This is a genomic window from Frigoribacterium sp. MCBA15_019, from assembly GCF_001864945.1.
In the GTDB taxonomy this organism is placed as follows: Bacteria; Actinomycetota; Actinomycetes; order Actinomycetales; family Microbacteriaceae; genus Frigoribacterium.
Map to the genome: position 1 here is coordinate 499,107 of NZ_MJGS01000012.1, position 110,985 is coordinate 610,091.

Below are 110,985 nucleotides of genomic sequence, written 5' to 3' on the forward strand. Positions count from 1 at the left end.
ATCTCCGTGACCGACCAGGGCTACGGCATCCCCGACGACGAGCTCGACCGGGTCTTCGAGCGGTTCTACCGGGTCGACCCGGCCCGGTCGCGACGGACCGGCGGCACGGGCCTCGGGCTCGCCATCGTCAAGCACGTGGTGCAGAACCACGGCGGCGACGTGCGCGTCTGGTCGCAGGTCGGCAAGGGGTCGACCTTCACCCTGCGCCTGCCGGCCGCGGACGTCGACCCCGACACCCGATCGATCCCGACCACGGCCGCCTCGGCACCAGAGCACCAGGAGACACGATGACCATGGAGACCCGATGACCCACATCTTGATCGTCGAGGACGAAGAGTCCCTCAGCGAGCCGCTCGCCTACATCCTGCAGCGCGAGGGCTACCAGGTGAGCGTGGCCGAGGACGGCCCGGCCGCCGTCACCGCCTTTGACAAGACCGGTGCCGACCTCGTGCTGCTCGACCTCATGCTCCCGGGCATCCCGGGCACCGAGGTCTGCCGCGTGATCCGCACCAAGTCCCAGGTGCCGATCGTCATGCTCACCGCGAAGGACAGCGAGGTCGACATCGTGGTCGGTCTCGAGCTCGGTGCCGACGACTACGTCACCAAGCCGTACTCGACCCGAGAGCTGCTCGCCCGCATCCGAGCCGTGCTGCGCCGCCGCGTCGACCCCGACGACCTGTCCGACTCGATGCTCGAGGCAGGCGACATCCGCATGGACGTCGAGCGGCACGTGGTGACGGTCCGCGGTGACGACGTCGCCATGCCCCTCAAGGAGTTCGAGCTGCTCGAACTGCTCATGCGGAACGCCGGTCGGGTGCTCACGCGTGGTCAGCTGATCGACCGGGTCTGGGGGTCGGACTACTTCGGCGACACCAAGACCCTCGACGTGCACATCAAGCGCATCCGCTCGAAGATCGAGGCCGTGCCGTCCGAGCCGAAGGCGCTCGTCACCGTGCGCGGCCTCGGGTACCGCATCGAGGCCTGACCAGGGGCACGGGCCGACGGCCCGCTCGGACCGCGTCGAGGGCCCAGGAGGCGCGGTGCGCGTCGGACGCGAGAGGCCCGGCACCGCACACGGCGGGCCGGGCCTCTCGGCTGACGGGGGAGGGATGCTACGGCGTCGGCGACGAGGACGGCGCCTGCTCGGTCGCCTCGGGCAACGGCGTCGACGAGGGCGTGGCCTCGGCGGACGGCGTGGGCGAGGGCAGCAGGGTGGCGTATTCGCCCAGTGCGCCGGTGAGCACGGGCACGACGAACGACTTGCCGGTCTCGGTGCCGTACTGGACGAAGATCGTGACGAGGGCACCCGGGTCGGAGTCGAGGGACTCCATGAGGAACTGGTCCTGACCGGGCTCGGTGCCCAGCGAGACCTGCGACGAGCCGTCGACCTCGACGGTCTGGGTCTTCTTGCCCGAGGTCGTGGGGTACTCGAACGAGACCTCGGCGGCCTCGTCGCTCGTGTTGAGCACGACCATGCTGAGGCTGGCGGTGCCGCCGTCACCCTCGCTGGCGGTGAGGGCGATCGCGTTGCGCACCTGGATGTCGCCGACGTTCACGCTCGTGCCGTCGCTCGCGTCGTACTGCTTGGTGGTGGCCTGCGGGCTGATGAAGTTGCACCCGGCGGCGGTCAGGACGACCGCGGCACCGACGGCGGCGGCCGAGACGAACCGCGTCGTCAAGCCGCGCGACTTCAGGGTTGGGGCTCGCACAGGTGTCCTCCAGGATCAGCGTCACGACAAACGTACGTCGTCCAGCTTATCCGCGCCCACGGGAGTCGGTTCCTTAGGGCAGCCTTACCAACGCTGGCTTATGGTATCCTGGGTGTCGCAGAATGGAGCCTGATTCATGCAGTTCGAGGTCGGCGAGACCGTTGTATACCCGCATCACGGGGCAGCGACAATCTCAGAAGTCAAGAAGCGGATCATCAAGGGCGAAGAGAAGCTGTACCTCAAGCTTCGCGTCACCCAGGGTGATCTGACCATCGAAGTACCCGCAGACAACGTCGACCTGGTCGGCGTGCGAGACGTCATCGGCAAAGAAGGGCTGGACCGCGTCTTCGACGTGCTCCGCGCCCCATTCACCGAAGAGCCGACCAACTGGTCGCGCCGCTACAAGGCGAACCTCGAGAAGCTCGCCAGCGGTGACGTCATCAAGGTGTCCGAGGTCGTCCGCGACCTCTGGCGTCGCGATCAGGACCGTGGCCTCTCGGCCGGCGAGAAGCGCATGCTCGCCAAGGCTCGTCAGATCCTGATCAGCGAGCTCGCGCTCGCCGAGAAGACCGACGAAGAGAAGGCGTCGAGCGTTCTCGACGAGGTCCTTGCGTCCTAGCACTCCCGACGACCGCTCGGTCGACGACGGTGGGGTCCACACCCCGTCCGGCGTCGGTCGGGCGGTCGTCGTCGTTGCGGCCGGCAGCGGCACGCGCCTCGCCCTCGGAAGGCCGAAGGCCTTCGTCGAGGTGGCCGGGCGCAGCATCCTCGAACGTTCGCTCGACGCGGTCTTCGCGTCGGTCGTGCCGACACAGGTCGTCGTCGTCGTGCCCGCGGCACTCGTCGACGAGTCCCGCACCCTCGTCGACGCCGTCGCCGGCCCGGCCCGCGGCTACGCCTCCGTCGTCGTGGGCGGTGCCACGCGCCAGCAGTCCGTCGCGGCCGGCCTGACGGCCCTGGGGCCCGACGTCGAGACCGTGCTCGTCCACGACTGTGCCCGACCGTTCACCCCCACCGCCCAGTTCGACCTGGTCGCCGCCGCCGTCGAGGCGACCGGCGACGGCGTCGTCCCGGGCCTGCCGGTGACCGACACGATCAAACGCGTCGACGGTGACGCGGCCTTCGTCGTCGACACCGTCGACCGCAGCGAACTCGTCGCCATGCAGACGCCTCAGGGCTTCCCCCGCGCCGCCCTCGACCACGCGTACGCGACGGCATCCGTCGAGCACACGGACGACGCGGCGCTCTTCGCCGCCGCGGGCCGGCGCGTCCGCATCGTGGCGGGCGACCCCGTGGCCTTCAAGATCACCACCCCGTGGGACTTGCGACGGGCCGAGACGATCGTCGCCGAGAGCGAGGCGACCGGGCCGGGGCGCGAGGCGACCGGTCGACCGGCCCCGCGCCTCCTGACCGGGGTCGGCACCGACGTCCACGCGTTCGACGCGGCGCAGCCGATGCACCTCGGGCTGTTGCACTTCCCGGGCGAAGCGGGCCTCGCGGGCCACAGCGACGGCGACGCGGTCGCCCACGCGATCGTCGACGCCCTGCTCTCGGCCGCGGGTCTCGGCGACATCGGGTCGAGTTTCGGCACCGACGACCCCCGCTTCGCCGGGGCGTCGGGCGACGTCTTCCTCACGGCGACCCTCGAGCTGCTCGCGGCGGCGGGGGCCGCACCGGTCAACGTCGCCGTCCAGGTGATCGGCAACCGCCCCCGGCTGTCCTCCCGCCGCGTCGAGATGCAGGACCAGCTGACCCGCGTGGTCGGGGCGCCGGTCAGCGTGTCGGCCACGACGACCGACGGGCTCGGCTTCACCGGTCGGGGCGAAGGCGTGGCCGTGATCGCGACGGCGCTCGTCGCGCGCGACGGGTCGTCCGCGGGCGACACGGCAGAAGCTGCGTCAAATAGGCTGATCACGTGACCATCAGGCTCTACGACTCCCGTCAGCAGACGCTCGTCGACTTCGTCCCGCTCGTGCCCGGCCAGGTCGGGCTCTACGTCTGCGGACCCACCGTGCAGTCGTCGCCCCACATCGGGCACCTGCGCTCGGCCCTGGTCTACGACCTCTGGCGCCGCTGGTTCACCTACCGTGGCCTCGACGTCACCCTCGTGCGCAACGTCACCGACATCGACGACAAGATCCTCGCGCTGGCCGCCGACACGACTGAAGAGTGGTGGGCTCGCGCCTACCGCTACGAGCTCGAGTTCACCGCGGGCTACCAGGCGCTCGGCATCCTGCCGCCGACCTACGAGCCCCGGGCGACCGCCAGCGTCAGCGAGATGCAGCAGATCATCACGACGCTGCTCGAGAAGGGGCACGCCTACGTCGCCCCCGACGGTTCGGGCGACGTCTACTTCGACACCGCCAGCTGGCCGACCTACGGCGCCCTGACCAACCAGTCGATCGACGACATGGCGCCCGCCACCGACGCCGACCCCCGGGGCAAGCGCGAGCCCCGCGACTTCGCGCTGTGGAAGGGCCACAAGGCCGACGAGCCCGAGTCCGCCTCGTGGGCCTCGCCCTGGGGCGAAGGGCGACCCGGCTGGCACATCGAGTGCTCGGCGATGTCGGCCCGGTACCTCGGCGAGGCGTTCGACATCCACGGCGGTGGGCTCGACCTGCGGTTCCCGCACCACGAGAACGAGCTCGCGCAGTCGACCGCGGCCGGCATGGGCTTCGCCTCGCACTGGATGCACAACGGCCTCGTCGCCGTCGAGGGCCAGAAGATGTCGAAGTCCCTCGGCAACTCGATCTTCGCCGCCGACTTCCTGGCGCAGGCCCGGCCCGTGGTCGTGCGCTACTTCTTCAGCGCCGCGCACTACCGGTCGACCATCGACTACCACGAGGGCGCGTTGCTCGAGGCCGAGGCCGCGCTCGACCGCGTCGAGACGTTCCTCGAGCGGGCACAGCGCCGCCTCGCCGACACGCGCTTCGCCGGGGTCGGTGCCCGCGTCGTGCCCGACGAGTTCGGCGAGGCGATGGACGACGACCTCAACGTCCCCCAGGCCGTGGCCGTGCTGCACGACACGGTGCGCGCCGGCAACGTGGCCCTCGACGACGGCGACCTCGACACCGCCGCGCGCGCCTGGCAGCACGTGGCCGCCATGGTGGCCGTGCTCGGCATCGACCCGACGGCGCCCGAGTGGCGCGCCGGAGACGAGGGCGACGCGCACCGCGCGCTCGGCACGCTCGTCGACGTACTCTTGGCCGAACGCCAGCAAGCCCGGGCCGATCGCGACTTCTCGCGGGCCGACGAGATCAGAGGCGTCCTGACGGGCGCCGGCATCACCATCGAAGACACCCCCAGCGGGTCGCATTGGAGCCTCGAACAGTGAAGAACACCAGCGGAGCACGCAAGGGCCGTCCCGGCAGCAGTGCCGTGCGGCAGGGCAGCAAGGGCAAGCAGGTCGGCAGCGGCGGGCAGGGGCGCCAGGCGCTCGAGGGCAAGAAGCCCACTCCCGCGGCCGAGGACCGCCCCTACCACCCCGCGGGCAAGGCCAAGGCGGCGCGCGACCGGCTCGAGGCGGCGCGCGGTCGTGGCGGAGCCGGCCCCCGCGCCGGGTCGCCGATCGCCGGTCGCGGCGGACCCGACGCACCCCGACGCCGTCCGAAGTCGGCCGACGACCACGAGATGGTCACCGGTCGCAACTCGGTCGTCGAGGCCCTCCGGACGCGCATCCCGGCGACGACCCTCTACATCGCCGCCCGCATAGAGATGGACGAGCGCACCAAAGAGATCCTGCAGCTCGCCACCCGTCGCGGCCTGCCGATCCTCGAGGTCATGCGCCCCGAGCTCGACCGCATCACCGGGCACGACTCCGTGCACCAGGGCGTCGCGCTCAAGGTTCCGCCGTACGAGTACGCGCACCCCGTCGACATGCTCGAGGCCGCGGTCAAGCGTCAGCAGAAGCCGCTCTTCGTCGCGCTCGACGGCATCACCGACCCGCGCAACCTCGGGGCGATCATCCGATCGGTGGCCGCGTTCGGCGGGCAGGGCGTCATCGTCCCGCAGCGTCGTTCGGTGGGCCTGACGGCGTCGGCCTGGAAGACCTCGGCCGGTGCGGCCGCGCGCATCCCCGTCGCGATGGCGTCGAACCTGACGCAGACCCTCAAGTCGTTCAAAGAGCAGGGCGTGTTCGTCGTGGGCCTCGACGGTGACGGCGACGTCATGCTGCCCGGCCTCGAGCTCGCCGACCGCCCGATCGTGGTCGTCGTCGGCAGCGAGGGCAAGGGCCTGTCGCGCATCGTGGCCGAGACCTGCGACGCGATCGTGTCGGTGCCGATCTCCGGTGCCGTCGAGTCGCTGAACGCCGGCATCGCGGCCTCGGTCACCCTGTACGAGATCTCGAAGCTGCGCGCCGAGCGCAAGAAGAAGTAGGCACGGGCACCCGCGAGACGCGGGGCCTCGAGGAGGCGCGGGTCGGCTGTCGCCGGCCCGCGCCTCCTGCGTCCTCAGACCTTGCTGCGCCAGTCCTCGTCGGCGTCGGCCTCGTCGGCCTCGAGCCGGGCGGCCTCCGGCAGCGTGATCGACTCGGTCGCCGGCTCGATCACCATCTGCTCGTCGCGACGGTGCCGCAGCACGTCGTTGATGTACGAGGTGAGGGCCTCGGCGATCGGCACGTCGCGGTTCTCGGCCTGCGACTGGTACCAGCGGTGCTCGAGCAGCTGGTGGAACACCTCGGCCGGTTCGAGTCGCCCGCGGAGGTCGCGGGGGATCGACCGCACGACGGGCTCGAAGACGCGCGAGGCCCACTCGTGGGCGATCATCTCTTCGTCCGAGTCCGACTGGTCGGTGCGCATGCGGTAGGCGTCGAGATCGTTCAGCAGGCGACGGGCCTGGTTCTCCTCCACGTCGAGGCCGGTGAGCCGCAGCAGGCGGCGCGAGTGGTGCCCCGCGTCGACGACCTTCGGCTGGATCTTGACCTGGCTGCCGCCCTCGGCCGTCTTGATCGCGAGTTCTTCGATGTCGAAGCCCAGGTCGTTCAGGCGCTCGACGCGGTCGTTGATGCGCCAGCGTTCCGAGCTGTCGAAAGTCTCGGCACCGGTCAGCTCGGTCCAGAGGCTGCGGTACGCGGCGACGATGCCGTTGCTCACGTCGACCGGGTCGAGATTGTCGTCGAGGCGACCGCCGGCCTCGAGGTCGAGCAGCTCGCCGGCGATGTTGACGCGGGCGACCTCGAGGTCGTTCTCGCGCTGACCGTTCGAGAGGCCGCCCGGGTAGAGCTTGCCGGTCTCGGCGTCGACGAGGTACGCGGCGAACGCCCCGGCGTCACGGCGGAACAGCGTGTTGGAAAGCGACACGTCGCCCCAGTAGAAGCCGATGATGTGCAGCCGGACGAGCAGGAGGGCCAGCGCGTCGACGAGGCGACGGGCCGTGTCGGGGCGCAGCGTCTGCGAGTACAGCGCCCGGTACGGCAGCGAGAACTTCAGGTGCCGGGTGACGAGCACCGGGTTGAGCGGCGACCCGTCGGCGTCCTGGCGGTTGGTGATGACGGCGAGGGGATCGACGCACGGGATGTCCATGCGCTGCAGCGTGCGCAGCATCTCGTACTCGCCGCGGGCCATCTCGCCCGACGTCTCCTTGATCGCGATGACGAAACCGCTGAGGTGCGCGAAGCGCACGAGGTGCCGCGAGATGCCCTTGGGCAGGGTCGCGATGGCCTCGTCGGGCCATTCGTCGAGCGGCAGGGACCAGGGCAGGTCGAGCAGCGCCGGGTCGGCGGTGGCCGAGGTGATGTTGAGGGAGTCGGGCATGAGGGCCTCTCGTGCGGGGGATCGTCGCCTGAGGCGAGGCGGCGGGGGGAGGTCAGGAGGCGCGGGGCCGGAACGCGGGACGGCCCGCCGGGTCGATCGGAGGAGTGCTCCGAGCGGACTCGACGGGCCGACCCGACGGGGTGCTACGCGCTGACGACGGCCTTGTCGCCGAGGCGCTCGCCGCTCTCGGTGTCGAAGACGTGCACGTGGTGCGCCTGCGGGGTGACGTAGATCGTCTCGCCCAGCTTGGGGTGGTTGCGACCGTCGACGCGGACGACGACGTCGACGCGGTTGCCGTCGACCTCGGTGTGACCGTAGAGGTAGCCGTCGGCGCCGAGCTCTTCGACGACGTCGACGGTGACCGCGAGGCCTTCGCCGGTCGTGTTGACCACGACGTCCTCGGGGCGGACGCCCACGGTGACGCTCTTGCCGTTGGCCTGGCCGACGGTGTCGCGGTCGACCGCGGTGACGGCGGTGCCGAACTGGATGCCGCCGTCGACGACGTCGGCGGGCAGCAGGTTCATGGCGGGCGAACCGATGAAGCCGGCGACGAAGACGTTCTGCGGCTTCTCGTACAGATCGCGCGGCGTGCCGACCTGCTGCAGGACGCCGTCCTTCAGCACGGCGATGCGGTCACCCATGGTGAGGGCCTCGGTCTGGTCGTGCGTGACGTAGACCGTGGTGACGCCCAGGCGACGCTGCAGCGAGGCGATCTGGGTGCGGGTCTGCACACGGAGCTTGGCGTCGAGGTTCGACAGCGGCTCGTCCATGAGGAACACCTGGGGCTGACGCACGATCGCGCGGCCCATGGCGACGCGCTGACGCTGACCACCGGAGAGGGCCTTGGGCTTGCGCGAGAGGTAGGGCTCGAGGTCGAGCAGCTTGGCGGCCTCGAGGACGCGGGTGGCGCGCTCTTCTTTGCCGACGCCGGCGATCTTCAGGGCGAAGCCCATGTTCTCGGCGACCGTCATGTGCGGGTACAGCGCGTAGTTCTGGAACACCATCGCGATGTCGCGGTCCTTCGGGGGGACGTCGGTGACGTTGCGGTCGCCGATGTAGATGTCACCCGAGTTGACCTCTTCGAGGCCCGCGAGCATGCGCAGGGTGGTCGACTTGCCGCAGCCGGAGGGGCCGACGAGCACGAGGAACTCGCCGTCGGCGACCTCGAGGTCGATGCCGTCGACCGCGGCTCGCGTGGAGCCGGGGTAGAGACGAGTTGCCTTGCTGAACGTGACTGACGCCATGATCTTCTCCTTCACCGGCAGGTACGTGCCGGACGATCCGTTGTGAATGGACGGTGATCAACCTCAGAGGTCTGCGGTGACCACCACCGATCAGCATGCCATGAAAATCTCTCGGATCGCCACGGGAGCGCCTCTTCTCCACCCTCTCTCGCCCGCGCCTGGCGGACTTCTGCCAGGCTCGCCTCGTACCATGTTTCGTGGCCACGACTCGTGGCGACCGTCCCCACCACCCGCTCGACGCGACCATGCGAGGCCGTCGCGCACCGGAGCCCCATGACTGACCTGAATCCCGACGACTCGTCGTTGACCAAGAACCAGCGGCGCGCGGCGGCCCGCCAGAAGGCCCAGCTCGCCCGTCAGAAGCAGAAGCGTCGCCAACGCGCCGGCAAGTGGGCGCTGCAGGGCGGCCTCGCCCTCGTGGTGATCGCCATCGTCGTGGGCGTCGTGCTGGTGATCACGAACAGCATCCGTCCGGCCGGCCCCGGCCCCGCCAACATGGCGAGCGACGGAATCAAGATCGGTCAGGGCTTCGAGGCCGTGCAGACCGGGGCCCTGGGCCCCGACGACGAACCCACGGCGTCGGCCACCACGGCGTCGAGCGACACGGTCGACATCGTCGTCTACCTCGACTACCTCTGCCCCATCTGCGGCGAGTTCGAGCAGGCCAACAACGACTACATCAGCGGGCTCGTCGAGTCGGGGGCGGCGACGGTCGAGTACCACCCGGTCGCCATCCTCACGAACCAGTCCCTCGGCACGAAGTACAGCAACCGGGCGGCCAACGCGGCGGCCTGCGTGGCGAACTACTCGCCGAACTCGTTCTTCGACTTCAACACCGCGATGTTCGAGCAGCAACCCGAAGAGGGCACCCGTGGTCTCGACGACTCGCAGCTCGCCGACATCGCGACCGGCGTCGACGGGGTGACGAAGGCGAGCGACATCACGAGGTGCATCGACGACGACGAGTTCGGCTCGTGGGTGACGGCGTCGACACAGCGGGCCATCGACGGGCCCCTGCCCAACAGCGACCTCGACGCCCTGACGGGCACCCCGACGGTCCTCGTCAACGGTCAGAAGTACGACGGCAGCCGACCGTTCACGGTGCAGGAGTTCCGCAGCTTCGTCGTCACGGCCGCCGGCAACAGCTACACCGAGTCGGGCACGGCCAGCCCGTCGCCGACCCCGGCCGAGTCGGCGGCCCCTGCCGAGACGCCCGCCGGCTAGGTCGTCATGCGGGGGTGCGGAAGCACCCCCGTACGGTCGCGTGCGGCCACGGGCAGTTCGTGCAGCACCACGTCGCGCACCTCGCCTGCGTCGAGGGTCAAGGTGAGGTAGGTGGCGTGCGGCTGGCGCCGGCGGTCCGTGGGCGACCCCGGGTTCACCAGGCGCAGGCCCGCGGGCGTCGTCGTGTCCCACGGGATGTGGCTGTGCCCGAACAGCAGCAGGTCGGTCTCGGGGAAGAGGCGGTCCATGCGTCGCTCGCGCGCCTCCTTGGCTCCCGTCTCGTGCACCACGGCGAGGCGCACGCCCTCGATCGTCGTGCGGGCGACCTCGGGCAGGCGGGCGCGCAGCCCGTCACCGTCGTTGTTGCCCCAGACCCCGATCAGGAGGCGCGCTCGAGCCTCGAACTCGTCGAGCAGCGGTTCGCCGGTCCAGTCGCCCGCGTGCACGACGACGTCGGCCCGCTCGACCGCGGTCCAGACGACCCCCGGCACGGCCTTGGCCTTCTGCGGGACGTGGGTGTCGGACACGACGAGGACGGAGGTCGGCATGCCCTCCACGCTAGGCGCGCGCCGAGTCGCGAGGGCACCGATCCGGCCCGATATTCTCGTGACGGGGTTGGCTGTCCTAGTCGGGCCGATCACCCCCGACGATTCCTCCGGCCCACCGGCACCGGACGCATGCGACCGCGCCCCGCCCGGCACCCCTCTCGACCCCCCGCACCACCAGAAACGAGGACGACACCGTGGGACTCTTCCGCAGCCAAGAAGCCGAGGTGGCCCGTGAGGACGCCGCCGTCCGGCACTCCCTCTGGGCCGACGCGTTCGGCACGCTCGCCACGCGCGCCGTGCAGATCATCGCCGTCCTGATCGTCGCGATCGGAGTCATCTACGTCTTCCTCAGCCTGAGCCTGGTCACCCTTCCGGTGCTGCTCGCGCTGATCTTCGCGTCGGCCATGCTGCCGGTCGTCGCCTTCCTGCGGCGGCACAAGGTGCCCTCGGTGCTCGCGACCCTGATCTGCCTGTTCGCCGTGCTGATCATCCTCGGGCTCGTCGCCTGGCTGATCGTCTGGGCCGTCGAGAGCCAGGCCAGCTCGCTCGCCGACTCCGCCACCTCGGGCTTCAACAAGCTGCAGGACTGGATCACGACGCTGCCCTTCTCGATCAGCGACCAGCAGATCGACGACGTCCGCAACGCGGCCGTCGACTTCGTCACGAGCTCGCAGTTCGGCTCGGGGGCGCTCGCCGGGGCCTCGGCCGTCGGCAGCTTCGCGACGGGCCTCGTCCTGATGATCGTCGTCCTGTTCTTCTTCCTCAAGGACGGCCCGGCCATCTGGGAGTTCCTGCTCCGCCCGTTCAAGGGCGAGAACTACGCCCGGGCCCGTCGCATCGGCGACAAGACGGTCACGACGCTCGGTGGCTACGTCCGCGGTACGGCGACGGTCGCCGCGGTCGACGCGATCGGCATCGGCGTCGGCCTCTGGATCGTCGGGGTGCCCCTGGCCCTGCCGCTCGCGGTCATCGTGTTCCTGACGGCGTTCATCCCCCTGGTCGGAGCCACGGCCGCGGGCATCCTCGCGGCCCTCGTCGCCCTCGTCGCGCTCGGCCCGGTCCAGGCGCTGATCGTCGTCGGCATCGTGGTCGTCGTCAACCAGCTCGAGGGCAACTTCCTGCAGCCGGTGCTCATGGGCCGCACGCTGCAGCTGCACGGCCTGGTCATCCTCGTCGCCCTGACCGCCGGCACGATCCTCGGCGGCGTCGTCGGTGCCGTCATCGCCGTGCCGCTCATGGCCGTCGTCTGGGGCATCACCCAGGTCTGGAACGGCGAGCACCAGCCGGCCGAGATGTTCCGGCAGAAGCGGCCCGAAGAGGTCCGCTGACCCGGAAGACCCTGACGGAGGCGCGGTGCGAGGAGTTCTCGCACCGCGCCTCCTGCGTTCCCCCCGCGACCGCGTCGCGAGGTTCGAGAAAGATTTCTGCAGCAACTGCAGCGAAATGGTTGCGGATCGTCAACGAAAGCGTATGGTTGACATTCTGCAACCAAAGGACCCGACCAACGGCGGTCAGTCCCTCACCATCTCGAACCACCGGAGCGCACCTTGTCGCAGACCACGACCGCCGCGGGTACCAAGCCCGCGGCACCCCACGAACCGGGCGAAGCGCCCGGCATGAGCCACCGCGAAGTCCTCACGGCCCTCTCGGGCCTGCTGATGGGCATGCTCGTGGCGATCCTCTCGTCGACCGTCGTGTCGACCTCGCTGCCGCGCATCGTCAGCGACCTGAACGGCAGCCAGACCTCGTACACCTGGGTCATCACCGCGACCCTGCTGGCGACCACCGTCAGCACGCCGCTGTGGGGCAAGTTCAGCGACCTGACGAACCGCAAGGTGCTGCTGCAGGTCGCGCTCGTCCTGTTCGTGCTCGCCTCGGTCGCGGCCGGCTTCTCGCAGAACACCGCGACGTTGATCACGTTCCGCGTGTTCCAGGGTCTCGGCGCCGGCGGCCTCACCGCCCTGGTGCAGGTCGTCATGAGCGACATCATCAGCCCGCGTGAGCGCGGCCGGTACATGGGCTACCTCGGCGCCGTCATGAGCGTCGGCACCATCGGCGGCCCGCTGCTCGGCGGCGTGCTCACCGACAGCATCGGCTGGCGCTGGAACTTCTTCGTCGGCGTGCCCGTCGGCGTCGCGGCGCTCATCGTCATCCAGCGCACCCTGCACCTGCCCCCGAAGCCCAAGAAGGCCGTCGTCGTCGACTACTGGGGCGCCGGCCTGATCGCCGGCGGCGTCTCGCTGCTGCTCGTCTGGGTGTCGCTCGGCGGCAAGCAGTTCGAGTGGGCCTCGACCACCAGCTGGCTGATGGGCGTCGGTGCGGCCGTGCTGCTCGCCCTCGCCGTCGTCGTGGAGTTCCGCTCGAAAGAGCCGATCATCCCGCTCACGCTCTTCACGAACCGCACCTTCACCTTCGCGGTCGTCGCCTCGCTCAGCGTCGGCGTCGCGATGTTCGGCACCAGCGTCTTCCTCGGGCAGTACATGCAGCTGGCCCGCGGTCAGTCGCCGACCATGGCGGGCATCCTGACCCTGCCGATGGTGCTCGGCCTGCTCATCTCGTCGATGGTCGCCGGTGCGCTCATCTCGAAGTACGGCAAGTGGAAGCCCTACATGATCGTCGGCTCGGTGCTGCTCGCCGCCGGCCTGTTCCTCATGTCGACCATCGAGTACGACACGAACTTCGCGATCGTCTCCGTCTTCATGGCGATGATGGGGCTCGGCATCGGCATGGTGATGCAGAACCTCGTGCTCGTCGTGCAGAACTCGGTCGACGTCAGCGTCGTGGGTGCGGCCTCGTCGAGCGTCGCGTTCTTCCGCAGCCTGGGCGGCACCATCGGCGTCTCGGTCATGGGCGCCGTGCTCGGCACCAAGGTCTCGGGCTACATCGGCGACGGCCTGGCCGACGCCGGGGTCGACCCGAGCGCGCTCGGGAGCGGCGGCTCGACGAGCATCCCCGACCTCAGCACCGTGCCCGGCCCGATCCGCACGATCATCGAATCGGCCTACGGGCAGGGCGTCGCCGACGTCTTCCTCATCGCGGCCCCTCTGGCGATCATCACCATCGTGTTCGTCTGCCTCTTGCCGAACGTCGAGCTCGGCACCAAGACCGGCCTCCAGCGCGCGGCGGCGAAGACGGACGGCCCGACCGACGGTCCGACGTCGGCTGCCGCCTCCGAGAAAAACGACGGAGGCGCGGCTCCGGTCGACGCGAACGCCGCGTCCCCGGCCGCCAAGGGAGTCGCGGCCACGGCCGGCCTGGCCCCCGCCGTGTCGAGCGCCCCGGCGACGGCCTCCACGCCCGCCACGGCGTCCGCCCCGACCGCCACGGCGTCCGCCCCGACCTCGGGCCTCTCCGGTTCGCCCGCACCGGTCTCGCCCGTCGACGGAGGGGACGGCGTCGCCGAGGCGCAGCGCCGTCACCACAGCCACACGACGACCGCCACCGGTACCATCGACACGATCATCGCGACGGGCGCCGCCGAGGTGGCGGGTCACCCGGTGCCCGCCGACGAACTGGCCGAGAGCCCGGTGTTCTCGTCCCTGGTCGAGGAGAAAGATGTCGCAGCCGACCGTTGACGGCCAGCCCGAGGGCGCGGTGCTCGACGCGCCGCGCCCCTCGGGGGGCGACGCTGCCGACCAGGCCGCACCGCGCCTCCTCGGGGCCGCGGGGGCCGACCAGGCCGCATCGCGCCTCCCGAGTCCTGACGACGACGGGCGTGAGGGCCTCATGGCCGGGGTGGTCGACGAGATCGGCTCGATGATGGTCGAGGCCAAGCGCACGATCGCGGCAGCGGCGTCGCGCTTCGACCCGGACGTGCCCCCCACGGCCTTCTACGTGCTGCGGTACGTGATGAAGCACCAGCCGTGCAGCGCCGGCGACATCGTCAAGGCGATGGCGATGGACAAGAGCGCGGTCAGCCGGCAGGTCACCCTGCTGCGCGAGGCCGGGTTCGTCGACGTGGTGCCCGATGCGGCCGACGGACGCGTCATGACCCTGCGCAGCACCGAGCGCGCCGAGAGCCGCATGCTCGAGGTGCGGCACGAGAACCGTGCCGTGTTCCGCAACCACGTCGAGGGCTGGTCCGACGACGAGCTCGCCGAGTTCGCCGGGTGGCTGCGCCGGTTCAACACCCCCGCCGGGTAGGCCCGGACCCGTCCGACGCCGGCCGCGACCCGCACCGACGAAGGCCCCCTCCCGTGGCGGGAGGGGGCCTTCGTGCGTGCAGGCAGGTGCTAGATCGTCGCGGTGTCGATCACGAAGCGGTAGCGGACCTTGCTGGCGACGACGCGCTCGTAGGCCTCGTCGACCTCGTCGGCGCCGATCGTCTCGATCTCGGCGCCGATGTGGTGCTCGGCGCAGAAGTCCAGCATCTCTTGCGTCTCGGGGATGCCGCCGATGTTCGAGCCGGCGAGGCTGCGACGGCCGCCGATCAGCGACCCGGCGCGGAACGACTGGGGGTTCTCGGGCAGGCCGACGAACACCATCGTGCCGTTGAGGCGCAGGGTGCGGGCGTAGGCGTCGATGTCCATGTCGGCCGAGATCGTGTTGATGATCAGGTCGAACGAGTTCTTGAGCTTTCCGAAGGTCTCGGGGTCGCTCGAGGCGTAGTAGTGGTCGGCGCCGAGCTTGAGGCCGTCGTCCTGCTTGGACAGCGTCTGGCTGATGACGGTGACCTCGGCGCCCATGGCGTGCGCGATCTTGACGGCCATGTGACCGAGACCGCCCATTCCGACGACCGCGACCTTCGTGCCGGGGCCCGTGCCCCAGTGCTTCAGCGGCGAGTAGGTGGTGATGCCGGCGCAGAGCAGCGGCGCGGCCTCGTCGAGCGCGATGCCCTCGGGGATCGACAGCACGTAGTTCTCGTCGGCGACGATCTGCTTGGCGTAGCCGCCGTAGGTGGGCTCGCCCGAGTACTGGCGGCCGTTGTAGGTCGCGACGTTGCCCTTGACGCAGAACTGCTGCTCGCCCGCGAGGCAGTTCTCGCACTCGCGGCAGCTGTCGACGAAGCAGCCGATGCCGACGCGGTCGCCGACCTTGTGCTTGGTGACGTCGGAGCCGACCTCGGTGACGATGCCGGCGATCTCGTGGCCGGGCACCATCGGGAAGATGGCCTTGCCCCACTCTTCGCGGGCCTGGTGGATGTCGCTGTGGCAGATGCCGGCGAACGCGATGTCGATCTGGACGTCGTTCGGGCCGACGTCGCGCAGTTCGACGGTGGAGTGCTCGAAGGGGGCGCCGGCGGACGGCGTGAGCAGGACGGGGACGGTGGTGGGCATGAGATGACCTCTCTGCGAGTGGTGGTGCGGTGGTGGTGCGCGCCTCGAGGGCGCGACGGATTCCGACGACGTTGTGGGATGCAACCCAGCCTAGGCCGGGCCGCCGACGACCGTTCCCAGAGAAGCGACCGACCCCGGGAGGCGCATGTCACCGACCGCAGGAGGCGCGGCTCAGCCGAGCAGCTCGGCCCGCCACACGAGCGCGGCGGCCCCGACCAAGGGGCTCTCGTCGCTCAGGCCCGAACGGACGACGCGGACGCGACGGGCGTACTCGTTCACCGGCGCCTCGTGCACGGTGGCCCGGACCAGGTCCAGGTAGTCGTCGCTGACGCGCGAGAACCCGCCGCCGATCGCGACGACGTCGAGGTCGAGCAGCGTGGTGACCGACGAGACGGCCTCGCCGACGGCGTTGGCCGATCGGCGGACGGCCGCGACGGCGATCTCGTCGCCTGCGACGTAGCCGGCGGCGAGGTCTTCGCCGCGCTCGCCCTGCCAGCCCTGCTCACGGGCCCAGGCGACGACGTTCGGGCCCGAGGCGATGACCTCGAGGGTGGCCGCCCAGGCGTTCTCGCCCGCGGGGCGGTCGGCGATCTGGATCTGGCCGATGTGACCGGCGTTGCCCGTGCCACCCGAGAGCAGGCGGCCGTTGACGATGAGGCCGCCGCCGACGCCGGTCGAGACGGTGATGGCCAGGGCGTTGTCGGCGCCCTGCGTGGCGCCGACCCAGTGCTCGGCGAGGGCGAGGCTGACGCCGTCGAGCCGCAGGGTCACGGGGGCGGCGTCGGGCAGGGTCGAAGCCGCGAGGGCCGCGACCTGCTCGCGCAGTGGGTAACCGCGCCAGGCGTGCAGGTTGATCGGCGACACCGTGCCGTGCACGAGGTCGACCGGCCCGGCGCTGCCGATGCCCGCCCCGACCAGCACGTCACCGTCGGGCAGGGCGTCGAGGGCGTGCGCGACGACCGCGCGGACCGCCTCGGCGAGTTCGTCGGACGTCGACCCGGCGCCGGTGGGGCGTCGGTCGCGACTGCCGTCGAGGAGGGTTCCGTCGGAGGCGACCAGCGCCGCCTCGACCTTCGTTCCGCCCACGTCGACGGCCAGTGCGTAATCGGTCACGTCGGCCAGCGTAGCGGGGGAGTGCGACCCGACCGCGTGCCGGAATAGGGTGGCTGCCGGCACGCTGACGAAAGGCACCCCCATGGACACCACCGACGGTCGGGTCGCCGTTCTCGGCGACGCCCTCATCGACGAACTCCGCACCGACGACGGTTCGACCGACCACGTCGGCGGAGCCGGCCTCAACGTCGCCGTGGGGCTCAGCCGCCTCGGCGTCCCCACGACTCTGCTCGCCTCGATCGGCGACGACGCCGACGGCGAGTCGATCCGCGCCTTCCTCGCCGAGCACGGTGTCGAACTCGTCGCGACGATCAACCCCCTCGGCACCGGCCGGGCGGTCTCGCTGCGGGTCGACGGCGAGCCGACCTACGTCTTCACCGACGCCGCCGTCGCCCGCGGTCTCGACTTCTCGCCCGAGCAGCTCGCCGTGCTCGACGCCGCCCCCGTGGTCGCCGTCAGCTCGTACCCGTTCGACGACGCCCCGCTCACCGAGCGGCTGCTGCGGGTGGTCGGCACCGACCCCGCGCGGCTCGTCGTCGACCCGAACCCGCGGCCGGGGTTCCTGCCCGGTGGGCCGGCCCAGATCGCCGACTTCGCCGCCGGCTTCGAGCGGGTCGCGGCCTCGACCCTGCTCGTCAAGATCGGCGACGACGACGCCGAACTCGTCGCCGGGCGCTCCCTCGACGACTGGCAGGAGGCGCTGATCGCGGCGGGCACCGGGGGAGTGCTCGCGACCCGCGGCTCGGCCGGGGCGAGCCTGGTGCTGGCGGCGTCGGCGGACGGGACGGACGGCACCGCCCTCACGCGGGGCATCTCGTCTGCCGAGGGCGAGGTCGTCGACACGATGGGTGCGGGCGACGCGACCTTCGCGTCGATCGTCGCCTCGCTGCTCGCCGAGCGGCGCGAACCGGGCTCGGTCGACTGGTCGGCCGCCCTCGAGCGGGCCATGGACGTGGCGGCGGCGACGGTCAGGGCTCCGGGGGCGTTGCTGCGGCTGCCCCGCTGACGCCCGCGGGCTCTGCCGACCCGCGCCTCCTGCGCTCTGCCGGCGGAGGCTCAGCCGAGCGACTCGGCGACCGCCCGCGCCTTGCCCGACAGGTACCAGTGCGACCGTGCTCCGGTCTCGACCGGCTGCATGCCCACGACGACCTTGCCGCGCGAGTGCTGCTCGGCGAGGTCCTCGAACGCCTGGGCGATGTAGTCGAACGGGTAGAAGCCCGAGACGAGCACGCGCAGCTTGTTCTCGGCGATGAGCTTCGCCAGGGCCGACAGGATCATCGCGGGCTCGGTGTCGTCGCGCTCGGCGCCGATGAAGCGGATCTCGCGCTCGAGGCGGTCCTCGCTCGAGCTGAACCGCGCCGGCAGCACGCCGAGGTCGGCACTGAGCGCCGGGTTGTCCCCGCCGAAGTTGTCGATGAACGCCGTCACGTGGCGGTCGGTGCCCGCGGCCTTGTCGATGCGCTCGCGCAGGCCCTCGCCGTAGTCGACCGGCACGACGCCGATCGAGCGCAGGTAGTCGTGGTTGCCCGGGCTGCAGGTGCCGATCACCTTGGCGCCGAGCTGCAGCGCGAGCTGGCACTCGATGTGGCCCACGCCACCCGCCGCGGCCGTGATCACGACGACGTCGTCCGGCCCGAGGTGCAGGCTGCGGACGGTGTCGTACGCCGTGGCTCCCGCCAGGTAGAGCCCTCCGGCGACCTCCCACGGGACGTGCTGCGGCTTGGGCACGACGGCGCTCGCCGGCACCGCGATGTAGGTGGCGTGCGCGCCGCCGCCGACCGCGTGGCCGATCACCTCGGCACCGACCGAGAAGTTGCGCACCGCCGCGCCGCGCTTCTTCACGATGCCGGCGAAGCACGAGCCCTCACGGGCCGGGAAGTCGAGGGGCAGCCGGTCGACGAAGTCTCCCTGACGGATGAAGTTCTCGATGTGGTTGAGGCCCGCGCAGATCACCTCGACGACGACCTCGTCGTCGGCCGGTGTCGGCAGCGGCTGCTCGACGAAGTGCAGCTGGGCGACGTCTCCGTACCCGTCGAACTCGATGGCCTTGCCCGGTCGTGCCATGACGCGCCTCCACTGCTGTCGTCGCGGCGGCGCCTGTGCCGTCGCGAGGGTGAGTGAATTGTGCGCCCTCGAGGTCCTCGTCGTCCGGCGGGCTCGCTTCGAGTTGCCTGGATGCGCCGTGCCGGCGGCGGCGGTGTCGCCGGTCAGGAGGCGCGGATCGGCCTCGCCGTCAGAGCTGGTCGGTCGGCACCGAGAACGTGTCGCAGGCCGTCGCGCCCTGGCTCCGGCCGGTCTCGAACCACCTCTGGCGCTGCTCGGCCGAGCCGTGCGTCCAGGTGTCGGGATCGACCTGGCCGCCGCTGGCGGACTGGATGCGGTCGTCGCCCACCGCGGCCGCCGCGTCGAGCGCGTCGGCGACCTGCTGGTCGGTCACGGGCTCGAGGAACGTGGTGCCGTTCGTGTCCTGCACGGTGGAGGCCGCGCCGACCCAGGCCCCGGCGTAGCAGTCGGCCTGCACCTCGAGACGGATGGTGTCGGAGCCCGGCCCCGTGCCACTGCGGTCGGCACGGTCGAAGGCCCCGGTCAGCTGCTGGACGTGGTGACCCCACTCGTGGCCGACGACGTACATCTGGGCGAGGGGGCCGCCGCTGGCGCCGAACTGCGACCGCAGCTGCTCGAAGAAGTCGGTGTCGACGAACAGGGCCTCGTCGGGAGGGCAGTAGAACGGGCCCGTGGCACTCGTCGCCCCGCCGCAGCCGGTGTCGGTCGAACCGCTGAAGAGAAAGAAGTCGGGTGTGCGGTAGTCGGTGACGCCGAGGGCCGGGGCTTCGGCGGCCCAGTACGCGTCGAGCGAGTCGGCCGCGCCGACCATGCGGCAGTCGACGCTGTCGTTGGCCTGCGCGCCGGTGGTGCACTCGGACGACAGGTCGCCTTCGCTGACCGGCTGGGCGCCGCCGCCGGCCATGCCGCCGCCGAGCAGCCCCGACACATCGACGCCGGTGGCCTGGCTGATGAGGAAGACGGCGATCAGGCCGACGATGCCGATGCCGCCGCCGGCGACACCCACCGTGCGACCGCGACCGCGCCGCTTGACCTTGCTGCCGTCGAGGCGCGCGTCGTCGTTGAAGGACATGTCGCCGACGGTAGCGCAGGGCGGGGGTCAGTGCCCTTCGGCGGCTTCTTTCGCCTCGCGCTCTTTGCGGAGGACCTCGCGGCCGGCGTTGCGTTCTTTGACGCGCAGTTCTTCTTCGCGCACGTCGGCGTGGATGCCGCGTTCGGTGCGCAGCCAGTCGGGCATCTCGTCGAGCAGGGCGTGGATCTCGTCGGTCGTCATGACGTCGTCGACGCCGGCCCGGGCGAGGCCCGAGGTCGAGATGCCGAGCTTCTGGGCGACGACGGGCCGCGGGTGGGGGCCGGTGCGGCGCAGCTCGGACAGCCACTCGGGCGGGTTCGTGCTGAGCTCGGCGAAGGCCTCGCGCGTGACGGGGGCGGCCTGGAACTCGGCGGGCGTGGCCGGCAGGTACACCCCGAGCTTCTTGGCGGCCGTGAAGGGCTTGAGGGTCTGCGGCTGCTTGCCGGACGGCGCGTCGGAGGTCATCTGCCCAGGGTACCGGGCCGATACCCTCGACCCATGACGACCGAGCCGACCCGCGCCCCGTTCCGCATCGGGGTCGTCCCCGGCGTGACCCTGTCGAAGTGGTCGAGGCTGTGGGAGGAACGCCGCCCCGAGACTCCGCTGACCTTCGTGCCGCTCGCCGACGCCGACGCGGTGCCCGCCCTCGACGACGCCCGGGGTGACGACCGGGTCGACATGGTCCTGGCCCGCCTGCCGATCGAGGTCGAGGGGTTGTCGGTCATCCGCCTCTACGACGAACGGGCCGTCGTCGTCGTGCCGAAGGACCACGCCGTCGCCGCGGCCGGCGTCGAGGACGAGGTCGAGGCCGCCGCGTTCGCCGACGAGCGCCGGCACGACCTCGACCCGTCCCTCTCGCTCGCCGATGCCGTCGCCGTCGTCGCGACCGGGGCCGGCGTCGCCGTCATGCCGCAGTCGCTCGCCCGGCTGCACGCTCGCAGAGAGGTGACCTACCGCTACGTCGCCGACCTGTCGCCCACCACGATCGCGTTGGTCTGGCCCGAGGGCGAGCTCACCGACGACCTCGACGACTTCATCGGGGTCGTGCGGGGCCGCACGGCCCGCAGCTCGCGATCGAGGAGGCGCGACGAACCCGAGCAGGAGGCCGCGGCCCGCAAGGGGTCGGCTCCCGACCCGCGCGGGGCGAAGCCGAAGCGCACCCCGCCGAAGGGCCGTGGGCCGCAGCGCGGCACGGGCCGCAGCCGACCCCGCCGAGGGCGCTGACCCCTCTCGCGCCGACCCCTCCGCCTCCGACGGGTCTGACAAACTGAGCGGATGTCGAAGGAGACCCGCATGTCGAAGAAGATCTGTCTGCTCACCGGTGCCGGCCGCACGAACTCGATCGCGAACGGCATCGCCCATGAGCTCGCCGGCGACGGCTGGGACCTCGCACTGACCACCTGGGACGGTTACGACGCCGCCATGCCCTGGGGCCTCAAGGCCGTCGACGTGGGCTCGCTCGTCACCGAGCTCGAGGCCACGGGTGCGCGCGTGGCCGTGTACCCGGCGGATCTGGCGGACCCGGGGACTCCCGCGCGCCTCCTCGGGGCGGTGAACGACGACCTGGGCCCTGTGACGGCACTCGTGCTGTCGCACTCGCACAGCGTCGACTCGTCGATCCTCGACACGACGCTCGAGAGCTGGGACGCGCACTACGCGGTCAACGTGCGGGCGGCGTGGCTCGCGATCAAGGCGTTCGCCGAGCAGTTGCCCCCGGACGACCGGCTCGACGACGGGGCGCGCATCGTCGCCCTCACCAGCGACCACGTCGTCCACAACCTGCCCTACGGGTCGAGCAAGGGCGCCCTCGACCGGCTCGTCGTCGCGGCAGCGCGTGAGCTCGGGCACCTGGGCGTCTCGTCGAACGTGCTGAACCCCGGCCCGATCGACACGGGGTGGATGGACGACGCCATCCGCGCCAGCGGCATCGAGCGTCAGCCGACCGGTCGTCTCGGGACGCCCGCCGACATCGGACGGGTCGTGCGCTTCCTGCTGTCGCTTGAGGGGCGCTGGATCTCGGGCCAACTGCTCAAGGCCGACGGCGGCTTCTCGGTCTGAGCGACGCCGGTGGTGGTGCCGGCGGTGGCGGCTCGCTAGCATCCGGGCATGACCGAACCCGTGACGTTCCGCACCACGATCGCCGAAGCTCGGACGAACGCGACGGGCATCGTCGTGCCGCCCGAGGCCGTCGAGTCCCTCGCCTCGGGGAAGAAGCCGGCGGTCGTCGTCACGGTCGAGGGGTACACCTACCGCAGCACGGTCGCGAGCATGGGCGGGCGGTTCCTGATCCCCGTCAGTGCCGAGCACCGGGCGGGGTCGGGCGTCGTGGGCGGGCAGGACGTCGAGGTCACACTGGCCCTCGACACCGAGCCGCGGGTCGTCGAGGTGCCGGCGGATCTGCGCGAGGCACTCGACGCGGACGACGCGGCCCGCGCCTCCTACGAGTCCCTGTCCTTCAGCCGGCAGCGCGCCCTGGTCGAACCGATCGGAGCGGCGAAGACCTCCGAGACCCGGGCTCGTCGGCTCGCCGCGGCGCTCGCCGTCCTCACCGGCTGAGCCCGACGGGTCGCGGCGCCCGACCTGTACCCCGCCACGCTGGGTGGCGCGTCGGCGCGGGCGGGGTACCGTCCACGCCACCACCGCGCGGCACCGGACGCCGACGGACGGATCGACACACCAAGGAGGCGCGATGTCGTTCAGCAAGGGAGACCACGTCACCTGGAACACCCCCCAGGGCGAGACCCACGGCACGGTCGTGGAGAAGCGCGTGAAGGAGTTCCAGCTCGACGGGCAGAAGTTCAAGGCCTCGGACGACGAGCCCTACTTCGTCGTCGAGAGCGACAAGAGCGGGGCGAAGGCCGCCCACAAGGGCTCGTCGTTGAGCCCGAAGAAGAAGTAGCACCAGCCGCCCCCACCCACCACCGCCCCACCCCACGAGGAGAACACCATGGCCGACCTGAACGACGTTCGCTGGAACGACGAAGCCCGCGACAAGATCCTGACCGACGCCGACAACGTGCTGCGCGACGCCGTCCGCGACGCCGCCGCCGCCCACTCGGGCGAGTCGTGGGAGGAGTCCTTCAAGGCGATCAACGACGCCGTCAAGGACCGCTTCATCGACTACGAGCCCGGCCCGGACGTCCGCAAGTACGCCGAGGCCATCGAGCGCGGCGACTTCAGCTGACCCGCGCCTCCTGGCCGGCGTCGACCCGTCGCACCCGTGAGCTGAGCGCCACGGCCACCGCGACGGCGACCACGAGGCCGGCCAGGGCGGCGAGCGTCGCCGGGGTGCCGATGAGTTCGGTGAGCGGTCCGACGACGACCTCGCCGACCGGCACGCCGGCCAACGACGCCAACGTCAGGCACGAGAAGACGCGACCCAGGTAGGCCCCCGGCACCTGCCGTTGGACGACCACGTCGAGCGGCACCGTGAAGACCTCGAGCCCGACGCTGGCGGCGAAGAGGCCGAGGCTGATCCAGAAGAACCAGTGCAGCGGGTCGAACACGACCGGGTCGGTGCCGTAGGCAAACGACAACAGCACGAGCGGCAGGGCGAGCGCCGCGGCTCCGAGGCAGGCCGCCCAGAGCCGGAGCCGTCCGCGCAGGGCACCGGCCCAGTACGCCCCGACGATCAGGCCGAGGGTCTGCAGGGCACCCGCGAACCCCCACAGCAGCCGTCCGAACGACTGGTCGGCCACGAGCGGGCCCACCACCTGCACCCCGCCGGCGAAGGCGAACTGGAACGTGAAGGCCAGTGCCGCGGTGGCGACCAGCCAGCGCGTGCGCCAGACGAAGCCGAGCCCGCTGCCGAGGTCCTCGAGCACCGACGTCCCTCCGGAGGCGCGGGCGCCGTCCCGAGGCAGCCCCACGAACACGACTGCCGCGACCGCGAAGACGACCGCCCCGACGGCCAGGGCCACGCCCGACCCGGCGGTCGCGACCACGGCGCCGCCCACCGCCGTGCCGATCACCAATCCGACGTTCATGCCGACGCGGCTGAGCACCGTCGCGTCCCGGAGGCGGTCGTCGGGCACGGTCTCGCGCAGCAGGGCGCTCGTCGCGGGGCCGAAGAAGGCGGCCGCGGCGCCGTTCACCGCGCCGACCGCCGCGAGGGTGGGCAACGTCTCGGTCTGCGTCAGCATGAGGGTGGCCGCCACGACGAGCGACGCCGCCGACAGCCACGACGAGGCCATCGCGACGGTGCGCTTAGAAAATCGGTCCGCGAGGGCCCCGCCGACCAGCACCAGGGCGATGTTGGGCACCGACCGCGCGACGACCACGAGCCCGAGGTCGACGGCGTCGGCCCCCAGGTCGATGGCCGCGAAGACGATGGCGAGGGGCGCGAAGCCGCTGCCCACCCACGAGAACAGGCGCCCGACCCAGAGGGCCCGGAAGGCAGGCGTTCTCAGCAGCGACCACGGCACCGCTGAACTCTATGCCGACGCACCGTGTGCGGACGCGTCGTCCTCAGGCGTCGTCATCTGCGCGGGGGACGACCTAGGCTGGCCCCGATGGACGCCCCCGCCTCCGAGCCCGACACGACCCGCGCCGACGTCACCGACGTCCCGCCGGTGGGCGTGGTGCGCGAACCCGGTCGGTACCGCAAGGGCATCGCCAAGCGCGAGGCGATCCTCGACGCCGCCCTGCCGGTGTTCGGCAAGGTCGGATTCCACGGCGCCACCCTGCGCGAGATCGCGCGGCGGTGCGGCGTCTCGCACCAGTCGCTGATGCACTACTTCCCGACGAAGGACGAGCTGCTGATGGCCGTGCTCCGCCGGCGCGACGAACGACTGCGACGCCACTTCGACGACGACGGGGGCATGAGGGTCGACGAGCTCGTCGCGCTCGCCGAGTACAACGTCGACGTGCCCGTCGTCATCTCGCTGTTCATCACGGCGTCGGCCGAGGCCACCTCACCCGACCACCCAGCGCACCAGTACTACGCCGACTACTACGAGCGCATCGTCTCGTCGACCTCGGCCTACCTCGGGCTCGCGCAGGCTCGCGGCTGGTTGCGCGACGGCTACACCGCCGAGTCGGCCGCCCGCGTCGTGCTCGCCGTCCAGGACGGGCTGCAGCTGCAGTGGCTGTACGAGCGCGACGCCGTGGACGTCCCCGCCCTGATGCGCCTCGTGATCGGGAGCGTCCTCACGGTGCCGACGAGCGAACTCGACGCCGCCGTGCGCGAGGCGGCCGGGCACGCGGGCTGACCCGCGCCTCCTCGGTGGACGCGGGACGGCCGACGGCCGACGCCCGCTACTTCGCGCTGATGCGCTGGAACTTGCGGATGCACAGCGGCACGAAGACCACGAGCATCACGGCGATGCCGAGCAGGACGGTGGCGTAGGGGTGCTGCATCGTCCAGATGTCGGGCACCGGGGTGGCGCCCAGGTTGCCGAACGAGGTGCGGGCCGCCTGGACGAGCGACGACACCGGGTTCCACTCGGCGAAGACCCGCAGCACGGTCGGCAGGGTGTCGCTCGGCACGAACGCGTTCGAGACGAACGTCAACGGGAACAGGATCATGAAGGACGCGTTGTTGATCGTCTCGGGCGTCTTGACGCTCATGCCGAGCAGGGCCATCACCCAGCTGAACGAGTAGCTGAACAGCAGCAGCAGGGCGACCCCGCCGACGAACGAGGCCGGTGACGCGTTCACCCGCCAGCCGACGGCGAGGCCGGTGAGCATCATGATCACCATCGAGATCGTGTTGAGCGCCAGGTCGCTGTTCGTGCGACCGATCAGCACGGCCGACGGGCTCATCGGCAGGGTGCGGAACCGGTCGATGATCCCTTCTTTCAGGTCTTGGGCCATCGCGGCACCCGAGAAGGTCGAGCCGAAGACCACGGTCTGCGCGAAGATGCCCGCCATCAGGAACTGCGTGTAGTCGGTGCCCTGGACGGCGATGGCGCCGCCGTAGACCTGGCTGAAGAGCAGCACGAACATGATCGGCTGCAGCACGGCGAAGATCAGCATGTCGGGCGAGCGCTTGACCTTGATCAGGTTGCGCTTGGTGACGGTCCAGCCGTCCGAGGTCCAGGTGCCGACGCCCGTGTCGGTCGACGGGACGAGCGTCTGCGCGAGGGCGGAGGGGGTTCCGGTGGTGGTCATGCCCGTGCCTCTCTCTTCTTGGCACCGCGCCGACCGCGACCCCGACCGCCGGCCGGGTCGTCGTCGGCGGAGCCGTGGTCGTCTGCCGCGTCGTCGTCGGCCGCGCGGTGGCCGGTGAGCTGCAGGAAGACGTCGTCGAGGGTGGGGCGCCGCATGCCGGCGTCGTGCAGCTCGATGCCGGCCGCACCGAGGTCGGCGAGCGTCCGTTGCAGGGCGGTCGGGCCGTCGGTGACCGCGACCTCGAGCTGGCGACCGTCGGCCCCGACGGCCGGCTCGGAGTCGCCGTGGCGCCGGAGCACCTCGACCGCCTGGTCGGCCCGCGCCTCGTCGACGAGGGCGACGACGAGCCGGTGCCCACCGACCTGGGCCTTGAGCTGGTCGGCCGTGCCCTCGGCGATGACGGCCCCGCCGTCGATGACCGAGATGTCGTCGGCCAGCCGGTCGGCCTCCTCGAGGTACTGGGTGGTCAGCAGCACCGTCGTGCCACCGTCGACGAGCCCGGTGATGATGTCCCACAGGGCGAGGCGGCTGCGCGGGTCGAGGCCCGTCGTCGGCTCGTCGAGGAACAGCACGCGCGGGTTCGTCACGAGGGCCCCGGCGAGGTCGATCCGTCGTCGCATGCCGCCCGAGAAGCCCTTGACCGGGCGGTCGCCCGCGGCGGCCAGGTCGAAGACGTCGATGAGCTCGCGGGCGCGGTCTCGACTGACACGGCTGCCCAGGTGGTACAGCCGCCCGATCATGTCGAGGTTCTCGAAGCCGGTGAGGTTCTCGTCGACCGCGGCGTACTGCCCAGAGACGCCGATCGAGCGGCGCACGGCCTGGGCGTCGGCGACGACGTCGAGCCCGGCGATCGTGGCCGTGCCGGAGTCCGGCCGTTCGAGCGTGGTGAGCATCTTGACGCCCGTCGTCTTGCCCGCGCCGTTCGGCCCGAGCAGCGCCTTGACGGTGCCCTCGGGCACGATCAGGTCGAGCCCGGTCAGGGCGTGGACCGGGCCGGACTTCGACCGGTAGGTCTTCGTGAGGCCGCGTGCCTCGATCATCGCCATGGGTGCTCCCGGTGCGTGGGGCCCGTCCATCCGCAGACGGGTCGGTCTTGGCGGCCGCTGTGCGCCGCCTGAACACGCCCAAGGTAGCGCTGTCCGGCCTCCGCCGCCAGTGCCGATCGGCCCCCTGTGGAGAAGGAGGCGCGGCGCACGTTACGGTCTCGTGTCAAACCTTGCCAGGTGGCAAGTTCCGCCCTACATTCATCCCATGACCACCATCGACGAGACGGCGGGGCCGTCCACCGCTGAACAGCTCCTGCCCGTCGGCATCGGCGACGACGCCGTCGCCCTGGCCCGTCGCTGGGCGCACGAGGCGTCCGGCGCCCCGAGCACCGGCTCGGCCCATCTGCTGGCGCAGGTCCTCAAGGACGAGTCGGGACTCGCCTTCACGATCGGCTTCGTCGACCGGGTCGTCCGCCCCGAAGACCTCGGCGTCGCCGCCCGCAACCTCTCGACCCTGGCGAAGCAGGCACCGGCCTTCCTGCCGTGGCACATGCGCTCCGCCGTGCGCCTCGGCGGCGTCATGGCGCCCGTGCTGCCGGGCGTGGTCGTGCCGATCGCCCGTCGCGTCCTGCGCGGCATGGTCGGCCACCTCGTCGCCGACGCCCGCCCCGCCAAGCTCGGTGCCGCGATCGCGAACATCAAGAAAGACAGGACGCGGCTGAACCTCAACCTGCTCGGCGAGGCCGTACTCGGCGACGCCGAGGCCGAGCACCGCCTCGCCGGCACCCGGGCGCTGCTCGCCCGCGACGACGTCGACTACGTCTCGATCAAGGTCTCGTCCATCGTCAGCCAGCTCTCGATGTGGGCCTTCGACGAGACCGTCGAGCGCGTCGTCGAGAAGCTCACCCCGCTGTACGAGCTCGCCGCCCGGTCGCCGAAGCCGAAGTTCATCAACCTCGACATGGAGGAGTACCGCGACCTCGACCTGACGATCGCCGTCTTCACGCGCCTCCTCGACCAGCCGCAGCTGAAGGGCCTCGAGGCCGGCATCGTCCTGCAGACCTACCTGCCCGACGCCCTGGGCGCCCTGCAGCACCTCACCACGTGGGCGACCGAGCGGGTCGACGCCGGCGGGGCCGCGATCAAGGTGCGCATCGTCAAGGGTGCGAACCTCGCGATGGAGACCGTCGACGCGACCGTGCACGAGTGGCCGCTCGCGACCTACGGCACCAAGCAGGACAGCGACACGAACTACAAGCGCGTGCTCACCTGGGCCTTCACGCCCGAGCGCACCCGTGCCGTCCGGGTCGGCGTGGCCGGCCACAACCTGTTCGACATCGCCTTCGCCCACCTGCTGGCCGAGGCCCGTGGCGTGAGCGACCGGGTCGAGTTCGAGATGCTGCTCGGCATGGCCGAGGGGCAGGCCGAGCTGGTCAAGGCCGACGTCGGGGGTCTGCTGCTCTACACGCCCGTCGTGCACCCCCGTGAGTTCGACGTCGCCATCAGCTACCTGATCCGCCGCCTCGAGGAGAACGCCTCGAGCGAGAACTTCATGTCCGCCGTCTTCGAGCTCGCCTCGAACGAGGCCATGTTCGAGCGCGAGAAGGGCCGGTTCCTCGCCTCGCTCGCCGAGGTCGACGGAGACACCCCGACGCCGCACCGCGTGCAGAGCCGCCTCGACGCGGCCCAGGCGCTGCAGCCCCGGGAGGCCGGCAGCGGCTTCGACAACGAGCCCGACACCGACCCCGCCCTGGCCGACAACCGCGCCTGGGGTCGCGAGATCGCCGCCCGCTCGGCCGACTCGCGCCTGGGCGTCGAGCTGATCGAGTCCGCCCGGGTGACCGACGAGGCCACCCTCGACGCGATCGTCGCCGAGGCCGTCGCGGCGTCCGCCGACTGGGCGGCTCGCGGAGGCGCGGGTCGGGCCGCGGTCCTGCGCGAGGCCGCGGCCACGCTGTCGGCGCGCCGTGCCGACCTGATGGAGGTCGCCGCGAGCGAGACCGGCAAGACCGTCGCCGAGGGCGACGTCGAGGTCAGCGAGGCCATCGACTTCGCCAACTGGTACGCCCACCTCGCCGAAGAACTCGACCAGGTGGACGGCGCGACGTTCGTGCCCGAGCGACTCACCCTGATCACGCCGCCCTGGAACTTCCCGCTGGCTATCCCGGCCGGCTCGACCCTCGCCGCGCTCGCCGCGGGCAGCAGCGTCGTGATCAAGCCGGCCGGTCAGGCCAAGCGCAGCGGTGCCGTGATGGTCCAGGCCCTCTGGGACGCCGGCGTGCCCCGCGAGGTGCTCAAGCTGGTCGACGTGGACGAGGGCGACCTCGGTCGTCACCTCGTGTCGCACCCGTCGGTCGACCGCGTCATCCTCACCGGCGCCTTCGAGACGGCCGCGCTGTTCACCAGCTGGCGCACCGACCTGCCCCTGCTCGCCGAGACCAGCGGCAAGAACGCCATCATCGTCACCCCGAGCGCCGACCTCGACCTGGCCGCGTCCGACGTCATCAAGTCGGCGTTCGGCCACGCGGGCCAGAAGTGCTCGGCGGCGAGCCTGGTGATCCTCGTCGGCTCGGTCGCCACCTCCGAGCGCTTCCGCCGCCAGCTCGTCGACGCCGCGTCGACCCTGCGCGTCGGCCTGCCCTCCGACCCCACGACGCAGATGGGCCCGATCGTCGAGCCGGCCCACGGCAAGCTCGAGCGGGCCCTCACCACCCTCGGCACGGGCGAGAGCTGGCTGGTCGAGCCGAAGCGACTCGACGACACCGGACGCCTCTGGTCGCCCGGCGTGCGCGCCGGCGTCGCCGCGGGCAGCGAGTTCCACCTCACCGAGTACTTCGGCCCGGTGCTCGGCATCATGACGGCGAAGACCCTCGACGAGGCGATCGAGCTGCAGAACGCGACCGACTACGGCCTGACCGCGGGCCTGCACACCCTCGACCCCGCCGAGCTGTCCACCTGGCTCGACCGCGTCGAGGCGGGCAACCTCTACGTCAACCGCGGCATCACCGGGGCGATCGTGCGGCGACAGCCGTTCGGCGGCTGGAAGAAGTCCTCGGTCGGCGCCGGCGCCAAAGCGGGTGGGCCGAACTACCTCGTGCACCTCGGCTCGTGGCAGCCGACGACGCTGACCGAACCGCAGGAGGCGCGCCCGGGTCGCGAGGCCCTGGCCGCCCTCGAGGCCGCGTCGCCGTTGCTCGGGGCGTCGGCTGCGTCGGCCTCCGACGACCTGCGGGCCGCCGCCGCCAGCGACGAGCACTTCTGGACGACCGAGTTCGGCGTCGCCCGTGACGTCAGCGACCTCGGCCTCGAGCGCGACCTGCTGCGCTACCGCCCGTTGCCCGTCACCATCCGCGCCGCCGACGGGGCGGCCCCGGCCGACGTGGTCCGCGTGTTGCTCGCCGGCCTGCGCTCGGGTGCGCCGCTCACGGTGTCGTCGTCGGTCGAGCTGCCCGGCGCGCTCGTCCGGGCACTCGGCCTCGCGGCCTCCGACGTCGTGCACGAGGACGACGCCGCCTGGCACGCGCGGGTGCGTGCGGGGCGCCTGTCGACCGAGCGCGTGCGGTTGGTGACGGACGCGGGTGACGTGACCGGCGCCTCCTCGGCTCTGGCGGACGCCCTGGTCGGCGACCCGTCGGTGGCCGTGTTCGCGGCTGCCGTCACACCGACCGGGCGCCTCGAGCTGCTGCCGTTCCTGCGCGAGCAGGCCGTCGCGATCACGGCGCACCGCTTCGGCAACCCCGACGCCTGGAGCGCCTCCGTCATCTGACCCTGCCGGCGCACGCAGACGTCCGAACCCGCCGACCCCCCGGGAGTCGGCGGGTTCGCGTCATTCGTGGCGGGTGATCGTCGACCTGCCGGGCACGACGGGACCCGTCGATTCGAGTGTGGTCCGGGGTGGCCGCCGCTCAGACCGCGGCTCAGACCGCGGGCTGCCCGTTCGCGTACCAGGCGGCGAGCCGGCGCAGGCCCTCGTCGACGCTCACCGCGGGCGTCCACCGGAGGTCGTGCTGGGTGCGCCGCTGGTCGAACCAGTGCGCGGTGGACAGCTGTTCGGCGAGGAACCTCGTCATGGGCGGTTCGTCGGTGCCCGGTCGCACGGCCCAGACGCGCTCGACGAGTGAGCCCGCCGCACGGGCGACCCCGGCCGGCACCCGCAGGCGAGGGGCGGGCACCCCGGCGGCCGCGCAGATCCCGGCCATGAGGTCGGCGACGGTGCGGGGCTCGCCGTTGGTGATGACGTACGACTCGCCGCTGACCTCGTCCACGCGCTCGAGGGCCGCGGCGATGCCGGACGCCGCGTTGTCCACGTAGGTGGAGTCGATCAGGGCGGCGCCGTGGTCGAGCAGCGGCAGGCGCCCGGAGCGGGCACGGTCGACGATGCGCTCGACGAGTTGGGTGTCGCCCGGGCCCCAGACGAGGTGCGGGCGGACGGCCACGACGCGCAGGTCGGCGTCGGCCGCCCCGAGGGCGACGCGCTCGGCCGCGGCCTTGGTGCGGGCGTAGTCCCCGCGGGCATGGCCGGGCGAGGCGGGCAGGGCGTCGTCGCCGACGATCGACGATCCGGCGTGCGCCACGGACGGCGACGAGACGAAGACCAGCCGCGACACCGAGGAGGCGCGCATCGCCTCGACGAGGGAGCGCGTGCCCCCGACGTTGACGGCCTCGAACTCGGCGGCGTCACCCGTGAGCGACACCTTGGCGGCGAGGTGGACGACGGCGTCCTGGTCGCGGACGGCGGCGGCGACGGCCCGCGGGTTCGTCATCGACCCGAGCACGTCGCGGGCGCCGGGCACGCCCGAGGCCCGGCGTTGGAAGGTGGTGACCTCGTGCCCGGCGTCGGCGACGGCCCGGGCGACGGCGCCGCCGAGCAGGCCGCTCGCCCCGGTGACCAGCACCCTCACGGGCGGCGCATCCGACCGCCGGAGAGCACCGACGTCGCCCACGCGGCGAGGCCGGTGCGGTCGATCTTGCTGTTGTGTCGCACGTCGGTCGGCAGCTGCGGCACGACGAGCACCGCGGCCACGGGCCGACCCGACGCCGACTTCACGGCCGAGCGGACCGAGGCCGCCAGGGCCGCGGACGCCAGCCCCGGGTGACGAGCCGGGGGGACGGTCTCGGCCACGACGACGACCTGCTGCGTGCCGGCCGGGCCGACGCCGACGACGGCGGCGCGGGCGATGCCGGCCCGCGCCTCCACGGCCTGTTCGGACGCCACCGGCGTCAGCACGCCCGTCGCCGTCGTGATCACGTGGGGCAGACGGCCCTCGACCCAGAGTCGACCCTGCGCGTCGAGGTGCCCGACGTCACCGGTGCGGTGCCAGCGGGTCTCGGCGGTCGAGCCCAGGCGGCTGAGGCGGTGCGTCAGCCAGAGACGGTCGTAGTGGTCCTCGACGTGGGGCGCCGAGACGACGATCTCGCCGGTCACGCCCGCGTCGTCGGTGAACGCCGAGGAGGCGCGGCCCGCGTCGTCGAGCGGAGCGATCCGCACCGTCGTGGTCGCGCCGGGCAGCCCGACGCAGACACCGCCGGCGTCGGGCGCGCCCGCGGCGACGGCGGCCGTGCGGTCGGCCGCCGCGGAGCGCACGCCCTCGAGCGTGACGTCGGTCATCAGCAGGCCCTCGGTCATGCCGTAGGGCGTGTGGGGCGTCGCGTTCGGCATGAGGTCGCCGGCCGCGGCCAACAGCGTCTCGGAGACGGGCGCGCCCGCCGACAGGAACGTCTCGACGCCGGCCAGGGCGCGGTGGTCGGCGGCGTCGAGCTCGTCCGACGTCGCGACGACGTTGGTGAGCGCGGCGGGGGAGAGGAACACCACGGTGGCGTCCACCGCCGACGTGGCGGCCGCGACGGCACGGGCGGTGAGGGTGCGCGGCTTCGTGACGTCCATGTCGGGCGTGACGCTCGTCGCCCCGAGGGCGGGGCCGAGCAGGGCGAACGGGGCGAAGCCGGCCACCAGGCCGGTGCCCGGACCGACGCCGTACTGCGCGGCCAGGGCGTCGCGCAGGGCCGTCAGCTGGCCGTGCCGGTAGACGACGCCCTTCGCGGGGCCGGTCGAGCCCGAGGTGAACAGGATCGCGGCCTCGGCGTCGGCCGCGGGGGCGTCGGGCAGTTCGGCGAGGGCGCCGTGGGCGCGGCGGCCGAGGGCGGCGATCTCGGGCAGCGAGGCCTCGACGCCGAGCATCCGAGCAACCACGGGCGACAACGTCGTCGTCGAGATCTTGCGGCCCGGCCAGCCGAGGGCGGTCGCCGCCGTGAGCCCCGGCAGCTGGCCGATCACGTGGTCGGGCCAGGCGCCCCGGACGGCGCGGGTCAGGCCGCGCACGCCGAGCCCGGCGTCGGCCACGACGACGACGGCACCGAGACGGACGCAGGCGTAGAGCACGGCGGTCAGGTCGGCACCGGGCTGCACGAGCAGCGAGACGCGGTCGCCGGGACGCACGCCGTGCCGGCGCAGACCGAGGGCGATCTCGTGGACGCGACGGGCGAGCAGGCTCCAGCTGACCGAACGAGGGCCGTCGGCACCCGCGGGGGCCATCTCGACGAGCGCGGTGGCCTCGCTGTCGGCCAGGGAGTCGAGGTACGACCAGAGCGGGCGGTCCTGCGGGGAGGCGACCCGCGCCTCCTCGGCGGCGACGGCGGCTGCTCCGGCCGGGGTGTCGACGGCGGCCGCGCCGTCGGGCAGCCGGTCGCCCAGCCAGGTGAGCACGGCCCCGGCGTAGTCGACGTCCTCGGCGACGAGGTGGCCGGCGCCCTCGAAGCGGTGCACGTCGGCGTGCGGCAGGCGGTCGACCAGGTCGTCGAGGTACCGGTCGGAGAAGATCGGGTCGCGCGGGCCCCAGAGCATCAGGGCCGGCACGGTGAGCTCACGCAGGCCCTCGGCGATGCGGTCGAGCTCGGGGCTGCTGACGTGCTCGGCGTCGACCGGGATGTCGGCCACGAAGCCGCCGATGCCACCGCGGCGGTCGGCCTGGCGGTACGGAGCCCGGAAGCCGGCCTTCACCTCGGCCGACAGTGGCGGGTGCGCGAGGCCGAGGGTCACGTCGAGGAAGCCGGTCGTGCCGACGGTCGCCCGGCCCAGCACGCCGCGGGCCAGGGTGAGGCGCAGGGGAGCGGGGATCTTCTCGCCCTCGGGCTGGTGGATCGCGGTGTTGAGCAGCATGAGCCCGGCGAGCTGGTCGGGGTGGTCGACGGCCCAGCCCATCGAGACGACGCCGCCCCAGTCGTGGCCGAGGGTGACGACGGGCCCGGTGACCTCGAGGGCGTCGGTCAGGTCGCCCAGGTCGGCGACGCGGCGGGCCAGCGTCTGTGGCGAGCCCGTGCGCTCGGAGAAGCCCATGTCGAGCTGGTCGACCGCGACGACGCGCCAGGCGGGCCCCCCGGCGGCGGCCGTCTCGACCGTGCGGGCGACGAGGCGGCGCCAGAGGTACGACCAGGTCGGGTTGCCGTGCACGCAGAGGATGGTGCCGACCGGCTCGGCACCGACGGCGGCCAGCGCCTCGGCGTTGTCGAGGACGTGCCAGGTGCGGGAGGCGCGGTGTGCGCCGAGCCCGTACGGCACGTCGACGAGACGCGACCACGACGGGTCGAGCCCGTCGAGACCCGCGGGGGGACGTGACGCCGGCGCCGTGGCGGAGGCGGACCGCGGGAGCCGACTCACCAGGCGAGTTCCATCATCGCGGTGTTGATGCCCGAGCCGACGCCCATCAGCAGCACGCGGTCGCCCTTGCTGAGGGTCTTGCTCTCTTCGACCAGGGTGATCGGGATCGACGCCGGGCCGACGTTGCCGAGGGTCGGGTAGGTGAGCGGGACGAGCTTCTTGTCGATGCCGGCGGCCTTGACGAAGGCGCCGGTGTGCACGTCGCTGACCTGGTGCATGATGTAGCGGTCCATGCGCTGCCAGTTCCAGTCGCGCTTGGCTTCTTTCCAGGCCGAGACGACGAGTTCCATGCCGCGCTTGAGCAGGGCCTTGGCATCGGTGAACATGCCGTCGACGCTGCCGACGCACAGGTCGTAGTTCTCGGTGGCGGCACGGGTGACGCCGCCGACGATGCGGTGGCCCTCGGGGTGCAGGTCTGCACGGCCGATCACGGCGGCGGCGGCCCCCGAGCCGAGGGTGAGGCTGGCGAACTCGCTCATGAAGTCGTCGCGGCCGTAGCCCTTGGTGAGCAGACGGTCGATCGTGTTGACCTGGACGTCGTCGGCGTCCTCGCCGTCGATGATGACGGCGTAGTCGATCTGGCCGGCGTCGATCAGCTGCGCGGCGAGGGTCATGCCGTTGACGAAGCCGAGGCAGGCGTTGGCGATGTCGAAGTTGGTCGCCGACGAGGGCAGGCCGAGGCCGTGGTGCAGGCGGACCGCGACCGAGGGCTCGAGGTGGGGGCGCGTGACCGACGTGTTGATCAGCAGGCCGACCTGGTCGGGGCGGATGCCGGCCTCTGCCATCGCGCGTTTACCCGCGTCGATCGCCGCCGAGTCGAAGCTCTGCCCGGTGCTCCAGTTGCGGCGCTCGTACACGCCGGCGACGCGCTGCAGCAGACCCGTCGGCAGCTTGAGGCGCTTGAGCACGGGGGCGAGCTTCTCGTCGATGCTCTCGGAGGTGGTGACCCGGTCGGCCATGGTGCTGGTGACCGACAGCAACGCGACGTTGCTGTGCCGGGTCGTAGCGTTTCCGTTCAACGGAACTCCCTGTCGAGTTGTGGCGGGGTGGGGCTGCACGCGCGCGCGGGGTCGCGAGCGGAGCCGAACGTCGTGGGCACCGGTTCGGTGCATCCGCCAGCTTACGGCGACGGACGCTGGGTGGTTGCCAGGTTGACGGGGCACGTCCATGCCCTGAACGGCATGTGACCGGGGGTTCCGGCGTCAGGCCTCGGGGTCGCGCGGCAGCCGGACGATGCGGCGCCGGTCGTCACGCGTCCACCAGACGAGGTCGGCCACGGCCCAGGTGACGGCACCCAGGCCGGCGGCCACGACGATCACGGTGACGACGGTGACGTGGCCCCCGCCGACCGTCAGGGCGGCGACGATGCTCGCGATCACGACGAGCGCGCAGAACGTCGTGACGAGGGGCAGGGCGATGCCGCCGCGCTTGGTGAGCAGCCAGTTCGGCACGTCGGGGTCGACGTGGACGTCGCGTCGTCGCACGGTGCCTCCTCGGCGGATTGGGGTCCCGGCGATCGTAGCCCGCGCACCTTGTACCCTCGGGTGCATGAGCGACCTGCGGCGACCCTGGTTCACCCTGACGAAGACGGGCGCCGTGGTGCCCGCCGTGTTCGAGGTGCTGATCGGCCTGTTCGGCCTCGTCGTGCAGGTGCTCAACATCGCTTCGGGGGTGCCGGTCCAGGCGCTGACCGTGATCATCCTGATCGTGGCCGTGCTGCTGGTCGCGCAGGGCGTCGCCGACCTGGTCTGGTGGAGCAAGGACGGCCGTCGGGCGAGGGCGCGCCAGGTCTGACCGCGGCGCGGGTGCCGTCCCGGCCACCCGTTCAGACGGTCGCCTCCGGGCGGGGCCGCCGCAGTCGGTGCGTCGCGAGCAGCACGACGACCACCACGCCCACCCCGATGGCGGTGTCGGCCGTGCGGGCCGCCACGAGGGCGGCCACGTCGACGGGTGCGCCGCCGAGTGCCCGCATGCCGAGCGCCATGGGCGTGATGAACACGAGCGCCAACCCGTAGTTGCGGACGATCAGCAGCTCGGTCGCGAACTGCAGCACGCCGAAGGCGACGATCAGGGCCGCGACCCCGGGCTGCCAGGCCAGCAGCAGGGCGGCGAGGCCGACCCCGACGAGGGTGCCGAGGAGGCGGTGGCCGGCCCGCACGAGCTGGCCCGCCGTCGCGGTCCCCACCACGGGCACCACGGCCGACACCATCGCCCAGTACGGACTCTGCACGCCGAGACCGAGGCTGATCAGCCCGGCCGCGATCGAGGCCACCAGGCAGACGGCGGCGTGGACGACCGTCCGTCGGCCGTCCAGGGGGCGGGGGCCGCGCCTCCATCGGCGTCCGTCGACGGTGGCGAGCGCGCGGCGGCCGGCGGGCAGCAGCACGCCCGCGACCGACGCGAGCAGGGCGAGCGCGAGGCTCGCCGGGGCGACGACCGCGGCCACCGCGACGGTCGACGCGGTCGCGGGGACGAACGCCGAGACGCCGAGGCCGAAGACGAAGAAGAGCGGGCCGGGCGGGCTCCAGCGGCGTAGGTCGGAGACGGCGGACGTGACGCCGGCGACGAGACCGATCGTGACGACGAGCACCCAGACCGGGGCCGACGAGGCGGTCAGCGCGGTGCCCAGCACCACGCAGGCGACGAGGACGAGCCCGGCCTCGAGCTGCATCTCGAGCCGCTGGAAGCGGGGCAGCCCTCGGCCGAACGCCGAGGCGAAGGCCCCGAAGACGGCGTAGGGCGTCCACTCCACGTGCCCGATCATGGCGAGCACGACCATCGGCACGAGCACCGCGACGGCGACGCGGGCTGCGGGGCGGTGTGCCCCGTCGTGAGGGCCGAAGCGGACCAGGTCGCGCGGGTGCGGCAGCAGGCGGTGGGTGGGGGTCGTGGTCGTGATGGAGCGGTCCTCTGGTCGACGCGGCGTGGGCGCTCGTCGTCGAACTGCTTCACGGGTGAATGATCTCTCGACTACTTTACTCGTGAACCATCGGTAGGCTCAAGAGCATGACCGATCCCGGGCCCCGCGACGTGATGGACGACGTCCACGACCGGTGGCGCGAGTTGCGGCCCGACCTCGACGTCTCGGCCATCCCGGTCATCGGCAGGGTGAACCGGCTCGCCCGCATCGTGCAGCGGCGCAGCGACGACCTGCTCGCCGAGTTCGGCCTGGGGCGGGCGGACTTCGACCTGCTGGCGGCCCTGACCCGACGAGACGCCCCGAGGAGTCCGACACAACTGGCCGACGAGACGCTCCTGTCGCCGCCGGCCGTCACGAAGCGCGTCAAGGGATTGCTCGCGGCAGGCCTCGTCGATCGCTCGGCGAACCCTGCCGACCACCGTGGCTACTTCGTCGCGCCCACCGCCTCCGGGCGACGCCTGATCGACCGCGTGCTCGAGGTGCAGCTCGCCGACGAGCGGGCGATGCTCGCCGCCCTGCCGGAGGAGGCGCGCGCGGCCGTCGCGGACGGCCTGCGTCACCTGCTCGTCGCCCTCGGCGGCTGAGCCGCCCTCGTCAGAGGAAGCGCTTCGTCGGAGCCGCCTGTCGGATTCGAACCGACGACCTGAGCTTTACAAGAGCACTGCGCTACCACTGCGCCAAGGCGGCATTTCTTTTCGTCGGACCAATGTACAGGATGCCGATCGCCCGTCGGAATGGTCGACGTCCGGGCCGGGCATCGACGCGCGGCGGGCGATCACACGAACCGTCCCGACATGCGGTCCGTGCAGGATTGGCGCTCCGAGGCCGAGAAGTGGTGAAGTAGACGGAGCGCACCGCGCCCGCCGGACGCACCGACCTGAGGAGCCCCCTTGTCCACGATCTTGACCGCGATCGGTTCGCTCGCCCTGCTCTTCGTCAGCTTCGCCCTGTTCGCCTACTCGTTCGGCTCCGGCGAACCCAACGCCTTCGTCTTCTTCGGGGGCATCGTCCTGATGACCGGCTCGTTCTGGCTGCCCATCACGGTGATCGGCAACAGCCACAAGACCTGGTGACCGGGTCGGTGCCCGCAGGGGCACCGACGAACTACGGCGTGCTGACGAACTGCTCGGGGTCGAGCAGCTTCCGTGGCTTGGCGTCGTCGCCGTCACGACCGCCGACGTAGAGCCAGCCCAGCAGCTGTTCTCCGTCGCGCAGGCCGTGCGCCGTCGCCACCTCGGGCGCCCGGGTCAGGGCGCCGGTACGCCAGAACACGCCCCAGCCCTCGTCGTCGAGCACGAGCGACAGCAGGTGCGCCACACCCGAGGCGACCGATTCTTGCTCCCAGTAGGGCACCTTGCGGCTCTCGCGCGGCGAGACGACCACCGCGACGATCAGGGGAGCACGCAGCGCCTTCTGCGTCAGCTTGTCGCGGGCGTGGCCCTCGGCCCCGCCCGCGTCGGCCAGCGAGCGGCCCACGACGAGCCGGTCGTCGCCTCGGAACTCGATCAGCCGCCAGGGGCGCAGCTCGGAATGGTCCGCCACCGTCGCCGCCGATCGCACGGCGTCGAGCAGCTGCTCGTGCGTCGGGGCGACGTCGGTGACCTTCGACCGTGACCGTCGACGCCGGGCGGCGTCGGCGACGGCGCTCACTACTCGGCGGCCTTGAAGTCGAGCGAGATGCTGTTCATGCAGTACCGGTCGCCGGTCGGCGTGCCGAAGCCGTCGGGGAACACGTGGCCCAGGTGCGAGCCGCAGTTCGCGCACCGGACCTCGGTGCGGGTCATGCCGAGCGAGTTGTCCTCGATCAGCTGCACCGCGTCCGGGTTCACCGACTCGTAGAAGCTCGGCCAGCCGCAACCGCTGTCGAACTTGGTGCCGCTCTTGAACAGTTCGGCGCTGCACGCCGCACACGCGTAGACGCCGGCACGGCTCTCGTCGAGCAGCTCACCGGTCCAGGGGCGCTCGGTGGCGGCCTCCCGCAGGACGGAGTACTGCTCGGCGTCGAGCTCTTCGCGCCACTGCTCGTCGGTCTTCTCGATCTTGTACGCCACGATGATCTCCTTGCTTGTCGGGACTCCTCATTCAACACGGTCGACCGGTGGACGATTCCCCGGCCCCCACCGGGCTGCCAGACTCCTGGTCGTGAGCACCTCCGACCGCTTCCTGGCCGCGGCCCTCGCCTTCGACCGCGAGGGGGCGCCGTCGCAGGCCGAGCTCGCGCGGGGCATCGCGGGCGACCCGGCGGCGCTCGCCGTCGTCGACCGGGCCGAGGAGGCGCGGCGCCAGCCCGTCCTCGTCCTCGCGGTCTGCCGGTGGCTGGGTGCGCCGCACGGGTCCTGGTCGGTGCTGAGGCCCTGGCTGCTCGCCCGCTCCGACGACGTCGTGGCCGAGCTCGGTCGGCGACTCACCCAGACCAACGACGTGCGCCGCTGCGCCCCGCTGTCGATCGCGCTGGACCGCGTGCTGGGCCCGATCGCCCTCATCGAGGTCGGCGCCTCGGCCGGCCTCTGCCTCGGTGTCGACCGCTACGGCTACCGATCGGGCGACCGGACCTGGGGTGACACGTCGAGCACGGTGCAGCTCGGGATCGACGTCGTCGTCGAGGGGGTGACCCGGTCTCGGGCCGAGCTGCCGACGGGACGGCTGCCCGAGGTCGTCTGGCGGGCGGGCCTCGACCTCGACCCCGTCGACGTCCGCGACCCCGAGCAGGTGGCCTGGCTCGAGACCCTGCTGCCGCCCGAGCGCGGTGACCGGCGGGACCTGCTGGGGCGGGCCGTCGCGCTCGCCCGCACCGCGCCTCCTCGGCTCGTCGCGGCGGACGCCGTCGACGGTCTCGCCGCCGTCGTGGACGAGGCCCCGACGGGCGCCACGCCGGTCGTCGTCTCGACGGGCACGCTCGTCTACCTGCCGGGTCGGCGGCGCCAGGCCTTCGTCGACGAGGTCGGCCGGCTGGGTGCGCGGTGGATTTCGTACGAGCGGCGCGACCTGCTGACGGACGTGGTCGCCGAGGTGCCACCCGGGGTGTCTCCCGACGACGCGTTCGCGGCCCTCGCCCTCGACGGCCGGGTGCTGGGCGTGGGGGACGCCCACGGCACGCGGCTGCACCTCACGGCCTGACCGCGAGTCGGCTCCCCGCACCGGGCGACCGGCGGTGCCCCGGGCGGGTGGGCGCGTTGTCGGACCACGCCCTCGGCCTCCGCGATCGGTCGGGGCGCCGCCCATAGGATGACCCGGAACCCAGGGGAGGGCCGCCACGATGGACGAGAACGCGACAGGTGACGACGTGCGCTCGAGCGTGCTGTCCGAACGCGACCGCGCCGTCCTCGACTTCGAGCAGCGTGCCCCCGCCTCGGCCGGCGCCCGGGAGGCCGCGATCCGTCGCGAGTTCGGCCTCGGGGTCGTCCGTTACCAGCAGTTGCTCAACTCGCTCATAGACCGACCCGCTGCACTGGCGTACGCACCCATGCTCGTCGGCCGCCTGCAGCGCCTGCGAGTCGCCCGCCGCGACGCCCGATCGACTCGTTCGTTCGGTCCGACCCGCTGACCCACGAGAGACCACGCATGCCGAAATTCGACCGAGACCGGTTCGACGACGTCCCCGCCGACCTCGACCGTGTCGGGGCCCACCGGGCCGAGAAGCGCCCCGGCAGCGGCTGGATCGGCTTCGCCTGGGCGGCGCTCGCCGTCGGCGTGCTCGTCGGTGCCGGCGTCGTCTACCTCGGGGTCGCGAACAACAGCTTCCAGTTCGTCAACCCGTCGTCGTCGAGCACCGCCGAGGCCCAGGCGCCCGACACCGAGACGGCGACCCCGACGGCCACGCCGACGGTGGCCCCGCTGACGGACCCCTCGCAGGTCGACCCCTCGGTCACCACCATCACCGTCCTGAACGGCACGGCCACCGCCGGGCTCGCCGGTTCGGCCTCCGAGCGGCTCGAGACCGCCGGCTGGGTCGTCGGCACCCAGGGCAACGCCAGCGAGCGCGTCGCGACGTCCACCGTCTACTACTCGGCGGCCGACGACGAGGCCGCGGCGCTCGGGCTCGCCCAGCAGCTCGGCATCACCGACGTCGAGGCGAGCGACGCCTTCCCGGGTGCCGCCGTCACGATCGTCCTCGGGGCCGACTACAGCGCCTGACAAGGCCCTCCCCGCCGGCCCGATCCGAGGAGGCGCGGGTCCCGTCGGGCCCTCACCGCGCCTCCCGTGTTACGCCCGCGTTTAATTACCGGTGAAATCCTCGTTTTCAGCGGGTGTTTCTCGTTCGAGGTGTGTTCTTCCGCTTTTCCCGTGGCTAGCATCTGGAATTGGTCGCCCCCCACGGCTCGCCGACCTGGTGTTCTGCACGAGTGAGGCTGTCCCGTCCGGGCTCGCAGATGACTGCGTCGACGACCCGGCTCTGCAGCACCGCACGCGCCGTACCACCACAGCAAGGGGAGCGACACCATGGCAAACGGGACCGTGAAATGGTTCAACGCGGAGAAGGGCTTCGGCTTCATCACCGTCGAGGGAGACGGCCAGGACGTCTTCGTGCACTACTCGGCGATCGACATGAGCGGGTACAAGGTCCTCGAAGAGGGCCAGGCCGTCGTGTTCGAGGTCGGCACGGGCGACAAGGGGCCGCAGGCGGAGTCCGTCCGGCTCGCCTGAGGTCCGTCGGAGCGCCTCGACGTTCCCACTCCCTCGTCGCACGCCGTCACGGTCCGCCGTGGCGGCGTGCTCGTGCGTCCGGGCCCTGCCACGTCACTTGCACTCTCATCGGGCGAGTGCCAGAATCGTTGCTGGCACTCGCGACACGTGAGTGCCAATGCTTCTGCTTCATGACGTCCGGGAGGGACGAAAAACACACATGGCTAAGATCATTGCTTTTGACGAAGAGGCCCGTCGTGGCCTCGAGCGTGGCCTGAACATCCTGGCCGACGCGGTGAAGGTCACGCTCGGCCCGCGTGGTCGCAACGTCGTGCTCGAGAAGAAGTGGGGCGCCCCCACCATCACGAACGACGGCGTCTCCATCGCCAAAGAGATCGAGCTCGACGACCCCTTCGAGAAGATCGGTGCCGAGCTCGTCAAAGAGGTCGCGAAGAAGACCGACGACGTCGCCGGTGACGGCACGACCACCGCGACGGTGCTGGCCCAGGCCCTCGTCCGCGAAGGTCTGCGCAACGTCGCGGCCGGTGCCGACCCCATCTCGCTGAAGCGCGGCATCGAGAAGGCCGCCCAGGCCGTCTCCGACCAGCTGCTCGCCGACGCGAAGGACATCGAGACCAAAGAGCAGATCGCTGCCACGGCCTCGATCTCGGCCGCCGACCCCACCATCGGTGCACTCATCGCCGAAGCGATCGACAAGGTCGGCAAAGAGGGCGTCGTCACCGTCGAAGAGAGCAACACCTTCGGCACCGAGCTCGAGCTCACCGAGGGCATGCGCTTCGACAAGGGCTACCTGTCGCAGTACTTCGTCACCGACCCCGAGCGCCAGGAGGCCGTCTTCGAAGACGCCTACGTGCTCATCGTCAACTCGAAGATCTCGAACATCAAAGACCTGCTGCCGATCGTCGACAAGGTCATCCAGTCGGGCAAGCAGCTGCTCATCATCGCGGAGGACGTCGACGGCGAGGCCCTGGCCACGCTCGTCGTGAACAAGATCCGCGGCATCTTCAAGTCGGTCGCCGTCAAGGCCCCCGGCTTCGGCGACCGTCGCAAGGCGCAGCTGCAGGACATCGCGATCCTCACCGGTGGTCAGGTCATCGCCGAAGAGGTCGGTCTCAAGCTCGAGAACGCGACGCTCGACCTGCTCGGTCGTGCCCGCAAGGTCATCATCACCAAGGACGAGACGACCATCGTCGAGGGTGCCGGTGACGACGAGCAGATCGCCGGCCGCGTCCGTCAGATCCGCAGCGAGATCGAGGCGACCGACAGCGACTACGACCGCGAGAAGCTCCAGGAGCGTCTCGCGAAGCTCGCCGGTGGCGTCGCCGTCATCAAGGCGGGTGCCGCGACCGAGGTCGAGCTGAAAGAGCGCAAGCACCGCATCGAGGACGCCGTGCGCAACGCGAAGGCCGCCGTCGAAGAGGGCATCGTCGCCGGTGGTGGCGTCGCCCTCATCCAGGCCGGCAAGACCGCTCTGGCGAACCTGCAGCTCGAGGGCGACGAGGCGACGGGTGCGAACATCGTCCGCGTCGCGATCGACGCTCCCCTGAAGCAGATCGCCTTCAACGCCGGCATGGAGCCCGGCGTCGTGGCCGACAAGGTCCGCGGGCTCGACATCGGTTGGGGCCTCAACGCCGCGACCGGCGAGTACGTCGACATGCTGGCCGCCGGCATCATCGACCCCGCCAAGGTCACGCGTTCGGCTCTGCAGAACGCCGCGTCGATCGCCGGTCTGTTCCTCACGACCGAGGCCGTCGTCGCCGACAAGCCCGAGAAGAACCCGGCCCCGGCCGGCGACCCCTCGGGTGGCATGGACTTCTAGTCCGCAGCCGCGCGGCTCACACCGCGCACACGCTCAAGGGCGGTTCCCCTCCGGGGGAGCCGCCCTTCGGCGTTGCCGGGGGAGGGACGTGTCCCGCAGTCCGGCCGGCTCCGGACGACGCCACGAAATGCGCACGACGCCAGGACCTGGTCACGACGCCACGAGAAAACGTGGTGCGGTGTCCACTTCCTGGCGTCGTGGTGCGTGGTGCGTGGTGCGTGGTGCGGCGCGAGGTGCGGGGCGCGGTGCGGGGTGCGCGGGGCGCGGGGCGCAGGGCGCGCGGCGGCGGGCGCGGGCCGCGGGCCGGGGTAGGCCCGGCTAGGCGGTCGCGGCGGCGGGCTCGGCCGCGGTGACCGCGTCGGCGGGCATCAGCGGCAGGGCGACGCGGAACGTGGCTCCACCCCCGGGGGTGTCGTCGACGTCCACCGAGCCGCCGTGGGCCGCGACGATGCCCGACACGATAGCGAGGCCGAGGCCGCTGCCGCCCGTGTCGCGGGTGCGCGACGAGTCGGCACGCCAGAAGCGCTGGAAGATCTTCTCGCGGATCTGCGGCGGGATGCCCTCGCCGTGGTCGACGATGGCGACGGTGGCCACTCCGCGCCCGGGGTCGGACTGCACCACGAGCTCGATCGGGCTGTCCGGCTCGGTGAACCGCATGGCGTTGCCCATGAGGTTGGTGATGACCTGGCGGATCTTGTTCTCTTCGCCGTGCACGATGGCCGGGGCCTCGAACTTCTGCACCTCGTCCTGGAGCTGGGCGGCGGTGGCCGTGTCACCGTTGCGGACGGCCCTCGCCCTCAGGCTGCGGAGGCGGGCGAGGGTCGCACCCGCGAACGAGATCGCACCCGTCGCGCCGGGCGAGGCATCCGTGGGCGAGGTGCCTGTGGCCGGGGTGCTCGCGGCCGGTGGCGCGGTCTCGGGGGAGCGTCCGTCGGCCGGTGTCTCGTCGCCGTCGGTCGGAGCCTGCGCCGAGGCGAGGACGGGCTCGAGCACGATCACGTCGATGTCTCGATCGGGGTTCGACGCCATGGTGTCGAGGGCCGAGTCGCGGGCCAGCTGCACGAGGTCGACGGGACCGAGCTCGAGCGGCTTGGACTCGTCGAGACGGGCGAGGGCGAGGAGGTCCTGCACCAGCACGCCCATGCGGATGGCCTCCTTTTCGATGCGGTCCATGGCCTGGGCGACGTCCTCGGGCTTGGTCAGCGCACCCATGCGGTACAGCTCGGCGTAGCCGCGGAGCGAGACGAGCGGCGTCCGGAGTTCGTGGCTCGCGTCGCCGACGAAACGGCGCATCTGGTCGATCGTCCTGGCGCGGTCGTCGAAGGCGCTGTCGATGCGGTTGAGCATCGTGTTCAGGGACCGGTTCAGTCGTCCCACCTCGGTGTTCGGGGTGGTCGAGTCGAGTCGTTGGGTGAAGTCGCCGTCGGCGAAGCGGGCCGCGGTGGCCTCGACGTCGCGCAGCGGCGCGAAGGTCGACGTGACGAGCAGGCGGGTGAGGGCGGCGCCGAGCACGACGACCGAGAGACCGAACCCCAGGAAGATGCCGCCGAAGCGCCCGATGGTCGCGTTCGTGCCCGCCAGGTTCGTGCCGGCCACGATGACGGCCGGCACGGTCGTCACGCCGCCCTGGGCGTCGGTCGAGCGCAGGTTGGCCGCGTGCGCGAAGAGGCGCCACTCGTTGTCACGAGTCGCGTTGTACCGGTTGAAGGCCTCGTCGAGGGGAGCGCCGGCGACGCCGACGCCGGAGAGGTCGGGGGCGTCGGTGGCACTCGACAGCTGTGAGCGGGTGTCGCAGATGAGGTCGCCCTCGTCGTCGAGGATCGCCACGTAGCTGCTGGTCAGGCCGGCGAAGTTCACGGTGCACGATCGGGAGTCCGCCTGGTCGAAGGAGGCGCTGGTGAAGTTGGTCGCCGAGTTCCGCAGGGACGTGTCGACCTGCCCCATCAGGTAGGTGCTGAGGACGGTCATCGTGCCGAGGCCGGCGACGACGAGGCCGAGGGTGACCAGGGTCACCGTGATGCCGGTGATCTTGGTGCGGATGGAGATCTCGTTCCACCACTGCGAGAGGCGAGCGTGCATGAGGTCAGACGTTATCGGAGCCGGCTGGGCACACCCCGCTCGCCACCGCACGCGCGAAGAAGCCCGACCGCTCGGGGCGGTCGGGCTTCGACGGCTGGACGGGCCGGAGGCGGTCCGTCAGGCCTTGGAGGCCTTCAGCATGTAGCCGAAGCCGCGCTTGGTCTGGATGATCGGCTCGGTCGAGAACTGGTCGAGCTTGCGACGCAGGTACGAGATGTAGCTCTCGACGATGCCGGCGTCGCCGTTGAAGTCGTACTCCCACACGTGGTCGAGGATCTGGGCCTTCGACAGCACGCGGTTCGGGTTGAGCATGAGGTAGCGCAGCAGCTTGAACTCGGTGGGGCTGAGCTCGATGGCCGTCTCGCCGATGGTGACCTCGTGGGTGTCCTGGTCCATCGTGAGCTCGCCGGCGCGAATGATCGCGTCCTCGTCCTCGTTCATGGTGCGCCGGAGGATCGCCTTGATGCGCGCGACGATCTCGTCGAGGCTGAAGGGCTTGGTGACGTAGTCGTCGCCGCCGACGGTGAGGCCCGTGATCTTGTCCTCGGTGTCGTCCTTCGCCGTGAGGAAGAGGATGGGCGACGTGTAGCCCGACGAGCGGAGGCGCTTGGTCACGCCGAACCCGTTCATGTCGGGCAGCATCACGTCGAGGATGATCAGGTCGGGTTCTTCTTCGAGGACCGCCGAGATCGCCTGCGCACCGTTGCCGACCGCGCGGACGGCGAAGCCCGCGAAACGCAGGCTGGTGGTCAACAGGTCGCGGATGTTCGGTTCGTCGTCGACGATCAGGATCTTGGGGCCGTCACTCATGCGCCCAAGTATCTGCGCGCCTCCTCGGTGTTTCCTGTGAGCAGGAGGAGCGTCACCCGCACGTGGGCGGAGCGGCAGCCCTCAGGCGGCCGAGACGGCAGGACGCTCAGGCGCCGGGGTCGGACCACTCGACGTTGGGCACCAGGGCGACGCGCGTGGTGAGCTCGAGCAGCTCGTCGGGCACGGCCAGGGTGAAGTCGACGCCCTCGCGCCGCTCGAGCACCGCCGTGTAGCCCGAGGCCCGGGTGATCTGCCACCCCGGGAACTCCTCGACGGAGGCGGCGACGACCTGGGCCTCGGAGGCGTCGTCCGTCGCACCGATCGCGGTGAGGCCGGCGAACAGGTGGTCCTTGACGGGCGACCCGGCGAGCAGGTCGCTGCGTTCGATCACCTCGGGATCGGGGCTCCAGGTCACGATGCTGAGGGTCGCCCCCGCGTGGAGCCCGCCCTGTACCTCGTAGGTCCGGGCGACCGACACGACGACCGACGGGTCCCACTCGGCGAACCGGGCGACCTGGCCGCGGAACTCCATGGCGTCGTGGTCGAGGGAGGCGACCAGGGGCCCGAAGGTCGCGAACGGGGCCTGGTCGGCCGCGAACACCCGGCGCAGGCTGTCGCGCCAGAGCTCGTCGTCGCCCAGGGGCAGGTCGGCACCCTGCTCGTCGGTCACGCGGCGACCACGGGCGAGTCGAGGATCGTGTAGCTGTAGCCCTGCTCGGCCAGGAAGCGCTGGCGGTTCTGCGCGAAGTCCTGGTCGACCGTGTCGCGGCTGACGAGCGTGTAGAACGAGGCCGGCAGGCCCGACTTCTTCGGGCGCAGCAGACGACCGAGTCGCTGCGCCTCTTCTTGCCTGGACCCGTACGAGCCGCTGACCTGGATCGCCACGGTCGCCTCGGGCAGGTCGACCGAGAAGTTGGCCACCTTCGAGACGACGAGCACCTTGAGCTCGCCGTCGCGGAAGCGCTGGTAGAGGCGCTCGCGCTCGTCGACGGGCGTGCTGCCGGTCAGCGTGGGGGCGTCGAGCACCGCCGCGAGCTCGTCGAGCTGGTCGAGGTACTGGCCGATGACGAGGATCTGCTCGCCGTCGTGCCGTTCCACGAGGTGCTTGACCACGTCGAGCTTGGCCGGAGCTGTGGCCGCCAGCCGGTAGCGCTCGTCGTCGGGGGACGCCGCGTACTCGAGCCGCGCCTCCTGGGGCAGGTCGACCCGCACCTCGTAGCACGAGGCCGGCGAGATGAAGCCCTGGGCCTCGATCTCTTTCCAGGGGGCGTCGAAGCGCTTGGGGCCGATCAGGCTGAAGACGTCGCTCTCGCGACCGTCCTCGCGTACGAGCGTGGCGGTGAGGCCGAGGCGGCGGCGGGCCTGCAACTCGGCGGTCAGCTTGAAGACCGGCGCGGGCAGCAGGTGCACCTCGTCGTAGACCACGAGACCCCAGTCGAGAGCGTCGAGGAGCGAGAGGTGCGTGTACTTGCCCCCGCGGCGGGCCGTGAGGATCTGGTAGGTCGCGATGGTGACCGGCTTGACCTCTTTCACCGAGCCGGAGTACTCGCCGATCTCGTCCTCGGTCAGCGACGTGCGCTTGAGCAGCTCGTCACGCCACTGCCGTGCCGAGACGGTGTTGGTGACGAGGATCAGCGTGGTCGTCCCGGCGGCCGCCATGGCCCCCGCACCCACGAGGGTCTTGCCGGCGCCGCAGGGCAGCACGACGACGCCCGAGCCGCCCTCGAAGAAGTTGTCGATCGCCTTCTGCTGGTAGTCGCGCAGGTGCCAGTCGCTCTCGTCGAGGTCGATCGCGTGGGGGGTGCCGGGCGTGTAGCCGGCGTGGTCCTCGGCGGGCCAGCCGAGCTTGACGAGTTGCTGCTTGACCTCACCGCGGGCCCAGGGCAGGAGCTCCCACAGGTCGTCGGCCCGCTTGACGCCGAGCAACTCGCCGACCTTCTTGGCCCGGGTCACCTCGCTCAGCACGGAGCTGTCGGTGCCGCGCAGCAGCAACTGGTCGCCGTCGCGCTCGATGACGATGCGGCCGTAGCGCGCGACGGTCTCGGCGATGTCGACGCTGACGCTCTGCGGCACCGGGAACTTGCTGTACTTCTCGAGCGTGCCGAGCATGTCTTCTGCGCTGTGCCCGGCCGCCCGTGCGTTCCACAACCCGAGTCGGGTGATGCGGTAGGTGTGCACGTGCTCGGGGGCGCGCTCGAGCTCGGCGAAGACGCTGAGGTCGTGCCGCGCGTCCTCCGCCTGCTCGTGGGCGACCTCGAGCAGGACGGTGCGATCGCTCTGCACGATCAGGGGTCCGGTCATGAGGGACGAGTCTAGGCGCGCCTCCTGCCGCCTCTCACAGCCGGGCGGGGGCCGCCCGTGGACGAGGAGGCGCGGGTCGGCCGCTGAGGGCCGCCCGCCTCAGTCGCGACTCGCGACCGCCACCACGTTCTTGAGCGGCAGCGTGCGCTCGACGTCCGACTTCTTGTCGCGCCCACGGACGCGTCCGCCGCCGATGCCGGTGGGCTCCATGTCGAGCGTGGTGGTGCTGCCGTCGGGCATAGCGACGGTCACCGTGACCGTCAGCCGCCCCTTGACGGCGGCGTCGAGCTGGCGGGCGATCCAGGCACGGTCGGTCGACTCGTCACCGGAGCCGGCGTCGGTGTGCAGGCGCTGGACGAGTTCGCGCAGCGGGTCGCGCGTCTCGACCAGGGCCGGTCGTCGGGGTCGGCGACGGGACGGCGGGACGACCTCGGCGCCGCCCTCGTCGACCACGACGACGGGGTACCGCTCGTCGCTCAGCGACCAGAAGACGGTGTCCCGCTCGAACCGGCTCGCCACGGTCGTCGCGTCGACGCGGGTGAGGGCGAGGGGTGAGAGCGACTGGTCGACCTCGAGCGTGTCGAGGCTCGCGCGGTCGTCGGCGACCACGAGCGACAGCGCGTCGCCCGGCACGCCCGCGGGCGCGCTTTCAGGCGCGATCGCGCGGACGCGGTAGCGCCCGTGTCGTTCGGCGCTCTGCTGGATCAGGTAGTCGAGGGGCTGGGGGATGCCCGTCGACGAGATGCCGGCGAGGAACTCGCGCAGCGTCTCGGCCGTCTCGCCCTCGCTCAGGGCGCGCTGGAGTCCGCCCTCGGTGATGCGGTAGGTGGCTGCCAGGCCCGCGCTCTCGACCACCGCGATGACGCGGAGCCTGGCGTCGATGGCCGGCGACAGGGGCCCGGGCGACACGACGCTGAGGTCGTGCTGCAGGTAGACCTGCTCGACCGCGTCCGGCAGCAGGGCGGCGACGCGGGAGCGGGCGGCGGCGGGACCCTCGCGGAACAGGGCCACGGCCGCCGAGGTGGGCGTGTCGTCCGAGGTCAGACCCAGCACCTCGGCGCTGCGCGAGAAGGCGGCGATGCGATCGGTGATCCAGCTGCCCCCGGCCGGGTAGGACCAGTCGGAGAACTCGCGCAGCGGCAGCCCCCACGAGGTGTCGACGCGTTGCTCGAGCACCGTGAGGATCTCGGCCGGCAGCGAGCCCAGCCAGGCCCGTGTCAGCGTCTGCCACCGGTCGGGCCAGGAGGCGCGGAGCCAGTCGGTCGCGTCGGCGGCCACGACCCAGCCGTCCGGGCTCGGAGCGGCCAAGCCGGCCCGCACGGCGATGGCGAGCACGGTCGCCACGTCGTCGACGTCGATCCGGGCGGCTTCGGCGAGCCGCCTCGTCTCGGGCAGCGCCAGGCCACCCTTGGCGAGCTCTCGGGCCGGCGACTGCTCGAGGGCGCGGAGGATCTCGGCCACCTCGATGACCACGGCGTAGAGCCGCTCGGCCGAGCGGGCGTCGGCGTCGTCGCGGGCCTGGTCGAGGACGGCCTCGAGCACCACCGGCGGTCGGGCGGAGGTCAGGACGTCGAGGGTCAGGGCGGGGTCGTCGTCGAGGCGCTCGGCCACGGCGTCGAGGGTCGCGACGGAGTCGCCGCGGCGGACGACGAGGAACGCCTCGTCGACGCGGTCGAGCGCGGCGGGCACCGTCTCGCGGTCGACCTCGAAGGCGGCGTCGATGCGATCGTGGACCGCGTCGACGTCGCCCGGCACCCGGAGGACCTGCAGCACGATCAGGGCGACGCGGTCGAGGTGGGCCAGAGCGTCCCGCACGCTGGCCGGCTCGAGCAGGACGTCCGCCAGGTCGAAGGCGTCGTGGACGCCCGACGCCCGGACCTGTCGCCGCGCGAGTCGGCGCAGCAGGTCGTCGTCGCCGATGGAGCGCAGGACGCCCGCGAGGTCGAGTGCACTAGCCATGGTCGAGGCCTCCAGCCGTCGTGCAGCCCGGGTCTGCGGTTACCGTCTGGTGCCCCGTGAGTCGCGGCTGCGACGCACGGCGCTCGCCACCACGAATGCCAGGAGCATCGCGAAGGCGATCGGGAGCCCGATGAGGGGCAGGATCGTGAGAGCGGGCCAGACGCCCGCGGTGAAGTCGGTGACACCCGTCGCCACGCCCACGAACCTCGTGAAGAACGCGAGGACCGAGACGACGACGATGGCGAGGATCATGAAGAGGAGGACGCGCTCTGTACGATTGACGTCAGAGGGCGCACTCGGTTCGATCTTCTTGGCCACGGGTCAACGATAGTGCGGTGCGGCCCTACCCGGCGATCTAAGCTGGGGCGACCCACCCCCAGGGTCACCCGTCTTCACGAGAGGTCCAGTCATGCCCACCGGCAAGGTCAAGTTCTACGACGACGAGAAGGGCTTCGGCTTCATCAGCAGCGATGACGGCCAAGAGGTCTTCCTCCACGCGTCGGCCCTGCCCGCCGGCACCGTGGGTGTCAAGGCGGGAACCCGCCTCGAGTACGGCATCGCCGACGGCAAGCGCGGCGCGCAGGCCCTGTCGGTCCGGGTGCTCGAAGCCGCCCCGAGCCTCGCCAAGATGAACCGTCGCTCCGCCGACGACATGGCCGTCATCGTCGAGGACCTGGTCAAGGTGCTCGACAAGGCCGGCGGCGACCTGCGCCACGGCCGCTACCCGCAGAACGGCGCCCGCATCGCCGTGCTGCTGCGCACCGTCGCGGACTCGTTCGATGCCTGAGGCCGCTACGCGCACGCCCTGGTCCGAGCTCGCCCGCCGCGCCCTGACCGAGATCACGCCCGACGAGACCATCGGCGCCGAGGCCGACCCGGTCGACGACGAGCCCGGTGTCACGTCGGTGCGCTTCGCCACCCTCCTCCCCGGGTACCCGGGGTGGCACTGGACGGTCAGCGTCGCCCACCTCGACGGTGAAGAGCCTTCGGTGCTCGAGGCCGAGCTGATGCCCGGCGACGGCGCCCTGCTCGCCCCGGACTGGGTGCCGTGGGCCGACCGTCTCGCCGAGATGAAGGCCCAGGAGGCGCACGACGGCGACGAGGACGACGACGAGTCCGAAGACGACGACGAGGACTCCGAGGACGACTCGGACGACGAGGACGAGGACGACTCCGACGACGAGCGTGGGTCGATCGTGCACGGCGGTGACGTGGACGGCGTCGACATCGACGACCTCGTCGAGGATTCCGGCAACTCCGACGACGACTCCGACGACTCCGTTCCGGCGGACGCACCCGTCGTCCCCGCCGCGCACCCCGAGGCCGACCTCGACGACGAGTCGCACGACGACGACTGGGACGGCGAGGACGAGGACCCGTTGAGCAGGCGACGGAAGTAGTCCCACGAACGCGACCCGCGCCTCCTGCGTCCGGGTCGGATCACGACGAAGGCCCCGACACGATCGTGTCGGGGCCTTCGTCGTGCGGGCGATCGGTCAGAGGGCGTCGACGACGAACTCGATCGACCGGATCAGCTGGCGGACGTCGTCGGGCTCGATGGCCGTGAAGGTCGCGACGCGCAGCTGGTTGCGGCCGAGCTTGCGGTAGGGCTCGGTGTCGACGATGCCGTTGGCGCGGAGCACCTTCGCGATGGCGGCCGCGTCGATCGACTCGGCGAAGTCGATGGTCGCGACGACCTGCGAGCGGTGCGACGGGTCGACGACGAACGGGGTCGCGTACTCGGAGGCGGTGGCCCAGTCGTACAGCGCCGACGACGACTCGCGCGTGCGGGCGTCGGCCCAGGCGAGGCCGCCGTTCTCGAGCATCCAGCGGGTCTGGTCCTCGAGCAGCAGCAGGGTAGTCAGGGCGGGCGTGTTGAGGGTCTGGTCGAGCCGCGAATTGTCGACGGCGTTCTTCAGGCTGAGGAACTCGGGGACGTACCGGCCGCTGGCGGCGATGCGCTCGACGCGCTCGATCGCCGCGGGGGAGAAGAGCGCGAACCAGAGGCCGCCGTCGCTCGCGAAGTTCTTCTGCGGGGCGAAGTAGTAGACGTCGGCCTGCGAGGCGTCGAAGTCGATGCCGCCCGCCGCGCTCGTCGCGTCGACGACGGTGAGGGCACCGGGGTCGCCGGCGACCCGGGTGACCGGCGCCATGACGCCGGTCGAGGTCTCGTTGTGCGGCCAGGCGTAGACGTCGACGCCCTCGAGCACCTCGACCTCGGCCAATGACCCGCCCTCGGCCGTGATCACGTGGGGGGCCTCGAGCCAGGGGGCCGCATTGGCCTTGGCGAACTTCGACCCGAACTCGCCGAACGAGAGGTTCTCGGCGCGCTTCTCGACGAGGCCGAACGCCGCGGCGTCCCAGAAGGCGGTCGAGCCGCCGTTGCCCAGCACGACCTCGTAGCCGTCGGGCAGGCGGAAGAGCTCGCCGAGTTCGGCGCGGACGCGGCCGACCAGGTCCTTCACGGGCGCCTGGCGGTGCGAGGTGCCGAGGATCGTCGCCCCGGCGGTGACGAGGTGCTCGAGCTGGGCGGCCCGCACCTTCGAGGGGCCGCAGCCGAAGCGGCCGTCGGTGGGCAAGAGGTCAGTGGGAATCCGGATGTCCGCCATGCGCTCGATCCTACTGACGCGGCGCGGGGCCCAGCGTGCAGCCGGTAGGCTGACGGGGTAGTCCACGTGTTCCACCGGGAGGCCCCTGTTGACCGATCTCGTCGACACCACAGAGATGTACCTGCGCACGATCCTCGACCTCGAAGAAGAGAACATCGTGCCGCTTCGTGCGCGCATCTCCGAGCGTCTCGGCCACTCCGGTCCGACCGTGTCGCAGACCATCGCCCGCATGGAACGCGACGGTCTCGTCGTCGTGTCCGGCGACCGTCACCTCGAGCTCACGCACGACGGGCGAGCCAAGGCGACGCACGTCATGCGCAAGCACCGCCTCGCCGAGCGCCTGCTCGCCGACGTGATCGGCCTCGACTGGGCCTACGTCCACGACGAGGCCTGCCGGTGGGAGCACGTCATGAGCGAACAGGTCGAACGTCGCCTGCTCGACATGCTCGACCACCCGACCGAGTCGCCCTACGGCAACCCGATCCCGGGGCTCGACGAACTCGGCGACTCACCCGCGGGGCGCTTCCTCGACGGCGTGGTCAACCTCGTGGCCGTGCTCGCGGAGCACCCCGAGGGCGTCACGCGTCCGATCCGTCGCCTGGCCGAGCCCGTCCAGTTCGAACCCGAGCTGCTGCAGCAGCTGCAGGGCGCAGGCGTGCTGCCCGGCGGCATCGCGACCCTCCGCTCGGCGGGGTCGTACGTGTTCGTCAAGGTCGAAGGTCACGACGAGGGTCTCGAACTGCCGACCGAGGTCGCGCAGCACATCTACGTGGGGCTCTGACCCACCCATCGAGTTCTGACCGGCCCGACGGGTCGCGCGGGATTCTTGCGTTCGTGCCCCGCGCCTCCTGCGATCTGCGCCGGATCACGCACTCGTTTACCGATTCGTTACAAATGTCCCTCTCGAGGATGATTCCCCAGGGTTCGCTCGGCTACAGTCGCTGAGTCCCCAGGCCACTGAACCGGCCGCCGGACCCGTGGCAGGACGTCTCTCACGCCCGTCTCCTGCCGTGTGTCGTCGCGATACGAACGAACGGACGGGACAGCTTCCCGAAAGCTGTCGAGATGCAGGAGACCCTTCCTCTTGACCCTCCCCGGCTCAGACCACACCCCCGACGTGCGCCCGAACCGCACCGTCGCCACCCGCACCCCCGCCGACCTGCCGACCCGCTCGTCGCTGCGCCGCGCCCAGGCCGCTGCCGCACCCGCCGCCCGCTCGGGCCGCCCGTCGGTCAAGCGCAGCGTGGTCTCGGTGACCGTGATGACCCTGACCGCCGGCCTGATCGGCACGATGGCCCTGCCGGCCTTCGCGTCGAACCCCGCCGCCGCGAACGACCCGAGCGTCGGCGCGGCGTCGACGAGCGTCTCGACCAGCCACGCCCAGAGCGTCGCGGTCGCCGACGACGTCGCCCTGGCCGACGCCACCCGCGACGGTTACACGGCGACGTCGCAGGCCGACCTCAACGCGGCGGCCCTGGCCACCCAGCGCGAGGCCGAGCGTGCCGCCCTGGCCGCGAGCTACGCCAGCTACACCGGACCGACGGCTGCCGAGAACGTGGCCGCCTCGGCGAGCGGCACCGTGGCGACGCCCGGCGCGTTCAGCCTCAGTGCGGTGTACAACACGGCCCTGCAGTACGTGGGCACCCCCTACGTCTTCGGCGGAGCGACCCCGGCCGGCTTCGACTGCTCGGGTTTCGTCATGTACGTGTACTCGCAGTACGGCATCTCGCTGCCGCACTCGGTCACGCGTCAGGGCGCGATGGGCACGCCGATCTCGGCGGCCGAGGCGCAGCCCGGAGACGTCATCATCTTCGACGACGGGTCGCACGACGGGTTCTACGCCGGCAACGGCATGATCCTGGACGCACCCAAGCCCGGTGGGTCGGTCAGCGTGCGCCCGCTGTGGACCTCCGCGGTGCACTACGTGCGCTACGGGGCGTAGGCGACCCGCGCCTCCTGCGCCTGAACACCCTGTGAAGAGCCGCCCTGCCCCTTGGCAGAGCGGCTCTTCGGGGCTTAGCCTGGCGATCTCGGAGTTCCGCTGAGACCAGGAGCGTCAGATGCCTCGTTCGACCGCCACCCGCACCATGGGTGCGCTGTCGCACGAGCACATACGACACCCCGCCATGTGACAGAGCACCGTCCCCGTGACGGTGCTTTTTTCGTATCGGCGGGCCTGTTGGGCCTGTGCCACCCCGAGAGATCGAATCCCTGGAAGCCGTCCAGGGTGCTTCGAAAGGGAAAGCATGCGCACTCTCGTCCTCAACGCCGGTTACGAGCCCCTCGCCGTGGTCTCCGACCGGCGGGCCCTCGTCCTCGTCATGAGCCAGAAGGCGACCGTCGTCGCCGCCGATGCGGAGCACCCCGTGCTCGGAGCGGTGACGTCGTGGGATCGCCCGTCGGTGATCGTGCTGACGCGGTACGTGCGCATCCCGCACACGCGGCAGATCCCCGTCTCGCGGCGCGGTGTCATGCGGCGTGACTCGCACCGCTGCGCCTACTGCGGACGGTCGGCGACGACGATCGACCACGTGCAGCCGAGGTCACGGGGTGGAGCGGACAGCTGGGAGAACCTCGTCGCGTGCTGCCTCAAGTGCAACAACCTCAAGAGCGACCGCACCCCGCACGAGATGGGCTGGGAGCTGCTCTTCACGCCGAAGCCGCCGCACGGGGTCGGCTGGGTCGTGCGCGGCATGGAGCGGACGCAGGCGGACTGGGACGAGTACCTCGCGGCCGCGTGAGGCTCGGCCTGCCTCGTGCGGGCCGGCGGTCGGACTGCTTCGCACCGCGTCTCGTGCATCACACCGCGACTAGTCGGGGTGTACTGCACGAAGCGCGGTGCAATGGTCTCGTCGGCCGGACGGCAGGAGGCGCGGCTTCGGTAGACTCGGACGGTCAGCCTCTGTAGCTCAATGGAAGAGCAGTTCCGTCCTAAGGAAAGGGTTGGGGGTTCGAGTCCCTCCAGGGGCACCAAATATATCTGACTAGAACCTCGACTAAATCCACGGCGGTTGGGGGTTTGTCTGCTTCTTCCGAATCTGGCCCTGACATGTGTCGGGTGCGCCAGTAGATGGTCTCGAACGGCTGGGCGAGGTCGCCGTGCACCTCGGCGTCCTGCTCGACATAGACGTGCGAGAAGAAGGCCTGGTTGAAGCTCCTGCGGAGTGAGTCCGACGCCCGGCGGTACGCCGAAGCAGGCCAGAGGAAATTTTGACGTTGTGCCTCAATGCGATGACTACAGTTGTACGGGGGACCAGTTGTTCATTGCGAAAACGAGTTCGGCGGGAGTCCGGCAGAACCTAAATTTGATCAAACTGTGGGCGGGCGGGGCCAAGATACCCCTGCACGTCCCCAAAAGGGGAGCTTCAACCAGTGCATATGTCGAAAGTGAGTCTTACCAACTACCGCAACTTCGAACGCGCGACCTTTGAATTCAACGCGGGCGTCAATACCGTTATCGGCGAGAACGGGACGGGAAAGACCAACCTCTTTCGGGCGATCAGGCTTCTCCTTGATGAGAACATGATCGGGGCCGCCTATCGCCTAGATGACGGCGACTTTCATCGGGGCCTCGGTGATTGGAGAGGGCATTGGATAGTCATCAGTGCCCAGTTTGAGGACATAACTGCCGACGAATCCGTGCAAGCCCTCTTCGTGCACGGAGCCGGCGTCACAGATGACGAGCCCGTGGACACTGCGACTATCAACCTGATTTTCCGTCCACGGAAGGAAATAAGGATGGAGCTTTCACAGGTCGCCGACGGTGACGTGGGTGCCATGCGATCGATTCTTGATCCGCTCACCGTGGACGATTACGAGACCGTTTTCACTGGGAGAAGCACGGCGGACTTCAGCGACCCCGACTGGTACGCGTCCGTTGTCGGAGACTTCGATAGCGCGGTTTTTGGCAGCGAGACCGAACCTCCCGAGCTGGGCGCAACGTTGCCCCGGCAGCTCGCCGTATCCAAGGAGGTGTCTTTCTCGTACATTCAGGCTCTGCGAGACGTGATCCAGGATTTTCGAAACAACAGGTCTAACCCCCTCCGCAACTTGCTGCGGAGCAAGAGCGGGGAAGTCGACGAGGCCGGCTTCAAGGTCATCACCGACAAGGTGATAGAGCTCAATGGCTCGATCGAGGCATGGCCCGACGTCCAAGAAATTAGGAAGGACATCCGACAGACGATCAAGGATGCCGTCGGGGAGGCGTATTCGCCTTCGTCTCTCAGCATCAAGTCCGGCCTCCCGGACGACGCTGATCACCTCTTTCAATCGCTCAACTTGTTCGTCGGGGAGGACGGCGAGACCTACGAGGGGGGCATAGATGAGCTTTCCCTGGGCGGTGCGAATCTCATCTACCTGACCCTCAAGCTCCTCGAGTTTAAGTACCAGAGCTCGACGCGGGCGATCGCTAACTTCCTTCTCATCGAAGAGCCTGAGGCTCATATCCACACCCACATTCAAAAGACGCTGTTCGATCGGCTGAACTACCCGGACACGCAGGTCATCTACTCCACGCACTCGACCCAAATTTCTGAAGTCAGCCAAGTCGAGAGCATGAACATCGTGGGGCGCAGTGAGGGGAAGTGCGAGGCATTCCGGCCTGCGAGAGGCCTGGACAACGCACAGATCGGCCATGTCCAGCGCTATCTCGACGCTGTGAGGAGCAACCTCCTCTTCGCCCGAAGTGTCATCCTTGTCGAGGGAGACGCCGAGGAAATCCTCTTCCCCGTAATGCTCAAGAACGTGCTTGGCGTAGGCATCGACGAGCTTGGGATCAGCCTCGTTAATATCCGAAGCACCGGCTTCGAGAACGTGGCCTTGCTGTTCGACGACGAACGCATCCGCAAAAAGTGCAGCGTCGTTACGGACCTTGACGCGACTTTCTTCGATGCGAGCCCGCAGCCCGGTGACAGTCCCGCGCTGACGACGTTCAAGCGACGTGCTGTCCGATCCGACCGGACGGGAGCGGCGCGAAAGGTCCGTTTGGACGACTTTGCTGCCGGTAACCCATGGGTATCAACGTTCTATGCGGACCACACGTTCGAGGTGGATTTCCTCGAGGCGGGCAACACTTCAACGGCTGTCGGGATCGTCGACGACGTCTACTCGGATGCCGCTACGAGACTCGCTGCGAAGGCGGATCTTGAGTCAGGCGACAGCTACCGCTACGGGAAACGAATCCTGACGATGGCGAGGAGCTCCGGCAAAGGCTGGTTCGCGATACTCCTGGCGGGCAATCTGGATCACCGGGTCTTCATCCCGGGTTACGTCCTTGAGGCCTTGCGATTCGCTCATCCGGTCATCAGCGTCGAGACGTGGTTCAACATCATGAGCTACCGGCTCCATCTGGACCTAGCGGACGGGACCACGCCCGAGCCGGTCCACGTAGCGTTCCGCGCAGAGTTGAGCAACTACCGGGCCGGCCAAGTGTCCTTCCCTGCTGTCAAAGCTCGATTCGCGTCCGACTTTCCTCATGATCGTCTCAACGACGTGCTGGGTAAGTACTAGATGGGACTCTGGGCCGAAGGAGTTCTGAACGACGACCAAGAGCACGCGATCGCCGAGGAAGAAAGCGTATTTCTTGTCGCCTGTCCCGGCAGCGGTAAGACGCGAACGCTGACGTACAAGGTGGCTTCTGAGCTAGCCAAGCTTGACTCGCACCGTCGGTTCGTCGCAGCTATCACATATACCCACCGAGCGGCGGACGAGATCGAGGAGCGCGTAACTGGCCTCGGCGTCGGCACCGAGCAGTTGTGGATCGGCACGATCCACGCCTTCTGCCTGGAGTGGATACTCAAACCCTATGGCGTTTATCACCCGGAACTGAAGAACGGCTTCCAGGTCATCAACTCGCACGAGTCCGAGGCAATCCTGAAGCGGCTTTGCGGAACGCGGTCGAGTCCTCGTGTGACGACATTCGATTGCGGTTATTTCTTTACCGACTCAGCCATGGAACTCGGTTGCCGCGCACCAAGCAAGCTCCCGAACGTCCGCGCCGTCCTCAGCGACTATTTTGCGGAAACGCGGGCCCAGCGGCAGGTTGACTTCGAGCACATTCTCAAATATGCGTATGAACTGATTAGGGACAACCGAGTCATCAGCCGCGTCCTGGCCAACATCTTCAGTTTCATCGCCATTGACGAGTATCAGGACACGAAACAGATCCAGTACGCGATCCTGGCGTCGATCATCCGCGCGGGAGCAGGCGAGACACGGACGATGATCGTCGGCGACCCCAACCAGTCGATATTCACTTCCCTTGGCGGCTTCGCCATGCCCGCAAAGGATTTTCAGGCCTTGATTAGCGTCCCGCTAAGAGAGATGTCACTTTCCAGGAACTACAGATCATCGGGTCGAATCGTCGGGTACTTCGGTAATTACAACGTGCAAGGCACGACGATCGTTGCGGCTTCCCCGGACGTGTCCCACCCCAGCGAACTCACGTTCGACAATCGGACGTCGAAGGAAGACTTGGAGACAGAAATTGCCAGGTTGATTCGGCACAGCGTTGTCGATTTGGGCATTGCGCCAAGTGAGATATGCGTGGTGGCCCCCTGGTGGATTCACCTCGCCCATCTCACAAGACGTCTGGTCGCGTTGATGCCCGAGTACGAGTTCGACGGCCCTGGTCTGGTGCCGTTCTCGCGCGACGTAGATAACTTCTGGTTCAAAATGGCCAGAATCTCCTTGACGGAGGCTTCTCCTCGCATGTTTCTAACGCGCCTGCGTTGGGCGGCTGACATTTTGAACGACCTCGGGCTTGCTGGGGTCGATACGTCACGTATCTCGAGCCGATCCTTCCTCCGCGAGTCCAACTCCGTCGTAGTGGAAGAATCGGACGGACTCGCTTACCTTGCCTCCTATTACGACGCCCTATTCGCGAGGCTCGGGATCAGGTACTCGCTTTACCGGTCTCTCCAGGACCAGCACGCTGCGTTCTTTGCCAGTTCGCGTGAGCGCATAGACCGTTTGTCGTCGGACGGCGCTCCCTACCTGAGCGACGTGGCGCTCTTTCGTCGAGTCTTTCGGCCTCGTGCCGGCATTACCGTCTCGACGATCCACGGGGTCAAAGGGGCGGAATTCGACACGGTCATTGCGTTCGCGCTCCTTGAGGGCATGGTCCCCCACTTCAGCGACGCAGACCAGGTAGATGGAGCCAAGAAGCTCATGTACGTCATCGCGTCTCGGGCTCGACGCAACCTTCACTTGATTGCTGAGCGAGGAAGGGCAGCCTCCTGGAACCGACCCGACCATGACACGACCGTTCCGCTCAGACGGCTCGCATATTCGTACGACAAGTGACGGTATGCAGTCCTTAGCCCAACAGACAGTACTTCGTTGTCGCTCACCACTCTCGACTCAACGCGGAATGCAGAATCCGCGGAGATCAGCTCACGGTCGTCGGCATCATTCCCGAAGCATGATGGGCCGCCGACCGTACATTCCGGATGTCGACGGAGGCTAGGGCGGCAACCCGCTTGGCCAAGCGATCCCAGCGACGAGAAAATACGGTCAAGTAGATCTGCCATGGTGGTCCTGCCTTCGTCGCGGACCCTCTGTGCCATCGCGACATCCAGGCATGCCATCGCCGCATGCGCAAGCGTTCGGCGCGTTCTTCCGAGTGGTCGGCGGAGTTGTTGAGCTGATCGGCAACGAGCGGCAGGAGCTTGCCTCTCCCACGCGAGATGCTTCTCGTAGTTGTGCGCACGCAGCGAGGCAGTGCTCATGATCACGCGCACGGTTCCCAGGTGGCGCTCGTCCCTATCGGTGGCGGCCACCGGGTCGAGCGATCGCCGAAGCGACAACCAAATCGGTTCATCGAGCGGATGTGACGCCAGGGCCGCGCAATGGACCCGCTGTTTAGGACGTCCTCCTTCGTGGGGAAGTGGTGGAAGAAGCTGCGGGGAGAAACGCCAACCGCCTTGGCTATGTCGTTAGTCGTCGTTGAGTGAAAACCGCGTTCGACGAAGAGGTCGATGGCCGTGGCGCGGACCTGCTCGCGGACGGCTTCGCGAGTGCGCTCTCCGAGTCTCTGAGGGTGTGCGGCCTGTCTAGAGGTTCGAGTCCCGCAGGTCTTTTTGCTCCGGTACGTGGTTTTCGGGCATTTCGGCGATAGCGTCACCCCTGGAGCGCCTACCGGTGATGTTGTGCATTACGCAACGAGACAACGTTGGTTCGACATTGTCGGCTCTGACAGTGGTGGGAAAATATAATCAGAGGAAAACTGCATGCCCAACGAATCCATCCCACCAGTCGACAGCCCGATTGAATCCTCGGCCAAGGATGCTCTTGAACGTGCTGATGTTGCGCGCGAGTTCGCAGCGACTCTGAGGGAGCTTGACGCGTCTGGCGGTCTCGTTATCGGCGTTCTCGGCGCGTGGGGTCATGGCAAGACCTCATTCATCAACATGATGAAAGAAGAGTTCGCGGCCGCTCCGGAGCTCCCGGTAATCGAGTTCAATCCCTGGCTATTTTCCGGCTCAATGCAGATCACGGACGTGTTTTTCAGGGAGGTCGCAGCGGAACTACGAATTGAGGACGAGTCCAAATTTTCCAAGATCGCGGACGGCCTCAACACCTACGGGGACGTACTGAGTCCATTAGCCATCATTCCGGGCTTTGGCGGCTGGTTCGACCGTGCGTTCAAGGCCGGGCGGCTTGCGACTAATTGGTGGGCGGAACGGAAAAAGGGGAGTCGGACGGTCAGGGACCAGGTCACGGAAGGACTAAAGTCACTCGATCAGCCCGTCGTGATCGTGATTGACGACATCGACAGGCTCACCACGCACGAGATCCGGGACATCTTTAAGCTCGTGCGTCTGACCGCGAGCTTCCCGAACGTCATCTACGTGCTTGCGTTTGACCGCAGGCGAGTCGAAGAGGCTCTGACCGAAAGTGGCGTTTCCGGCCGCGCCTATCTCGAGAAGATCGTGCAGTTGAGTTTCGATCTTCCAGGGATCCCGCGTGAGGTGCTGCGCAGCCAAGTCTTCGAGCGGCTCAACTCCATCCTCGACGGGATTGAGCGCGTCCGTTTCACGGAAGAGGCCTGGCCTGCGGTCTACTTCGAAGTGATCGAGCCTCTGATCGGCAATCTGCGGGACGTCACACGTCTGGCCATGTCGGCGCACGTCACGCTCCGCGCTCTCGGCGATGAGACCGAGACCGTGGACCTCATGGCCTTGGAGGCAATTCGCGTATTCCGACCAGAGCTATTCGCTCAGATTCAGAAGCACAGGATCGTATTGACCGAATCTCGGGATACGTTCTCCAACACCGAATCGACGCGCCAACAGGCCGCCATTGAGGAGATGATTGAAACGGCAGGCGACGAAGCTGACGTCGTCAAAAACCTGATCAACCATGTGTTTCCGACTGCAAGTCGCTATATCGGGGGCATGAACTACGGTCATGACTTCTCGGTCAGAGCCAAGCGAGACCATCGCGTCGCGCACATCGACTACTTGAACCACTATCTCGAGCGAACCGCCCCAAGCGGGCTCGTCGCTTTTCGGCGCTCGGAGCAGGCCTTCGCCAAGATGTCCGAGCCGGAAGAATTCGCGACTTTCTGGGAAGACGTGAGCCCGGAGGACCTTGAAGATGCCATCACGGGACTCGAAGCATACGAGCGGGAGTTTCCGATCGAGGGGGTGCCCGCCGCCTCGATTGTCCTGCTGAACCTTATTCACGTCATTCCGGAACGACCGAGCCGCGGAATGTTCGACTTCATGGAACCAGAAGTTGTCGTGGCTCGAGTCGTTCTCAGGATGCTACGCCGCATTGATTCGGAGGCGGACCGGGAATCGGCGATCGCTGAGATTATGCCTTCGCTCACGTCGTTCTCAACCCAGCTCGAACTGCTAACCATGATTGGCTACAGGGAAGGCGCTGGCCACAAGTTGGTAAATGAGGAAATGGCGCGGCAATTCGAATTGCAATTCGTCGAGCGTGTCTCGGGAAACCACTCCCCAGTTCCGGGCGAGGAGTACGATCTCGCGCGTGTGATGTATAGGGTCGCGGAGGCGGAAGGCGACTCTTACGTACCGCCGGTCCTGACTGAACCGGAAGAGATCCGCTCCCTTTTGACCTCCGCGCGCTCGATCGCCCGGTCTCAATCGATGGGTGCCTATACCGTGCGAGAACAGCCCCATCTCTGGTGGGACGGCCTCATTCGCATTCTGGGTGACGAGCAGAGTCTCCGCGCGGCAATTGCGACGCTGCGAGAAGCCGATGGCGAGACACCTTTGCTAGACCTGGCGGACAAATATCTAGAGGGGTGGCGTCCCAGGAGGGATTAGCACGGGGCCTTAGAGCGGCACCGCTCATGCTTGCGAAAGGAAGATCACCGGCTCATCCTGAAGACAGATGAGCGGACGTCGTGCCACAAATCGGTCCGGAATCGCACCTGGTCCGCAAGTCCCTGCTCGCGTTGCTCTGGCTTGAGGCGCCCCAGTTCTTCGCCCTTCTCCCGCCGGCCGCCCAGTAGGAGGTCCACCGCCTCTTCGTCCCGTTCCTCGACCTGAACGACGACGAGCTCCTCGCCCGAAACGCTGAGTCGTCGAGGCGCGAATCGTCCCTGGCGAACAGGATCGGCAAGTACTGGTCGCATGTCTCGCGCTTGTACTCCGACTACGTGGCAGCGGTGGGGGAGGAGAATTCGCCCTCGATCCGCATCCTTCTCGCCCGCGGGCTGGCCGCCGTGTCACGCCTGGACGTCGAGCGCCACGGCAAACGCGTCCACGTCCACGTCCACCCGGTCGTGCGCCCGGAACCGGATCTTCGCAAGCTCGCGCACGCGCTTTGCGAACTGGCTTAGCAGATCCGCCGCGAGGAAGCCGTGAACGAGTCTGGCGACAAGGCCGCAGGTCCGCCGGGCCGTTGCGTTGGATCATGGAGCCGACCGGCTTTGGGTCCCGTTCGATGAGCCGCCCGATCCGGTTCGCCGAAAGCCCATCGGCGTGCAATTCCAATGCTCGCCTCGCGTCGGCGTCGAGGATTGTCGGCCGCATGATCACGCCGGGACCCTGCAGGTGCTCCACCGCGACACCGCGCGAAACGCGGAACTCGGCGGCGAGCTGCCGCACGGTCCTGCCTTCGCGATAGCTGGCGACGAGCGCGTCGAACTCGTCCGCCGAAATCCTCCGAACCTGCCCTGGCACGTGGCCGGACTCGCGGGCAGGCTTCCGCAGCACGCTCCTCATCTCACCGCTTCGAAGCACCCGAGATAGAGGTTTCACGGGACTACATAAGTTTGTAAGAGCCTCGCTTTAGCGCGCCTAACGACGCTTCGCGACGATGCCCCTGGAGGGACTCGAACCCCCTGTGGCCCCGCGCTCCGCTCGCCCGTCCCGGGGCACCCGGACAAGGGAGTCCGGCGTCGCTTCGTCGGCTGCCCTGCGACAACTCGTCAGGGCCATTGCCCCACGGTCCATGGGCATCGAAGCACAGGAAGGGGCTCGCCACTCGGACCTATGTCCGTGTCGTCGACTTCACTCGACCCGCTCGTGCTTCTTCACCCTCGGGGTGCTCCCGAGAGGCGTCCAGTGGTCGCGCAAAGCCCAGTCGCTCTCGCCGACGATGAAGTCGTACCGGCCCGGATGTGTACTGATGCTTGGGGGCCACCTCGACGTAGTCGTCACGGCCCACGCCGGTCAGAACGAGTTTCCCGCAGCCCTTCGTCTCGATGACGACGGCTCGGGAGGACTCGCCCCGGCGGAGTTGGCTGTCCGAGATGGTTCCGCGGGCGCTCTCCACGGTGCAGGTAAGGGTGAGGACGTGCATCTCGTCGTAGGCCCACGTGGTGAAGGTAAGGGCGAAAAAGGGGACGCCACAGACCGACAGGGTGACGAGGGTCACGATCCCCGTGACGCGCCTCAGCATCCGCTTGCGAGGCGTGACGATGCGCGGCTCGTACTGGGGCAGCACGACTCCGGTCAGTCGCTCAAGCTCCAGGCTCAGCCGCCGCTCACTTCGTCGTGTCTCGCCAGGCGGAGCGGTGTCGCGCGGTCGGCTTCTCGGCACGATCCTCCTGGTGTGTCGGTGGTCGTTGTAAGCCTGAGACGTGTGGACGGTCATGTCGGTGACGTGCTCGAGGTGCTCGACGATCGGCTCCAGGTACTCCTGCGGCAGACGAGGCCCGCGCGGGCGCCGTCGCTAGCTGCTGACCCTGCCTCGGTCGGCCTGGCCGGCTACGCCGGAAGCTCGGGGAGGGCCAGGAGTGCGATGCCGAGCGCAGCCGCCACTGCTCCCAACGCGGTGATCGCCACGCCCGGCAAGGCGCTGCCGCCGTCCCGCTGCCGGACGATCAGGACTCCGCCGACGATGCCGACGAGCCCCAGGGCGAGGAGGGTGATCGAGAACACCATGAGGAGCCTTTCGGTTGGTGGGAACGGTGCCGACATCGGCGAGCCTGCTTCGGGGAAGCGCTTGACGCACACGCCACCGTGAGCGTCCGTCCGAACTCAGACGACCGGGAGCAACGCTACCTGGAGGTCCTGATCACCGAAGGGCCAGAGTGGGGTCATGCCGACCGCCGCAGAGACCGCCCGCACGACCCGCTACGACCGGCAGATCGGGCGCCGCGACCTCACCGAATGGCGGTCCGCCGCGGGCCAGCGGCTCGCGTCGCGGCACAAGACCGTCGCGCAGAAGGTCGGCGCGCGCCGGGCCCTCGTCGCGACGCTCGCCGTCGGGGGCGGCATCGCGATCGCGGCGACCGCCGGGGCCGCCTACATCTACGACGGCGTCACGGGCCGCGACGGCATCGAGAGCCTCGACCGGCCTGCGCTCGAGCGTGCGAAGACGCTCCGCTCGCCGGCGACGAACGGCGCGGCCGCCGCCATCGCCCACGTCTTCGGACCCGTCGTCCTGCCCGCCGTCACCGTCGGAGCCGCCGCGGCCTTCGGCTTCCGGGACCGCCATCCGAGCCCCGTCGCCCTCGTCGTGGCGGCCGGAGCGGGGTCGCTCGCGATGACCGTCGTCGGCAAGAAGCTCATCAAGCGCAACCGGCCCGACCGGCACGAGGCCATCCCGCCGTACGAGAAGTCCCCGTCGTTCCCCTCGGGCCACACGCTGAACACGACCACGATCCTCGGCGTGCTCGCCTACCTCCTCGCCCTGCGGCAGGAGAAGCAGGCGCCGCAGGTCGCCCTCGTGGGGGCTGCGGCCGGGACGGCCGGCGTCGTGGGGTTGTCCCGCGTGCTGCTCGGGGCCCACTGGTTCACCGACGTGGCCGTCGGCTGGGTCAGCGGCATCGGCTGGCTCTCGCTGATCGTCACGAGCCACCGCCTCTACCTCAGCACCCAGGACGACGACGACGTCCACGAGTGACGGCCGTGCGGCCGACGTGACCCTCGAGGCGGCCGTGCGCCGCGCCTCCTCGTCCTGGGCCTCCGCCTGGGTCGGAGCCGCCGGGCGTCACGCGCGGTCGTGCAGCGTGACCTGGTAGCCGTCGGGGTCGACGAAGGTGAAGGTGCGGCCGAAGGGGCCGTCGACCGGTGCGGTGGCGATCTCGACGTCGGCGGCGACCAGGGCGTCGTGGATGGCCTGCGCGTCGGAGGCGAGCAGCCAGAGGCCGACCCCGCGACCGAGCGGCGCCGCGTCGAGGTCGACGCCGGGCAGCGGGCCGCGCACGGCGAAGGCGATCGGCGTCGTGGCGAAGACGACCGCGTGCGGCGGGCCGTCCTGCCGGGTGAGACCGAGGTGTGCTTCGTAGAACGCGGCCGAGCGCTCGACGTCGCGGACCTGGAGGGAGATGAAGTCGGGACCGGTGGCGGTCATGGTGCGCCTGCTCTCGCGTCGGAGGTGAGTGTCAGTTAGCTGACATCTAGGAACCTATGTCAGACTACTGACATGAGTCAAGTCGGATCGGCGATCGACCTCGAGACCTCGGTGGGCTACCTGCTGAAAGAGGCGTCGAGCGCTCTGCGCGCCGCCATGGAGGCCGAGCTGCGTCCGCTCGGCATGACCATCACGCACTACTCGTGCCTCGAGCTGCTCGCGCAGCGGCCCGGGCTGTCGAACTCCGAGCTCGCCCGCGGGGCCTTCGTCACCCGTCAGTCGATGAACGTCCTGCTGCAGGCGCTCGAGCATGACGGGTTCGTGCGGCGAGCCGACCGCGCGCCGTCGGGGCGGGCGTTGCCGACCGAGCTGACGGCGGAGGGGCGACGTCAGCTGACGGTCGCCAGCGCGGCCGTCCGCGGAGTCGAGGACAAGATGACGGCGGGGCTCACGCCGGCCGCGCGTCGACAGGTGGCCGAGGCGCTGCGGGGGTTCGCCACGGCGCTGCGCCGACCGACGTGATCCGGGCTCGTCGCGTCGCGCCGCCGGTGTCGCGCCGGGTGCGGGTCAGGCGCTCTCGCGCCACATGATCTCGGTCGGCAGCAGGACCCCGGTGCGCGTCCCGTCGGCCCCGCCGAGTTGGTCGAGTACCTGGCGGGCGGCCCGTCGGCCCAGCTCTTCGGCGGGCTGGCGCACGGTCGAGAGGGGCGGCGTGCAGCGCAGTGCCCAGGAGCTGTCGTCGAAGCCGACGATCCCGAGGTCGCCGGGCACCGAGATCCCGCGCCGGTGGAGGACGTCGAGGGCCCCGGCGGCAACGGCGTCCGACGCCGCGAAGACCCCGTCGACCCGGGGGTCCCGCGCGAGCAACTCGGTCATGCCGTCGACGCCGGCCGCGTAGCTGTAGAACGGGTTGCGCACCACGAGGTCCGGGTCGAAGAGGTCGCCGAGCGCGGCACGGAAACCTGCGAGGCGGTCCTCGCCCGAGTCACGGTCGAGCCCGGAGGCGAGCATGCCGACCCGGGTGCGTCCCGTCGAGACGAGTCGGCGCACGATCGCCTCGGCGGCGGCCTGGTTGTCGATGCCGATGAACGGGATGTCGGGAGCGTCGCTCGGGTGGCCGACGAACGAGGCCGCCAGTCCGAGCTCGGCGACGGCCTGAGAGATGGGGTCGCCCGTCCGGGCGGACAGGATGATCGCCCCGTCGACGAAGCCGCCGCGCAGGTACTCGACCACGCGGTCGCTGTCGCGCTGGGAGTCGATCATCAGCGTGACGAGTTGGTGGTCGGCCTGGGACAGAACGGAGTTGGTGCCGATCAGGATGTTGCCGATGTTCGGGTCGTCGAGCACGACCGAATGAGGCTCGTGGACGATCAGCGCGATCGCTCGTGACCGCTGGGTGACGAGGTTGCGCGCCGCCGCGTTGCGGACGTAGCCCACCTTGGCCACAGCGGCCTCGACGGCCTCGCGCGCCTGGTGCGAGACGTACGGTTCGTTGTTCAGCACGCGCGACACGGTGCCCCGGGAGATGCCGGCCTCGGCGGCCACGTCGTGGATCGTGGCACGCCGACGCGGAGATCTCGGACCGGGCATGTCGGTCACCCTAGCGGAGCCCGGGACGCTCGGGATCGTTCCCCGGAGGACGAAGGACGGACGGCCGGTTGGGTAACCGTACGATCACGGTCGGCCCCTCCGCTTTGACAAACCGGCGGCCGTGGGCTTAGCTCTGTGAACGTTCCCAGAAAGTGCTGCCCGATCCTTCGGGCCCCGTTCTGGGAACGATCACAGAAACCCTGTGAACCTTCGCCGTCGAAGGGCCTCCGGCCGTTCGTGAAGGACACCCGCCGAAGAAGCCGAGGCCCCGTGTGACCCAGACTGCTGCCGAGCCCGCCGTCGTCGCCCCGCCGTCCCCGCGTTCGGCCAGACCGCGGAAGCCGTTCCGGTACCGCAAGGCGATCGCGATCTTCATCGTCCCCTTCGCGGCGCTCTTCGCGGCGTTCTACCTGACGCCGATCCTCTACGCCGTCTTCCAGTCGCTGCAGAAGGTCGAACGCGAGGGCACGTTCGGCGCCCCGACCCAGGTCTTCGGCGGCCTCTCGCAGTACGCGTTGGTCTTCCAGAACACCGAGTTCTGGTCGTCCATCGGCCGGGTGCTGCTCTTCGGCGTCGTCCAGGTCCCGGTGATGCTGCTGCTCGCGCTGCTCTTCGCGCTGCTGCTCGACTCGCCCTTGCTGCGCGGCAAGCGGTTCTTCCGCCTCGCGTTCTTCGCGCCCTACGCCGTGCCGGGCGTCATCGCCGCGATCATGTGGGGCTACCTTTACTCGCCGAGCCTCTCGCCGTTCTCGGCCGTCACGTCGCGGGCCGGCCTCCTCGACGGCGGCACGGTGCTCTGGGCCGTGGCCAACGTCGTCACCTGGGTGTTCGTCGGCTACAACATGCTGATCATCTACTCGTCGCTCCTCGCGATCCCCACCGAGATCTACGAGGCGGCCCGCCTCGACGGGGCCTCGCAGTGGCGCATCGCCGTGGCGATCAAGATCCCGCTGGTCGTCCCGGCGATCGTGCTGACCGCCGTCTTCTCGGTCATCGGCACCCTGCAGCTGCTGACCGAACCCCTGGTCTTCCGCCAGTTCACGTCGACCATCTCGTCGACCTTCACGCCGAACATGCTCGTGTACTCGACGTCCTCGGTGCCCAACTTCAACCTCGCGGCGGCGTTCAGCGTCGTCCTCGCGGTCGCCACGTTCATCCTCTCGATCGGGTTCCTCCGGTTGACCCAGCGGAAGGCCGACCAGTGACCGTCGACGCTCCCATCCGTCCCGCCCAGTCGTTCGACGACGCGACGACCCCTGCACGTCGACGGGGCGGGGGGCCCCGTGAGAGCGTGATGTCGCGAACGGCCGCCATGGTCATCATGGGCGCCTTCACGCTGTACTTCCTCGTGCCGATCTTCTGGCTGCTGGTGTCGTCGACCAAGACGCTCGACAACTTCAACTCGAGCGCCGCCCTCTGGTTCTCGCCGACGTCGGCGCAGGACTTCGTCGGCAACGTCGGCCGGCTGTTCACGTACAACGACGGCATCTTCCCGCGGTGGATGCTCAACAGCATCGTCTACGCGACGGTCGCCGGCGCGCTCGGCACGATCCTCTCGGCGATGTGCGGCTACGCCCTGGCCAAGTACCGCTTCTGGGGTCGCGAGGCGCTGTTCAACATCTTCCTGGGCGGCGTGCTCGTGCCGGCGACGGCCCTGGCGCTGCCGCTGTTCCTGATCTTCAGCAAGGTCGAACTGACCGACACCTTCTGGGCGGTGTTCCTGCCCAGCATCGTGAGCCCGTTCGGCGTGTACCTCAGCCGCATCTACGCGGCGTCGAGCGTCCCCGACGAGATCGTCGAAGCCGCGCGCATCGACGGCTCGAGCGAACTGCGCACGTTCTTCACCGTGGCGATCCGGCTGATGTCGCCCGCCCTCGTGACGGTGTTCCTGTTCCAGTTCGTGGCGATCTGGAACAACTTCTTCCTGCCGCTCGTGATGCTGCGCTCGCAAGAGCTCTTCCCGGTGACCCTCGGCCTCTACACCTGGAACTCCAACGTGAGCCAGTACCCCGAGCTGCGCACCCTGGTGCTCGTCGGCGCACTGGTGTCGATCGTCCCCCTGCTCGTCGCCTTCCTCAGTCTGCAGCGCTTCTGGCGCAGCGGCCTCGGGTCCGGCGGCCTCAAGTAAGCGACCCGTCCTGATCCACCGACCCGCCCCTCCTCGACCTCCACTCCGCAAGGCAACGACGTCGTTCCCTCCCGTGGCCGGCTCTTCCCGGCTCCGCACCCCGATTGGAATCCAGATGAAGAAATCACGAGTCCTCACGATCGCGGCAGCCGCCGTGGTCTCGACCATCGCCCTCGCCGGTTGCAGCTCCGGCAGTGACGGGGGTTCCGGCTCCGCCGAGGCCGCCTCGTGCGAGCCCTCCGACGGCAAGGTCACCCTCAACTTCACGACCTGGGTGCCGAACATGGACAAGGTCGTCGCGCTCTGGAACGACGAGAACCCCGACATCCAGGTCAAGGTCTCGATCGTGCCGAACGGCAACAGCGGCACGTACCAGAACTTCTTCAACCAGCTGCAGGCCGGCAACGCCCCCGACATCGGGCAGGTCGAGTACGACACGCTGCCCGCGTTCCGCGTGCAGGACGGTCTGGCGAACATCGCCTCGTGCGACGGCGTCTCGGACGCGAAGGCCGACTACGCCGACGGCCTCTGGAACCAGGTCACCTTCGGCGAAGCCGACTCGGTCTACGCGATCCCGCAGGACTCGGGCCCCATGGCGCTGTACTACCGCAAGGACCTCTTCGAGCAGGCCGGCCTCGACGTCCCCACCACGTGGGAGCAGTACGCCGAGGACGCGGTGAAGATCAAGGAGCTGGGCGGCAGCATCACGAACTTCGCCAAGGGTGACGTGAACCAGTTCGCCGGTCTGGTCTCGCAGGCCGGCGGCCAGTGGTTCGACACCGCGGACGGCACCTGGAAGGTCGACATGGGTGACGAGGCCTCGACGAAGGTCGCCGACTACTGGCAGGACCTCATCTCGAAGGACCTCGTCACGACCCTGCCGAGCTTCACCGACGAGTGGAACAACGCCTACAACACCGACCAGGACTGGACCTGGGTCTCGGCCGTCTGGGGTGCCAACACCATTTCGAGCGGTGCTCCCGACACGAGCGGCAAGTGGGCCGTCGCGCCCATGCCGCAGTGGACCGAGGGCGAGAACGCCTCGGCGGCCTGGGGCGGGTCGTCGAACGTCGTCTTCAAGGGCAGCGAGCACCCCGCCGAGGCGTCGAAGTTCCTCGTGTGGTTGAACACCTCGACCGAGTCGCTCGAGGCGCTGAACAAGGAGGCCAACCTCTACCCGGCCTCCACGACCGGCGCCGACCTGCCGGCCCTGACCTCGGGCGTCGAGTTCTACGGCGACCAGGCCATCTACGAGGACTTCGCGAAGGCCGCCGAGAACATCCAGCCCTTCACGTGGGGCCCGACGATGACGCAGACCTACAGCGACATCTCGGACGGCTTCGGGGCTGCCGCCTCGGGTGACGGGACCCTGCTCGACGCTCTGAAGTCGGGTCAGGACAAGACCATCGCCGCGATGAAGGCCCAGTCGATCACCGTCGAGTAGCGGTGATTCGAGGAGGCGCGGTGTCGGTGATCCCGGCACCGCGCCTCTTTCGCGTCCGGGCGGGGGCGCTCGTCACGCCGTGCCCCTTGCGGTGTCGCCCATCAGGCTACGCCCGAGCGACACCGTGCCCGCGTCGTCCGCGTAGTGGCCGTAGGCCGCGATCGGTCGGTAGCCCGCCGACTCGTAGAGGCGGATCGCGGTGTCGTGGGCCACGTTGGTCTCGATCACCATCTCGGTGACGCCGGCGTCCGCGGCCGACCGTTCGAGCCAGTGCAACACGAGCCGGGACAGCCCCTGCCCGCGTCGGTCGGGCCGCACGTACATCCGCTTCAGCTCGGCGCGGCCGTCGGGCAGCAGGCGCCAGGCTCCCAGGGCCACGGGCTCGCCGGTCTCGTAGGCCACGGCGAACGTGCCCCTCGGCAGCTCGAACTCGGAGCGGTCGATCGGGCTGTCGTCGCGCCCGCCGTAGATCTCGACGTACAGCTCTTGCAGTCCCTCGACGAGCAGCTGCACGTCGGGGTGGTCGTAGGGGCGGGGTTCGATGCTCGTCGCGGGCGCCGGAGTGGTCACCGGACCATCTTCGCCGATCGTCGGAGGTCGGGCTCGGCCCGGTGCGACCCGGGTGGGCTCGGCCCGGCTCGGGTCGGTTCGCCCCGGTGCGTCAGCCCGCGTCGCGCCCGGTCACCCAGTCGAGACCGGACGAGGAGGCGCGGCGCGCGTCCCCGAGGTCGCACCCGAGGGCGAGGAGCACGCGGGCGACCAGCTCGACCGTCCACTCGGGGGTGACGAGCTCGGGGGTCGACCACCAGGTGTGCAGCCCGCCGAGGAGGCTGCCGCCGACCAGGGACAGTGCCAGGTCGACGTCCAGCTCGGCGAACGACCCCGCGGCCTGCCCGGCCCGGACGAGCGCCCGCGCCTGCGGCACCAGTGCCGCCTCGGCGTCGAGCAGGCGCAGTCCGTTGCGTGCGACGACCACAGCCACGGCCGGGTCGCTCTGCGCCAGCCCGAGCACCACGTGCATCGCGATCGCCGCCGTCGTCACGGGGGAGTCGTCCGCGTGCCCGAGTGCCGCCATCCGCTCGGTCTGCGCGTTCAGCACGCTCTGCACGGCTTCGTCGAACAGCTCGTCCTTGCCGGCGAAGTGGTTGTAGAACGTGCCGAGGCCGACGTCCGCCAGCTGCGTGATCTCGGCGACGGGGACGGCGGCGTAGTCGGCCCGTCGGAGCAGGGCGACGCCGGCCTCCACCAGCTTGCGACGCGTCTCGCGGGCGCGGCGGGACGTCCTCGAGGGGTCGACCCGCGCCTCCTCGTCGTCCGGTTTCACAGGGGCCTCTCACGTGTCTGGCGGGGTGTCTGGCTACATTCTGTCATGACTGACGAATTCGTCAGTTCTGACGATTCCATCTCAGGAGGCACCGTGCCCGACGTGACCATCAGCGCCGCCCGCCCGGACCAGCTCGACTCCGCCGCCGCCGTGCTCGCCGAGGGGTTCCGCGACGATCCCGTCATGCTCGGGTTCGTCCCGCGGGGGCCACGTCGCCATGCGCGCCTGGTCGACCTCTTCGCGGCGATGATGCGCTCGATCCCGACGGGCCTTCGTGCGGTCGACGTGGCCGTCGTCGACGGCGACGGGGACGTCGTGGGCGCGGCCGTCTGGGAGGCGCCGCGCACCCGAGCGTCGTCGGCGCTGCGCCTGCCGGTGTCGTGGGCGGAGCTCGGGCAGCTGCCGCGGTACCTGCGCGCGCTCGGGCTCGGCGGGCTCGTGCCGGCGGTCCGCCACCAGTCGACGCTGGCGGCACCCCGCCCGCGGCTGCCGCACTGGTACCTCGGCGAGATCGCGGTCGGCGACGCGGCCCGGGGGCTCGGCGTCGGCACCTCGTTGATCGAGCACCGCCTCGCGACCGTCGACGCGCGCAGTGAGGCCGCCTACCTCGAGTCGTCGACCGAGCGGAACCGGGCGCTCTACCGGCGGATGGGCTTCGTCGAGCTGGGGCCGATCCGGGGGCTGCCGGGTGCGACGCCCGCCGCGATGTGGCGCCCGGCGACGCGGACGACCTGAGCCGCGCGGACGGGCCGTCCAGACGCGGCATGTATCTTCATGTCGAGAGACTTCTGCGCGGTAGCGTAGGGGCAGCACCACCGAGCACACGCATGCCCGACCACGAGGGAGCACCTGCCGCATGGCGAAGATCATCTACACGCTGACCGACGAGGCGCCGATGCTGGCGACCTACTCGTTCCTGCCCATCATCCAGGCCTACGCCAAGACCGCGGGGGTCGACGTCGAGACCCGCGACATCTCGCTGGCGGCCCGCATCATCAGCCAGTTCCCCGAGCGCCTCACCGACGAGCAGCGCCAGGGCGACGCCCTGGCCGAGCTCGGAGCCCTGGCGAAGACGCCCGAGGCCAACATCATCAAGCTGCCGAACATCTCGGCCTCGATGCCGCAGCTCAAGGCCGCGGTGGCAGAACTCCGGTCGCAGGGCTACGACCTCCCCGAGTACCCCGACTCGCCGTCGACCGACGCCGAGCGCGACGTCAAGGCCCGCTACGACAAGGTCAAGGGCAGCGCGGTCAACCCCGTGCTGCGCGAGGGCAACAGCGACCGCCGCGCCCCCCTGTCGGTCAAGAACTACGCCCGCAAGCACCCGCACCGCATGGGCGCCTGGACGGCCGACTCGAAGACGAACGTCGCGACCATGGGCGTCGACGACTTCCGCTCGAACGAGAAGACCGTCGTCATCCCGGCCGACGACACCCTGCGCATCGAGTTCGTCGGCACCGACGGCGAGACCCGCGTGCTGCGCGAGTCGATCCCCGTGCTGGCCGGCGAGGTCGTCGACGGCACCGTGCTGCACGTCGCCGCGCTGCACGAGTTCCTCGCCGCACAGATCGCCCGGGCCGAGGCCGAGGGCGTCCTGTTCTCGGTGCACCTCAAGGCCACGATGATGAAGATCAGCGACCCGATCCTCTTCGGTCACGTGATCCGTGCGTTCTTCCCGCGGGTGTTCGAGCAGTACGGAGCCGACCTGAAGGCCGCCGGGCTCGACCCGGCGAACGGCCTCAACGGCATCCTGCAGGGCCTCGCGGCGCTGCCGAACGGCGACGAGATCAAGGCCGCGTTCGACGCTGGGCTCGCCGACGGGCCCGACCTCGCCATGGTCGACTCCGACAAGGGCGTCACCAACCTCCACGTGCCGAGCGACGTCATCGTCGACGCGTCGATGCCTGCGATGATCCGCACCTCGGGTCACATGTGGGGCCCCGACGGCGGCGAGCACGACACCCTAGCGGTCATCCCTGACTCGAGCTACGCCGGCATCTACCAGGCCGTGCTCGACGACTGCCGCGCAAACGGCGCCTTCGACCCCGCCACCATGGGCTCGGTGCCGAACGTCGGCCTCATGGCCCAGGCCGCCGAAGAGTACGGCTCGCACGACAAGACCTTCGAGGTGCCCGGCGACGGCACCGTCCGCGTCGTGAACCAGGCCGGCGAGACGCTGATCGAGCACGAAGTCGCCACGGGCGACATCTGGCGCGCCTGCCAGACGAAGGACGTCCCGATCCGCGACTGGGTCAAGCTCGCGGTCACCCGTGCGCGCGCCAGCCAGACGCCCGCCGTGTTCTGGCTCGACGAGACCCGTGCCCACGACGCCACCCTGATCGGGCTCGTGCGCACCTACCTCGCCGAGCACGACACCGAGGGGTTGCAGATCGAGATCCTCTCGCCCGTCGACGCGATGGCGTTCTCACTCGAGCGCATCCGCCGCGGCGAGGACACCATCTCGGTCACGGGCAACGTGCTGCGCGACTACCTGACCGACCTGTTCCCCATCATGGAGCTCGGCACCTCGGCCAAGATGCTCTCGGTCGTGCCGCTCATCAACGGCGGCGGCCTGTTCGAGACGGGTGCCGGCGGTTCCGCCCCGAAGCACGTCTCGCAGCTCGTCGAGCAGGACTACCTGCGCTGGGACAGCCTGGGCGAGTTCCTGGCCCTCGCCGTCAGCTTCGAGCACCTGGCCACGTCGACCGACAACGCGCGGGCGCAGATCCTCGCCGACACGCTCGACCGTGCCACCGGCACCTTCCTCGACGAGAACAAGTCGCCCGGCCGCAAGCTCGGCTCGATCGACAACCGCGGCAGCCACTTCTACCTGGCGAAGTACTGGGCCGACGAGCTCGCCGCCCAGACCGGCGACGCCGAACTGGCCGCCGCGTTCGCCGGGCTGGCCGCCACCCTCGGCGGGGCCGAAGAGGCGATCGTCGCCGAGCTGATCGCACCCCAGGGCACGGCCGTCGACATCGGGGGCTACTACCACCCCGACGCCGCCAAGACCGAGGCCGTGATGCGCCCGTCGCACACGCTGAACGAGGCGCTCGCGACGCTGTAGGTCGCGAAGCTCTCGAGAACAGGAGGCGCGGTGCCGGTCGGCACCGCGCCTCCTGCCGTCCGTCGGGTCGCTCGCCCGTCGGGTCGGTCGTCCGTCGGGTCGGTCGCCCGTCGGGTTCGGGAAGGTGGCGGGCCCGGCTGCCACCGTCCGGATCGAGTGGGCAGGAGATGCTCTTCGTGGGCCGCCGAGCAGCATCTTCTGTCCACTCGGCCCCGACCCCGACCCCGACCCCGGCCCTGACCCCGGCCCCGACCCCGACCCCGGCCCTGACCCCGACCCCGACCCCGACCCTGACCCCGACCCCGACCCCGCCTCACCCGACCTCATCTGGTGAGTGGGCAGGAGATGCTCTTCGTGGGGCGCCGAGAAGCATCTTCTGCCCACTCGGCCCCCTGTGCGGGCGGGGTGGAGCGGGCAGGCGTCAGGGGTGCAGGGCGTGGCGGGCGGTGGCGCGGACGGCGTCGGTGACGGCGTCGAGGAGGGGCGAGGCGAGGGTCCAGCGCTGCCAGAAGAGGGGCACGTCGACCGGGTCGGCGGGCGCCAGCTCGACCAGGCGGCCGCCGTCGAGTTCGGGGCCGGCCTGGGCCTCGGGGAGCATGCCCCAGCCGAGGCCGAGCACGACGGCCCGGGCGAAGTCGGCCGACGCGGGCACGTGGTGCCGGGGCGCGAGCGGTTCACGGCCCGTGAGGCGTCGCACGAAGTCGTGCTGCAGGTCGTCCGTACGGTCGAAGACCACCATCGGGGCACGGTCGAGCCTTCCGTGGTCGAGCGGCCCACGGTCGAGCCTCTCGTGGCCGAGCGGCCCGCGGGCCGCCGTCTGGGGGTCGTCCGGCTCGCCGCCCAGCCACCGCTCGACGAAACCGGGGCTCGCGACGGCGCGGTACCGCATGACGCCGAGCGGCTCCGAGCTGCAGCCCTGCACGGGCTCGCGGGTCGCGGTGACCGCGGCGAGCACGTCTCCCGACCGCAGCAGCTCGGCCGTGTGCTGCTGATCGGCTCGGCGCAGGTCGAACACCACCGGCACGGTCGGCGGGACGGCGGCCGCCGCGTCGAGGAACCAGGTCGCCGTCGAGTCGGCGTTGACGGCGATCGGCAGGGTCGTGGGGACGGGATCGTCGGATGCGTCGTCGGCGCCGTCGCCTCCGTCGGGCCGACCACCGCCGAGCCGGGCGAGGGCGTCCGAGGTGAGCAGGTCGACCTGGCGGGCGTGGCGGAGCAGCACGTCGCCGGCGTCGGTCGTGGTGACCGGCGTCGTCCGACGCAACAACACCTGCCCGGCCGCACGTTCGAGCTGCTTGATGCGCTGCGACACGGCGGACTGCGTCACGTGCAGGCGTCGCGCGGCCGCCTCGAAGGTGCCCTCGTCGACGATCGTGCGCAGGGTGTCCAGCTGGTCGAGTGCGAAACGGGCCATGAGCAGAGGTTATGCAGCATCGCGAACATGAGTTGGCGCGATACGTCGGGGCGGCTCTAGCGTGGCGTCATGACCTTCGCGACCGTGCTGCCCGCCGTCCTGTTCGGCTTCGGCACGAGCCTCGCCCTCATCGTCGCGATCGGTGCCCAGAACGCCTATGTGCTGCGTGTCGGACTCCAGGCCGTGACCCGGGTCGTCGTGCCCGTCGTCGTGGTCTGCGCCGTGAGCGACGCCGTGCTGATCAGCGCCGGGGTGGCGGGGGTCGGAGCGCTCGTCGAGGCCGCTCCGCAGGCGGTGGTCGTCGTCCAGCTCGTCGGGGCCGGGTTCCTGCTGGTCTACGGCGCCTTCGCGGCGAAGCGGGCGATCCGCCCGGTCGGAGCGCTGACGGTCGACGTCGCGCCGGAGTCGGCTCGCGTCGGCGTCACCGCAGGAGGCGCGGTGCCGGCCGACGGCACCCCGCCCGTCGCGCAGGGTCCCCGCCCACCGGCCGCGCGCGTCGTCACGCCCGCCCGGGTCGTCCCGGCCGTCCTCGGCGCCCTCGCCTTCACCTGGCTCAACCCCCACACCTACCTCGACACGATCGTCTTCCTCGGCTCCGTCGCGAACCACCAGCCGCCCGAGCTGCGTTGGTGGTTCGCGGCCGGGGCGATCGCGGGGAGTCTCGTGTGGTTCTCGGCGCTGGGGTTCGGCGCGCGCCTCCTGCGTCCCCTGTTCGCGAAGCCGGTCGCCTGGCGGGTGCTCGACGCGGTGATCGCCGTCGTCATGGTCGCGCTCGGGCTGCGGCTGCTGTTCGGGCTCTGACGGTGCCAGGTCGGTCGGCCCGGTTCGATGTCGAGCCGGCTCGACGTCAGGCCGGACGCTCGGCGACGGCTCGCTGCCAACGGACGAGCATGACCCGCGCGTAGTGCACCGCCGACACGTAGTGGAACGCCAGTCCGACCAGGAACACCAGGTACCCGACGCCGATGACGGCCGTCCACTCGGGGCCGTCGAGCGCCACCCCGAGCAGCAGCACCGCCAGGCCGACGAAGCACAGGCCCGTGCGCAGCCGCCCGGCCCACCAGACCGGCAGCGCCGGGTCGCCGCGGAAGGCCAGCACCGCTCCGATCGCGAGCAGCACGTCGGGCACCATCAGCAGCACGGCCTCCTGCCAGCCGAAGACGTCGGCCGTCGCGAACGCCACGGCCACCACGACCACCGTCAATCGGTCGGCCACGGGGTCCAGCCACGACCCGAGCACCGAGACGGAGTCGGTGCGCCGGGCCACGAACCCGTCGAGCCAGTCGGTCGCGAACACGACCGCGATCACCACGAGGGCCGGCCACCAGAGCTCGGCGATCAGCAGGCCGGCGAAGACCGGCAACAGCAGGAGGCGCGCAGCCGTGATCGCGTTGGGCACGGTCCGCCAGTCGTCCACCTCGAAGAGGCGGTGGCGCAGGGCTCCGAGCCGACGGGACGACAGGTGCTCCGCGACGAACTCGCCGGACGCGGCCGCACCCGCGACGACGGGATCGGCCACGGCGTGCCCGGCCGCGTGGACGGCGGACGCGACGGGTCCGCGGTCGTCGACCCGCGCCTCCTCGTCCGACGTGGAGGCGTCCGCTGCGTCGTCGCGAGCCTGCGCGTCGTCGGCCGCGACCGTCTCGTCGACCGTGCCGTCCGCCGTGTCGACTGCGGCCGCGCGACGCCGGCGCACGAGCCGCACGACGAACACGATCGCGACGACCACCGCGGCTCCGATCAGCGCCCACGACGAGAACTGCCCGAGGTACTCCTGCGCCGCCTCGAGCGACGACCGCAGCAGGAACCCGATGCCGACGTAGACGGCGGCCCAGGTCAGTGCCCCGCCGAACGACGCGGGCAGGAACGACCGGTAGGGCACCTTCGCGACCCCGGCCGCCGCCGGCGTGAGGGTGCGGACCACGGGCACGAGGCGGGTGAGGAACACCGCGGCCGCCCCTCGCCGCTCGAGGACGGCCACGGCACGGTCCCAGCTGTCGACGCCGATCCGGCGGATGATGCGCGTGTCCCGGAACCCCCTGCCGAAGCGACGGCCGAGCAGGTAGCCGACGTGGTCGCCGAGGGAGCCGCCGATCGCCACGGACACGAAGAACGCGACCGCCGGCCAAGGGTCGTCGAAGGTCGCGGCGAGCAACAGCACGATCGTCTCGCCCGGCACGAAGACGCCGAGGCCGAGCCCCGACTCGGTGAACGCGAACAGGGCGCCCAACGCCCAGACGAGCGGGGTCGGCAGAGACGAGCCCATGTCGGTGATCCACCCGATGAGGTCCATCCCGCCAGGCTAGGGGAGGGGTGCTGAGGGGTACGTCGCGCCGGGTGGGCCGGGTCGAGATGTCCTGACGTGCCGCCCACCTCCGGACGTGAGCGGCAGGTCGTGACCTCTCGCTGCGGCGGTAGGGTCGCCGCATGGTCAGCTTCGCGGACAAGCCCGTGCTCGACGTGACGGTCGAGCAGTGGCGCGAATACCTCGAGGGCGACCCCGACGTGGGCGGGGTGCGACTGACGCTCCGCAAGGTGCGGTCGACGAGGCCCGGCATGACCTGGTCCGAGGCGCTCGACGTCGCCCTCTGCCACGGCTGGATCGACGGCCAGACCAGTCGGCTCGACGACGACTTCACGCTCACCGCGTTCCAACCGCGGCGGAAGAACAGCCCGTGGTCCCAGGTGAACCGCGAGCACGTCGCCCGCCTGACCGCCGAAGGGCGCATGACCCCGGCGGGGCAGGCCGAGGTCGACCGGGCGAAGGCCGACGGGCGCTGGGACGCCGCCTACCGGCAGAAGGACGCCGCGCCTCCGGACGACCTGCAGGCCGCACTCGACGCCGACCCGGCGGCGGCCGCCCACTTCGCGTCGCTGACGAAGACCGAGCGGTTCCGGGTGTACTTCCGGCTGGCCTCGCTGAAGCGGGCCGAGACCCGCGCGGCGCGCATCCGCGACGTGGTCGCGGCGGCGGCGCGCGCCGAGCAGCACTACCGCTGAGCGGGCCCGGGCCGCGCGCTGGCTCGGGCCGGGTGCTCCGGGGGCCTACGCCGCCACGAAGTGGACACCGCGCCATGACAAGACGTGGCGTGGTGTCCACTTCGTGGCGGGGTGGATGGTTGGACGTGCGGCAGCGGCGGCGGCGCGACGTGCGGAGCGCAGGAGGCGCGGGTCGCGTCAGCGGCGCGAGCGCTGCTTCCAGAAGCGGCCGGCCAGGCGCGCCAGGCCGACCAGCGCGAGCGACAGCACGGCCAGGGCCACCAGCAGCACGACCATGTAGACCGCCACGGGGCCGTAGCCGCCCAGCGCCTCCGGGTCGTAGAAGGGGTACGGGTAGAACGACGTCACGGCGCCGCGGACGAGCGAGTACACGCTGTACGCCACGGGCACGACGAGCCCGATGGCGGCGGCCGACCACGGCAGGCGGCGACCGGCGGGCAGCACGAGCCAGTCGACCAGCACCGCGACGGGCATCACCATGTGCACGACGACGTTGACCCACGGCAGCACGCCCCCGGCCACGTCGGTCAGCAGGACGTTGAAGACGAGGCCGACGAACACCATGTCGACGACCGAGATGAGCCGCACGGTGTCCCACGCACGGCTGCCGGGGCGACGGCGCAGGGTGCGGACGCCACCGACGACGAAGACCACGACTGCCAACAGATTGCTGAGGTTCGTGAAGAACGAGAAGAAGTTGACGACGCTGTAGTCGTTCTCGAGCGTGTTCGCGAACTGGGCGGCGACGGCCACGAGTGCGAGCGCGCCGAAGACGAACCGGTACGGGACCATGAGCTGAGCGCGCGTCATTACCTCACCCTAGTGAGCACGGTGCACGCGACGGCCCTCCTGCCGGCGCCGACCTGCCTGCGCCCATCTGCCTCGGATGGCACCGCCGACTGGAGGTGACCCCCGGGTCAGGCCTGCTCGATCTTCTCGATCAGGGTCGCCTTGGGGTACCGCGACACGTTCGTGATGCCCTTGGTCCGGGCGAGGGCGCGCAGCGCGACGAGCGTCTGCGCGTGCAGGTCGACGTGGGCGTCGTGGCCGTCGGGCAGCTGCACGGTGGTCTCGTCGACCTCGGGCAGGGGCGGCGTGTAGATCGAGCGCGGCTCGGCCGGGGTGGCGGACGACGGCGTCGACGACGCCCCCTTCGAGGCCTGGCCCGCGCCCTTCGCCGTCTTCTTCGCGTCCTTCAGTCCGGCGGCGGCGTCGTCGAGCGCGTTCTCGAGCGGCTTCACCGAGGGGCGGGCCTTCTTCGCGAGCTTCTTCGCGCGGCGCTTGGCCTCGGCGACGGCGGCTCGGGCGTCGGTGACGGCGTCCTCGGCCTTGTCGTAGGCCTTGGCGGCGGATTTCTTGAGCTTCTTCTGGTCGGCCACGGGATCGGCCCCTCTCTCGAACGTGCGGAAATCGTGCGTCCGAGCGTGGCACGGCCGCCTGGGACCACGGTCAGTCGACGTGTGTCGTCTTGCCGTTCGCCATGCGGTCCCGCTCGGCGCGGAGCGACTCGATCGTCTCGGGGTCGAGGAAGTCCACGAACGGGTTGGGCTGCCCCGTCCGCGCGGCCACGACCTCGGTGTACGCAGCGGAGGCGCGTCGCAGCTTCGCGGTGGCGCGACCGAGTCGCTTGGACGACGAGGACTTCGCCGTGACGACCTCGGCGTGGTGCTCGAGGGCGTGGACGAGTTCGGCGAGGGCTGTCGGGATCTTCTTGGCCAAGGTCGGGGCCTCTCGGGTGAGCGGAGCGGGTGGTGGGCCGCCGCGGACCGGTCGGGGCGGTCGTGGACGCGGGCCCGATCGTCGCTCCACCAGGAGAACTGCAGGTGAACGGACCCTGAGCGCTGGATCGACGCGGGCTAGGCTCGCTGGCCATGACCGACGCACGGGTGTGGTTGCTCGATCTCGACCTGGATCTCGATCTCGACCGCCGTCCCCGCGCCGGTGGGACGTCGGCGGTCGAGGTCTGCGACGAGCACGAGTCGGCCCGGGCGGCGGCCTTCGCGGACGCGACCGACGCTCGTCGGTACCTGGCCGCCCATCGTGCGCTGCGCCTCCTGGTCTCGTCACGCACCGGCCGCGACGCCGCGAGCCTCGTCTTCGACCGGGAGCCGTGCCGGCGCTGCGGCGGGCGGCACGGTCGTCCGGTGCTGCGGTCGCCGGGCGACCTGCACGTGAGCCTCAGCCGGAGCGGTCGCTGGGCGGCCGTGGCGCTGCGGGCCGGGGCACCCGTCGGCGTCGACGTCGAACGGGCCCGCCCGTCCGGTGCGCTGGAGCACCTCCGATCCGACGTGACCCCCGAGGACGGCGAGGTCGACGTGTTGCGCGCCTGGGTGCGGAAGGAGGCGCTGCTCAAGTCGACCGGGGAGGGCCTGACCACCGAGATGTCGGCCATGCGGTTGTCCCGGCTGCCCGACGGCACGACGACGGACGGTCGTCGCGGGACGGTCCACGACGTGGAGTCGGTGGCCGACGTCGTCCTCGCGGTCGCCGGCGTCGGGCTGTCCCGCCCCGCGTTCACCGACGCGTCACCTGACGTCCCTAGCGTGCGGCCGTGAGCCAGACCCTGCCCGGCGTGATCGCCGGCTCGCCCGACGCCCCCGCGGCCCGCACCCTCGTCGACGTCCTGCGGGCGACCGCGCTCGCCCACCCCGACGCCTCGGCGCTCGAGGACGAACGGGGCGCCCTGAGCTACGCCGAACTCGTCGTCCGCGTCGAGGCCGCGGCGCGCGCGCTCGCCGACGCCGGCGTGCGACGGGGTGACCGGGTCGGCGTGCGCATGCCGTCGGGCGACTCGTCGCTCTACCTGACGATCCTCGCCGTCCTGGCCGCCGGGGCCGCCTACGTGCCGGTCGACGCCGACGACCCGGACGAGCGGGCCGCGCTGGTCTTCGGCGAGGCCGGCATCGTGGGCATCGTCTCGGCAGGGGGCCGCTTCACCCCGCGCGACACCGATCGACCCGCGAGCCTCGTGCTCGCCGCACCGGCCGCCCACGTCAGCGGACGGGGCGCGGCGCTCGCCGACGCCGACCGGCTGCCGACCCCGGCCGACGACGCCTGGGTCATCTTCACCTCGGGCTCGACCGGCACGCCGAAGGGCGTCGCCGCGAGTCACCGTTCGGCGGCCGCCCTGGCCGATGCCGAGGCGCGGATGTTCCTGTCGTCGCCGGGCGTCGAACCCCTCGGACCGGGCGACCGGGTGCTGGCCGGGCTGTCGGTCGCCTTCGACGCCTCGTGCGAGGAGATGTGGCTCGCCTGGCGCAGCGGCGCCTGCCTGGTGCCGGCCCCGCGCAGCCTCGTGCGGTCCGGGGCCGACCTCGGTCCGTGGCTCGTCACGCACGGCATCACCGTCGTGTCGACCGTCCCGACGCTCGCCGCCCTCTGGCCCGACGAGGCCCTCGAGAGCGTGCGGCTGCTGATCTTCGGCGGAGAAGCCCTGCCGCCCGAGATCGTCGACCGGGTGGTCGGCGACGACCGCGAGGTGTGGAACACCTACGGGCCGACGGAGTCGACGGTCGTCGCCACGGGATCGTTGGTCCGGGCCGGCGAGACCGTGCGCATCGGGTTGCCGCTCGACGGCTGGGACGTCGCGGTCGTCGACGCGGCCGGCGAGCCCGTGGCCGAGGGCGAGATCGGCGAGCTGATCATCGGCGGCGTCGGCCTGGCCCGCTACCTCGACCCCGCCAAGGACGCCGAGAAGTACGCCCCGCACGAGCAGCTCGGCTGGCAGCGCGCCTATCGCAGCGGAGACCTGGTGCGGTTCGACCGGGCCGGGCTCGTGTTCCAGGGGCGGGCCGACGACCAGGTCAAGGTCGGCGGTCGCCGCATCGAGCTCGGTGAGATCGAGACCGCGCTGCAGGCCCTGCCCGGGGTGGGCGGCGCCGCCGCGGCGGTGCGGACCACGGCGGCCGGCAACCAGGTGCTCGTCGGTTACCTCGCGGTCGCGTCGGCCGAGACGTTCGACCGAGGCGCCGCCCTCGCCCGCCTCCGGGACGAGCTCCCGGCCGCCCTGGTGCCGCTGCTGGCGCTGGTCACCGGCGACCTGCCGACCAAGACGTCGGGCAAGATCGACCGCGACGCGCTCCCGTGGCCGTTGGTCGACGCGACGACCGGTGGCGACGGTGACGGTGGCGGGCCCGACGGTGCCGGGTCGATGACCCCGGTCGAGCAGCTCGTCGCCGAACGCTGGCGCGAGGTGCTCGGCGTGCCCGTCCCCGACGCCGACGCGAACTTCTTCGACCTCGGCGGGGGATCGTTGGCCGCCGCGCAGCTCGTGGCCCGGCTGCGCGAGCTCGACCCCGAGTTCACCGTCGCCGAGATCTACTCGCACCCCCGCCTCGGTGCCCTGGCCGAGGCCCTGTCCGTGGCGGACCTCGACCACGACGCCCCTCCCGCCGAGTACCACCGGTCGGTGCCGACCCCGCGACGCACGCAATGGCTGCAGACCCTGCTCGGGGTGCCCCTCCTCGTGCTGTCGGGCGCGCGCTGGCTGACCTACGCCCTGACCGCGAGCACCGTGCTGCGCTGGTGGAGCGGATTCGACGCCCTGCCCGCGGTCGACGGCCGGCTGCTCGTCGTCGCGATCGTCGTGTTCGTGACCCCGCCGGGACGCATGGCGATCTCGGTCCTGGCCTCGCGCCTCCTTCTGCGGGGGGTGGAGGCGGGCGATCATCCGCGCGGCGGCAGCGTGCACCTCAGGCTCTGGCTGGCCGAGCAGGTCGCCCACCAGATCGGGGCGGTCGGGCTCGCCGGCGCCCCGTGGATCAGCTACTACGCGCGTGCCCTCGGCGCCCGGATCGCGCCCGACGTCGACCTGCACGCCCTGCCGCCCGTCACCGGCATGCTGCGCATCGGTCGCGGGGCGTCGATCGAGCCCGAGGTCGACCTGGCCGGCCACTGGATCGACGGCGACGTCGTGCGCATCGGGGCGATCCGCATCGGTGCGGGCAGCACGATCGGCATGCGCAGCACCCTGCTCCCCGGCACCCGCATCGGCAAGGACGCCTCGATCGCGCCCGGGTCGGCGGTCTTCGGACGCGTGCCCGCGGGACAGCACTGGGCCGGTTCGCCGGCCGAGCGCATCGGCCGCACCCGCGCCTGGTGGCCGGAGGGTCGGCCGCCCTCGCCCACCCGCTGGTTCGTCGCCTACGGGGCGTCGGCGATCGTCATCGCCTTGCTGCCGGTGGTCTCGGTCGGTGCAGGAGGCGCGGTCGTCGCGCTCGGTGTGCGGGGTGCGAGTTCACTGACGGACGCGTGGTGGCGCGCCCTCGCCCTCCTGGTGCCGGGCACGCTCGTGGCCGGGCTGGTGGCCGCCGTGCTGGTCGTCGCGCTCACCCGACTGTGGGCCCTGGGGGTGACCGAGGGCACCTTCGCGGTGCGGTCGAGGGTCGGCTGGCAGGTCTGGAGCACGGAACGCCTGCTCGACCTGTCGCGCACCCTGTTGTTCCCGCTCTACTCGAGCCTGTTCACGCCGGTCTGGCTGCGCCTGCTCGGTGCCGAGATCGGGCGGGACGTCGAGGCGTCGACCGTCCTGCTGCTGCCGTCGATGACCACGGTGCGTGACGGAGCCTTCCTGGCGGACGACACGCTCGTCGCGTCGTACGAGCTCGGCGGCGGCTGGCTGCGCGTGGCCCGGGCCGAGATCGGTCGGCGGGCGTTCCTGGGCAACTCGGGAATGACCGCCCCCGGCCACAAGGTGCCGAAGGACGGTCTGGTGGCCGTGCTCTCGTCGGCTCCGCGCAAGTCCAAGGCGGGGTCGTCGTGGCTCGGTTCGCCCGCGGTGCGCCTGCGCCGCACGGTCGCCGTCGCCGACGAGACCCGCACCTTCCGCCCGGCCACCCACCTACGGGTGGCCCGGATCGCGTGGGAGCTCAGCCGGATCGTGCCCGTCGTCGTCACCTGCGGCATCGGCCTCGGCCTGGTCGTCGGGCTGTGGGCGCTGGTCGACGCGATCGGGGTCGGGGCGACGGCCGCGCTCAGCGGTGTCGTGATGCTCGCCGTCGGGGCGGCGGCCGCCGGTGTCACGACGCTGGCCAAGTGGGCGCTCGTCGGGCGCATCCGGGCCGGCGAGCACCCGCTCTGGTCGTCGTTCGTGTGGCGCAGCGAGGTGTCCGACACCTTCACCGAGATGTGCGCGGCCCCCTGGTTCGCCCATGCGGCCGCCGGCACCCCGGCCCTCGTCTGGTGGCTGCGCTCGCTCGGGGCCTCGATCGGCCGAGGCGTGTGGACGGACAGCTACTGGTTGCCCGAGGCCGACCTGGTGCGACTCGACGACGCCTCGACCGTGAATCGAGGATGCGTCGTGCAGACGCACCTGTTCCATGATCGAATCATGAGCATGGACACCGTCACCCTGGCCGCCGGATCGACCCTCGGCCCCCACAGCGTCGTGCTGCCCGCGGCCCGCCTCGGCGAGCACGCCACCGTCGGCCCCGCCTCGCTCGTGATGCGGGGAGAGGTCGTCCCCGTCGGCAGCCGGTGGAGCGGCAACCCGATCGGCCCGTGGCGGGACGTCACGTTCGCGGACTACCACGCCGTCAGCCGGTGACCGGTTCCGCAGCGACCGCGGACGGCTACACGCCCGAGAGCGGCAACGACGGCTACGGCGTGCGCTCGTACGACCTCGTGATCGGGTACCGCGTCGCGACGAACCGGTTGGACGGCGTCGCGACGATCACGGTGGTGCCGACCGAGGCTCGGCGCACGCTCGTGTTCGACCTGCTCCGCCTGCGTGCCGCGAAGGTGCGGGTCGACGGGCACAAGGCGCGGCACGCCCAGTCGACGACGAAGCTGACGGTGACGCTGCCGGACGCGACCGTGCCGGGCGAGCCCGTCGAGGTCGTCGTCGAGTACGCGGGCTCGCCCGCGCCACGTCGCACCCGCTGGGGCACCCTGGGCTGGGAGGAGCTCACCGACGGCGCGCTCGTCGCGTCGCAGCCGAACGGGGCACCGACCTGGTTCCCGTGCAACGACGACCCGGCCGACAAGGCGACCTACCGGGTGCAGGTCACGACCGAGCAGCCCTACGCCGTCGTCGCCCACGGCGAGCTGATCGGTCGGCACACGCGGTCTGGCCGCACGACGTGGGTCTACGAACAGCCCGAGCCCACGGCGTCGTATCTCGCGACGGTGCAGATCGGCCGCTACGAGTTGGTCCCGGTCGTGCTCGCGGGGGTGCCCGGCGTCTTCGCCGGGGTGCCGGCGATGCGGTCGCGGATCGGTCGTGACTTCGGCGAGGTCGCCGACATGATGGCCTGTTTCGTCGAGCGGTTCGGCCCGTACCCGTTCGCGTCGTACTCGGTGGTCGTCACCGACGACGACCTCGAGATCCCGCTCGAGGCCCAGGGCCTCGCCATCTTCGGCGCGAACCATGCCGACGGGGCGGGCGGGTCGCGTCGGCTGATCGCGCACGAACTGGCTCACCAGTGGTTCGGCAACAGCGTGGGCCTCACGAGTTGGCGCGACATCTGGCTGAACGAGGGCTTCGCCTGCTACGCCGAGTGGATCTGGTCCGAGGCCTCGGGCGGACCGTCGGCCTCGTCGCTCGCCGCCCGGGCGCACGCCCGACTGCTCGAGTCGCCGCAGGACGTCGTCGTCGGCGACCCCGGCCCCGACCTGATGTTCGACGATCGCGTCTACAAGCGCGGCGCGCTCGCGGTGCACGCGCTGCGCTCGGCGGTCGGCGACGAGTCGTTCTTCGACGTGCTGCGCGCCTGGACGGCCGAGCACCGTCATCGCGTGGCGACCACGGCCGACTTCGTCACCCTGGCCACGCGCGTCTCGGGCCACCCCGTCGGACCCCTGCTGCGACCCTGGCTCGACGAGCGGGCGCTGCCGGCGCTGCCGTGACGATAGCGTGACGGCATGACCGCCCCGAAGCCGTCCGAGGTGCCCGTGCTCAGCCTGCTGCGCGACCTCGTCGCCATCGACTCGACCAGCGGCACACCCGGCGAGGCGGCCGTCCTCCGCCGCGTCGCGCTCGAGTTCGAGGGCGTCGAGGAGGCGCGGGTCGCCTTCGCCCCCGGGGCCGACGGTGAGCCCACGGCGCTCCTGGTCTCGCCGGCGGTCGTCGCCGCCGACAGGCCGCTGCTCGTCTTCGCGTCCCACGCCGACGTCGTGCCGGTGACCGACGCCTCGGCCTGGACCCACGACCCGTTCGCCTCGACCGTCGTCGGTGACCGCCTGCACGGCCGCGGCACGTCCGACATGAAGTCCGGCCTCGCCGCCTCGGTCGTCGCCGTGCGAGACCTCCTGCGTCGCGGCGCGCCCGTCGCGCTCGCCGTCTCGACGGGCGAGGAGGTCGGCTGCCTCGGTGCCCCCGCCGTCGTCGACCTGCTCGACGGTCTCCGGGTCGGAGCCGTCGTGATCCCCGAGTCGACCGACGGGCGGGTCGTGCTCGGCCACCGCGGCGCGCTCTGGTTGACCGTGCGCACCTCGGGCGTCGCCGCGCACGGCAGCACGCCCGAGCGGGGCCACAACGCGATCCTCGACCTCGTGGCCGTGCTCGGGCGCCTGGACGACCTGCCGCTCTCGGCGCACGCCGACCTCGGCCGCGAGACGGTCAACGTGGGCGTCGTCTCGGGCGGCAGCGTGCCGAACATCGTGCCGGACGTCTGCGAGGTGCGCATCGACTTGCGGGTCGTGCGCGACGACGTCGGCGAGCTCGTCGCCTGGTGGCGGGACCAGCCCGAGGTGACCGACGTCCGCGTCGACCTCGACCTCGCCGCCGTGTGGACCCCGCGCGACCATCCCTGGCTCGCCGGACTCGACGCCCCGGTCTCGGAGGCGCCCGCCTCGTACTTCACGGACGCCTCGGTGCTCGTGCGTTCGCTCGACGACGGGGTGCCCGTCGTGGTCTGGGGCCCGGGCGACCCGACCGTCGTGCACTCGGTGGACGAGTCGGTGTCGGTCGACGCGGTGCTGAGGGCCGTCGAGCAGTTCGGTCGCGTCGGCGAACGGTGGGCTGCCGAGCACTGACCGGCAGCCGACGGCAGGCGGCCCGGCGGCCCGGACGGGTCAGGCGGGCCCGGCGGCCCGGACGGGTGCGGGCACGGGTCAGGACGACACGGGTCAGGCGGGCACGGAAGCCGTCGATCGCGTGCTCTGTCGTCGGACCAGTCGGGGCGCGAACGAGACGCGCGCGCCTCCTCGTCCGCCGTCGTCGGACCCGCGCAGCGAGAGCAGCCGCAGCGCCTCGCCGGCCATGCGGTCGGTGGGCTGGGCGAGGGTCGTCAGGGCCGGGGTCACGTACGAGGCGAAGACGATGTCGTCGAAGCCCGTGACCTGCAGCTCGTCGGGCACCGACACCCCGAGTTCGCGGGCCGCCCGCAGGACGCCCATGGCGATCAGGTCGTCCGCGCAGACGATGGCGTCCGGGCGGTCGTCGGAGGTGAGCAGTCGGCGGGCCGCCGCGTCGCCGCTGTCGACCGAGTAGTCGCCGAGCACGACCCCGTCGCGCACCTCGCGGATGCCGAGTTCGGCCGACCAGTGTCGGAAACCCCGGAGGCGCAGGGTCGTCGACGAGTTCGTCAGCTCGGAGGTGACGAACGCGGCGGAGCGGGCACCGGTCTCGGCCAGGTGCGTCAGGACGAGCTTCATCGCCTCGGCGTCGTCGAGGCCGATCCAGTCCGTGCCGGGGACGTCGACCCGGCGGTCGAGCTGCACCAACGGCGCGGCCCGGGCGGACGCGGCGACGGCGGCCGCGCTCTCGGTGTCGTGCACGGGGCTGACCACGATGCCGTCGACGTGTCGTTCGATCAGCGACCGCAGGTGCTCGGCCTCGACGGCGGGGTCCTGCCGGGAGTCGCAGAGGAACAGCTGCTTCCCCTCGCCGTGCAGCGCGCTCTCGAGGCTGTCGACCAGGGTCGTGAAGAACGGGTTGAGGATGCTCGGCACGACCATGCCGACCGTGTCGGTGCGTCGGGTGCGCAGGGCGCGGGCGATGCCGTTGCCCGAGTAGCCCAGCTCGTCGGCCGCCTGTCGGACCCGGCCCTCGATCTCGCGGCCGACGGGACGGGAGGCCGACATGACGCGCGAGACCGTCGCGGGGGAGACGCCCGCCCGGCGGGCGACGTCCGAGATGGTGACGGCGTTCATGGGCTCCTCAGGGCGTGGCCGCCGGGGGCGACGGGTGATGCCGTCATCGTATCGTCCCCTCGCGGGAAACCGATTGCCCACCCCGGATCTCTTTTACACGTCGGAAACACAAAGGTGTTGACACTCGAAACACGAAGGCGTCACTCTTGACGCAGTTCCCGACGGAAATCGATTGCCCATCGATCTCGACCCCACCGAGATCGCCCTCTCGCCAGTCCCGCATGCTCCACCTCGTCCTCACCAGGAAGGCTCCTCATGCCCACGACCCGTACCGTCCTCGCCGCATTCGCCGTGGGCGCCATCGCCATCGGCACCCTCGCCGGCTGCGACTCGTCCTCGACCACCGCCTCCGGCTCCGCATCCGGCGGCTCGACCTCGACCCGCCCGGCCCCCACCGACGTCCCCCAGGCCTGCGCGCCCGACGGCGGCGGCACCCTCCAGCTCGGCATGGTCGACATCAACGAGCAGACCGCCTTCTTCACCCAGATGAACGAGGGCGTCCAGGACGTCGCCGACGAGGCCGGCGCCGACCTGCAGATCGTCAGCGGTGACAACGACAGCGCCACCCAGGTCTCGGGCGTCGAGAACCTCGTCGCCTCGGGCGTCGACGCCCTGATCGTCGACCCGGTCGACGCGACCGCGCTCGTCCCCGCCCTCACCGCGGCCAAGGCCGCGGGCATCCCGGTCGTCGCCGCCGACGGCTCGGTCGACGACGCCTCGGCCATCGACTCGTACGTCGGCACGGCGAACGAGGACGGCGGCGCCCAGCTCGGGAAGGCCTTCCTCGACATCACCGGCGGCGAGGGCGAGGTCGGCGTCGTCGGCGCGCTCAACAGCGCGATCCAGATCCAGCGGCAGAACGGCTTCACCGACGCCGTCGAGGCCGGTGGCATGACCATCGGCACGATCGTCGACGGCCAGAACGTCAACGAGGACGCCCAGGCCGCGGCCGAGAACCTGCTCACCGGCAACCCCGACCTCGAGTACATCTACGCCACCGGCGAGCCCGCCCTGAACGGTGCCATCGCCGCGGTCAAGAGCCAGGGCGCCCAGGACCGCGTGAAGATCGTCGGCTGGGACCTCTCGCCCTCGGCCGTCGAAGGGTTGCAGGACGGCTACGTCGAGGCCGTCATCCAGCAGGACACCTTCGGCTTCGGCTACGAGGCCGCCAAAGCCGCGATCAACCTCGCCTGCGGCACCGCCGAGGTGCCGGCGACCGTCGACGTGCCGATCACGATCGTCACACCCGACAACCTGGCCGACTTCTCGTACTACCTGGAGGGCTGATGACCGACGTCACGACCGGCGACCTGCTCGTCGAACTCGAGGGCATCCGCAAGTCCTACGGCGCCGTCGACGTCCTGCGCGGCGTCGACCTGCGCCTCGCACGCGGCGAGGTGCTCGGCCTGGTCGGCGACAACGGCGCCGGCAAGTCCACCCTGATGAAGGTGCTCGCCGGTTCGGTCCAGCACGACGGCGGCCGCATCAGCATCAAGGGCAAGGAGGTGCGGTTCCAGTCCCCGAGCGACGCCCAGGCCGAGGACATCGGCATCGTCTACCAGGACCTCGCCCTCTGCGACAGCCTCAACGTCGCCGCCAACCTGTTCCTCGGCCGCGAGCCGCGGGTCGGGCCCTTCCTCAAGGTCGGGGCGATGCACGCCGAGGCCACGGCGGTGCTGAGGGAGTTCGGCGTCCGCGTGACCTCCACGCACCAGCTGATCTCGCAGCTCTCGGGTGGCCAGCGTCAGTCGGTGGCCATCGCGCGCGCCGCGTCGGTCGACCCCGACGTGCTGATCCTCGACGAGCCGACCGCCGCCCTCGCGGTCACCGAGGTCGAGTCGGTGCTGCGCCTCATCAAGGAGGTCGCGGCCCGAGGGGTCGGCGTCATCCTCATCACCCACCGGCTGCAGGACCTCTTCCGGGTCTGCGACCGCATCACCGTCATGTACGAGGGGCGCAGCGTCGACGACGCCCGCATCGACGACCTCACCATCGAGTCGCTCGTCGACATGATCACCCGTGAAGGGAGCGCTGCCGCATGACCGCGACGACCTCTGACCCCACCCGCACCGACGGCCCCGAGCCCGGGCGCGGCCCCGGCACCTCCGACGTGCGCGAGCGCCGCTGGGAAGCCCTGCAACGCGTCAACAAGTCCACCCTGCTGATGCTCGTCGTGACGCTCGTCGTCATCGTCGTCTTCTCGGTGGCGACCCCGACCTTCCTCACCGGCACGAACCTGCGGAACGTCGCCGTGCAGGTGGCACCCGCGGCCATCGTCGCCGTCGCGATGACCTTCGTCATCACGGCGGGCATGATCGACCTCTCGGTCGGGTCGACGCTCGCGCTGGTGTCGGTGATCGGGGCGGTGCTGCTGCGGGCGGGTCTCGAATCGGTGCTGGTCATCGTGATCTGCCTGGCCGTCGGCGCCTTGTGCGGGTTGGTCAACGGCTGGTTCTCGAGCTACCAGGGCATCCCGTCCTTCATCGTCACCCTGGCCACGATGTCGATCGTGCGGGGCGTGGCCCTGCTGATCACCAAGGGCTATTCGATCGCCATCGGCTCGGGCCTGATCTTCGCCCAGGTCGGCCAGGGCCGGCTGTTCGGGCTCGGCTACCCCGCCTGGCTCGCGCTGATCATCGTCGGCGTCGGCATCGTGGGGCTGCAGCGCATGCGGTTCGGACAGTACATCACCGGCATTGGCTCGAACGAGGAGTCGGTCCGCCGGGCCGGCGTGGACACCCGCTTCGTCAAGATGATGGCCCTCGTGCTCAGCGGCACGGCGGCCGGCGCGGCCGGCATCATCACCGCGGCCCGCCTGGGGTCGGGCGACGCCAACTCGGGCGTCGACTTCGCCATGACGGTCATCACGGCCGTGGTGATTGGCGGCACGAACCTGCTCGGCGGCAAGGGCAGCGTGATCGGCACGGCGATCGGGGCCATCCTGACCGGCGTCATCACCAACGGCCTCACGCTGCTCGGCCTGAGCCCCTACATCGTGCCCATCGTGACGGGCAGCCTGCTGATCATCGTCATCTGGATCAACCTGCGCGGCGGCTCGTTCACCGACCTGGTGCGCAAGCGGGTGACCCGATGAGCCGCGTCGGTGGCTTCGGCGTCGAGACGACTACGGTCGTCGACGTGCAGACGGTCACCGGCCCCGTGCCGAGCGACCGCCTCGGCTACACGCTGCCGCACGAGCACCTGATCAACAGCATCGAGGAGGGCGGGCTCGAGCCCGACCCCGACTTCCCCGAGCTGTTCGACGCGCCGGTCACGCCCGAGATCGCCTGGCTGCTGCGCGACCGCCCGCTCGCCTGTCGCGACAACTGCGTGCTCGACGGCGACGACGACGCGGTCGACGAACTCGTGGCGTTCCGCGAGCTCGGCGGCAGCACCGTCGTCGAGCTGACCTCGGACGGTCAGGGCCGTGACCCGCGCCGCCTCGCCGAGATCTCGCGCCGCAGCGGGGTGAACGTCGTCACCGGCGGCGGCTGGTACCTCGAACGGTTCCATCCCGACGCCACGGGTCGCGACACCGTCGACGACCTGGCCGCCCGCCTGGTCGCGCAGTACCGGTCCGATCCGGCCGAGACCGGCGTGCCCCGCTCGGGCGTGATCGGCGAGATCGGCGTCTCGCCGGGCTTCACCGAGCGCGAGGAGCGCTCGCTCCGGGCGGCCTGCCGCCTGCAGCGCGAGACCGGCCTGCCGATGTTCGTGCACCTGCCCGGCTTCGTCCGCCACGGCGGTCGCGTGCTCGACGTCGTGCTGCGCGACGAGGGAGTCGACCCCACGGCGGTCGTCCTCTGCCACATGGACCCGTCGGGCAGCGACCCCGACTACCAGCGCAGCCTCGCCGAGCGCGGGGTCTGGCTCGAGTTCGACATGATCGGCATGCCGTACCGCTTCTCGCTGCCCGGCGAGGGGCAGTCGCCCTCGCCGGTCGAGACGGCGACGGCGATCGCCCGCCTGGTCTCGGCCGGGTTCGGCCGCCGTCTGCTGTTCAGCCACGACCTCTTCCTCAAGAGCATGTTGCGCAAGCACGGGGGCAACGGCCTCTCGTACGTCCCCGCGGTGTTCCTCGACCGGCTGACCGACCTCGGCGTCGACGCCGACGTCGTGCACGGCGTCGGCACCCGCAACGTCCGCGACCTCTTCGAGGGCGCGGCCCTGACCCGCTGAGGGGCGACGCCGCGGCACCGAGCCGCGCGCGCCTCCTCGTCCCGAACCGTCCCGTCACCACCGGAAGGCCCCACCATGTCCCGCATCCTCATCGCCGGCGAGAGCTGGATCACCGCGACCACCCACACCAAGGGCGTCGACGAGTTCACCGCCCACTCGTACACCGAGGGCGTCGCGCAGCTCCGGACGGCCCTGCAGGCCGGCGGCCACGAGGTCGTCCACCTGCCGGCCCATCTCGTGTCGACCGAGTTCCCCGAGACCCAGGAGGCGCTGGACGCCTACGACGTCGTGGTGCTGTCCGACATCGGGGTCAACTCGCTGCAGCTCGCGCCCGCCGTCTTCGAGAAGAGCATCCCCGGTCGCGACCGCGTCCAGGAACTGGCCCGCTGGGTCGAGGCCGGAGGCGCGCTGCTGATGATCGGCGGCTACCTGTCGTTCTCGGGCTGGCAGGGCCGTGCGGGCTACGCCCGCACCGAGATCGCCGACGTGCTGCCGGTCGAGCTGCTGATCGGCGACGACCGCGTCGAGCGCCCGGCCGGCGTCGTCGCCACCGTGCTCGACGCCGACCACCCCGCCCTCGGCGGCGCGGGCATCGAGTGGCCGTTGCTGCTCGGCTACAACCGCACCGTCGTGAAGCCGGGGGCGGTGGAACTCGCCCGCCTGGGCGACGACCCGCTCGTCGTCGTCGGCGAGGCCGGCGTGGGGCGCACGGCGGTCTTCACGAGCGACTGCTCGCCGCACTGGGCGCCGCCGGCGTTCTGCGAGGAGTGGGACGGCTACGCCAAGGTGTTCAACGGCATCGTGTCGTGGCTGACCAGCCGCTGACGGTGGCGATCCCGACCCGGCCCGAGGGCCCCGGCGCGGGCCGGGCGGCGGCGCTCGTCGCCCGCTGCTCGGCCGAGCTCGACGCCTCGGCGGCGGTGCCGCTGCTGGCCCGGATGGCCGACGGCACGATCGACGACGCGGCCTTCGGCCGGTACCTCGCGATCGAGCAGGCGTTCGTCCGGACGGCGGCCCGACTCGCCGGCTACTGCCTGTGGCAGCAGCCGGAGTGGTCCCGGGCCGAGCGGCACGCCGAGGCCGTCGTCGACCTCGTCGGACCGCAGAGTGCCTACTTCGCCGACCTGCGCGCGACGCGACCGGTCGACGAGGCGGGATTACCCGCTCTGCTGGCCCGCGCCTCCGTGCTCGAGGCCACGGTGACGACCGCGCTCGACGAGGGCGGCTACGCCGGGGTCGTCACCAGCCTCGCGGCGGCCGAGACCCTTTACCTGCAGTGGTGCACGCGGGCCGCCGAGCGGTCGGTGCCGCGACCGGGCGACGTGCAGCGGTGGATCGAGCTGCACGTCACCGACGGCTTCCGTGCCCAGGTCGCGTTCCTGCACCAGCTCGTCGACGAGCTGCCCGATGACGTGACCGACGACCGGCTGGACCGCTGGTTCGTCGCCATGCTGCGCGCCGAGGACGCCTTCCACGCGAGCGCCCTCGCCGAGGTCGCCGCGTGACCGGCCCCGTCGTCGACCTGGCCGCCGTCGAGGCGCGCCTCGCCACGGCCGGGATCGCCTTCGAGAGGCTGGCCGTCGGACCCGACGCCGTCGTGGTCGTCTCGTCGTACGGGGGCCGCGTCTACGGGCCGTTCTTCGCCGCCGGCGAGGCCGAGAACTGGCTGCCCGACGCCTTCGCCTCCGACGACGCCTTCGGTGGGCTGGTGGGCAGCGGCGACTGGAACGTCGGCGGCGACCGGGTCTGGATCGGCCCCGAGATCGCCTACATGATCCGTGACCGGGACGACTACTGGGGCAGCTACGAGATGCCACCGTCGCTCGACCCGGGCCGTCACGACCTCGACCGCACGGGCGACCGCGTGACCCTGTCGCGGGTCGCCGAGCTCGAGGCGTTCACCGCGCCGACCGGGCACGTCCGCGCCGACCTGACGCTGGTCGTGCGGCCCGCGGCCCATCCGCTGCGGCACCTGCGCGGCGCGTCGGCCGCGGGCCCCGACGGCACACCCCTCGTCGACGCCGTCGAGTACGGCGGCTACGTGACGGAGGTGCGGCTCGGCATCACCTCGGACGGCGCGCACGAGGCCGAGTCGTGGATGCTCGACCAGGTGCGGGCGGGCGGCACGGCGTTCGTCGCGGCCGTGCCCGACGCCCAGGTGACCGACTACTACGAGCCGGTGGGGGATCTGCTCGCCGAGGTGCCGGGCGGGGTCGCCGTGTCGCTGACCGGCGCCGACCGCTTCAAGATCGGCTTCGCCGCACCGCACGTCACCGGACGCCTCGGGTACGTGCGCGCCGTCGGCGACCCGGCCGACGACCGGGCGGTGCTCTTCGTGCGCGGCAGCCACAGCGACCCGTCGGCCGAGTACTCGGAGGAGCCCGACCCGTCGCCGGGCGTCCGGGGCGACTCCCTGCACCTGTACGACGACGACGGCGGGCTCGGCGGGTTCGCCGAGATCGAGGCCCGGGGCACGCCCGTGCTCGGCCCACGTCCCGAGCCGGTCACCGACCGGTTCGGCAGCTGGTGGTTCCGCGGGCGGACGGACGACGTCGCCCGCGTGGCCCAGCACCTGCTCGGGGTGCCCGCGCCGACCGTGGCGCAGGCCGCCCGGGGAGCCGCGCCGCGCCTCCTCGGTCCGTCGGTCGCGTCGCCGACCGTCGCGCCGGCGCCGGCACCGTCGCCTGCCCCGCTTCCGAACCCGACTCCGTCCCCGTGAGGAACGACATGACCCACGACACCGAACCCGGCTCGACCGATCCCGCCGACCGCGCCTACGACGACCTGGTCGCCCTCGTACAGCACGGCCCCCGGTTCCACGGCACTCCCGGCATCGCGGCCGCCGCCGACTGGCTCGAGCAGCGGCTGACCGCCGTCGGGTGGCCGGTGGCACGGCAGTTCGTGACGCTGCCCGGCTGGCAGCCCGGTCGCGTGCATCGGGTCACCGTGCAGCAGCCCATCGCCCGCGACCTGCCCGCCTGGCCGATGCTCTGGAGCGGCTCGACCGACGGGCCGCGCCGGGGCACGGTCGAGGCCGTCGGCCCGCAGGGACTCTGGGGCGACTCGATGGTCTGGCAGAAGTTCGTCGTGCGGGGTGACGACGGCGACGTGCTGGCCTACCTGCACGCGCGCGACGACGGACCCGCGGCACCGCAGCCGCTGCCGTCCGGGTCGGACCACGACGTGGCGCACCTCGCCCTCGGCCGCCTCGACGGTCTGCAGCTGACCGAGTGGATCGCCGACGGCAAGCCCGTCGAGCTCGAGGTCGAGGCCGACAGCGGTCCGGTCGAGGCCGCGACGAGCGACAACCTGATCGTCGACGTACCCGGCACGGGCGAGGGGTCGGTGCTGCTCTGCGCGCACTACGACTCGTTCTTCAACACGGTCGGCGCGTACGACAACGGCAGCGGCACGATCGCCCTGCTGCAGCTCGCCGAACGGTGGGCGGCGTCCGCGCCGGTCGCATCGGTCCGTCTCGTGTTCTTCACCGCCGAGGAGTGGCACCTGGGCGGCTCGCGGCACTTCGTCGACAGCGCCTCGGCCGATGAGCTCGACGCGATCGACTACGTCCTCAACGTCGACGGGCTCGGTCGTGGGTCGTTCGTCGAGGCGTTCGGGGCCCCCGAGGCGTTCTCGACGGCGTTCCGCGGCGCACTGCTGCAGCATGCCGCGGCCACCCGGCCCGACCTCGAACTCGTCACCCGGTTCCCGCCGACGACCGGCACGGACGACGCGTCGTTCTACCGGGCAGGCGTGCCGAGCGCCTTCCTGACCTTCAACGACCTGCACCGCCTGCACCAGCCCGACGACGAGCCGAACCGGGGCATCGCGGCGAACGTGGCCTGGACCGTGCCGCTCGTCGAGCACCTCGTGGCGAGCCTGGCGCGGCCGACCCGCGCCGCGCCTCCCGGGGTGTTGTAGGCCCGGGCCGGGCGATCAGGCTGCCGGTTCGGCGAAGACGATCCGGTTCTGGTCGTAGTGGCCCGAGCCACGGTCGAACACGCCGCCGCAGGTGATCAGCCGCAGCTGGTCGGTCGGCTGCGCCCCGAAGACTCGGGCGGTCGGGAACTTGGCCTTCGGCACGTCGACCACCTCGGTGACGGCGTAGCTCACGACACCCCCGTCGACCGTGGTCACGTCGACTCGGTCGCCGACGACGAGCTCGTCGAGCCGCGCGAAGACCGCCGGGCCCGACGCGGAGTCGACGTGGGCGGCGATCACCGTCGGACCGCGCCCGCCCGGCTTGCCGCCGCCGGTGAACCAGCCGACGTCGTCCGCGTCGACGGGCACCTCCATGGCGCCGGCGTCGGCGATGCCGAGGTCGATCAACGGGGCGTCGAGTCCGATGGCGGGCACCGAGACGGCGGCCGGCGCGACGCCCTCGGCGACGACCCCGGTGCCCTCGGCGACCGCAGGAGGCGCGGTGCCGGTCGCCGACGGAGCCGCGGTCGCCGGGGCGCTCGCCCCCGCCCCCGGGGTCGGTGCCGCCGTCGGTGCGACCGCCCCGGGCGCCGCGCACCCGGTCAGGGCCAGCACGACGGCGGCGACGACGACCACCGAGGGCAGGGAGCGACCCATGTCAGGCCCGGGCCGCGCGCTGACGACGGGTCAGGACGTACGCACCCGCACCGAGCAGGGCCAGGGCCCCGGCGCCGCCAGCCGCGAGGCCGAGACCGCCGGCCGACGCGCTCTCGGTGGCCGCGCCTCCGAGTCCGGTGTCGACGCCTCCGACGGGCACCTGCGTCAGCTGGCCGCGGACGACGCCGGCCGCGAACGTGGCCGTGTGCGAGTCGCCCGTGAAGCCGGCCGGGTTCGCCTCGAGCTGCTTCAGGCTGAAGCCGGCGCCCGTGTCGGCCCCGGCGGCGCTCATGACACCAGTCGTGAACGGCCCCTGCAGGCAGCCGCTGCTCGTGCGCGTGCCGTCCCCGCGGTCGACCGGGTTCGGGAACGCGATGCGCGGCGGGCCGGCCTGACCCTGTGCCGCCTCGTGGATGTGCGTCGCGGTCTTCGCCGGGCTCTGGTAGTCGCCGGTCACGCCGCGCAGGGTGATGTCGTAGCAGATGACCTCGGTGTCGCTGTTGACGCGGAAGTCGAACGTCCCCGTCGCGCCGGGCTCGCCCGGGGTGGCGACCCCGTCGTTGTTGATGACCTGGTCGGGCGTCGCCATCACCGTGTAGGCGCTCGTGAAGGTCGACGGTTCGGGCACCTCGGTCTCGGCGAACGCGGGCGTCACGCCGAACAGGGTGACGGCGGTCGCGGCGGCACCACCGATCGTCAGGGTGCGGATGGCGGTCTTCTTGGTCGTGCGCGTCATCTTCGGCATGCTCCGGGTCCTCTCGACGGGGCGGCGCCCGGGCGGGTGCCGCTCGACAGGGCCTACGTCGGGCGGGGCCGATGCGTTCACGTCGGTCGCGAGAAAGTTCGTGGCCGGTCCGATGAACGCGGGAGGCGCGGCGGACGTACACCCCGTCGGCATCCGCGATCGGCGTGGATAGGCTGGAGGGCAGGCGGATGATCGCCGTCATGGGTCGCGCGGGCCCCGTCCCGGGCCGCGCGGCAGATCGGAGCCCGATGAGCGAGGGGTCGTCCGGTCTCGACGTCCGCGCCGCGTTCGTCGAGCACGGCTCGTCGCTGCTCGGTTTCGCCGTCAACGCCCTCCGCGACCGGACGCTGGCCGAGGACTGCGTGCAAGAGACCTTCGTGCGCGCCTGGCGTGCCCGCGACTCGTTCGACGCCGACCGCGGCAGCGTCCGCACCTGGCTGTTCGCCATCGAGCGCCGCGTCGTGCTCGACGTGCACCGGGCACGGACGCGCACGCCGTCGGTGGTGCCCCTCGAGCACGCCCCCGACCCCGTCGCGAGCGTGGCCGACCCCCTCGAACGGCTGGGCATGGCCGAGGGGCTCGCCCGGCTGAGCGACGACCACCGGGCCGCCGTCGTGGCCGTCCACCTCGAGGGCCTGAGCTACCGCGAGGTGTCCGAGCGCACGGGCGTCCCCGTCGCGACCCTCCGCACCCGCGTGTTCCACGCGCTGCGCGCCCTCCGCACCCACCTCGACGACCAGGAGACGACCGATGACTGACCGCACGCCAGGGGTGGGGGCCGGTGACGGCGACGCCCGTCGCGACGAGTTGACGGCCGCTGCGCTCGCGGACGACCTCTCGCCGAGCGAACGCGTCGAGTTCGACGCGCTCCGGGCTGCCGACCCGTCGATCGATGCCGAGCTGGCGTCGCTCGGGGTGATGGTCGACGGACTGTCGGGCTTCGGTCGCTGGGACGACGTGGTTCCGAGCGACCGGCTGCGCGAGCGCATCGATGCCCTCGGACACGTCGCCGAGGCCCCGGCCTCTCGTGACGCGGACGTCCCGCTCGACGCCGACGTCGCTCTCGACACCGGCACCGGCACCGGCACCGGCACCGCGCCTGACGAGGCGCCGGCCACGCACATCGGGCCCCACGTCGCCGCGGCCCGGTCCGGACGGGGCCGTCGCCCGCTGCTGATCGCCGTGGCCGCCGCCGCGTGCCTGGCGATCGGGGCCGGGGGAGGAGTCCTGCTCGCGACGCCTCGTGACACGGTGGTGGCTGGCCCTGCCGGCACCCTCGGCGCCGTCGAGCACGTGGACTTCGTCGGTCAGCCCGACGGGGTCGACCTCGACGGAGACCTCGTCGCCCACACCTGGGGCACCGAGACCGTCCTCAGCGTCGACGGCCTGCCGACGGGTTCGGCGTTCACGGTCGTGGTGGTCGGCGGCGACGGGCGGGAGTACGAGTCCGGTGCGTTCCTCGGGTCGGACGTGCGCGTCGACTGTCGGCTGAACGCCGCCGTGCTGCGGTCCGACGTCGCGTCGGTCGAGATCCGCGCCGCGGACGGGCACGACATCGCCGTCGCGTCGGTGCCTCCGGTCGCGAGCTGAGCCGCGCCTCCCCGCCGAGCTGAGCCGCGCCTCCGGCTCTCGTCTGCCGAGATGTCACGACGTGCCGGTCACCTCGGGACGTGAGTGGCGAGTCGTGACATCTCGGCCGGTTCAGACGACGGTCAAGGAGGCGCGGGTCGCCTCGATCGTCGCGAGCAGCGACCTCGAGTCGGCCAGGGAGTGCAGGGGCGAGTCGCGCAGCCCGGCGTCCACGTAGGACGCGAGGGCGGTCGCCTGGTAGGCGAGCCCCTGGCGGCCGGTCGGGACGGTCGGGTCGCTCCAGACGGCCGACCCAGCATTGGTCGTCAGCTCGAACGTCGCGGGGAAGACGAGGTTCTGCAGGGTGCGGATCGACCCGGTCGAGCCCGAGATCGTGCCGAGCCCGGGCGACGTCGTGAGCAGGCTCGTCGCCGCCGTGGCGAGCACCCCGTCGGCCGTGCGGGTGACGACGGCCGCGTCGAGGTCGACGCCGTCGGCCCGGGTCGAACCGGCGGCGTGCCACTCGACGGGGTGGCCGGTCGCGAACTGGGTGAACCAGAACGCGTAGACGCCGATGTCGAGCAGCGCGCCGCCGCCGAGCGCCGGATCGGTCATGCGTCCGCCGGCCGAGAGGTCGTTGGCCCAGGCGACGTCGGCGGTCGCGAGCCGCACGTCGCCGATCGCGCCGTCGGCGAGCAGCGCGGCGATGACGGTCGTATGCGGCAGGTAGCGCGTCCAGAGCGCCTCCATCGCGAGGACACCGGCGGCGCTCGCCGCGGCGGAGATCTCGTCGGCCTCGGCCGTGCTGGTCGCCATCGGCTTCTCGATCAGGACGTGCTTGCCGGCCCGGATCGCGGTCAGGGCGTCCGGCAGGTGGCGGGTGTGGGGCGTGGCGACGTAGACGACGTCGACGTCGGGGGAGGTGACCAGCGCCTCCTGGTCGCCGTGCGCCGCGGTGACGCCGTGGGTGCGGGCGAAGGCCTCGGCCCGGTCGAGGCTGCGGGAGGCCACGGCGACCACGCGCTGGTCGGTGTGCGCGTGGAGGGCGTCGGTGAAGTCGCCGGCGATCTCGCCCGGGCCGATCACGCCCCAGCGCAGGGTCGGACCGCCGCGCAACGGGACGGCCGTCGCGGCGGGGAAGCTCAGGGTGCTCGGGGTCTGCGTGGACATGCGGTCTCCTCGGTGTCACGTCGTCGTGCGTGCGTCCATCTTCGCGGGTGCGGAACAGGCCGGGGCGTCGAGAGCCGTCAGCCCTGCTCGGCGAACCGCTCCGCGCCGATCACGTCGAGCAACCGCAGCTTGGCGTCGTCGTCGGACCCGGGCGTCGCCGTCAGCACGAGCAGCGTCTGCGACTGGTCCTCGGTGAAGAGAGCTTGGCAGTCCACCTCGACGCGGCCGAGCTCGGGATGCAGGAGCGTCTTGCGGTCGTCGAAGCGCTGGTGCACGGCGTGCCGAGCCCAGATCGTCGCGAACTCTTCGCTCGACGCGAGCAGCGCCTCCACGAGTTCTCGTGGTCGGCCCCCGCCGCCCGCCATGCTGAGCGCCGCCCGCAGCCCGGAGGCCTGCAGCTCGAGCTGGTGCGCGTGGTCCTCGACCGGGTAGGAGGCGCGCTCGGCCGGGTCGGTGAACCACCGGTGGAACGCACTGCGGGCAAGCCCCTCGTACCGCATCTGGTCACCGAGCAGGGCGACCGCGAGCCGGTTCTGCGCGAGCGTCTCGGCCAGGTCGCTGAGGACGAGCGCAGGGGTGTCGACCAACCGGTCGAGCACCCGCCGCAACGCGGGACTGACGTGGTCGCCGCCTCGCGTCCGGCGGGGCGGGTGGTGGCCGGTCAGGCGGTAGAGGTGGTCGCGCTCGTCGAGGCTCAGTCGCAGCCCCCGGGTGAGAGCGACGAGCATCTGCTCGGACGGCTGCGGGCCGCGCTGCTGCTCGAGCCGCGCGTAGTAGTCGGTCGACATGCCGACGAGCCCCGCCACCTCTTCGCGACGCAGTCCGGCGGTACGCCGACGCACGCCTTCGGGCAGCCCCACGTCGGACGGTCGCAGCGCCTCGCGGCGGTGGCGGAGGAAGTCGGCGAGGTCGGCGCGGTCCATGGCCCCATGCTGTCAGCCGCGGCACTCGCCAACCAGGGAGCACCGATCCCTGGACGAGCGCTCTCTGCCGCACCGCGCCTCCCCGGGTCAGAGTGGTGGTCGTCACCCCGACCGTCGTCGGGGCGACGACCACCACCGGCCGCGCCGAGCGCGGCACACCCGAAGGAGCAACCGTGAAGATCAGCGGCAACACCGTGTTCATCCCCGGCGCCACGTCCGGCATCGGCCTGGGCCTCGCCCTGCGCCTGCAGGCCGCCGGCAACACCGTCGTCGTGGCCGGCCGACGCCGGGCGCTGCTCGACGAGATCGTCCGCGACCACCCGGGCCTCGAGGCCGTCGAGCTCGACACCACCGACCCGCAGGCCGTCGTCGACGTCTCGGCCGAGGTGCAGCGCCGCTGGCCCGAGACCAACGTCGTCGTCGCGATGGCCGGCATCATGCAGACCGAAGACGTCACGACCGGCGACTTCCTCGCCACCGCCGAGGCGACCGTCACGACCAACCTGCTCGGTCCGATCCGACTGATCGCGGCGTGGACGTCGTTCCTCCAGACGCAGCCCGCCGCCTCGATCGTCACCGTGTCGTCGGGGCTCGCGAGCGTGCCGCTGCCGATCACGCCGACCTACAACGCGACCAAGGCCGCGATCCACTCGTTCAGCGAAGGCATCCGCGTGCAGCTCGCCGACACGTCCGTGCAGGTCGTCGAGCTCGTGCCGCCGGCCGTGCAGACCACCCTGCTCGGTCAGCAGGACGACCCGTCGGCCATGCCGCTCGACGAGTACCTCGACGAGACGATGGCGCTGCTCGAGGCGCAGCCCGACGCCCACGAGATCCTGGTCGAGCGCGTGAAGTTCCTGCGCAACGCCGAGGCCGAGGGGCGGTACGACGCGGTGCTGGCGCTGCTCAGCGCGCACTGAGGCCGGTCCGGCGGCAGCGCCCTAGGCTGGGCAGATGAGTGCATGGGGCGACTGGGGGCCGGCGGTGGTGGCGATCGTCGTGGCGGTCGTGTACCTCGTGATCGTCGTCAGCATCGTGCGCGCCGTGCGGCGACGTGCCGACACGACGCAGCTCGAGCGCACGGTCTGGACGGTCGCCGCCGTCCTCTTCCCGCTCGGGGCCGGCGCCGTGTGGCTGCTGCTCGGGCCGCACCCGCTCGGCCTCCGCATCGACCACGAGCACGACTGAACCGGCCGGGCCCTGCTCCCGTCGTGGCGAGAGGTCACGACGTGCCGCTCACCTTCAGAGATGAGCGGCACGTCATGACATCTCGCCCCGCCGACCTGGTGTCGGTGGCCACGCCTAGCCTGCGGGGATGACCCGCCCGACACCCCGACCCGACGACTGCCGAGGAGGCACGGGTCGGCTCGCCGACGACTCCTGCGGTCGTCCGGTCGATCCGTCGTCGCCCGTGCCGCTCTGCGACCGGCATCTTGCGCTCGCCGCCGACTGGGTGGCCTCGCTCGAGGCCTCGGGCGAGGGCGTCACCGACCTGCTGCCGTCGCCCTGCCTCGCGTGCGGGTCACGGCTCGGCGTGCACTGGCCCTCGGGGTGGCTCTGCGCCGTCTGCGAGTGGCGCCAGGGAGACGTGCCCGACGGCGAGCTCGGGGTCGTGCGGGTGGACGTCGTCTACTACATCCGGTTCGACGACCGCATCAAGATCGGCACGTCGTCGAACCCCCGGCAGCGCCTCGGCACGCTCTGGCACGACGAACTGCTGGCCTTCGAGCGGGGCGACCGCCTCGTCGAACGGCGGAGGCACGGGCAGTTCGCGGCCTCCCGGTTCGGACGCACCGAGTGGTTCGCACGCAGCACCGAGCTCGACGCTCACGTGACGGCGCTCGCGCAGGGCGTCGACGACCCGTGGCAGCTCTACGCCCGCTGGCGCAGCGAGGCACTGGCCCTGCGCGGCTGACCCCGGTCCGTGCCGGGCCCTAGGCCTCGTCGCACCGTGTTTCGTGCATCGCACCGCGACTAGATGCGGTGCCGTGCACGAAACGCGGTGTGGTGTCGTGGCTGCGCCCTGCCCTCCGGGTGCGCGCCGGCGTCAGCGGCGGAGGTAGGCGTCGACGAGCAGCGGGCCGCGGATGGCGCGCAACTCGTCGAGCAGCAGGGGCACCGTCTGCCGGGTCAGCCCCGACAGCTGCAGGTCGTGCGGTCCGAGCGGGGGCAGCTTGCCCGTCCGGAGTCGCACGACCTCCCAGCCCGCGGCCCGTAGCGCGGCGTCCTTGCGTCGGTCGGCGGTCTCGCGGTGCCCGACGTGTTCGAGCCCGTGCCGCCCGGTCGAGTCGTACTCGATCGCGACCCGCAGTTCGCTCAGCACGATGTCGGGCCACACCTCGACGTGGTCGAAGAACGGACGCCCCACGCGCACGGCGTTCAGACCGGGCTCGAACTCGAGCCGGGCCGTCAGCTCGGCCCGCAGCTCGGCCTCGACCGCCGACGCCGGCTTCGGGGCACACGCGCTGACGAACGGGGTGCCGGTCGGCAGCGCCGGCGTCTTGTCGCACACCGGCCGGGCGGCGCGGGTCGGCCGGGCGACGCGGCCGGTGCGGGAGGCGCGGGTCGGCTGGCCGACAGGGTCCGGCCGGGAGGCGCGGGTCGCGTCCGTCCGCGGGGCGGACGTCGAGCCCAGAGGCGGTGCCGACTCGGACCGGCGTGCCGTGGTGGACCAGGAGGCGAGGGGTGGTGCCTGCTCGGGCCGACGGGCGGGGTCGGCCGGGAACGGGGGACCAGGAGGTGCCGCCCGCGGCGTCGTCGAGGGGAGGCCCGTGCTCGAGGCGCGACGACGCCGGGGCGGGGGTGACGGGTCCACCGGCACCGCGCCTCCTGGGCTCCGGGCCGCCCCGGCCCGACCTGGCCCAGCCGCGGCCTGTACGGGTGCGCCCGAGTCCTGCCCCGGCACGCCCGCGGCCTGCGCGCGGACGACCGCCGCCGGCGCCATCGGCGGCCGCATCGGCAGAGCGCGCGGGGCGGCGAGTTCGCTGCACTCGGGGCACCACGACGACCGGCGGCGCTCACGCCCCGGCCGGTGCCGCTGCTCGTCGGGGGTGGCGACGAACACGTGGCCCGCGTCGCAGAGCCAGCACAGCCACACGTCGGCCGCGGGCGGGATCTGGCTCAGCACGATGCCGCCGTTGTGCTCGGGACGGTACTGCCGCACGAGCACCGGGTACGACGCCCAGGCCTCGCGGTAGCTGCCCACCGGATAGGGCACGGCGAGGCCGCGCGACGTCCGGCGTCGCGCCCACCAGGCGGCGATCGGCTCGGGCACGCGCACACGCTACGACGGGCCACCGACACTGGGGCCCGACCCGACCCGGCCCGACCGCCGCCGACACCCGTAGCATCGACCGAATGCCCGACACCGCCCCTCCTGACGTGCCCGACGCCCCGACCGACGCCACGACCACCGCCCCGACCGCCGTCCCCGCCGACGTCCACGCCCGCGGCTTCGTCCGAGTCCGCGGCGCCCGCGAGAACAACCTGCGCGCGGTCGACGTCGACGTCCCGCGCGACAGCATCGTCGCCTTCACCGGCGTCTCGGGCTCGGGCAAGTCGTCGCTGGCGTTCGGCACGATCTTCGCCGAGGCGCAGCGCCGCTTCTTCGAGTCGGTCGCGCCCTACGCGCGACGGCTGATCGCCCAGGGCGGCGCCCCGCACGTCGACGAGATCACCGGCCTGCCCCCGGCCGTCGCCCTGCAGCAGCGCCGGGGCGCCCCGAGCTCGCGCTCGACCGTCGGCACCCTGACCACCCTGTCGAACTCGATGCGGATGCTCTACTCGCGGGCCGGCAGCTACCCGGCCGGGGCCGACCGCCTCGAGTCCGACTCGTTCTCGCCGAACACGGTCGCCGGAGCCTGCCCGCGCTGCCACGGGCTCGGCATCGCGCACGAGGTGACCGAGGCGTCGGCCGTCCACGACCCCGGCCTGAGCATCCGCGACGGTGCGATCACCGCGTGGCCGGGAGCCTGGCAGGGCAAGAACCTCCGCGACGTCACGAGCGTGCTCGGCTACGACATCGACCGCCCCTGGCGCGACCTGCCGCAGGCCGACCGCGACTGGTTGCTCTACACCGACGAGCAGCCCGTGGTCGAGGTGACCCCCCAGCGCGACCGCGTCGCCAAGCCGTACAAGGGCCGCTTCTGGAGCGCTCGCGCCTTCGTCATGCACACCCTCGCCGACTCGCAGAGCGAGACCCAGCGCACCAAGGTGCTGCAGTACGTCGAGAGCGGGCCCTGCTCGCTCTGCGGCGGCAGCGGCCTGACCCGGGCGGCGCTCGCGGTGACCTTCGCGGGGCGGACAATCGCCGAGCTGAACGCCCTGCCGATCGCCGAACTGGGCGACGTCCTGCGGCCGACGGCCACCCTGACGAGCGCGTCGGCCGCGGTGTCGAACGCGTCCTCGGGAGAGGTCACCGAGGTCGCCGTCCGCATCGCCTCCGACCTGTTGGCGCGGACGACCGTGCTCGACGACCTCGGGCTCGGCTACCTCAGCCTCGGCCGCGCGACGCCCACCCTGTCACCGGGCGAGATGCAGCGGCTGCGCATCGCGACGCAGCTGCGCTCGGGCCTGTTCGGCGTCGTCTACGTGCTCGACGAGCCGAGCGCCGGCCTGCACCCCGCCGACGCCGAGTCCCTCGTCGAGGTGCTGGAACGGCTGCGGGCGAGCGGCAACTCGGTGTTCGTCGTCGAGCACGACATGAGCATCGTGCGCCGCGCCGACTGGGTCGTCGACGTCGGCCCGGGGGCAGGCAGCCAAGGAGGCGCGGTGCTCTACAGCGGGCCCGTCGCCGGGCTCGCCGGGGTCGCCGACTCCGTCACGAGGCGCTTCCTCGACCCCTCCGTCTCCGATCACGCCCAGGGCGGGTCGCCCGTCCGACGCGAACCGACCGCCACCCTCGAGCTGCGCGGCGTCACCCGGCACAACCTCGACGGCGTCGACGTGGACCTGCCGCTCGGCGTGCTCACCGCGGTCACGGGGGTGTCCGGTTCGGGCAAGTCGACGCTGGTCGGCGGCGTGCTGGCCGAGACGGCGACCGCCCACGAGCGGGTCGACCGCGTGGTGCAGGTCGACCAGAAGCCGATCGGCCGGACGCCACGCTCGAACCTCGCGACCTATACGGGCCTGTTCGACGCCGTGCGCCAGGCCTTCGCCGCGACCGACGAGGCGCGGTCCCGGGGCTACGGCGCCGGACGCTTCTCGTTCAACGTCACCGGAGGCCGCTGCGAGGTCTGCCAGGGCGAGGGGTTCGTCTCGGTCGAGCTGCTCTTCCTGCCCGGCAGCTACTCGCCCTGCCCCGAGTGCCACGGCGCCCGCTACAACGCCGAGACCCTCGAGGTCACCTGGCACGGCGCCACCGTGGCGGACGTGCTCGCGATGACGGTCGACGAGGCGGCGACGTTCCTGACCGAGGTGACCAGCGCCTCCCGGGCTCTCGAGACGTTGCGGCAGGTCGGGCTCGGCTACCTGCGGCTCGGCCAGCCCGCGACCGAGCTGTCGGGCGGCGAGGCACAGCGCATCAAGCTCGCGACCGAGCTGCAGCGTGCCCGCACCGGGCACACGCTCTACCTGCTCGACGAGCCGACCACGGGCCTGCACCCGGCCGACGTCGAGCTGCTCGTCACCCAGCTGCAGTTGCTGGTCGACGCGGGCAACACCGTCGTCGTGGTCGAGCACCACATGGGTGTCGTGGCGGCGTCCGATCACGTGATCGACCTGGGCCCCGGGGGAGGGGACGCCGGCGGGCGCGTGCTCGCCGTCGGCACGCCCGAGCAGGTGGTCGGGGCGACCGGCAGCCGCACCGCGCCGTACCTCGCGGTGGCGCTGCCGGCCTGACCCGCCGGAAGCCGGGGATTCGACGAGCCGAGGAGGCGCGGTGCAGTCGACCCGCGCCTCCTCGGTTTCGTCGTCGGTCGGGCTACGGCGAGACCATGCCGCCGTTCACGTTGAGCGTCTCGCCCGCGACGAAGCTCGACTCGGCCGAGGCGAGGAACACGTAGGCGGGTGCCTGCTCGGCGGGCTGGCCGGCGCGGCCGAGCGGGGCCTCGCTCGAGCCGAACTCGGGCAGCGACTCGGGGTCGACGCCGTCGGT

The 110,985-nt window shown here is 71.1% G+C and carries 108 protein-coding genes and 2 tRNA genes (2 of these 110 running past the window's edge); 63 read left to right on the forward strand and 47 right to left on the reverse strand.

Annotated elements, in window-relative coordinates; all coding sequences use genetic code 11:
- A protein-coding gene (locus BIV04_RS11535) for a cell wall metabolism sensor histidine kinase WalK (protein WP_071256400.1) crosses the window boundary here: on the forward strand, positions 1–291 show its 3' end. Its footprint begins 903 nt before the window's first position; the window shows 291 of its 1,194 coding nt (coding positions 904–1,194); the start codon falls outside the window, past its left edge; it ends in the stop codon at positions 289–291.
- A 13-nt stretch (positions 292–304) separates the two neighbouring features.
- Positions 305–985 (forward strand): response regulator transcription factor, encoded by a 681-nt coding sequence (locus tag BIV04_RS11540; RefSeq protein ID WP_043597216.1) that lies wholly within the window; start codon positions 305–307, stop codon positions 983–985.
- 127 nt (positions 986–1,112) lie between these two features.
- Here the strand turns inward: BIV04_RS11540 and BIV04_RS11545 are convergent, their stop codons facing one another.
- Entirely contained in the window at positions 1,113–1,679 is a 567-nt protein-coding gene (locus BIV04_RS11545) for a hypothetical protein (protein ID WP_071256401.1), read from the reverse strand.
- 166 nt (positions 1,680–1,845) lie between these two features.
- Here BIV04_RS11545 and BIV04_RS11550 point away from each other — a divergent pair, with 166 nt between their 5' ends.
- From BIV04_RS11550 to rlmB, 4 genes are read left to right on the forward strand one after another with little or no spacing between them, the layout of a single operon-like run.
- Complete coding sequence (locus tag BIV04_RS11550) at positions 1,846–2,328, forward strand: CarD family transcriptional regulator (protein ID WP_043597211.1); 483 nt, start codon at positions 1,846–1,848, stop codon at positions 2,326–2,328.
- Entirely contained in the window at positions 2,318–3,628 is a 1,311-nt protein-coding gene (ispD, locus tag BIV04_RS11555; RefSeq protein ID WP_071256402.1) for a 2-C-methyl-D-erythritol 4-phosphate cytidylyltransferase, read from the forward strand. The genes BIV04_RS11550 and ispD overlap by 11 nt, the downstream gene beginning before the upstream one ends.
- A complete protein-coding gene (cysS, locus tag BIV04_RS11560) occupies positions 3,625–5,043 on the forward strand; it encodes a cysteine--tRNA ligase (protein WP_071256403.1) in 1,419 nt (472 codons plus the stop codon). Before ispD ends, cysS begins: the two co-directional genes overlap by 4 nt.
- Positions 5,040–6,086, forward strand: coding sequence for a 23S rRNA (guanosine(2251)-2'-O)-methyltransferase RlmB (rlmB, locus tag BIV04_RS11565; RefSeq protein WP_055974665.1), 1,047 nt, complete (start codon positions 5,040–5,042; stop codon positions 6,084–6,086). Before cysS ends, rlmB begins: the two co-directional genes overlap by 4 nt.
- 74 nt (positions 6,087–6,160) lie before the next feature.
- Here the strand turns inward: rlmB and BIV04_RS11570 are convergent, their stop codons facing one another.
- Together BIV04_RS11570 and BIV04_RS11575 are read right to left on the reverse strand one after the other, a co-directional pair.
- The gene (locus tag BIV04_RS11570; RefSeq protein WP_055974662.1) at positions 6,161–7,462 is read right to left on the reverse strand and encodes a DUF4032 domain-containing protein; all 1,302 of its coding nucleotides are present in this window, start codon (positions 7,460–7,462) and stop codon (positions 6,161–6,163) included.
- 143 nt (positions 7,463–7,605) lie between these two features.
- Positions 7,606–8,706 (reverse strand): ABC transporter ATP-binding protein, encoded by a 1,101-nt coding sequence (locus tag BIV04_RS11575; RefSeq protein ID WP_043597318.1) that lies wholly within the window; start codon positions 8,704–8,706, stop codon positions 7,606–7,608.
- A gap of 273 nt (positions 8,707–8,979) precedes the next feature.
- Here BIV04_RS11575 and BIV04_RS11580 point away from each other — a divergent pair, with 273 nt between their 5' ends.
- On the forward strand, positions 8,980–9,930 hold the full coding sequence (locus tag BIV04_RS11580) for a thioredoxin domain-containing protein (protein WP_071256404.1): 951 nt from the start codon (positions 8,980–8,982) through the stop codon (positions 9,928–9,930).
- On the opposite strand, the gene BIV04_RS11585 is transcribed toward BIV04_RS11580, so the two are convergent.
- Positions 9,927–10,478, reverse strand: a complete 552-nt coding sequence (locus BIV04_RS11585) for a metallophosphoesterase (RefSeq protein ID WP_071256405.1) — start codon at positions 10,476–10,478, stop codon at positions 9,927–9,929. The genes BIV04_RS11580 and BIV04_RS11585 overlap by 4 nt on opposite strands.
- Positions 10,479–10,672: 194 nt before the next feature.
- Between BIV04_RS11585 and BIV04_RS11590 the strand changes: the two genes are divergently transcribed.
- The 3 genes from BIV04_RS11590 to BIV04_RS11600 all read left to right on the forward strand — a co-directional run bounded on the left by BIV04_RS11590 (position 10,673) and on the right by BIV04_RS11600 (position 14,621).
- A complete protein-coding gene (locus tag BIV04_RS11590) occupies positions 10,673–11,806 on the forward strand; it encodes an AI-2E family transporter (RefSeq protein ID WP_055974653.1) in 1,134 nt (377 codons plus the stop codon).
- A 288-nt stretch (positions 11,807–12,094) separates the two neighbouring features.
- Positions 12,095–14,053, forward strand: coding sequence for an MDR family MFS transporter (locus tag BIV04_RS11595; protein WP_071256406.1), 1,959 nt, complete (start codon positions 12,095–12,097; stop codon positions 14,051–14,053).
- The gene (locus tag BIV04_RS11600; RefSeq protein ID WP_083396386.1) at positions 14,034–14,621 is read left to right on the forward strand and encodes a MarR family winged helix-turn-helix transcriptional regulator; all 588 of its coding nucleotides are present in this window, start codon (positions 14,034–14,036) and stop codon (positions 14,619–14,621) included. The genes BIV04_RS11595 and BIV04_RS11600 overlap by 20 nt, the downstream gene beginning before the upstream one ends.
- An 89-nt stretch (positions 14,622–14,710) precedes the next feature.
- Here the strand turns inward: BIV04_RS11600 and BIV04_RS11605 are convergent, their stop codons facing one another.
- Both BIV04_RS11605 and BIV04_RS11610 read right to left on the reverse strand, forming a co-directional pair.
- On the reverse strand, positions 14,711–15,754 hold the full coding sequence (locus tag BIV04_RS11605) for an NAD(P)-dependent alcohol dehydrogenase (RefSeq protein ID WP_071256407.1): 1,044 nt from the start codon (positions 15,752–15,754) through the stop codon (positions 14,711–14,713).
- A 171-nt stretch (positions 15,755–15,925) separates the two neighbouring features.
- Positions 15,926–16,867: an ROK family protein gene (locus BIV04_RS11610; RefSeq protein ID WP_071256572.1), complete on the reverse strand. Its 942-nt coding sequence runs from the start codon at positions 16,865–16,867 to the stop codon at positions 15,926–15,928.
- An 82-nt stretch (positions 16,868–16,949) separates the two neighbouring features.
- Between BIV04_RS11610 and BIV04_RS11615 the strand changes: the two genes are divergently transcribed.
- Positions 16,950–17,873 (forward strand): carbohydrate kinase family protein, encoded by a 924-nt coding sequence (locus tag BIV04_RS11615; protein WP_071256573.1) that lies wholly within the window; start codon positions 16,950–16,952, stop codon positions 17,871–17,873.
- A 50-nt stretch (positions 17,874–17,923) separates the two neighbouring features.
- Here the strand turns inward: BIV04_RS11615 and BIV04_RS11620 are convergent, their stop codons facing one another.
- The 3 genes from BIV04_RS11620 to BIV04_RS11630 form a co-directional block, all read right to left on the reverse strand.
- Positions 17,924–18,931, reverse strand: coding sequence for an NADP-dependent oxidoreductase (locus tag BIV04_RS11620; RefSeq protein WP_055974641.1), 1,008 nt, complete (start codon positions 18,929–18,931; stop codon positions 17,924–17,926).
- Between the two features lie 169 nt (positions 18,932–19,100).
- Positions 19,101–20,003 carry a neutral zinc metallopeptidase gene (locus BIV04_RS11625; protein ID WP_071256408.1) on the reverse strand — a complete coding sequence of 301 codons (903 nt, stop codon included), beginning with the start codon at positions 20,001–20,003 and terminating at the stop codon, positions 19,101–19,103.
- Between the two features lie 27 nt (positions 20,004–20,030).
- Positions 20,031–20,468, reverse strand: a complete 438-nt coding sequence (locus tag BIV04_RS11630; protein WP_043597192.1) for a DUF5997 family protein — start codon at positions 20,466–20,468, stop codon at positions 20,031–20,033.
- Positions 20,469–20,501: 33 nt separating this feature from the next.
- Between BIV04_RS11630 and BIV04_RS11635 the strand changes: the two genes are divergently transcribed.
- The 5 genes from BIV04_RS11635 to BIV04_RS11655 all read left to right on the forward strand — a co-directional run bounded on the left by BIV04_RS11635 (position 20,502) and on the right by BIV04_RS11655 (position 23,187).
- Positions 20,502–21,227, forward strand: coding sequence for a LysR substrate-binding domain-containing protein (locus BIV04_RS11635; protein ID WP_071256409.1), 726 nt, complete (start codon positions 20,502–20,504; stop codon positions 21,225–21,227).
- 69 nt (positions 21,228–21,296) lie between these two features.
- On the forward strand, positions 21,297–22,061 hold the full coding sequence (locus BIV04_RS11640; protein WP_071256574.1) for an SDR family oxidoreductase: 765 nt from the start codon (positions 21,297–21,299) through the stop codon (positions 22,059–22,061).
- 48 nt (positions 22,062–22,109) lie between these two features.
- The gene (locus tag BIV04_RS11645; RefSeq protein WP_055974628.1) at positions 22,110–22,559 is read left to right on the forward strand and encodes a YdeI/OmpD-associated family protein; all 450 of its coding nucleotides are present in this window, start codon (positions 22,110–22,112) and stop codon (positions 22,557–22,559) included.
- A gap of 133 nt (positions 22,560–22,692) precedes the next feature.
- Positions 22,693–22,902, forward strand: a complete 210-nt coding sequence (locus BIV04_RS11650) for a DUF2945 domain-containing protein (RefSeq protein WP_054146846.1) — start codon at positions 22,693–22,695, stop codon at positions 22,900–22,902.
- Positions 22,903–22,950: 48 nt separating this feature from the next.
- On the forward strand, positions 22,951–23,187 hold the full coding sequence (locus tag BIV04_RS11655) for a hypothetical protein (protein ID WP_043597179.1): 237 nt from the start codon (positions 22,951–22,953) through the stop codon (positions 23,185–23,187).
- Here BIV04_RS11655 and BIV04_RS11660 read toward each other — a convergent pair.
- Positions 23,180–24,427, reverse strand: coding sequence for an MFS transporter (locus tag BIV04_RS11660; RefSeq protein WP_071256410.1), 1,248 nt, complete (start codon positions 24,425–24,427; stop codon positions 23,180–23,182). The genes BIV04_RS11655 and BIV04_RS11660 overlap by 8 nt on opposite strands.
- Positions 24,428–24,514: 87 nt before the next feature.
- Between BIV04_RS11660 and BIV04_RS11665 the strand changes: the two genes are divergently transcribed.
- A complete protein-coding gene (locus BIV04_RS11665) occupies positions 24,515–25,213 on the forward strand; it encodes a TetR/AcrR family transcriptional regulator (protein WP_083396387.1) in 699 nt (232 codons plus the stop codon).
- 46 nt (positions 25,214–25,259) lie between these two features.
- Here the strand turns inward: BIV04_RS11665 and BIV04_RS11670 are convergent, their stop codons facing one another.
- Positions 25,260–26,114: an ABC transporter permease gene (locus BIV04_RS11670; RefSeq protein ID WP_071256411.1), complete on the reverse strand. Its 855-nt coding sequence runs from the start codon at positions 26,112–26,114 to the stop codon at positions 25,260–25,262.
- On the reverse strand, positions 26,111–27,160 hold the full coding sequence (locus tag BIV04_RS11675) for an ATP-binding cassette domain-containing protein (RefSeq protein ID WP_083396388.1): 1,050 nt from the start codon (positions 27,158–27,160) through the stop codon (positions 26,111–26,113). Before BIV04_RS11675 ends, BIV04_RS11670 begins: the two co-directional genes overlap by 4 nt.
- 205 nt (positions 27,161–27,365) lie before the next feature.
- Here BIV04_RS11675 and BIV04_RS11680 point away from each other — a divergent pair, with 205 nt between their 5' ends.
- Complete coding sequence (locus BIV04_RS11680) at positions 27,366–30,866, forward strand: bifunctional proline dehydrogenase/L-glutamate gamma-semialdehyde dehydrogenase (RefSeq protein WP_071256412.1); 3,501 nt, start codon at positions 27,366–27,368, stop codon at positions 30,864–30,866.
- Positions 30,867–31,017: 151 nt separating this feature from the next.
- Here BIV04_RS11680 and BIV04_RS11685 read toward each other — a convergent pair whose 3' ends face one another.
- The 4 genes from BIV04_RS11685 to BIV04_RS11700 form a co-directional block, all read right to left on the reverse strand.
- Complete coding sequence (locus BIV04_RS11685; RefSeq protein WP_071256576.1) at positions 31,018–32,001, reverse strand: NAD(P)-dependent oxidoreductase; 984 nt, start codon at positions 31,999–32,001, stop codon at positions 31,018–31,020.
- Positions 31,998–34,754 carry an alpha/beta fold hydrolase gene (locus BIV04_RS11690; protein WP_071256413.1) on the reverse strand — a complete coding sequence of 919 codons (2,757 nt, stop codon included), beginning with the start codon at positions 34,752–34,754 and terminating at the stop codon, positions 31,998–32,000. Before BIV04_RS11690 ends, BIV04_RS11685 begins: the two co-directional genes overlap by 4 nt.
- On the reverse strand, positions 34,751–35,773 hold the full coding sequence (locus BIV04_RS11695; protein ID WP_071256414.1) for a 3-oxoacyl-ACP synthase III: 1,023 nt from the start codon (positions 35,771–35,773) through the stop codon (positions 34,751–34,753). The genes BIV04_RS11690 and BIV04_RS11695 overlap by 4 nt, the downstream gene beginning before the upstream one ends.
- A 183-nt stretch (positions 35,774–35,956) precedes the next feature.
- Positions 35,957–36,238, reverse strand: coding sequence for a hypothetical protein (locus BIV04_RS11700; RefSeq protein WP_055974606.1), 282 nt, complete (start codon positions 36,236–36,238; stop codon positions 35,957–35,959).
- A 64-nt stretch (positions 36,239–36,302) separates the two neighbouring features.
- On the opposite strand from BIV04_RS11700, the gene BIV04_RS11705 reads away from it, so the two are divergent.
- A complete protein-coding gene (locus BIV04_RS11705) occupies positions 36,303–36,548 on the forward strand; it encodes a hypothetical protein (RefSeq protein WP_043593542.1) in 246 nt (81 codons plus the stop codon).
- Positions 36,549–36,579: 31 nt separating this feature from the next.
- On the opposite strand, the gene BIV04_RS11710 is transcribed toward BIV04_RS11705, so the two are convergent.
- Positions 36,580–37,518, reverse strand: a complete 939-nt coding sequence (locus tag BIV04_RS11710) for an FUSC family protein (protein ID WP_177174812.1) — start codon at positions 37,516–37,518, stop codon at positions 36,580–36,582.
- 242 nt (positions 37,519–37,760) lie between these two features.
- Between BIV04_RS11710 and BIV04_RS11715 the strand changes: the two genes are divergently transcribed.
- Positions 37,761–38,258 carry a MarR family winged helix-turn-helix transcriptional regulator gene (locus tag BIV04_RS11715; protein WP_071256416.1) on the forward strand — a complete coding sequence of 166 codons (498 nt, stop codon included), beginning with the start codon at positions 37,761–37,763 and terminating at the stop codon, positions 38,256–38,258.
- Between the two features lie 31 nt (positions 38,259–38,289).
- On the opposite strand, the gene BIV04_RS11720 is transcribed toward BIV04_RS11715, so the two are convergent.
- A tRNA-Thr gene (locus tag BIV04_RS11720) sits at positions 38,290–38,361 on the reverse strand.
- A 203-nt stretch (positions 38,362–38,564) separates the two neighbouring features.
- Here BIV04_RS11720 and BIV04_RS11725 point away from each other — a divergent pair.
- Complete coding sequence (locus BIV04_RS11725; RefSeq protein ID WP_071256417.1) at positions 38,565–38,747, forward strand: hypothetical protein; 183 nt, start codon at positions 38,565–38,567, stop codon at positions 38,745–38,747.
- Positions 38,748–38,778: 31 nt separating this feature from the next.
- Here the strand turns inward: BIV04_RS11725 and BIV04_RS11730 are convergent, their stop codons facing one another.
- Positions 38,779–39,324, reverse strand: coding sequence for a nitroreductase family protein (locus BIV04_RS11730; RefSeq protein ID WP_071256419.1), 546 nt, complete (start codon positions 39,322–39,324; stop codon positions 38,779–38,781).
- Positions 39,324–39,725, reverse strand: coding sequence for a peptide-methionine (R)-S-oxide reductase MsrB (msrB, locus tag BIV04_RS11735; protein ID WP_043593533.1), 402 nt, complete (start codon positions 39,723–39,725; stop codon positions 39,324–39,326). Before msrB ends, BIV04_RS11730 begins: the two co-directional genes overlap by 1 nt.
- A gap of 91 nt (positions 39,726–39,816) precedes the next feature.
- On the opposite strand from msrB, the gene BIV04_RS11740 reads away from it, so the two are divergent.
- The 5 genes from BIV04_RS11740 (at position 39,817) to groL (ending at position 44,137) form a co-directional block, all read left to right on the forward strand.
- Positions 39,817–40,791 (forward strand): DUF2332 domain-containing protein, encoded by a 975-nt coding sequence (locus tag BIV04_RS11740; protein WP_071256420.1) that lies wholly within the window; start codon positions 39,817–39,819, stop codon positions 40,789–40,791.
- 139 nt (positions 40,792–40,930) lie between these two features.
- Positions 40,931–41,218 (forward strand): DUF3263 domain-containing protein, encoded by a 288-nt coding sequence (locus BIV04_RS11745; protein WP_071256422.1) that lies wholly within the window; start codon positions 40,931–40,933, stop codon positions 41,216–41,218.
- Between the two features lie 17 nt (positions 41,219–41,235).
- On the forward strand, positions 41,236–41,808 hold the full coding sequence (locus BIV04_RS11750) for a LytR C-terminal domain-containing protein (protein ID WP_071256424.1): 573 nt from the start codon (positions 41,236–41,238) through the stop codon (positions 41,806–41,808).
- 306 nt (positions 41,809–42,114) lie between these two features.
- Positions 42,115–42,318, forward strand: coding sequence for a cold-shock protein (locus tag BIV04_RS11755; protein WP_043593527.1), 204 nt, complete (start codon positions 42,115–42,117; stop codon positions 42,316–42,318).
- Between the two features lie 199 nt (positions 42,319–42,517).
- A complete protein-coding gene (gene groL / locus BIV04_RS11760; RefSeq protein WP_043593524.1) occupies positions 42,518–44,137 on the forward strand; it encodes a chaperonin GroEL in 1,620 nt (539 codons plus the stop codon).
- Positions 44,138–44,455: 318 nt separating this feature from the next.
- On the opposite strand, the gene BIV04_RS11765 is transcribed toward groL, so the two are convergent.
- From BIV04_RS11765 to BIV04_RS11790, 6 genes are all read right to left on the reverse strand, one after another.
- Positions 44,456–46,216, reverse strand: coding sequence for a cell wall metabolism sensor histidine kinase WalK (locus BIV04_RS11765; protein ID WP_071256426.1), 1,761 nt, complete (start codon positions 46,214–46,216; stop codon positions 44,456–44,458).
- Positions 46,217–46,333: 117 nt separating this feature from the next.
- Complete coding sequence (locus tag BIV04_RS11770; protein WP_054146826.1) at positions 46,334–47,026, reverse strand: response regulator transcription factor; 693 nt, start codon at positions 47,024–47,026, stop codon at positions 46,334–46,336.
- A gap of 106 nt (positions 47,027–47,132) precedes the next feature.
- The gene (locus BIV04_RS11775) at positions 47,133–47,696 is read right to left on the reverse strand and encodes a hypothetical protein (protein WP_071256428.1); all 564 of its coding nucleotides are present in this window, start codon (positions 47,694–47,696) and stop codon (positions 47,133–47,135) included.
- Positions 47,693–49,327 carry a DNA repair helicase XPB gene (locus BIV04_RS11780; RefSeq protein ID WP_071256429.1) on the reverse strand — a complete coding sequence of 545 codons (1,635 nt, stop codon included), beginning with the start codon at positions 49,325–49,327 and terminating at the stop codon, positions 47,693–47,695. Before BIV04_RS11780 ends, BIV04_RS11775 begins: the two co-directional genes overlap by 4 nt.
- A gap of 99 nt (positions 49,328–49,426) precedes the next feature.
- On the reverse strand, positions 49,427–51,286 hold the full coding sequence (locus BIV04_RS11785; RefSeq protein ID WP_071256430.1) for a helicase-associated domain-containing protein: 1,860 nt from the start codon (positions 51,284–51,286) through the stop codon (positions 49,427–49,429).
- Positions 51,287–51,325: 39 nt separating this feature from the next.
- On the reverse strand, positions 51,326–51,604 hold the full coding sequence (locus tag BIV04_RS11790; protein WP_054146822.1) for a hypothetical protein: 279 nt from the start codon (positions 51,602–51,604) through the stop codon (positions 51,326–51,328).
- Positions 51,605–51,695: 91 nt separating this feature from the next.
- Here BIV04_RS11790 and BIV04_RS11795 point away from each other — a divergent pair, with 91 nt between their 5' ends.
- Positions 51,696–52,073: a cold-shock protein gene (locus tag BIV04_RS11795; RefSeq protein WP_043593516.1), complete on the forward strand. Its 378-nt coding sequence runs from the start codon at positions 51,696–51,698 to the stop codon at positions 52,071–52,073.
- Positions 52,066–52,686 carry a DUF3027 domain-containing protein gene (locus BIV04_RS11800; protein ID WP_071256431.1) on the forward strand — a complete coding sequence of 207 codons (621 nt, stop codon included), beginning with the start codon at positions 52,066–52,068 and terminating at the stop codon, positions 52,684–52,686. Before BIV04_RS11795 ends, BIV04_RS11800 begins: the two co-directional genes overlap by 8 nt.
- 96 nt (positions 52,687–52,782) lie before the next feature.
- Here the strand turns inward: BIV04_RS11800 and serC are convergent, their stop codons facing one another.
- Positions 52,783–53,895: a phosphoserine transaminase gene (gene serC, locus BIV04_RS11805; RefSeq protein WP_071256432.1), complete on the reverse strand. Its 1,113-nt coding sequence runs from the start codon at positions 53,893–53,895 to the stop codon at positions 52,783–52,785.
- A gap of 88 nt (positions 53,896–53,983) precedes the next feature.
- Here serC and BIV04_RS11810 point away from each other — a divergent pair, with 88 nt between their 5' ends.
- From BIV04_RS11810 to BIV04_RS11835, 6 genes are all read left to right on the forward strand, one after another.
- On the forward strand, positions 53,984–54,676 hold the full coding sequence (locus BIV04_RS11810; RefSeq protein ID WP_043593511.1) for a metal-dependent transcriptional regulator: 693 nt from the start codon (positions 53,984–53,986) through the stop codon (positions 54,674–54,676).
- Positions 54,677–55,012: 336 nt separating this feature from the next.
- A complete protein-coding gene (locus BIV04_RS17315; RefSeq protein WP_218141850.1) occupies positions 55,013–55,837 on the forward strand; it encodes a C40 family peptidase in 825 nt (274 codons plus the stop codon).
- A gap of 304 nt (positions 55,838–56,141) precedes the next feature.
- Positions 56,142–56,636 carry an HNH endonuclease gene (locus tag BIV04_RS11820; protein ID WP_071256434.1) on the forward strand — a complete coding sequence of 165 codons (495 nt, stop codon included), beginning with the start codon at positions 56,142–56,144 and terminating at the stop codon, positions 56,634–56,636.
- A 157-nt stretch (positions 56,637–56,793) separates the two neighbouring features.
- Positions 56,794–56,868, forward strand: a tRNA-Arg gene (locus tag BIV04_RS11825).
- A 405-nt stretch (positions 56,869–57,273) separates the two neighbouring features.
- Positions 57,274–59,403 (forward strand): ATP-dependent endonuclease, encoded by a 2,130-nt coding sequence (locus tag BIV04_RS11830; RefSeq protein ID WP_218141851.1) that lies wholly within the window; start codon positions 57,274–57,276, stop codon positions 59,401–59,403.
- Positions 59,404–61,197 (forward strand): UvrD-helicase domain-containing protein, encoded by a 1,794-nt coding sequence (locus BIV04_RS11835; protein ID WP_071256437.1) that lies wholly within the window; start codon positions 59,404–59,406, stop codon positions 61,195–61,197. It abuts the gene before it with no gap.
- Here the strand turns inward: BIV04_RS11835 and BIV04_RS17520 are convergent.
- Positions 61,098–61,673, reverse strand: a complete 576-nt coding sequence (locus BIV04_RS17520; protein WP_177174813.1) for a hypothetical protein — start codon at positions 61,671–61,673, stop codon at positions 61,098–61,100. The two genes, BIV04_RS11835 and BIV04_RS17520, sit on opposite strands and share 100 nt — an antisense overlap.
- Positions 61,625–62,017, reverse strand: coding sequence for a TetR/AcrR family transcriptional regulator (locus BIV04_RS17525; protein WP_083396392.1), 393 nt, complete (start codon positions 62,015–62,017; stop codon positions 61,625–61,627). The genes BIV04_RS17520 and BIV04_RS17525 overlap by 49 nt, the downstream gene beginning before the upstream one ends.
- Positions 62,018–62,123: 106 nt before the next feature.
- On the opposite strand from BIV04_RS17525, the gene BIV04_RS11840 reads away from it, so the two are divergent.
- Positions 62,124–64,190 carry a P-loop NTPase fold protein gene (locus BIV04_RS11840; RefSeq protein WP_071256439.1) on the forward strand — a complete coding sequence of 689 codons (2,067 nt, stop codon included), beginning with the start codon at positions 62,124–62,126 and terminating at the stop codon, positions 64,188–64,190.
- Between the two features lie 320 nt (positions 64,191–64,510).
- Positions 64,511–64,708, forward strand: coding sequence for a hypothetical protein (locus BIV04_RS16820; RefSeq protein WP_143048681.1), 198 nt, complete (start codon positions 64,511–64,513; stop codon positions 64,706–64,708).
- Positions 64,709–65,361: 653 nt separating this feature from the next.
- Here the strand turns inward: BIV04_RS16820 and BIV04_RS11845 are convergent.
- Both BIV04_RS11845 and BIV04_RS17180 read right to left on the reverse strand, forming a co-directional pair.
- Positions 65,362–65,967 carry a hypothetical protein gene (locus BIV04_RS11845; RefSeq protein WP_143048682.1) on the reverse strand — a complete coding sequence of 202 codons (606 nt, stop codon included), beginning with the start codon at positions 65,965–65,967 and terminating at the stop codon, positions 65,362–65,364.
- 113 nt (positions 65,968–66,080) lie between these two features.
- On the reverse strand, positions 66,081–66,257 hold the full coding sequence (locus BIV04_RS17180; protein WP_177174814.1) for a hypothetical protein: 177 nt from the start codon (positions 66,255–66,257) through the stop codon (positions 66,081–66,083).
- Positions 66,258–66,414: 157 nt separating this feature from the next.
- Here BIV04_RS17180 and BIV04_RS11850 point away from each other — a divergent pair, with 157 nt between their 5' ends.
- Positions 66,415–67,221 carry a phosphatase PAP2 family protein gene (locus BIV04_RS11850; protein WP_071256441.1) on the forward strand — a complete coding sequence of 269 codons (807 nt, stop codon included), beginning with the start codon at positions 66,415–66,417 and terminating at the stop codon, positions 67,219–67,221.
- 87 nt (positions 67,222–67,308) lie between these two features.
- Here the strand turns inward: BIV04_RS11850 and BIV04_RS11855 are convergent, their stop codons facing one another.
- Entirely contained in the window at positions 67,309–67,671 is a 363-nt protein-coding gene (locus BIV04_RS11855) for a VOC family protein (RefSeq protein WP_071256442.1), read from the reverse strand.
- A gap of 72 nt (positions 67,672–67,743) precedes the next feature.
- Between BIV04_RS11855 and BIV04_RS11860 the strand changes: the two genes are divergently transcribed.
- Positions 67,744–68,193 (forward strand): MarR family winged helix-turn-helix transcriptional regulator, encoded by a 450-nt coding sequence (locus BIV04_RS11860; RefSeq protein WP_071256443.1) that lies wholly within the window; start codon positions 67,744–67,746, stop codon positions 68,191–68,193.
- Positions 68,194–68,238: 45 nt separating this feature from the next.
- Here BIV04_RS11860 and BIV04_RS11865 read toward each other — a convergent pair whose 3' ends face one another.
- Entirely contained in the window at positions 68,239–69,261 is a 1,023-nt protein-coding gene (locus BIV04_RS11865; protein ID WP_071256578.1) for a LacI family DNA-binding transcriptional regulator, read from the reverse strand.
- A 272-nt stretch (positions 69,262–69,533) separates the two neighbouring features.
- Between BIV04_RS11865 and BIV04_RS11870 the strand changes: the two genes are divergently transcribed.
- From BIV04_RS11870 to BIV04_RS11880, 3 genes are all read left to right on the forward strand, one after another.
- Positions 69,534–70,466 (forward strand): carbohydrate ABC transporter permease, encoded by a 933-nt coding sequence (locus BIV04_RS11870; RefSeq protein WP_056259338.1) that lies wholly within the window; start codon positions 69,534–69,536, stop codon positions 70,464–70,466.
- Positions 70,467–70,555: 89 nt separating this feature from the next.
- The gene (locus BIV04_RS11875) at positions 70,556–71,389 is read left to right on the forward strand and encodes a carbohydrate ABC transporter permease (RefSeq protein WP_043596471.1); all 834 of its coding nucleotides are present in this window, start codon (positions 70,556–70,558) and stop codon (positions 71,387–71,389) included.
- Positions 71,390–71,504: 115 nt separating this feature from the next.
- The gene (locus BIV04_RS11880) at positions 71,505–72,833 is read left to right on the forward strand and encodes an ABC transporter substrate-binding protein (RefSeq protein ID WP_071256444.1); all 1,329 of its coding nucleotides are present in this window, start codon (positions 71,505–71,507) and stop codon (positions 72,831–72,833) included.
- Positions 72,834–72,905: 72 nt separating this feature from the next.
- Here BIV04_RS11880 and BIV04_RS11885 read toward each other — a convergent pair whose 3' ends face one another.
- Together BIV04_RS11885 and BIV04_RS11890 are read right to left on the reverse strand one after the other, a co-directional pair.
- Positions 72,906–73,403, reverse strand: coding sequence for a GNAT family N-acetyltransferase (locus BIV04_RS11885; protein WP_071256445.1), 498 nt, complete (start codon positions 73,401–73,403; stop codon positions 72,906–72,908).
- Positions 73,404–73,494: 91 nt separating this feature from the next.
- Positions 73,495–74,157: a TetR/AcrR family transcriptional regulator gene (locus BIV04_RS11890; protein ID WP_071256446.1), complete on the reverse strand. Its 663-nt coding sequence runs from the start codon at positions 74,155–74,157 to the stop codon at positions 73,495–73,497.
- Between the two features lie 45 nt (positions 74,158–74,202).
- On the opposite strand from BIV04_RS11890, the gene BIV04_RS11895 reads away from it, so the two are divergent.
- Positions 74,203–74,892: an N-acetyltransferase gene (locus BIV04_RS11895; protein WP_071256447.1), complete on the forward strand. Its 690-nt coding sequence runs from the start codon at positions 74,203–74,205 to the stop codon at positions 74,890–74,892.
- A 121-nt stretch (positions 74,893–75,013) separates the two neighbouring features.
- The gene (locus BIV04_RS11900; protein WP_071256448.1) at positions 75,014–77,224 is read left to right on the forward strand and encodes an NADP-dependent isocitrate dehydrogenase; all 2,211 of its coding nucleotides are present in this window, start codon (positions 75,014–75,016) and stop codon (positions 77,222–77,224) included.
- A 421-nt stretch (positions 77,225–77,645) separates the two neighbouring features.
- On the opposite strand, the gene BIV04_RS11905 is transcribed toward BIV04_RS11900, so the two are convergent.
- Positions 77,646–78,638, reverse strand: coding sequence for a LysR family transcriptional regulator ArgP (locus tag BIV04_RS11905; RefSeq protein WP_071256449.1), 993 nt, complete (start codon positions 78,636–78,638; stop codon positions 77,646–77,648).
- A gap of 69 nt (positions 78,639–78,707) precedes the next feature.
- Here BIV04_RS11905 and BIV04_RS11910 point away from each other — a divergent pair, with 69 nt between their 5' ends.
- On the forward strand, positions 78,708–79,439 hold the full coding sequence (locus BIV04_RS11910; protein WP_071256451.1) for a LysE/ArgO family amino acid transporter: 732 nt from the start codon (positions 78,708–78,710) through the stop codon (positions 79,437–79,439).
- 46 nt (positions 79,440–79,485) lie between these two features.
- Here BIV04_RS11910 and BIV04_RS11915 read toward each other — a convergent pair whose 3' ends face one another.
- Complete coding sequence (locus BIV04_RS11915) at positions 79,486–80,931, reverse strand: CDP-alcohol phosphatidyltransferase family protein (protein WP_071256453.1); 1,446 nt, start codon at positions 80,929–80,931, stop codon at positions 79,486–79,488.
- A gap of 134 nt (positions 80,932–81,065) precedes the next feature.
- Between BIV04_RS11915 and BIV04_RS11920 the strand changes: the two genes are divergently transcribed.
- Positions 81,066–81,638, forward strand: coding sequence for a YdeI family protein (locus tag BIV04_RS11920; protein ID WP_071256454.1), 573 nt, complete (start codon positions 81,066–81,068; stop codon positions 81,636–81,638).
- 177 nt (positions 81,639–81,815) lie between these two features.
- Here the strand turns inward: BIV04_RS11920 and BIV04_RS11925 are convergent, their stop codons facing one another.
- From BIV04_RS11925 to BIV04_RS11935, 3 genes are all read right to left on the reverse strand, one after another.
- Entirely contained in the window at positions 81,816–82,448 is a 633-nt protein-coding gene (locus BIV04_RS11925; RefSeq protein ID WP_071256455.1) for a Pr6Pr family membrane protein, read from the reverse strand.
- Between the two features lie 107 nt (positions 82,449–82,555).
- Entirely contained in the window at positions 82,556–83,017 is a 462-nt protein-coding gene (locus tag BIV04_RS11930; protein ID WP_054146808.1) for a Rho termination factor N-terminal domain-containing protein, read from the reverse strand.
- A gap of 70 nt (positions 83,018–83,087) precedes the next feature.
- Positions 83,088–83,357: a hypothetical protein gene (locus tag BIV04_RS11935; RefSeq protein ID WP_071256456.1), complete on the reverse strand. Its 270-nt coding sequence runs from the start codon at positions 83,355–83,357 to the stop codon at positions 83,088–83,090.
- A gap of 152 nt (positions 83,358–83,509) precedes the next feature.
- On the opposite strand from BIV04_RS11935, the gene BIV04_RS11940 reads away from it, so the two are divergent.
- From BIV04_RS11940 to BIV04_RS11955, 4 genes are read left to right on the forward strand one after another with little or no spacing between them, the layout of a single operon-like run.
- Entirely contained in the window at positions 83,510–84,193 is a 684-nt protein-coding gene (locus BIV04_RS11940; protein ID WP_071256457.1) for a 4'-phosphopantetheinyl transferase superfamily protein, read from the forward strand.
- A complete protein-coding gene (locus tag BIV04_RS11945) occupies positions 84,190–88,182 on the forward strand; it encodes a Pls/PosA family non-ribosomal peptide synthetase (RefSeq protein WP_083396394.1) in 3,993 nt (1,330 codons plus the stop codon). Before BIV04_RS11940 ends, BIV04_RS11945 begins: the two co-directional genes overlap by 4 nt.
- Complete coding sequence (locus tag BIV04_RS11950) at positions 88,179–89,483, forward strand: M1 family metallopeptidase (RefSeq protein ID WP_071256458.1); 1,305 nt, start codon at positions 88,179–88,181, stop codon at positions 89,481–89,483. Before BIV04_RS11945 ends, BIV04_RS11950 begins: the two co-directional genes overlap by 4 nt.
- Positions 89,484–89,498: 15 nt before the next feature.
- Positions 89,499–90,611, forward strand: coding sequence for a M20 family metallopeptidase (locus BIV04_RS11955; RefSeq protein ID WP_071256459.1), 1,113 nt, complete (start codon positions 89,499–89,501; stop codon positions 90,609–90,611).
- A gap of 93 nt (positions 90,612–90,704) precedes the next feature.
- Here the strand turns inward: BIV04_RS11955 and BIV04_RS11960 are convergent, their stop codons facing one another.
- Positions 90,705–91,730: a LacI family DNA-binding transcriptional regulator gene (locus tag BIV04_RS11960; RefSeq protein WP_071256460.1), complete on the reverse strand. Its 1,026-nt coding sequence runs from the start codon at positions 91,728–91,730 to the stop codon at positions 90,705–90,707.
- Positions 91,731–91,985: 255 nt separating this feature from the next.
- Between BIV04_RS11960 and BIV04_RS11965 the strand changes: the two genes are divergently transcribed.
- The 8 genes from BIV04_RS11965 (at position 91,986) to BIV04_RS12000 (ending at position 99,830) form a co-directional block, all read left to right on the forward strand.
- The gene (locus BIV04_RS11965; protein ID WP_071256462.1) at positions 91,986–93,017 is read left to right on the forward strand and encodes a substrate-binding domain-containing protein; all 1,032 of its coding nucleotides are present in this window, start codon (positions 91,986–91,988) and stop codon (positions 93,015–93,017) included.
- Entirely contained in the window at positions 93,017–93,772 is a 756-nt protein-coding gene (locus BIV04_RS11970) for an ATP-binding cassette domain-containing protein (protein WP_071256463.1), read from the forward strand. The genes BIV04_RS11965 and BIV04_RS11970 overlap by 1 nt, the downstream gene beginning before the upstream one ends.
- Positions 93,769–94,824: an ABC transporter permease gene (locus tag BIV04_RS11975; RefSeq protein WP_083396395.1), complete on the forward strand. Its 1,056-nt coding sequence runs from the start codon at positions 93,769–93,771 to the stop codon at positions 94,822–94,824. Before BIV04_RS11970 ends, BIV04_RS11975 begins: the two co-directional genes overlap by 4 nt.
- Positions 94,821–95,909, forward strand: a complete 1,089-nt coding sequence (locus BIV04_RS11980; RefSeq protein WP_071256464.1) for a phosphotriesterase — start codon at positions 94,821–94,823, stop codon at positions 95,907–95,909. The genes BIV04_RS11975 and BIV04_RS11980 overlap by 4 nt, the downstream gene beginning before the upstream one ends.
- A 75-nt stretch (positions 95,910–95,984) precedes the next feature.
- The gene (locus BIV04_RS11985) at positions 95,985–96,734 is read left to right on the forward strand and encodes a glutamine amidotransferase (protein WP_071256466.1); all 750 of its coding nucleotides are present in this window, start codon (positions 95,985–95,987) and stop codon (positions 96,732–96,734) included.
- Positions 96,716–97,414, forward strand: a complete 699-nt coding sequence (locus BIV04_RS11990) for a TenA family protein (protein ID WP_143048684.1) — start codon at positions 96,716–96,718, stop codon at positions 97,412–97,414. The genes BIV04_RS11985 and BIV04_RS11990 overlap by 19 nt, the downstream gene beginning before the upstream one ends.
- On the forward strand, positions 97,411–98,628 hold the full coding sequence (locus BIV04_RS11995; RefSeq protein ID WP_071256468.1) for a hypothetical protein: 1,218 nt from the start codon (positions 97,411–97,413) through the stop codon (positions 98,626–98,628). The genes BIV04_RS11990 and BIV04_RS11995 overlap by 4 nt, the downstream gene beginning before the upstream one ends.
- An 8-nt stretch (positions 98,629–98,636) precedes the next feature.
- On the forward strand, positions 98,637–99,830 hold the full coding sequence (locus tag BIV04_RS12000; RefSeq protein WP_071256470.1) for a M28 family metallopeptidase: 1,194 nt from the start codon (positions 98,637–98,639) through the stop codon (positions 99,828–99,830).
- A gap of 15 nt (positions 99,831–99,845) precedes the next feature.
- Here the strand turns inward: BIV04_RS12000 and BIV04_RS12005 are convergent, their stop codons facing one another.
- Together BIV04_RS12005 and BIV04_RS12010 are read right to left on the reverse strand one after the other, a co-directional pair.
- Positions 99,846–100,487 (reverse strand): class F sortase, encoded by a 642-nt coding sequence (locus tag BIV04_RS12005; RefSeq protein WP_071256471.1) that lies wholly within the window; start codon positions 100,485–100,487, stop codon positions 99,846–99,848.
- A 1-nt stretch (position 100,488) separates the two neighbouring features.
- Positions 100,489–101,232 (reverse strand): CHRD domain-containing protein, encoded by a 744-nt coding sequence (locus BIV04_RS12010; protein WP_255364270.1) that lies wholly within the window; start codon positions 101,230–101,232, stop codon positions 100,489–100,491.
- Between the two features lie 248 nt (positions 101,233–101,480).
- On the opposite strand from BIV04_RS12010, the gene BIV04_RS12015 reads away from it, so the two are divergent.
- Together BIV04_RS12015 and BIV04_RS12020 are read left to right on the forward strand one after the other, a co-directional pair.
- On the forward strand, positions 101,481–101,990 hold the full coding sequence (locus BIV04_RS12015; RefSeq protein ID WP_071256583.1) for an RNA polymerase sigma factor: 510 nt from the start codon (positions 101,481–101,483) through the stop codon (positions 101,988–101,990).
- Positions 101,983–102,822: a hypothetical protein gene (locus BIV04_RS12020; protein WP_143048685.1), complete on the forward strand. Its 840-nt coding sequence runs from the start codon at positions 101,983–101,985 to the stop codon at positions 102,820–102,822. The genes BIV04_RS12015 and BIV04_RS12020 overlap by 8 nt, the downstream gene beginning before the upstream one ends.
- 111 nt (positions 102,823–102,933) lie before the next feature.
- Here BIV04_RS12020 and BIV04_RS12025 read toward each other — a convergent pair whose 3' ends face one another.
- Together BIV04_RS12025 and BIV04_RS12030 are read right to left on the reverse strand one after the other, a co-directional pair.
- Complete coding sequence (locus BIV04_RS12025; RefSeq protein ID WP_083396398.1) at positions 102,934–103,971, reverse strand: Gfo/Idh/MocA family protein; 1,038 nt, start codon at positions 103,969–103,971, stop codon at positions 102,934–102,936.
- 77 nt (positions 103,972–104,048) lie between these two features.
- A complete protein-coding gene (locus BIV04_RS12030; RefSeq protein ID WP_071256475.1) occupies positions 104,049–104,894 on the reverse strand; it encodes a helix-turn-helix transcriptional regulator in 846 nt (281 codons plus the stop codon).
- A 173-nt stretch (positions 104,895–105,067) separates the two neighbouring features.
- On the opposite strand from BIV04_RS12030, the gene BIV04_RS12035 reads away from it, so the two are divergent.
- The 3 genes from BIV04_RS12035 (at position 105,068) to BIV04_RS12045 (ending at position 106,806) form a co-directional block, all read left to right on the forward strand.
- Entirely contained in the window at positions 105,068–105,811 is a 744-nt protein-coding gene (locus tag BIV04_RS12035) for an SDR family oxidoreductase (protein WP_071256585.1), read from the forward strand.
- Between the two features lie 34 nt (positions 105,812–105,845).
- Positions 105,846–106,079, forward strand: coding sequence for a PLDc N-terminal domain-containing protein (locus BIV04_RS12040; RefSeq protein ID WP_071256476.1), 234 nt, complete (start codon positions 105,846–105,848; stop codon positions 106,077–106,079).
- A gap of 127 nt (positions 106,080–106,206) precedes the next feature.
- Complete coding sequence (locus tag BIV04_RS12045) at positions 106,207–106,806, forward strand: GIY-YIG nuclease family protein (protein ID WP_083396399.1); 600 nt, start codon at positions 106,207–106,209, stop codon at positions 106,804–106,806.
- 132 nt (positions 106,807–106,938) lie between these two features.
- On the opposite strand, the gene BIV04_RS12050 is transcribed toward BIV04_RS12045, so the two are convergent.
- Positions 106,939–108,165 (reverse strand): hypothetical protein, encoded by a 1,227-nt coding sequence (locus BIV04_RS12050; RefSeq protein WP_071256587.1) that lies wholly within the window; start codon positions 108,163–108,165, stop codon positions 106,939–106,941.
- 83 nt (positions 108,166–108,248) lie between these two features.
- Between BIV04_RS12050 and BIV04_RS12055 the strand changes: the two genes are divergently transcribed.
- A complete protein-coding gene (locus BIV04_RS12055; protein WP_083396400.1) occupies positions 108,249–110,729 on the forward strand; it encodes an excinuclease ABC subunit UvrA in 2,481 nt (826 codons plus the stop codon).
- Between the two features lie 82 nt (positions 110,730–110,811).
- Here the strand turns inward: BIV04_RS12055 and BIV04_RS12060 are convergent, their stop codons facing one another.
- Positions 110,812–110,985, reverse strand: the end of a protein-coding gene (locus BIV04_RS12060; protein WP_071256477.1) for an SDR family oxidoreductase. Its footprint extends 726 nt past the window's final position; only the last 174 of its 900 coding nucleotides appear in the window; its start codon lies beyond the right edge, outside the window; the stop codon is at positions 110,812–110,814.

Bases quoted from the DNA above. Each gene is read 5' to 3' on its own strand.
- BIV04_RS11540 (WP_043597216.1), top strand. From the start codon at position 305: ATGACCCACATCTTGATCGTCGAGGACGAAGAGTCCCTCAGCGAGCCG.
- BIV04_RS11550 (WP_043597211.1), top strand. From the start codon at position 1,846: ATGCAGTTCGAGGTCGGCGAGACCGTTGTATACCCGCATCACGGGGCA.
- BIV04_RS11570 (WP_055974662.1), bottom strand. From the start codon at position 7,462: ATGCCCGACTCCCTCAACATCACCTCGGCCACCGCCGACCCGGCGCTG.
- BIV04_RS11575 (WP_043597318.1), bottom strand. From the start codon at position 8,706: ATGGCGTCAGTCACGTTCAGCAAGGCAACTCGTCTCTACCCCGGCTCC.
- BIV04_RS11580 (WP_071256404.1), top strand. From the start codon at position 8,980: ATGACTGACCTGAATCCCGACGACTCGTCGTTGACCAAGAACCAGCGG.
- BIV04_RS11585 (WP_071256405.1), bottom strand. From the start codon at position 10,478: ATGCCGACCTCCGTCCTCGTCGTGTCCGACACCCACGTCCCGCAGAAG.
- BIV04_RS11595 (WP_071256406.1), top strand. From the start codon at position 12,095: ATGAGCCACCGCGAAGTCCTCACGGCCCTCTCGGGCCTGCTGATGGGC.
- BIV04_RS11600 (WP_083396386.1), top strand. From the start codon at position 14,034: ATGTCGCAGCCGACCGTTGACGGCCAGCCCGAGGGCGCGGTGCTCGAC.
- BIV04_RS11605 (WP_071256407.1), bottom strand. From the start codon at position 15,754: ATGCCCACCACCGTCCCCGTCCTGCTCACGCCGTCCGCCGGCGCCCCC.
- BIV04_RS11615 (WP_071256573.1), top strand. From the start codon at position 16,950: ATGGACACCACCGACGGTCGGGTCGCCGTTCTCGGCGACGCCCTCATC.
- BIV04_RS11620 (WP_055974641.1), bottom strand. From the start codon at position 18,931: ATGGCACGACCGGGCAAGGCCATCGAGTTCGACGGGTACGGAGACGTC.
- BIV04_RS11625 (WP_071256408.1), bottom strand. From the start codon at position 20,003: ATGTCCTTCAACGACGACGCGCGCCTCGACGGCAGCAAGGTCAAGCGG.
- BIV04_RS11630 (WP_043597192.1), bottom strand. From the start codon at position 20,468: ATGACCTCCGACGCGCCGTCCGGCAAGCAGCCGCAGACCCTCAAGCCC.
- BIV04_RS11635 (WP_071256409.1), top strand. From the start codon at position 20,502: ATGACGACCGAGCCGACCCGCGCCCCGTTCCGCATCGGGGTCGTCCCC.
- BIV04_RS11640 (WP_071256574.1), top strand. From the start codon at position 21,297: ATGTCGAAGAAGATCTGTCTGCTCACCGGTGCCGGCCGCACGAACTCG.
- BIV04_RS11645 (WP_055974628.1), top strand. From the start codon at position 22,110: ATGACCGAACCCGTGACGTTCCGCACCACGATCGCCGAAGCTCGGACG.
- BIV04_RS11650 (WP_054146846.1), top strand. From the start codon at position 22,693: ATGTCGTTCAGCAAGGGAGACCACGTCACCTGGAACACCCCCCAGGGC.
- BIV04_RS11655 (WP_043597179.1), top strand. From the start codon at position 22,951: ATGGCCGACCTGAACGACGTTCGCTGGAACGACGAAGCCCGCGACAAG.
- BIV04_RS11665 (WP_083396387.1), top strand. From the start codon at position 24,515: ATGGACGCCCCCGCCTCCGAGCCCGACACGACCCGCGCCGACGTCACC.
- BIV04_RS11670 (WP_071256411.1), bottom strand. From the start codon at position 26,114: ATGACCACCACCGGAACCCCCTCCGCCCTCGCGCAGACGCTCGTCCCG.
- BIV04_RS11675 (WP_083396388.1), bottom strand. From the start codon at position 27,160: ATGGCGATGATCGAGGCACGCGGCCTCACGAAGACCTACCGGTCGAAG.
- BIV04_RS11680 (WP_071256412.1), top strand. From the start codon at position 27,366: ATGACCACCATCGACGAGACGGCGGGGCCGTCCACCGCTGAACAGCTC.
- BIV04_RS11705 (WP_043593542.1), top strand. From the start codon at position 36,303: ATGAGCGACCTGCGGCGACCCTGGTTCACCCTGACGAAGACGGGCGCC.
- BIV04_RS11710 (WP_177174812.1), bottom strand. From the start codon at position 37,518: ATGATCGGGCACGTGGAGTGGACGCCCTACGCCGTCTTCGGGGCCTTC.
- BIV04_RS11715 (WP_071256416.1), top strand. From the start codon at position 37,761: ATGACCGATCCCGGGCCCCGCGACGTGATGGACGACGTCCACGACCGG.
- BIV04_RS11745 (WP_071256422.1), top strand. From the start codon at position 40,931: ATGGACGAGAACGCGACAGGTGACGACGTGCGCTCGAGCGTGCTGTCC.
- BIV04_RS11750 (WP_071256424.1), top strand. From the start codon at position 41,236: ATGCCGAAATTCGACCGAGACCGGTTCGACGACGTCCCCGCCGACCTC.
- BIV04_RS11755 (WP_043593527.1), top strand. From the start codon at position 42,115: ATGGCAAACGGGACCGTGAAATGGTTCAACGCGGAGAAGGGCTTCGGC.
- groL (WP_043593524.1), top strand. From the start codon at position 42,518: ATGGCTAAGATCATTGCTTTTGACGAAGAGGCCCGTCGTGGCCTCGAG.
- BIV04_RS11765 (WP_071256426.1), bottom strand. From the start codon at position 46,216: ATGCACGCTCGCCTCTCGCAGTGGTGGAACGAGATCTCCATCCGCACC.
- BIV04_RS11770 (WP_054146826.1), bottom strand. From the start codon at position 47,026: ATGAGTGACGGCCCCAAGATCCTGATCGTCGACGACGAACCGAACATC.
- BIV04_RS11780 (WP_071256429.1), bottom strand. From the start codon at position 49,327: ATGACCGGACCCCTGATCGTGCAGAGCGATCGCACCGTCCTGCTCGAG.
- BIV04_RS11785 (WP_071256430.1), bottom strand. From the start codon at position 51,286: ATGGCTAGTGCACTCGACCTCGCGGGCGTCCTGCGCTCCATCGGCGAC.
- BIV04_RS11795 (WP_043593516.1), top strand. From the start codon at position 51,696: ATGCCCACCGGCAAGGTCAAGTTCTACGACGACGAGAAGGGCTTCGGC.
- BIV04_RS11800 (WP_071256431.1), top strand. From the start codon at position 52,066: ATGCCTGAGGCCGCTACGCGCACGCCCTGGTCCGAGCTCGCCCGCCGC.
- serC (WP_071256432.1), bottom strand. From the start codon at position 53,895: ATGGCGGACATCCGGATTCCCACTGACCTCTTGCCCACCGACGGCCGC.
- BIV04_RS11820 (WP_071256434.1), top strand. From the start codon at position 56,142: ATGCGCACTCTCGTCCTCAACGCCGGTTACGAGCCCCTCGCCGTGGTC.
- BIV04_RS11830 (WP_218141851.1), top strand. From the start codon at position 57,274: ATGTCGAAAGTGAGTCTTACCAACTACCGCAACTTCGAACGCGCGACC.
- BIV04_RS11835 (WP_071256437.1), top strand. From the start codon at position 59,404: ATGGGACTCTGGGCCGAAGGAGTTCTGAACGACGACCAAGAGCACGCG.
- BIV04_RS11840 (WP_071256439.1), top strand. From the start codon at position 62,124: ATGCCCAACGAATCCATCCCACCAGTCGACAGCCCGATTGAATCCTCG.
- BIV04_RS11845 (WP_143048682.1), bottom strand. From the start codon at position 65,967: ATGACCGTCCACACGTCTCAGGCTTACAACGACCACCGACACACCAGG.
- BIV04_RS17180 (WP_177174814.1), bottom strand. From the start codon at position 66,257: ATGGTGTTCTCGATCACCCTCCTCGCCCTGGGGCTCGTCGGCATCGTC.
- BIV04_RS11850 (WP_071256441.1), top strand. From the start codon at position 66,415: ATGCCGACCGCCGCAGAGACCGCCCGCACGACCCGCTACGACCGGCAG.
- BIV04_RS11855 (WP_071256442.1), bottom strand. From the start codon at position 67,671: ATGACCGCCACCGGTCCCGACTTCATCTCCCTCCAGGTCCGCGACGTC.
- BIV04_RS11860 (WP_071256443.1), top strand. From the start codon at position 67,744: ATGAGTCAAGTCGGATCGGCGATCGACCTCGAGACCTCGGTGGGCTAC.
- BIV04_RS11865 (WP_071256578.1), bottom strand. From the start codon at position 69,261: ATGCCCGGTCCGAGATCTCCGCGTCGGCGTGCCACGATCCACGACGTG.
- BIV04_RS11875 (WP_043596471.1), top strand. From the start codon at position 70,556: ATGTCGCGAACGGCCGCCATGGTCATCATGGGCGCCTTCACGCTGTAC.
- BIV04_RS11880 (WP_071256444.1), top strand. From the start codon at position 71,505: ATGAAGAAATCACGAGTCCTCACGATCGCGGCAGCCGCCGTGGTCTCG.
- BIV04_RS11895 (WP_071256447.1), top strand. From the start codon at position 74,203: ATGACTGACGAATTCGTCAGTTCTGACGATTCCATCTCAGGAGGCACC.
- BIV04_RS11900 (WP_071256448.1), top strand. From the start codon at position 75,014: ATGGCGAAGATCATCTACACGCTGACCGACGAGGCGCCGATGCTGGCG.
- BIV04_RS11905 (WP_071256449.1), bottom strand. From the start codon at position 78,638: ATGGCCCGTTTCGCACTCGACCAGCTGGACACCCTGCGCACGATCGTC.
- BIV04_RS11910 (WP_071256451.1), top strand. From the start codon at position 78,708: ATGACCTTCGCGACCGTGCTGCCCGCCGTCCTGTTCGGCTTCGGCACG.
- BIV04_RS11915 (WP_071256453.1), bottom strand. From the start codon at position 80,931: ATGGACCTCATCGGGTGGATCACCGACATGGGCTCGTCTCTGCCGACC.
- BIV04_RS11920 (WP_071256454.1), top strand. From the start codon at position 81,066: ATGGTCAGCTTCGCGGACAAGCCCGTGCTCGACGTGACGGTCGAGCAG.
- BIV04_RS11925 (WP_071256455.1), bottom strand. From the start codon at position 82,448: ATGACGCGCGCTCAGCTCATGGTCCCGTACCGGTTCGTCTTCGGCGCG.
- BIV04_RS11940 (WP_071256457.1), top strand. From the start codon at position 83,510: ATGACCGACGCACGGGTGTGGTTGCTCGATCTCGACCTGGATCTCGAT.
- BIV04_RS11955 (WP_071256459.1), top strand. From the start codon at position 89,499: ATGACCGCCCCGAAGCCGTCCGAGGTGCCCGTGCTCAGCCTGCTGCGC.
- BIV04_RS11960 (WP_071256460.1), bottom strand. From the start codon at position 91,730: ATGAACGCCGTCACCATCTCGGACGTCGCCCGCCGGGCGGGCGTCTCC.
- BIV04_RS11965 (WP_071256462.1), top strand. From the start codon at position 91,986: ATGCCCACGACCCGTACCGTCCTCGCCGCATTCGCCGTGGGCGCCATC.
- BIV04_RS11970 (WP_071256463.1), top strand. From the start codon at position 93,017: ATGACCGACGTCACGACCGGCGACCTGCTCGTCGAACTCGAGGGCATC.
- BIV04_RS11975 (WP_083396395.1), top strand. From the start codon at position 93,769: ATGACCGCGACGACCTCTGACCCCACCCGCACCGACGGCCCCGAGCCC.
- BIV04_RS11980 (WP_071256464.1), top strand. From the start codon at position 94,821: ATGAGCCGCGTCGGTGGCTTCGGCGTCGAGACGACTACGGTCGTCGAC.
- BIV04_RS11985 (WP_071256466.1), top strand. From the start codon at position 95,985: ATGTCCCGCATCCTCATCGCCGGCGAGAGCTGGATCACCGCGACCACC.
- BIV04_RS12000 (WP_071256470.1), top strand. From the start codon at position 98,637: ATGACCCACGACACCGAACCCGGCTCGACCGATCCCGCCGACCGCGCC.
- BIV04_RS12005 (WP_071256471.1), bottom strand. From the start codon at position 100,487: ATGGGTCGCTCCCTGCCCTCGGTGGTCGTCGTCGCCGCCGTCGTGCTG.
- BIV04_RS12010 (WP_255364270.1), bottom strand. From the start codon at position 101,232: ATGCCGAAGATGACGCGCACGACCAAGAAGACCGCCATCCGCACCCTG.
- BIV04_RS12015 (WP_071256583.1), top strand. From the start codon at position 101,481: ATGAGCGAGGGGTCGTCCGGTCTCGACGTCCGCGCCGCGTTCGTCGAG.
- BIV04_RS12020 (WP_143048685.1), top strand. From the start codon at position 101,983: ATGACTGACCGCACGCCAGGGGTGGGGGCCGGTGACGGCGACGCCCGT.
- BIV04_RS12025 (WP_083396398.1), bottom strand. From the start codon at position 103,971: ATGTCCACGCAGACCCCGAGCACCCTGAGCTTCCCCGCCGCGACGGCC.
- BIV04_RS12030 (WP_071256475.1), bottom strand. From the start codon at position 104,894: ATGGACCGCGCCGACCTCGCCGACTTCCTCCGCCACCGCCGCGAGGCG.
- BIV04_RS12040 (WP_071256476.1), top strand. From the start codon at position 105,846: ATGAGTGCATGGGGCGACTGGGGGCCGGCGGTGGTGGCGATCGTCGTG.
- BIV04_RS12045 (WP_083396399.1), top strand. From the start codon at position 106,207: ATGACCCGCCCGACACCCCGACCCGACGACTGCCGAGGAGGCACGGGT.
- BIV04_RS12055 (WP_083396400.1), top strand. From the start codon at position 108,249: ATGCCCGACACCGCCCCTCCTGACGTGCCCGACGCCCCGACCGACGCC.